This window comes from Shewanella sp. UCD-KL12 (genome assembly GCF_001957125.1).
Classification (GTDB): Bacteria; Pseudomonadota; Gammaproteobacteria; order Enterobacterales; family Shewanellaceae; genus Shewanella.
Window position 1 is genome coordinate 1 of record NZ_MPHJ01000008.1, and the last position, 115343, is coordinate 115343.

At 42.2% G+C, this 115343-nt stretch carries 92 protein-coding genes, 7 tRNA genes and 1 pseudogene (1 of these 100 running past the window's edge); 56 read left to right on the forward strand and 44 right to left on the reverse strand.

What is annotated here, in order from left to right; all coding sequences use genetic code 11:
• Positions 1 to 277, forward strand: a pseudogene (locus tag BM736_RS14725) (IS4 family transposase); the annotation flags it as partial.
• A gap of 69 nt (positions 278 to 346) precedes the next feature.
• On the opposite strand, the gene BM736_RS14730 reads toward BM736_RS14725, so the two are convergent.
• Together BM736_RS14730 and BM736_RS14735 are read right to left on the reverse strand one after the other, a co-directional pair.
• Positions 347 to 1006, reverse strand: coding sequence for a response regulator transcription factor (locus BM736_RS14730; RefSeq protein ID WP_076413545.1), 660 nt, complete (start codon positions 1004 to 1006; stop codon positions 347 to 349).
• Positions 1007 to 1255: 249 nt separating this feature from the next.
• On the reverse strand, positions 1256 to 1678 hold the full coding sequence (locus tag BM736_RS14735) for an acyl-CoA thioesterase (RefSeq protein ID WP_076413547.1): 423 nt from the start codon (positions 1676 to 1678) through the stop codon (positions 1256 to 1258).
• A gap of 499 nt (positions 1679 to 2177) precedes the next feature.
• Between BM736_RS14735 and BM736_RS14740 the strand changes: the two genes are divergently transcribed.
• The 4 genes from BM736_RS14740 (at position 2178) to BM736_RS14755 (ending at position 10699) form a co-directional block, all read left to right on the forward strand.
• Positions 2178 to 5567, forward strand: coding sequence for a glycosyl hydrolase family 18 protein (locus BM736_RS14740; protein WP_076413549.1), 3390 nt, complete (start codon positions 2178 to 2180; stop codon positions 5565 to 5567).
• 138 nt (positions 5568 to 5705) lie between these two features.
• Positions 5706 to 6899 (forward strand): lytic polysaccharide monooxygenase, encoded by a 1194-nt coding sequence (locus BM736_RS14745; protein WP_076413551.1) that lies wholly within the window; start codon positions 5706 to 5708, stop codon positions 6897 to 6899.
• 149 nt (positions 6900 to 7048) lie between these two features.
• A complete protein-coding gene (locus BM736_RS14750) occupies positions 7049 to 9142 on the forward strand; it encodes a TonB-dependent siderophore receptor (protein WP_076413553.1) in 2094 nt (697 codons plus the stop codon).
• Between the two features lie 81 nt (positions 9143 to 9223).
• A complete protein-coding gene (locus BM736_RS14755; RefSeq protein WP_179079061.1) occupies positions 9224 to 10699 on the forward strand; it encodes a PepSY domain-containing protein in 1476 nt (491 codons plus the stop codon).
• 61 nt (positions 10700 to 10760) lie between these two features.
• Here the strand turns inward: BM736_RS14755 and BM736_RS14760 are convergent, their stop codons facing one another.
• On the reverse strand, positions 10761 to 11822 hold the full coding sequence (locus tag BM736_RS14760) for a 3-deoxy-7-phosphoheptulonate synthase (protein WP_076413556.1): 1062 nt from the start codon (positions 11820 to 11822) through the stop codon (positions 10761 to 10763).
• A 176-nt stretch (positions 11823 to 11998) separates the two neighbouring features.
• Positions 11999 to 12811, reverse strand: coding sequence for a pyruvate, water dikinase regulatory protein (locus BM736_RS14765; protein ID WP_076413558.1), 813 nt, complete (start codon positions 12809 to 12811; stop codon positions 11999 to 12001).
• Positions 12812 to 12937: 126 nt separating this feature from the next.
• Between BM736_RS14765 and ppsA the strand changes: the two genes are divergently transcribed.
• The 5 genes from ppsA (at position 12938) to BM736_RS14790 (ending at position 20028) form a co-directional block, all read left to right on the forward strand.
• Positions 12938 to 15307, forward strand: coding sequence for a phosphoenolpyruvate synthase (ppsA, locus tag BM736_RS14770; RefSeq protein ID WP_076413560.1), 2370 nt, complete (start codon positions 12938 to 12940; stop codon positions 15305 to 15307).
• A 117-nt stretch (positions 15308 to 15424) separates the two neighbouring features.
• Positions 15425 to 18478, forward strand: coding sequence for an FAD-binding and (Fe-S)-binding domain-containing protein (locus tag BM736_RS14775; RefSeq protein ID WP_076413562.1), 3054 nt, complete (start codon positions 15425 to 15427; stop codon positions 18476 to 18478).
• Between the two features lie 108 nt (positions 18479 to 18586).
• Positions 18587 to 19033, forward strand: coding sequence for a DUF1285 domain-containing protein (locus BM736_RS14780; RefSeq protein WP_076413564.1), 447 nt, complete (start codon positions 18587 to 18589; stop codon positions 19031 to 19033).
• A gap of 115 nt (positions 19034 to 19148) precedes the next feature.
• A complete protein-coding gene (locus tag BM736_RS14785; protein WP_076413566.1) occupies positions 19149 to 19568 on the forward strand; it encodes a MarR family winged helix-turn-helix transcriptional regulator in 420 nt (139 codons plus the stop codon).
• Between the two features lie 34 nt (positions 19569 to 19602).
• Positions 19603 to 20028, forward strand: a complete 426-nt coding sequence (locus BM736_RS14790) for a PliI family lysozyme inhibitor of I-type lysozyme (RefSeq protein ID WP_076413567.1) — start codon at positions 19603 to 19605, stop codon at positions 20026 to 20028.
• Positions 20029 to 20168: 140 nt separating this feature from the next.
• Here BM736_RS14790 and BM736_RS14795 read toward each other — a convergent pair whose 3' ends face one another.
• Both BM736_RS14795 and BM736_RS14800 read right to left on the reverse strand, forming a co-directional pair.
• Complete coding sequence (locus BM736_RS14795; RefSeq protein ID WP_076413568.1) at positions 20169 to 20513, reverse strand: hypothetical protein; 345 nt, start codon at positions 20511 to 20513, stop codon at positions 20169 to 20171.
• A gap of 209 nt (positions 20514 to 20722) precedes the next feature.
• Positions 20723 to 21754 carry a Glu/Leu/Phe/Val dehydrogenase gene (locus BM736_RS14800; RefSeq protein ID WP_076413569.1) on the reverse strand — a complete coding sequence of 344 codons (1032 nt, stop codon included), beginning with the start codon at positions 21752 to 21754 and terminating at the stop codon, positions 20723 to 20725.
• Between the two features lie 253 nt (positions 21755 to 22007).
• Here BM736_RS14800 and BM736_RS14805 point away from each other — a divergent pair, with 253 nt between their 5' ends.
• Entirely contained in the window at positions 22008 to 22451 is a 444-nt protein-coding gene (locus BM736_RS14805; protein WP_076413571.1) for a DUF4826 family protein, read from the forward strand.
• A 171-nt stretch (positions 22452 to 22622) separates the two neighbouring features.
• Here the strand turns inward: BM736_RS14805 and BM736_RS14810 are convergent, their stop codons facing one another.
• The 6 genes from BM736_RS14810 to BM736_RS14835 all read right to left on the reverse strand — a co-directional run bounded on the left by BM736_RS14810 (position 22623) and on the right by BM736_RS14835 (position 28340).
• The gene (locus tag BM736_RS14810; protein WP_076413572.1) at positions 22623 to 23747 is read right to left on the reverse strand and encodes a cupin domain-containing protein; all 1125 of its coding nucleotides are present in this window, start codon (positions 23745 to 23747) and stop codon (positions 22623 to 22625) included.
• Between the two features lie 90 nt (positions 23748 to 23837).
• Positions 23838 to 25208 carry an adenylosuccinate lyase gene (purB, locus tag BM736_RS14815; protein ID WP_076413573.1) on the reverse strand — a complete coding sequence of 457 codons (1371 nt, stop codon included), beginning with the start codon at positions 25206 to 25208 and terminating at the stop codon, positions 23838 to 23840.
• A gap of 27 nt (positions 25209 to 25235) precedes the next feature.
• Positions 25236 to 25850 carry a high frequency lysogenization protein HflD gene (gene hflD, locus BM736_RS14820; RefSeq protein WP_076413574.1) on the reverse strand — a complete coding sequence of 205 codons (615 nt, stop codon included), beginning with the start codon at positions 25848 to 25850 and terminating at the stop codon, positions 25236 to 25238.
• A 3-nt stretch (positions 25851 to 25853) separates the two neighbouring features.
• Positions 25854 to 26972, reverse strand: a complete 1119-nt coding sequence (mnmA, locus tag BM736_RS14825) for a tRNA 2-thiouridine(34) synthase MnmA (protein WP_076413575.1) — start codon at positions 26970 to 26972, stop codon at positions 25854 to 25856.
• 139 nt (positions 26973 to 27111) lie between these two features.
• Positions 27112 to 27588, reverse strand: a complete 477-nt coding sequence (locus BM736_RS14830) for an NUDIX hydrolase (protein ID WP_076413577.1) — start codon at positions 27586 to 27588, stop codon at positions 27112 to 27114.
• Between the two features lie 32 nt (positions 27589 to 27620).
• Positions 27621 to 28340 (reverse strand): pseudouridine synthase, encoded by a 720-nt coding sequence (locus BM736_RS14835; protein ID WP_076413579.1) that lies wholly within the window; start codon positions 28338 to 28340, stop codon positions 27621 to 27623.
• Between the two features lie 381 nt (positions 28341 to 28721).
• Here BM736_RS14835 and BM736_RS14840 point away from each other — a divergent pair, with 381 nt between their 5' ends.
• Positions 28722 to 30944: an NADP-dependent isocitrate dehydrogenase gene (locus BM736_RS14840; RefSeq protein ID WP_076413581.1), complete on the forward strand. Its 2223-nt coding sequence runs from the start codon at positions 28722 to 28724 to the stop codon at positions 30942 to 30944.
• Between the two features lie 130 nt (positions 30945 to 31074).
• Here BM736_RS14840 and cspD read toward each other — a convergent pair whose 3' ends face one another.
• Positions 31075 to 31281 carry a cold shock domain-containing protein CspD gene (gene cspD / locus BM736_RS14845; protein ID WP_076413583.1) on the reverse strand — a complete coding sequence of 69 codons (207 nt, stop codon included), beginning with the start codon at positions 31279 to 31281 and terminating at the stop codon, positions 31075 to 31077.
• Positions 31282 to 31525: 244 nt separating this feature from the next.
• Here cspD and clpS point away from each other — a divergent pair, with 244 nt between their 5' ends.
• Together clpS and clpA are read left to right on the forward strand one after the other, a co-directional pair.
• Positions 31526 to 31834, forward strand: a complete 309-nt coding sequence (gene clpS / locus BM736_RS14850) for an ATP-dependent Clp protease adapter ClpS (protein WP_076413585.1) — start codon at positions 31526 to 31528, stop codon at positions 31832 to 31834.
• A gap of 37 nt (positions 31835 to 31871) precedes the next feature.
• Complete coding sequence (gene clpA / locus BM736_RS14855) at positions 31872 to 34130, forward strand: ATP-dependent Clp protease ATP-binding subunit ClpA (protein WP_076413587.1); 2259 nt, start codon at positions 31872 to 31874, stop codon at positions 34128 to 34130.
• Positions 34131 to 34243: 113 nt separating this feature from the next.
• Here clpA and infA read toward each other — a convergent pair whose 3' ends face one another.
• The 3 genes from infA to aat form a co-directional block, all read right to left on the reverse strand.
• Positions 34244 to 34462 (reverse strand): translation initiation factor IF-1, encoded by a 219-nt coding sequence (gene infA, locus BM736_RS14860; RefSeq protein WP_011865366.1) that lies wholly within the window; start codon positions 34460 to 34462, stop codon positions 34244 to 34246.
• 138 nt (positions 34463 to 34600) lie between these two features.
• Complete coding sequence (locus BM736_RS14865; protein WP_076413589.1) at positions 34601 to 35314, reverse strand: arginyltransferase; 714 nt, start codon at positions 35312 to 35314, stop codon at positions 34601 to 34603.
• Positions 35304 to 36014, reverse strand: a complete 711-nt coding sequence (aat, locus tag BM736_RS14870) for a leucyl/phenylalanyl-tRNA--protein transferase (protein ID WP_076413591.1) — start codon at positions 36012 to 36014, stop codon at positions 35304 to 35306. The genes BM736_RS14865 and aat overlap by 11 nt, the downstream gene beginning before the upstream one ends.
• Positions 36015 to 36069: 55 nt before the next feature.
• Here aat and BM736_RS14875 point away from each other — a divergent pair, with 55 nt between their 5' ends.
• Positions 36070 to 36546 (forward strand): glycine zipper 2TM domain-containing protein, encoded by a 477-nt coding sequence (locus tag BM736_RS14875; protein ID WP_076413592.1) that lies wholly within the window; start codon positions 36070 to 36072, stop codon positions 36544 to 36546.
• Positions 36547 to 36630: 84 nt separating this feature from the next.
• Here BM736_RS14875 and BM736_RS14880 read toward each other — a convergent pair whose 3' ends face one another.
• Positions 36631 to 36987: a hypothetical protein gene (locus tag BM736_RS14880; protein ID WP_076413594.1), complete on the reverse strand. Its 357-nt coding sequence runs from the start codon at positions 36985 to 36987 to the stop codon at positions 36631 to 36633.
• 266 nt (positions 36988 to 37253) lie between these two features.
• Between BM736_RS14880 and BM736_RS14885 the strand changes: the two genes are divergently transcribed.
• Positions 37254 to 38006, forward strand: a complete 753-nt coding sequence (locus tag BM736_RS14885; RefSeq protein WP_076413596.1) for a Nif3-like dinuclear metal center hexameric protein — start codon at positions 37254 to 37256, stop codon at positions 38004 to 38006.
• 97 nt (positions 38007 to 38103) lie between these two features.
• Here BM736_RS14885 and BM736_RS14890 read toward each other — a convergent pair whose 3' ends face one another.
• Positions 38104 to 39282 carry a serine hydrolase gene (locus tag BM736_RS14890; protein ID WP_076413598.1) on the reverse strand — a complete coding sequence of 393 codons (1179 nt, stop codon included), beginning with the start codon at positions 39280 to 39282 and terminating at the stop codon, positions 38104 to 38106.
• 255 nt (positions 39283 to 39537) lie between these two features.
• Here BM736_RS14890 and BM736_RS14895 point away from each other — a divergent pair, with 255 nt between their 5' ends.
• A complete protein-coding gene (locus BM736_RS14895; RefSeq protein ID WP_076413600.1) occupies positions 39538 to 40188 on the forward strand; it encodes a Type 1 glutamine amidotransferase-like domain-containing protein in 651 nt (216 codons plus the stop codon).
• 88 nt (positions 40189 to 40276) lie between these two features.
• Here the strand turns inward: BM736_RS14895 and BM736_RS14900 are convergent, their stop codons facing one another.
• From BM736_RS14900 to pdsR, 3 genes are all read right to left on the reverse strand, one after another.
• Positions 40277 to 41455: a cystathionine beta-lyase gene (locus BM736_RS14900; RefSeq protein ID WP_076413603.1), complete on the reverse strand. Its 1179-nt coding sequence runs from the start codon at positions 41453 to 41455 to the stop codon at positions 40277 to 40279.
• Between the two features lie 142 nt (positions 41456 to 41597).
• Complete coding sequence (pdsS, locus tag BM736_RS14905) at positions 41598 to 43805, reverse strand: proteobacterial dedicated sortase system histidine kinase (RefSeq protein ID WP_076413891.1); 2208 nt, start codon at positions 43803 to 43805, stop codon at positions 41598 to 41600.
• Between the two features lie 256 nt (positions 43806 to 44061).
• The gene (pdsR, locus tag BM736_RS14910; RefSeq protein WP_076413605.1) at positions 44062 to 44754 is read right to left on the reverse strand and encodes a proteobacterial dedicated sortase system response regulator; all 693 of its coding nucleotides are present in this window, start codon (positions 44752 to 44754) and stop codon (positions 44062 to 44064) included.
• A 270-nt stretch (positions 44755 to 45024) separates the two neighbouring features.
• On the opposite strand from pdsR, the gene pdsO reads away from it, so the two are divergent.
• The 3 genes from pdsO to BM736_RS14925 are packed head-to-tail and all read left to right on the forward strand — an operon-like array spanning position 45025 to position 48638.
• The gene (pdsO, locus tag BM736_RS14915) at positions 45025 to 45756 is read left to right on the forward strand and encodes a sortase-associated OmpA-like protein PdsO (protein ID WP_076413607.1); all 732 of its coding nucleotides are present in this window, start codon (positions 45025 to 45027) and stop codon (positions 45754 to 45756) included.
• A gap of 27 nt (positions 45757 to 45783) precedes the next feature.
• On the forward strand, positions 45784 to 48042 hold the full coding sequence (locus tag BM736_RS14920) for a marine proteobacterial sortase target protein (RefSeq protein ID WP_076413609.1): 2259 nt from the start codon (positions 45784 to 45786) through the stop codon (positions 48040 to 48042).
• A complete protein-coding gene (locus BM736_RS14925; protein WP_076413611.1) occupies positions 48039 to 48638 on the forward strand; it encodes a class GN sortase in 600 nt (199 codons plus the stop codon). Before BM736_RS14920 ends, BM736_RS14925 begins: the two co-directional genes overlap by 4 nt.
• Positions 48639 to 48777: 139 nt before the next feature.
• On the opposite strand, the gene BM736_RS14930 is transcribed toward BM736_RS14925, so the two are convergent.
• The 4 genes from BM736_RS14930 to BM736_RS14945 form a co-directional block, all read right to left on the reverse strand.
• Positions 48778 to 49803 carry a GGDEF domain-containing protein gene (locus BM736_RS14930; RefSeq protein ID WP_076413613.1) on the reverse strand — a complete coding sequence of 342 codons (1026 nt, stop codon included), beginning with the start codon at positions 49801 to 49803 and terminating at the stop codon, positions 48778 to 48780.
• A 400-nt stretch (positions 49804 to 50203) separates the two neighbouring features.
• Positions 50204 to 52828, reverse strand: coding sequence for an MlaD family protein (locus BM736_RS14935; RefSeq protein WP_076413615.1), 2625 nt, complete (start codon positions 52826 to 52828; stop codon positions 50204 to 50206).
• Positions 52815 to 53453: a paraquat-inducible protein A gene (locus tag BM736_RS14940; RefSeq protein WP_076413617.1), complete on the reverse strand. Its 639-nt coding sequence runs from the start codon at positions 53451 to 53453 to the stop codon at positions 52815 to 52817. The genes BM736_RS14935 and BM736_RS14940 overlap by 14 nt, the downstream gene beginning before the upstream one ends.
• Positions 53446 to 54072 carry a paraquat-inducible protein A gene (locus BM736_RS14945; protein WP_076413893.1) on the reverse strand — a complete coding sequence of 209 codons (627 nt, stop codon included), beginning with the start codon at positions 54070 to 54072 and terminating at the stop codon, positions 53446 to 53448. Before BM736_RS14945 ends, BM736_RS14940 begins: the two co-directional genes overlap by 8 nt.
• A 226-nt stretch (positions 54073 to 54298) precedes the next feature.
• Here BM736_RS14945 and BM736_RS14950 point away from each other — a divergent pair, with 226 nt between their 5' ends.
• The 13 genes from BM736_RS14950 to BM736_RS15010 all read left to right on the forward strand — a co-directional run bounded on the left by BM736_RS14950 (position 54299) and on the right by BM736_RS15010 (position 75073).
• The gene (locus tag BM736_RS14950) at positions 54299 to 54595 is read left to right on the forward strand and encodes a YebG family protein (protein WP_076413619.1); all 297 of its coding nucleotides are present in this window, start codon (positions 54299 to 54301) and stop codon (positions 54593 to 54595) included.
• A 17-nt stretch (positions 54596 to 54612) separates the two neighbouring features.
• A complete protein-coding gene (locus tag BM736_RS14955; protein ID WP_076413621.1) occupies positions 54613 to 55071 on the forward strand; it encodes a GAF domain-containing protein in 459 nt (152 codons plus the stop codon).
• Positions 55072 to 55346: 275 nt separating this feature from the next.
• Positions 55347 to 55988, forward strand: coding sequence for an RNA chaperone ProQ (gene proQ / locus BM736_RS14960; protein ID WP_076413623.1), 642 nt, complete (start codon positions 55347 to 55349; stop codon positions 55986 to 55988).
• 24 nt (positions 55989 to 56012) lie between these two features.
• Positions 56013 to 58082, forward strand: coding sequence for a carboxy terminal-processing peptidase (gene prc, locus BM736_RS14965; RefSeq protein WP_076413626.1), 2070 nt, complete (start codon positions 56013 to 56015; stop codon positions 58080 to 58082).
• Positions 58083 to 58180: 98 nt separating this feature from the next.
• A complete protein-coding gene (gene pepN, locus BM736_RS14970) occupies positions 58181 to 60745 on the forward strand; it encodes an aminopeptidase N (protein ID WP_076413628.1) in 2565 nt (854 codons plus the stop codon).
• Positions 60746 to 60808: 63 nt separating this feature from the next.
• Positions 60809 to 61033: a DUF2835 domain-containing protein gene (locus BM736_RS14975; protein ID WP_076413630.1), complete on the forward strand. Its 225-nt coding sequence runs from the start codon at positions 60809 to 60811 to the stop codon at positions 61031 to 61033.
• A gap of 315 nt (positions 61034 to 61348) precedes the next feature.
• Complete coding sequence (locus tag BM736_RS14980) at positions 61349 to 63397, forward strand: DUF1302 domain-containing protein (RefSeq protein WP_076413631.1); 2049 nt, start codon at positions 61349 to 61351, stop codon at positions 63395 to 63397.
• 18 nt (positions 63398 to 63415) lie between these two features.
• Entirely contained in the window at positions 63416 to 64780 is a 1365-nt protein-coding gene (locus BM736_RS14985) for a DUF1329 domain-containing protein (RefSeq protein ID WP_076413633.1), read from the forward strand.
• Between the two features lie 54 nt (positions 64781 to 64834).
• The gene (locus BM736_RS14990) at positions 64835 to 65860 is read left to right on the forward strand and encodes a YCF48-related protein (RefSeq protein ID WP_076413635.1); all 1026 of its coding nucleotides are present in this window, start codon (positions 64835 to 64837) and stop codon (positions 65858 to 65860) included.
• Positions 65861 to 65873: 13 nt separating this feature from the next.
• Positions 65874 to 68189 carry an RND family transporter gene (locus BM736_RS14995; RefSeq protein ID WP_076413637.1) on the forward strand — a complete coding sequence of 772 codons (2316 nt, stop codon included), beginning with the start codon at positions 65874 to 65876 and terminating at the stop codon, positions 68187 to 68189.
• Between the two features lie 265 nt (positions 68190 to 68454).
• Entirely contained in the window at positions 68455 to 73293 is a 4839-nt protein-coding gene (locus BM736_RS15000; protein WP_076413639.1) for an NAD-glutamate dehydrogenase, read from the forward strand.
• A gap of 60 nt (positions 73294 to 73353) precedes the next feature.
• Positions 73354 to 74373 (forward strand): quinone-dependent dihydroorotate dehydrogenase, encoded by a 1020-nt coding sequence (gene pyrD, locus BM736_RS15005; protein ID WP_076413641.1) that lies wholly within the window; start codon positions 73354 to 73356, stop codon positions 74371 to 74373.
• 166 nt (positions 74374 to 74539) lie between these two features.
• Positions 74540 to 75073 (forward strand): cell division protein ZapC, encoded by a 534-nt coding sequence (locus tag BM736_RS15010; RefSeq protein ID WP_076413642.1) that lies wholly within the window; start codon positions 74540 to 74542, stop codon positions 75071 to 75073.
• 402 nt (positions 75074 to 75475) lie between these two features.
• On the opposite strand, the gene BM736_RS15015 is transcribed toward BM736_RS15010, so the two are convergent.
• The 3 genes from BM736_RS15015 to BM736_RS15025 all read right to left on the reverse strand — a co-directional run bounded on the left by BM736_RS15015 (position 75476) and on the right by BM736_RS15025 (position 75824).
• Positions 75476 to 75552, reverse strand: a tRNA-Met gene (locus tag BM736_RS15015).
• 59 nt (positions 75553 to 75611) lie between these two features.
• A tRNA-Met gene (locus BM736_RS15020) sits at positions 75612 to 75688 on the reverse strand.
• Positions 75689 to 75747: 59 nt separating this feature from the next.
• Positions 75748 to 75824, reverse strand: a tRNA-Met gene (locus BM736_RS15025).
• Positions 75825 to 76109: 285 nt separating this feature from the next.
• Here BM736_RS15025 and rlmKL point away from each other — a divergent pair.
• The 5 genes from rlmKL (at position 76110) to rmf (ending at position 82659) form a co-directional block, all read left to right on the forward strand.
• Positions 76110 to 78245: a bifunctional 23S rRNA (guanine(2069)-N(7))-methyltransferase RlmK/23S rRNA (guanine(2445)-N(2))-methyltransferase RlmL gene (gene rlmKL, locus BM736_RS15030; protein ID WP_076413644.1), complete on the forward strand. Its 2136-nt coding sequence runs from the start codon at positions 76110 to 76112 to the stop codon at positions 78243 to 78245.
• A complete protein-coding gene (locus BM736_RS15035; protein WP_076413646.1) occupies positions 78235 to 78468 on the forward strand; it encodes a glutaredoxin family protein in 234 nt (77 codons plus the stop codon). The genes rlmKL and BM736_RS15035 overlap by 11 nt, the downstream gene beginning before the upstream one ends.
• A 1-nt stretch (position 78469) precedes the next feature.
• Complete coding sequence (locus tag BM736_RS15040) at positions 78470 to 80389, forward strand: ABC transporter ATP-binding protein (RefSeq protein WP_076413648.1); 1920 nt, start codon at positions 78470 to 78472, stop codon at positions 80387 to 80389.
• A gap of 39 nt (positions 80390 to 80428) precedes the next feature.
• On the forward strand, positions 80429 to 82306 hold the full coding sequence (locus tag BM736_RS15045) for a DUF3466 family protein (RefSeq protein WP_076413650.1): 1878 nt from the start codon (positions 80429 to 80431) through the stop codon (positions 82304 to 82306).
• 176 nt (positions 82307 to 82482) lie between these two features.
• Positions 82483 to 82659: a ribosome modulation factor gene (gene rmf, locus BM736_RS15050; RefSeq protein ID WP_076413652.1), complete on the forward strand. Its 177-nt coding sequence runs from the start codon at positions 82483 to 82485 to the stop codon at positions 82657 to 82659.
• A 91-nt stretch (positions 82660 to 82750) separates the two neighbouring features.
• Here the strand turns inward: rmf and fabA are convergent, their stop codons facing one another.
• Both fabA and BM736_RS15060 read right to left on the reverse strand, forming a co-directional pair.
• Positions 82751 to 83266 carry a bifunctional 3-hydroxydecanoyl-ACP dehydratase/trans-2-decenoyl-ACP isomerase gene (gene fabA / locus BM736_RS15055; protein ID WP_076413654.1) on the reverse strand — a complete coding sequence of 172 codons (516 nt, stop codon included), beginning with the start codon at positions 83264 to 83266 and terminating at the stop codon, positions 82751 to 82753.
• A 68-nt stretch (positions 83267 to 83334) separates the two neighbouring features.
• Positions 83335 to 85119 carry a S16 family serine protease gene (locus BM736_RS15060; protein ID WP_076413895.1) on the reverse strand — a complete coding sequence of 595 codons (1785 nt, stop codon included), beginning with the start codon at positions 85117 to 85119 and terminating at the stop codon, positions 83335 to 83337.
• A gap of 306 nt (positions 85120 to 85425) precedes the next feature.
• Between BM736_RS15060 and BM736_RS15065 the strand changes: the two genes are divergently transcribed.
• The 12 genes from BM736_RS15065 (at position 85426) to rplY (ending at position 93789) form a co-directional block, all read left to right on the forward strand.
• Positions 85426 to 85516, forward strand: a tRNA-Ser gene (locus BM736_RS15065).
• Between the two features lie 566 nt (positions 85517 to 86082).
• Entirely contained in the window at positions 86083 to 86727 is a 645-nt protein-coding gene (gene uvrY / locus BM736_RS15070) for a UvrY/SirA/GacA family response regulator transcription factor (protein WP_076413657.1), read from the forward strand.
• Between the two features lie 33 nt (positions 86728 to 86760).
• A complete protein-coding gene (gene uvrC / locus BM736_RS15075; RefSeq protein WP_076413659.1) occupies positions 86761 to 88590 on the forward strand; it encodes an excinuclease ABC subunit UvrC in 1830 nt (609 codons plus the stop codon).
• 47 nt (positions 88591 to 88637) lie between these two features.
• Positions 88638 to 89195, forward strand: a complete 558-nt coding sequence (pgsA, locus tag BM736_RS15080; RefSeq protein WP_076413661.1) for a CDP-diacylglycerol--glycerol-3-phosphate 3-phosphatidyltransferase — start codon at positions 88638 to 88640, stop codon at positions 89193 to 89195.
• Positions 89196 to 89346: 151 nt separating this feature from the next.
• Positions 89347 to 89422: transfer RNA gene (locus BM736_RS15085), tRNA-Gly, on the forward strand.
• An 18-nt stretch (positions 89423 to 89440) separates the two neighbouring features.
• Positions 89441 to 89514: transfer RNA gene (locus tag BM736_RS15090), tRNA-Cys, on the forward strand.
• 79 nt (positions 89515 to 89593) lie between these two features.
• Positions 89594 to 89679, forward strand: a tRNA-Leu gene (locus BM736_RS15095).
• A 332-nt stretch (positions 89680 to 90011) separates the two neighbouring features.
• On the forward strand, positions 90012 to 90269 hold the full coding sequence (locus BM736_RS15100; protein ID WP_076413663.1) for a hypothetical protein: 258 nt from the start codon (positions 90012 to 90014) through the stop codon (positions 90267 to 90269).
• Positions 90270 to 90569: 300 nt separating this feature from the next.
• A complete protein-coding gene (locus BM736_RS15105; RefSeq protein WP_076413665.1) occupies positions 90570 to 91139 on the forward strand; it encodes a type II secretion system protein in 570 nt (189 codons plus the stop codon).
• A gap of 161 nt (positions 91140 to 91300) precedes the next feature.
• Positions 91301 to 92695, forward strand: coding sequence for a murein L,D-transpeptidase (locus tag BM736_RS15110; RefSeq protein ID WP_076413667.1), 1395 nt, complete (start codon positions 91301 to 91303; stop codon positions 92693 to 92695).
• 169 nt (positions 92696 to 92864) lie between these two features.
• On the forward strand, positions 92865 to 93356 hold the full coding sequence (locus BM736_RS15115) for a DUF882 domain-containing protein (protein WP_372828704.1): 492 nt from the start codon (positions 92865 to 92867) through the stop codon (positions 93354 to 93356).
• A gap of 142 nt (positions 93357 to 93498) precedes the next feature.
• Positions 93499 to 93789 carry a 50S ribosomal protein L25 gene (gene rplY, locus BM736_RS15120; protein ID WP_076413671.1) on the forward strand — a complete coding sequence of 97 codons (291 nt, stop codon included), beginning with the start codon at positions 93499 to 93501 and terminating at the stop codon, positions 93787 to 93789.
• A gap of 68 nt (positions 93790 to 93857) precedes the next feature.
• On the opposite strand, the gene BM736_RS15125 is transcribed toward rplY, so the two are convergent.
• The 4 genes from BM736_RS15125 to BM736_RS15140 form a co-directional block, all read right to left on the reverse strand.
• A complete protein-coding gene (locus BM736_RS15125) occupies positions 93858 to 95387 on the reverse strand; it encodes a SpoVR family protein (protein WP_076413673.1) in 1530 nt (509 codons plus the stop codon).
• Between the two features lie 9 nt (positions 95388 to 95396).
• Complete coding sequence (locus tag BM736_RS15130; protein ID WP_076413897.1) at positions 95397 to 96665, reverse strand: YeaH/YhbH family protein; 1269 nt, start codon at positions 96663 to 96665, stop codon at positions 95397 to 95399.
• 50 nt (positions 96666 to 96715) lie between these two features.
• Positions 96716 to 98650: a PrkA family serine protein kinase gene (locus BM736_RS15135; RefSeq protein ID WP_076413675.1), complete on the reverse strand. Its 1935-nt coding sequence runs from the start codon at positions 98648 to 98650 to the stop codon at positions 96716 to 96718.
• A gap of 261 nt (positions 98651 to 98911) precedes the next feature.
• Positions 98912 to 99493, reverse strand: a complete 582-nt coding sequence (locus tag BM736_RS15140) for a Fe-Mn family superoxide dismutase (protein ID WP_076413677.1) — start codon at positions 99491 to 99493, stop codon at positions 98912 to 98914.
• Between the two features lie 205 nt (positions 99494 to 99698).
• Between BM736_RS15140 and grxD the strand changes: the two genes are divergently transcribed.
• On the forward strand, positions 99699 to 100058 hold the full coding sequence (grxD, locus tag BM736_RS15145) for a Grx4 family monothiol glutaredoxin (RefSeq protein ID WP_076413679.1): 360 nt from the start codon (positions 99699 to 99701) through the stop codon (positions 100056 to 100058).
• A 112-nt stretch (positions 100059 to 100170) separates the two neighbouring features.
• Here the strand turns inward: grxD and BM736_RS15150 are convergent, their stop codons facing one another.
• Positions 100171 to 101397 (reverse strand): uracil-xanthine permease family protein, encoded by a 1227-nt coding sequence (locus BM736_RS15150; protein ID WP_076413681.1) that lies wholly within the window; start codon positions 101395 to 101397, stop codon positions 100171 to 100173.
• Positions 101398 to 101552: 155 nt separating this feature from the next.
• On the opposite strand from BM736_RS15150, the gene BM736_RS15155 reads away from it, so the two are divergent.
• Both BM736_RS15155 and hda read left to right on the forward strand, forming a co-directional pair.
• The gene (locus BM736_RS15155) at positions 101553 to 102686 is read left to right on the forward strand and encodes a DUF2066 domain-containing protein (RefSeq protein WP_256717886.1); all 1134 of its coding nucleotides are present in this window, start codon (positions 101553 to 101555) and stop codon (positions 102684 to 102686) included.
• A gap of 87 nt (positions 102687 to 102773) precedes the next feature.
• Complete coding sequence (gene hda, locus BM736_RS15160) at positions 102774 to 103484, forward strand: DnaA inactivator Hda (protein WP_076413900.1); 711 nt, start codon at positions 102774 to 102776, stop codon at positions 103482 to 103484.
• Positions 103485 to 103542: 58 nt separating this feature from the next.
• On the opposite strand, the gene BM736_RS15165 is transcribed toward hda, so the two are convergent.
• From BM736_RS15165 to BM736_RS15175, 4 genes are all read right to left on the reverse strand, one after another.
• On the reverse strand, positions 103543 to 105525 hold the full coding sequence (locus BM736_RS15165) for a hypothetical protein (protein ID WP_076413685.1): 1983 nt from the start codon (positions 105523 to 105525) through the stop codon (positions 103543 to 103545).
• A 170-nt stretch (positions 105526 to 105695) separates the two neighbouring features.
• The gene (locus tag BM736_RS25025; RefSeq protein ID WP_143562410.1) at positions 105696 to 106067 is read right to left on the reverse strand and encodes a DUF2069 domain-containing protein; all 372 of its coding nucleotides are present in this window, start codon (positions 106065 to 106067) and stop codon (positions 105696 to 105698) included.
• A 9-nt stretch (positions 106068 to 106076) separates the two neighbouring features.
• On the reverse strand, positions 106077 to 106427 hold the full coding sequence (gene arsC / locus BM736_RS25030; RefSeq protein ID WP_143562411.1) for an arsenate reductase (glutaredoxin): 351 nt from the start codon (positions 106425 to 106427) through the stop codon (positions 106077 to 106079).
• A 130-nt stretch (positions 106428 to 106557) separates the two neighbouring features.
• Positions 106558 to 108018: a M48 family metalloprotease gene (locus BM736_RS15175; RefSeq protein WP_076413687.1), complete on the reverse strand. Its 1461-nt coding sequence runs from the start codon at positions 108016 to 108018 to the stop codon at positions 106558 to 106560.
• 282 nt (positions 108019 to 108300) lie between these two features.
• On the opposite strand from BM736_RS15175, the gene BM736_RS15180 reads away from it, so the two are divergent.
• Together BM736_RS15180 and BM736_RS15185 are read left to right on the forward strand one after the other, a co-directional pair.
• Entirely contained in the window at positions 108301 to 108516 is a 216-nt protein-coding gene (locus tag BM736_RS15180; protein ID WP_076413689.1) for a sulfurtransferase TusA family protein, read from the forward strand.
• A gap of 59 nt (positions 108517 to 108575) precedes the next feature.
• On the forward strand, positions 108576 to 109676 hold the full coding sequence (locus tag BM736_RS15185) for an AI-2E family transporter (protein WP_076413690.1): 1101 nt from the start codon (positions 108576 to 108578) through the stop codon (positions 109674 to 109676).
• Between the two features lie 51 nt (positions 109677 to 109727).
• On the opposite strand, the gene BM736_RS15190 is transcribed toward BM736_RS15185, so the two are convergent.
• A complete protein-coding gene (locus tag BM736_RS15190) occupies positions 109728 to 110621 on the reverse strand; it encodes a LysR family transcriptional regulator ArgP (RefSeq protein ID WP_076413692.1) in 894 nt (297 codons plus the stop codon).
• 131 nt (positions 110622 to 110752) lie between these two features.
• Here BM736_RS15190 and BM736_RS15195 point away from each other — a divergent pair, with 131 nt between their 5' ends.
• Complete coding sequence (locus tag BM736_RS15195; protein ID WP_076413694.1) at positions 110753 to 111364, forward strand: LysE/ArgO family amino acid transporter; 612 nt, start codon at positions 110753 to 110755, stop codon at positions 111362 to 111364.
• 149 nt (positions 111365 to 111513) lie between these two features.
• Here the strand turns inward: BM736_RS15195 and BM736_RS15200 are convergent, their stop codons facing one another.
• The 4 genes from BM736_RS15200 to recB form a co-directional block, all read right to left on the reverse strand.
• Complete coding sequence (locus BM736_RS15200) at positions 111514 to 111849, reverse strand: hypothetical protein (protein WP_076413696.1); 336 nt, start codon at positions 111847 to 111849, stop codon at positions 111514 to 111516.
• A 110-nt stretch (positions 111850 to 111959) separates the two neighbouring features.
• Positions 111960 to 112598, reverse strand: coding sequence for a DsbA family protein (locus tag BM736_RS15205; RefSeq protein ID WP_076413698.1), 639 nt, complete (start codon positions 112596 to 112598; stop codon positions 111960 to 111962).
• Positions 112589 to 114799 carry an exodeoxyribonuclease V subunit alpha gene (recD, locus tag BM736_RS15210; protein ID WP_076413699.1) on the reverse strand — a complete coding sequence of 737 codons (2211 nt, stop codon included), beginning with the start codon at positions 114797 to 114799 and terminating at the stop codon, positions 112589 to 112591. Before recD ends, BM736_RS15205 begins: the two co-directional genes overlap by 10 nt.
• Positions 114796 to 115343: the final stretch of an exodeoxyribonuclease V subunit beta gene (gene recB, locus BM736_RS15215; RefSeq protein ID WP_076413701.1), read on the reverse strand. 3166 nt of this gene lie beyond the right edge of the window; only the last 548 of its 3714 coding nucleotides appear in the window; its start codon lies beyond the right edge, outside the window; its stop codon occupies positions 114796 to 114798. Before recB ends, recD begins: the two co-directional genes overlap by 4 nt.

A 115343-nucleotide genomic window follows, 5' to 3' on the forward strand; every position in this document is an offset into this window, starting at 1 on the left:
GCTTATCGCTTATAATCTGGTTCGCTTAGAAATGGTAGCGATAGCAAAAGAAGCCAAAGTTGCACCCACCCGTATTAGCTTTACCGCAGCGATAAGCTTGATAGACACTCAATTAAGATGGCTTGCTTTATCACCTGATGGGAAGTTGCCAGCTAAGCTGAAGCAAATGCGGGCCGATATAAAACACTTTATCCTTCCAGATAAAAGAAAGCACCGAACATATCCACGTTCAGTGCTCTATATACCCAGCCGCTATCCACTTAAATATAAGCAGTAGTGCTTATCCGAATAGCATTAAATCAATAGGATTGGCTTTTTTATTGTAAACAACTTATCGCGATATGGATTAGAGCTCAACTTTCTCCATTTCAAGTTGTTGCAGAGATATAACCGCTTGAGTTCTATTTCTTACACCTAACTTTCTAAAAATCGCTGTAGCATGTGCTTTAATTGTCGCTTCAGACACTCCTAGATCATAAGCTATCTGCTTATTGAGTAGGCCTTCAGCAAACATCTGCAGTACTTTATATTGTTGTGGTGTTAAGTCAGACAGTTTGCTGGCGACAAGATCTGTCGCATCTTCTACTATCTCCTGAATTTCAACATGTTCAGGAAGCCAAACATCACCATATAGCACTGAGGTTAGGGCCGCTGCCAATGTTTCCATAGACGCGGACTTAGGAATAAACCCTGAGCTACCATAATGGACGGCGCGACTTATCGTCATGTTATCTTCATGGGCAGAGATAACCACCACCGGAAGATCGGGAAAATGGGTTCTGAGGTGGATTAATGTAGAGTAACCATGGGAGCCTGGCATTTGAAGATCCAGTAGCACCAAGTCATATTCTACATCTCTTTTCTCAAGTTGGATTTGCAGTGCATCAGCACTGTCAGCTTCGAACCACTGAGTATCACTAAATGGACCACTTAACGCTTGGCGTAGGGCGTTGCGAAAAAGAGGATGGTCATCTGCGATAATAATATTTAAATTTTCTAGCTTCATGGCTTTATATTTGATTTCGTTGCGCGTGAAGATTACGACAATGTAACAGAAAAAGTGAGTGGGATCCTATTGGTTTATCGGGAAACTGCTCTTACCTGCTATTTTTACAGTATTTGTTAGACTTTGGTCTATAGCGGGTTGGGGGAAGTTTATAAGCAAGTTGCTTAAAATCTACTTGCTAAAATTGAGCTGCCTAAAACCGAGCTTGGTAAATCAACTTCAAGCTCGACTTGTTAAGAATAGCGGGTTTTATTCAGTCCAGACTTTAGTTGGCTGGCGGTCATCATCAACGGCAACAAAGGTAAACACACCTCTGATTGCGTGTTCTCTATGGTCTTGATACATATCTTCGACAAAAATATTTACTTCAACTTTTAATGAGGTGTTGCCGACGTGGATCACTTTGGCAATGATTTCGGCAAGCGTACCGGCTGGGATCGCTTTTTTGAAATCAATTCTATCTGAGCTTACCGTGACTAGGGGTTTACGGCAGAAACGCGTCGCGGCGATAAACGCTGTTTCATCCATCCAAGCTAAGGCTTCACCACCAAATAGTGTGTTGTGATGATTCGTTATAGATGGAAATATTGCTTTAATTACACGAGCTTCTGAATGTTCAATACGTGCGCTCATAGCATCAGTTACGGAGAGAATATTTTGGGTTAATGGCATACGGCAACCTAAGGTTATGCTTTATATCGTGGGGAAGCGTTAAAGAGATAATTATAGTGAAATTCAAGCTTTAAAGGAATGATTATAATTGGCCAACTCACTTGTTTGATTTATAAACGATTTAGTTTAAATGAACCTAGATAGCTTAGTTTGACATACGTGTTTAACCTTTCGCAATTTTGGGTAAGATAATTCTTCGTGAAATAACTGATACTCATTAATAAATAATATCTAGGTTTTAATTGTTTTAAGTTGGTTAGCGATTGATTATTAGATGTAATTTTAATTTAGTTATAAGCGCGAAGTTTATTGTTATATTAAATAAATAAACAATCAAGTATTTTGAGTGTAGATTAATAGCATCTATCTACTTCATCACTAATAGCATGAATGGATGGAATTAAATACCGATGCAGTTATCTTTGTGGTTATGTTGTTGAGTTTTGTTGTCTCTATATTTAGGTTTTCGGTACAACTAAATAATAATAGGAATAATCGAATGAGTAACAAAACTGCATATTTAGGCAGGCGGAATCGCCTCGCTTTAATAATAAGCACATCGCTGTTAAGTCAAGCCATGGTAAATCAGGCCTATGCTGTTGATTGTCAAGGCGTCGCACCTTGGTCTGCCGACACGGTATATGCCAGTACAACCCAAGTCACCCAGGAAAATACCCTCTATCAAAACAAGTGGTGGACAACCAATGAATCGCCTGCAGGCTCAGGTGAGTGGGGTGTTTGGGAGGAGCTAGGGTTATGTGATGGAGCGGCTAACCAACCCCCAAGTGTGAGTATCCTGACTCCTCTAAATGGCTCTAGCGTTAATTTAAATGATCAAGTGGTGCTTAATGCTGAAGCACTAGACAGTGACGGTACCGTAGAAAGTCTGGTTTGGACAGCTAACGGTGCGGTCATTACCAGTCCTTGGTTGGCTGACACACAAGGTGCGGTAGTGCTAACTGCTACAGCGACCGATAATGATGGGGCTGTTACTGAGCAACATACCAATATCACTGTCTTAAGCAGCCTCAATCAAGCTCCTGTTACCACTATTGTTTCGCCCTTAAATGACAGCGCTGTCAGTGCGGGCGAACAGCTGTTAGTCATTGCAAACGCGTCAGATCCCGATGCGGGAGACAGCGTCGTAAAGCTTGAGCTATTGGTTGATGGTATTGTCGCCAGTACTGATCTAGATGCGCCTTATGAGTTCAGTTGGGTGGCAACGAGTGTGGGTAGCCACTCACTGCAGACACGGGCTTTTGACAGTCAAAACGACAGCGCTGTTTCTGATGTGGTAACGGTCAATGTGACAGCGGCTAACCAGCTGCCTTCAGTGCAGCTTGTATCGCCTGCTGCAAACTTCACTCTGGCTGAAAATGGTGAGTTGGCCATAAATGCTGATGCTCAAGACAGTGATGGTAGCGTGGCGAGTGTGAGTTTTTATGTAAATGGTTTATTGATTGAGACCGATACCAGCGCACCTTACTCGGCATTGTACACCGCTATGCAGACCGGCGACCTGTCTATTACCGCCCAAGTCACAGATGATTTAGGGGCGAGTACACTTTCAAGTGCAGTAGTTGGTTATGTGGGTGACAGACCGACAAGCCATGAGGCTTGTCGACCTGATGGGCTAGAGGGAGACTCTGTATATTGTGATATCTATGATGAGCAAGGGCGTGAAAAGATGGGCGCTGATCATGCTCGTCGAGTCATAGGTTATTTTACCTCATGGAGAAATGGCACCAATGGTCAACCAAGTTATCTGGTTAATGATATTCCATGGGATAAGATCACCCATATTAACTATGCCTTCGCCCATGTTGATGGAAGCAACAAGGTCTCTGTAGGCAACCCTAATAGCTTAGACAACCCCGCTACAGGCATGACTTGGGATGGCGTGGTTGGCGCTGAAATGGATCCTGAGTTTAGTTATAAAGGGCATTTCAACCTGCTTAATAAGTACAAGAAGCAACATCCTCAAGTGAAGACACTGATCTCTATCGGTGGCTGGGCTGAAACAGGCGGCTACTTTGATGAAAGTGGTCAACGGGTGGCAAGTGGTGGCTTCTATGAGATGACTAAGACGCAAGCTGGCATCAATACCTTTGCCGATTCAGTGGTGGAGTTTCTACGTACCTATGGTTTCGATGGTGCTGATATCGATTATGAGTATGCAACATCAATGGCTAAGTCTGGCAACCCAGATGATTTTGCTATTGCAGAACCGCTAAGAGCCAGCTTATTTGGTCAATATGATCTGTTAATGAAAACCCTACGCGAAAAGCTTGATGCTGCCAGTAAGCAAGACGGTAAACATTACATGCTAACTGTCGCTGCGCCAGCTTCGGGTTATCTGCTTCGTGGGATGGAAGCGTATCAGATGTCGCGATTCCTAGATTATGTCAACATCATGACCTATGACCTACATGGCGCATGGAATGACTTTGTTGGGCATAACTCTGCGCTTTATGACACTGGCGAAGATGCAGAGCTCGCATTTTGGGATGTTTATTCCACTGCGCAATATGGCGGAATAGGCTACTTAAATACCGACTGGGCTTATCATTATTTCCGCGGCGCGATGCCAGCAGGTCGTATCAATATCGGTCTGCCTTACTATACCCGAGGCTGGCAGGGCGTCACTGGTGGAACAAATGGTCTGTGGGGCAAAGCGGCATTACCTGATCAAGCTAGCTGTCCTGTAGGTACCGGAGAAGGTGATAATAGCTGTGGCTATGGCGCACAGGGCATAGATAACCTCTGGCACGATCTCGATAAAGATGGCAATGAGATGTTTGCCGGCTCCAACCCAATGTGGCACGCCAAAAACCTTGAGCAAGGGTTAAGTGGTAGCTACTTAGGCAGTTATGGGCTTGATCCTGCCAATGACCCCGCCGATGCATTAACCGGTGTCTATGAGCGTCATTATGACAATGTGGCTCAGTCTTCATGGTTATGGAATCCCTCTAAGCAAGTGTATCTCTCTACCGAAGATGAACAGGTGATGAATGCTAAGGTTCAATATGTGGTGGATAAAGGTATTGGCGGCGTGATGTTCTGGGAGCTTGCCGGTGATTTTGATTGGTACCCAGAGCGTAACAATGGTCTGGGTGAATACTTTATCGGTGAGACCATGACGACCATTGCCTATGATAAATTTGCCAGTGCAACGCCTTATGGTAATAGGGTGAGCAATTCACCATCTTTGCCTAATTCATTAGCATTAAGTGTGAGTTTATCCGGATATAAAGTGGGCGACAGTAATTACCCCATTACGCCAACGTTGACCATCACTAACAATAGCCAAAGCACCATTCCTGGTGGTGCGGTGTTTGAGTTTGATATCTCTACCTCAACCTCATCGCAAATTAGTGATCAATCGGGAATGAACTTAAGCGTTATCTCTGATGGCTCAAATGCAGCGTCGGGCAATGTCGGTGGATTAGAAAATGATTTCCACAGAGTTCGTTTTACACTACCAAGTTACAAGTCTATTGCGCCGGGAGCCGACTTTGGTGGCACGATAAAGTATTACTTACCGGTATCTATGCCGTCGAATTTCACTGTCTCGTTTGATGGTGTTACCTATGACTTTGGTCAAGGTGATAATACGGTTCCAGATGAGTGTGAGCTTGATCCTACCGCGCCTGGTTGTGGTGATACCACGCCGCCAACAACTGACTTATGCAGTGACGCGAATGTCGACCCATCTGTTATCCCAGCTTACCCGAACTTTCCACAAACTGACTGGGCCGGCAACCCAAGTCATGCATTGGGCGGAGATAAGATGAAAGATGACGTGGCTGTGTTTGTTGCGCTTTGGTGGACCAATGCGAAACCTAGTGCATCAAGCGGTGATTGGGACTTTGTCTGTAACATCAATTAATCACATATCGACCATGGCGGGAGCCCCGCCATGTTTGTTTGTCGACAAAGTAAAGCGCCTCATAGAGTTTGAGGCCTTCTTTTATTCAGGTGAGCATCTATTTGCTCCTCTGGATACATAACAAAGTTGAGATAGCTTATGAAACAGATAATTCCCTTAAGTGCTTCAATGTTAATTGTAAGCCTAGTGATTAGTTTGCTACTAGCTGCAGATGTAAATGCTCATGGGTATATGGAGAGCCCTAAAGCAAGGCAGCAAATGTGTGTTGATGATGGTGGCTATTGGTGGCCAGATGATGGCTCCGCGATCCCCAATTTAGCCTGCCGAGCTGCCTTTTTGGCAACGGGGACAAAACAGCTAGTGCAAAACAATGAGTTTTCAGAAAATGTCGTAGATTATAACAATCTTGATGCAGTGCAGCAGGCGATACCCAATGGTCAGCTATGTGCTGGAGGTGATAGTGAGAAATCTGGCATGGATCTGCCATCTCTCCACTGGCAACGCACAGATGTAACACCAGATGATAAAGGGCAGATAGCGATTACTTTTGATGCCCATACGCCCCATAACCCAAGTTTTTGGGAGTTCTACCTGTCAAATGAAGACTTTGATGCAGCAACTGAATCACTCAGCTGGGAAAAGCTCGAACATATTGCTCAGTTTGGCGATGTTGCTGTGAGTGATCTTAATGGTAGGAAGGTGTATCAAATGGATCTTGATTTACCACAAGGTAGAGTAGGGGCTGCAACCTTATATACGCGTTGGCAAAGGGAGGATGCGGCTGGAGAAGGTTTTTACAACTGTAGCGATCTGAATATTGTTAATGAAACTCAACCAGTAGAGTGGCGCCAGTTAGCTCAATATGTAGACAATGGACTGACTGCCAATGTCGATGATGAGATCTGGTTTCGTTTGTTTAGCGCTCAAGGCGATGAACTGATTTTTGAGAAATTAACCATAGATGCTAACAACCAGTCGACTGAGATATGGGCGCAGCAACTGGCTGAGTCAGTTTTACACTTGCACAGCGACTTGGTACAGCTAGGCGTAAAACAAAGCAATGGTGACATCACTTACTCTGAAGATTTGGCCTTGAATAAAGTCTGGACGAAACAGGCTGAATTGTCGTTCAGGATGGATGTTAAGTCACCAACCGAGCCTCCGAATCCATGTCAACGTGTAACATGGAATGCCAATACTATCTACAACCTTGGTGATGAAGTGATGTATAAAACGGTGATCTATCAAGCACAGTGGTGGACTAAAAACGATCTCCCATCATCTTCAGGTCAATGGGGGGTGTGGCAACCACTCGATGGGTGTAGTTTCTAGTAACTTTACATTTAATCGTAAAAACTATGATCTCAAACAAGTTAAATGATACTCATTATCATTTAGCTTGTTTCTTCCTTGGGTTCCTTTGTACACTTCGGTAATGATAATTATTACTATTTACAACATGGTTGTTAAGGAATTCACCTGTGATTAAACCTCGCTCTTTATCACTTACCGCTGTTGCTGTGAGTGTTGCATTATCAACGCCAGTATTGGCTGATGATCAAGCTGCTATGGCAGTCAGTCAAGCGCCTGTCTTTGAAACGATTACTGTAACCGCTACACGTACCGAACGCCGTTTAATGGAGAGTCCGTTATCTTCATCGGTGATCACCAGTGAAGAGATAGAAACCAGTGCGGCAGCAAATTTAGCCGATCTTCTTAAAGATGTGCCCGGTGTCGAGGTTACAGACGCTGCGACAGCTGGCATGAAACGGATCAAAATTCGTGGCGAAGCCTCCCGTAGGGTCGCTGTGCTCATTGATGGTCAGGAGCTCACTGATCATTCAAGTTATGGGGCTCCTTTACTATTAGACCCTGCAATGGTCGAGAGAATAGAAGTGATCCGAGGTACGGGATCTGTGCTTTACGGGCAGAAAGCGCTGGGCGGCGTGGTGAACTTTATTACTAAGAAGGGAGGAGATTCCCCTTTTCAAGCGAGTGTCACAGCGGGCTATGACAGTGCAACTCAAGGTCAGCAATATAGTGCATCTGCATTTGGCGCCGTAGGAGACTTAGATTATCGTCTTTCTTGGTCCGATAATGATCATGATAATCGTCAAACTCCAGAGGGGGAGCTAGATGAAACCGCCTATGCTAATGACAGTATCATGGCTTATGTGGCTTATCATTTTGGCGATCATGCGCTAGGGGCCAGCTATGATGAATATAATATGAGTTCTGAAATAGCCACCGGAATGCCAGGTTTTAAGCTGGATATGCCACAACGTGATAGAGAGAAGTACGCTGTATTCTATGAGGCTGACAACTTACCTGGCATGATGAACAAGCTGCATCTTGATGGATATAAGCAGACTATCGATAGGCTGTTTGTTCAACATATGGAGATGTCGGTTCCTATGCCGCCACCCATGAACGCAAATATGCTCATTGATACACAAATTGATGAGCTGCTAGAAACTTCAGGAGTAAACGGCCAGTTTGATTTCAACTTAGGTCAAGCGCACTACTTGATTGCAGGTTTTCAATATGCCAAAGATGAAGTTGATAAAAGTACGCATAATCTCACCCAAATGACCGTGGTGATACCAGGTCCTATGCCGCCACAAGTATCCGTAACCGATAAAACCGATGTAGAAAGTGCTCAACTGACCACCTCTGCTATTTATCTGCAAGATGAGTGGAGTATTAGTGACGATTGGCTGCTTACTGTAGGGGCGCGTCACTATTGGATTGAGTCAGAGCTGCTCGCTTCAACAAGGGGACTTGCGACAACAGACAGTGATGATAGCCAACTCGTCGGCTCAATTGCGACCAACTATGCATTGAGCGATGATCAAAATATTCGCGCGTTAGTGTCACAAGGATACGGTTATCCAACTTTACTACAAACGGCGATGGGCGCCACCGCAGCAGGCACTTATATTAACCCCAATGCAGATCTTAAAGCGGAAACATCGGTTAATTATGAGCTTGGTTATCGTTTTAAAGATGGTTCCATCATCATAGATGCCACCGCTTTTTATACCGATGCAGATGACTATTTAACGACGGTTAATTGTGCTGCGACACAGTTAACCTGCATCAACCAGCAAAGGGACGATATCTATATCAATGCCGATAAAGCCACGAGCAAAGGTATTGAGTTAGATAGTGCTGTTGATTTCGAAAACATCAGGCTCTATTTAAGTGCGACATGGTCCCACCGTGAGCAAACGAGGGGGGAGTTTACTACTGATAAAACCGGGCTACCTGCATTATATGGGCGAGGAGGGGTCAAGTTCACCTCAGAAAATGACACCTTAGGTTACTACTGGTTAGATGCCTATATACGCGCAGCAAGTGATGCAGATGAGCAAGATTCTATTGGTAGTGATGTTGAGCATTTCGCAGGTTGGGGAACGGTTAACTTAGCCATGGGCAGTCGATTTGGCAAAGATGAGTCGATGATGGTGAGTATTGAAGGCACAAACTTAACCGATAAAGAGTATCGACCAGCATCTGAAAGTTTACTGGCGACTGGGCGTAGCATTCAAGCCAAGTTCTCCATGCAGTTTTAAAGCAGGTTATCTACCGCTAGCAGGGACTAGAGCCCTGCTTTTACCTCTTAGGAGCGAGTTAACTCACCAATGAAAAGTGCCATGTCAAAAATTGCCAGTAAACTCCACAAAATATTAAGCCTTATCTTTATGCCGTTATTAATCATTTTTGCAGTGAGTGGTATCGGCTTAAATCATCCAAGTCTAATTCAATCGGTATCATTGCCGATAACGAGTTTGCCTACTAATTATCATTTTGCTAACTGGAATCGAGGGGCTATCCAAGTTTTGGTGGAAGATGAAAATGGAGGTGTATACGCTGGTGGCAAGAGTGGTCTAGGCTATTTTTATCAAGGTCACTACCAACAGATCACTAATCCTTTAGCGAGGCATGCTTGGCAAAACCTCATTTACAGCTTGTATTTAAATGACAACGAACTTTATATCGGCAGTCGCGATGGTTTATTTCGGTATTCTCTTGATACTCAGCAATGGCGCTATTTTGATCAAACTCAAGATCAGAGGATCGTCTCCATTATTAAAGGGTCAGAGCAACAGATTATTGCGGTAGCAAATCATCAGTTGTTTACCATTGAAGAGGATAAAGCCCGAATCTTTAACATCTCTCTTGCTGAGTCAAAGCAAGCTGTCCCCCTGTTTCGGTTTATCTTTGCACTTCACAGTGGTGAGATCTTAGGTCTTCCTGGACGCTTGCTGATGGATGTGACGGCATTAGCTTTAATCTACTTTTGTCTCAGTGGGCTTTATTACTGGCTGTTTCCGAAAGCAACGAAGCGAAACTTACTGTCTAGAGAGAGAAAAATTAAAGGAGGGAAGCTGTTTAGGTTTATGGCTAAACACCATAACAGCCTAGGGTTAATCTTTATGCCTTTACTCATCATTTGCGCGACAACCGCTATGGTGATGCGGCCACCTGGATTGCTGTTTATCGTTTCAGCAAACTCTCCAATCGACTTCAATGCCGAACAGGCTACGAGTAAGCTCCCCTACAAAATCACTCAGGCTGCAATGCTAGATGAAAAATTAGTTCTGTTAACTCGTGATGGTGCCTACAGCGGAGCAGTTAAAGAGGGAAGCCTGTTAATGCCGATGAAAGCCTCTGTACCCATTCATGGTATGGGGGCGACAATACTGCAGCCATTAAACAAAAATGAGTTGTTAGTTGGATCGTTTAGCGGTCTTTTCAAATGGCGGATCAATACTGATGAGTTTCAAGCAGTTCAACCCAGTGAGCAAAGTGAAGGCTTAATGCCAGTTGCAGCATATAGTCATTTGGATGAACTGATTGTATTTGATTATCATCAGGGAAAGATATTAGATGCAGAAAAGCGGTTAAGTGAGATGCCTGTAGAGCTCAATGAGTATGCAAGAATGTCATTGTGGCACTTTCTGTTCGAGTTGCATAACTTAAGAATTTTCCAGCATTATATCGGCCCCACTTATCTGATTGTGCTATTGCTTTCAGGCCTAGGTTTACTGATTATCACTATTACAGGCACGATTCAATATCTAAGAAAAAGAGCGAGAGATAGGGTAAGAGACAGGCGTTTGCTTTAAAAAGAGTCATAAAAAAGGGCTTCAACAATGAAGCCCTTTTATCGCAATTTTTTAAAGCTGATTATGCGAGTTTATTCATTCGTGCTCTAGATGCTTTGGCTAGGTCGCGAAGCAGCTTTTCAGAGTCAGCCCAATGTAAACAAGCATCTGTGATACTCTTGCCATAGACAAGTGGCTCGCCAGGGATCACTTTTTGATTACCCTCTTCGATAAAGCTTTCAGCCATAATACCTGCAATAGCAGTAGAACCTTGAGACATCTGCTCCATGATGCTGTCTGCAACTTGAAGTTGTTGTGCGTGTTTCTTTTGGCTGTTGCCGTGACTAAAGTCAACGACCATACGATGAGACACACCAACACTCTTTAGCTGCTCTGCTGCAGTATTGATGTCTTCAGCATGATAGTTTGGCTGCTTGCCGCCACGAAGAATGATGTGACCATATGGGTTTCCGCTCGTGCGGTATACCGCCATAGCACCATCTTTATCAGGCGAGTAGAAGATATGTGGCTCTTTTGCCGCACGTACTGCATCGATAGCGATATTGATATTGCCATCGGTACCATTTTTAAAGCCGACGGGACAAGAAAGCGCTGAAGCCATTTCACGGTGAATTTGGCTTTCAGTTGTGCGTGCACCCACAGCGCCCCAAGTGATAAGGTCGGCAATATACTGACCATTCACCATATCAAGGAATTCAGTGGCGATAGGCAGCTTAAGCTCTGTGATCTGTTGCAACAACTCTCGAGCTAAACGTAACCCTTTATTGGCATTGAAACTGCCATCGAGATCAGGATCTGATATCAATCCTTTCCAGCCTACTGTGGTACGTGGCTTTTCGAAATAAACGCGCATCAAAATACAAAGATCATCTTTAAGCTCCATATGTAGCTTAGATAGTCGCTTGGCATAATCAATTGCAGCTTCTGTGTCATGAATTGAGCAAGGACCAACGATCACAAGTAGTCGATTATCTTCACCCGTTAAAATGGCTTCGACTTCGCGTCTTTGCTGTACCAGATAATCGGCAGCTTCTTGTGTTAGGGGATACTCTGAAGCTAATTTAGCGGGAGAAATTGCCTTACATAATAAAGTGGTGCGTAGTTCGTCTGTTTTAATGGTCATTCATTTTACCGAGCGTTCGTATGGGCATTTAGCCTGATTGCTTCGGATTATAACGAATAGTTCAGAGTTGCACAGCGCCTTAGGGGGAAAATAATGGGATATTTTCATGCGCTGTGCTGTTTTATTTACAAAATCACCGTATTTATTTAAGTACAGTTAATACGATAAGTACCGTACTAGAACATATGGCGCTCTAAACCTGTCTCTGCCAATATCTTCGTCGCTATCTCTTCAACAGAGTGATTGGTGGTATTCACAAACGGGATACGCTCGCGTTTATACATCATCTCTACCTCTTTTACTTCCAAGCGACACTGTCTTAAAGAGGAGTAGCGGCTGTTCTCCATGCGGCTCTGACGTATCTCGTGCAGACGTTCAGGATCGATAGTTAGACCAAATAGTTTTTTCTTATTACGTTTTAATGCATCAGGAAGTTTGAGGTTATCCATGTCATCTTCAACAAATGGATAGTTGGCTGCCTTTATACCAAATTGCATTGAAAGGTAGAGGCTACTTGGGGTTTTGCCACAACGAGACACGCCAAGTAACACAAGATCGGCTTTATCTATATTCTTTAGTGTCTGCCCATCATCGTTATCCATCGTGTAATTAATGGCATCAATACGTGCTTCATAGCCATCATTTGCCTTGCCGTGGGTACGGTGAACGACAGGAGAGGCCTTAATACCCAATTGTTGCTCTAAAGGAGCGACAAAAGTGTTCAAAAAGTCATAATCTATCCCTTCGCTGCTATAGATGATGTCTCTAATCTCAGGTTTGACTATAGAATGGAACACCAGTGGTCGTTCACCTGTTGTAATAAAACAATCATTAATTTGTGCTTTAATAGCATTAGCTTTCGCTTCTGTTTCAACGAAAGGAATTGTAAGTGCGTCAAATTCAATAGGAAATTGAGAAAGAACCGCATGGCCAAACACTTCAGCTGTGATCGCTGTCCCATCTGAGATATAAAAAACTTTACGTAACATTTTGACCTCTTGTAGTAATAAAATTACAAATAAAATTATAGATTTACGCTTCCTGCGATGGAGTGTAAAATGCCGCTGCCCTCCTGTGAAGGGGCCACACTGAAATAAACTTGCGGAGATAGAACTGTGCAGCAATATGTACTCTGGTATCAAGAATTAGGCATGGGTGACGTCAACAAGGTAGGCGGTAAAAACGCTTCTCTTGGAGAGATGATTAGCAACTTAGCTAATGCAGGCGTACAAGTGCCGGGCGGTTTTGCAACCACATCTTACGCGTTCAATGAGTTTCTTGAACAAAGCGGACTGAACCAGAAGATATACGACATTCTAGATGTTTTAGATGTAGATGACGTGAACGCACTCGCTACAGCCGGTGCACAGATCAGACAATGGGTTATCGATACCCCGTTCCACCCCGAATTTGAAGAAGTTGTGCGTAGCTCTTACGACAAACTTTCTTCTGAAACTAATAATGCTTCTTTTGCGGTTCGCTCTTCAGCAACTGCAGAAGATATGCCTGATGCTTCATTTGCTGGTCAGCAAGAGACGTTCCTGAACGTTAAAGGTTATGACTCTGTACTTGTCGCGATTAAGCATGTTTTTGCATCACTGTTCAATGATCGTGCTATCTCTTACCGTGTTCACCAAGGTTACGACCATAAAGGTGTTGCGCTATCTGCTGGTGTTCAGCGCATGGTTCGCTCTGACACTGCAGCTTCTGGTGTTATGTTCACCATGGACACTGAATCTGGCAACAATGACGTGGTATTCATTACTTCATCATTTGGTCTAGGTGAAATGGTTGTTCAAGGTGCGGTTAACCCTGATGAGTTTTATGTGCATAAGCCAAGCTTGACTGCAGGCCATAAAGCGGTTGTTCGCCGTAACATTGGTAGCAAGTTGATCCAGATGGTTTATTCAGATGATCTTGAGCATGGTAAACAAGTTAAGATTGAAGATGTTCCAGCTGACATGCGCCGTGAATTCTCAGTGAACGATGAAGAGGTCATGGAACTTGCTAAGCAAGCGATGATCATCGAAAAGCACTACGGTCGTCCAATGGACATCGAATGGGCTAAAGATGGCAACGATGGCAAGCTTTATATCGTACAAGCACGCCCTGAGACAGTACGTTCTCGCGAAGATGTGCAACTGATTGAGCGTTTCCACCTTAAGACAAAGAGTGAAGTCGTTTCTGAAGGTCGCGCAATTGGCCATAAGATCGGTAACGGTGTCGCTAAAGTCCTGGCTTCAATCGAAGATATGGACCAGATTAAAGAAGGTGACGTACTCGTTACCGATATGACAGATCCTGATTGGGAACCTATCATGAAGCGCGCAAGCGCTATCGTTACCAACCGTGGTGGCCGTACTTGTCACGCTGCAATTATTGCACGTGAGCTTGGCGTTCCTGCTGTTGTTGGTTGTGGTGACGTGACTGAGCGTATCAAGAATGGTCAGGAAGTGACAGTTTCTTGTGCTGAAGGTGACACAGGTTTCATCTACGACGGTATTCAAGATTTCGATGTGGTTCGTTCACGCGTTGATTCTATGCCTGAATTGCCGATGAAGATTATGATGAACGTCGGTAACCCAGACAGAGCATTTGATTTTGCTCGCCTGCCTAACGAAGGTGTTGGCCTTGCTCGTCTTGAGTTCATCATCAACCGTATGATCGGTATTCACCCGAAAGCCTTGCTTGAATTCAATGATCAAACTGCTGAACTTCAGCAAGAGATCCACGAGATGATTGCAGGTTACGAATCACCAGTTGAGTTTTATATTGCTCGTCTGGTTGAAGGTATGGCGACTATCGCATCAGCTTTCCATCCGAAGAAAGTGATTATTCGTATGTCTGACTTTAAGTCGAACGAATACGCTAACTTAGTCGGTGGTGACAGATACGAGCCAGAGGAAGAGAACCCAATGCTGGGCTTCCGTGGTGCAAGCCGTTATATCTCTGAATCTTTCCGTGATTGTTTTGCACTTGAGTGTGAAGCGATTAAGCGTGTTCGCAACGAGATGGGTCTCACTAATGTTGAGATTATGATCCCGTTCGTACGTACGTTAGGTGAAGCTGAGCAGGTTATCGACCTACTGAAAGAGCAAGGTTTAGAGCGTGGTAAAGACGGTCTTCGCGTTATCATGATGTGTGAACTGCCATCGAATGCATTGCTTGCTGATCAATTCCTAGAGTATTTCGATGGATTCTCAATCGGCTCAAACGATCTGACTCAGCTTACGCTTGGTCTAGATCGTGACTCTGGCATTATCAGTCACCTGTTTGATGAGCGTAATGACGCAGTTAAAGTGCTACTTGCTATGGCGATTAAAGCCGCTAAAGCTAAAGGTGCTTATGTTGGTATCTGCGGCCAAGGTCCTTCAGACCACGCTGATTTTGCAGCTTGGTTAGTAGAGCAGGGCATTGATACGGTATCACTAAACCCAGATACTGTTATCGATACTTGGTTATACCTAGGTAAAGAACACGGTTAATTATTCCTTAAATAGAATAAGCTAATCTTAAAAGCCGCTATATAGCGGCTTTTTTTTATGGATTTTTTTTATATAATGGCAAGTATAATTACATAAATATAATAGACAGAAACACTTATGTTACCTATTGCTAAATTGCCTAAGCTATCCCATGAGCAGATGCTTGAGCCAGAATACCTCGCCTTTTTATCGGCACTTCAACAGAGTAAATTTAGCGGTGACATAGATAAGCGCTACAGTGCACGCTTAGCTCAAGCCACAGATAATTCAGTTTATCAATTTCTTCCTCAGGCTGTTCTGTATCCAAGAGATCAACAAGATATTGCTATTGCACTTGAACTTGCATCACGTAAAGAGTTCGATAGTGTCGTGTTCAGTGCTAGAGGTGGTGGTACAGGTACTAATGGACAGTCGCTCACTCATGGTCTGATTTTAGACTTGTCTCGCTATCTCAATCAGGTACTCGAGATCAATGCTGAAGAGGGCTGGGTTAAAGTGCAAGCCGGTGTGGTTAAAGATGCGCTTAATGATGCGCTACGGCCTCACGGTTTCTTTTTTAGTCCAGACCTGTCTACATCTAATCGTGCGACGATGGGTGGCATGATCAACACTGACGCATCTGGTGCTGGTTCGTTAGTTTATGGTAAAACATCGGATCATGTTCTTGGTTTGTCGAGTGTGCTTTATGATGGCAGTATCTTGGATACTTTTGCCATTAAACGCGATGAACTGGACAATATCGATGCTATAACGACAAACAAGTTTGGTCAGCAGTTAATTACAGCTGTAGCTGGTATCTGTAGTCAAAACCGTGAACATATTGAGGCAAGGTTTCCAAAGCTTAACCGCTTCCTGACTGGCTATGATCTGAAAAATGTTTGGAATGAAGATCTGAGTGAATTTAACCTGTCTCGTATTCTAACAGGATCTGAAGGAACGCTTGCTGTTATCACAGAAGCAAAACTTGATATCACACCACTGCCTAGCGTTCGGATGATGGTGAATATTAAATATAACTCATTTGAATCAGCACTTAGGCATGCACCGGATCTGGTAAAAGCGAATGCGACAGTCGTTGAAACTGTCGATTCGAAAGTGCTTAACCTTGCTCAACAAGATATTATTTGGCACTCAGTGTCCGAGCTGATTAAAGATGTACCCGGCAATCAGATTGATGGACTCAACATGGTTGAGTTTGCTGGGGAGAAAGATGAGGTCGAAGCTCGGGTAGACGCACTTTGTCAGGCACTAGATACGCAATTAGAGTCTGCACCTAATGGTTTACTTGGCTATCAAGTTACCAATGATAAGCCAAGTATCAACATGATCTATGCCATGCGCAAGAAAGCTGTTGGTTTGCTTGGAGCGACAAAAGGGCGGCGCAAACCAATTGCTTTTGCTGAAGACACCGCAGTACCTCCAGAGAAGTTAGCTGATTTCATTATGGAGTTTAGGGCTTTGCTTGATGCTCATCAGCTGCAGTACGGTATGTTTGGGCATGTGGACGCTGGGGTACTACATGTTCGTCCTGCGCTGGATATGTGCGATATCAATGATGAGAAACTGCTTAAGCAAGTCTCTGATCAAGTTGCTGACTTAACGGTTAAATATGGCGGCTTGATGTGGGGAGAGCATGGTAAAGGCGTGCGGGGCGAGTACGGACCGGCAGTCTTTGGTGAGCAGCTTTTTGGCTTACTCGAAGAGATTAAGGGCTTGTTTGATCCCAATAATAAACTCAACCCTGGTAAGCTGGTGGCGCCTAGAGATAAAGGTCCATTACGCTATAATGTCGATAGCCTTAAACGAGGTGAACTCGATCGACAGATCCCCGTGAATACCCGTGATGCTTTTCCCGATGTGATGAACTGTAATGGTAATGGCTTATGTTTTAATTACAGCCACTATTCACCCATGTGCCCTTCGTTTAAGGTTACTGGTGACAGAGTTCATTCGCCAAAAGGGCGAGCAGGTTTGATGCGTGAGTGGTTACGCTTGCTCGAGAATGAAGGTGTTGATGTAGTTGAGCTTGCGAAGCAAAAGCCACTAGGTTTATTGCAACGTACTCAGAACAGCTTGAATATACACCGCGAATATGATTACTCCCAAGAGGTGATGGAGTCTCTAAAGGGCTGCTTAGCCTGTAAGGCGTGTGCTTCTCAATGCCCTGTAAAAGTTGATGTTCCAAAGTTTAGGGCACAATTTTTTAATATCTATTATCAAAGGTATCTGCGTCCTGCAAAAGATTATTTAGTTGCAGGCATTGAAGATTCGCTCCCCTTGATGGCAATAGCGCCTAGACTGACTAACCTTGTGGCACAAAACAGTGTCAGTCAGTGGGTAATAAAAAAATCATTAGGCTATGTTGATGCTCCAGCGCTTTCTGTTCCCACCCTTAAACAGAAGCTAGATGGTCATGCTTGTCGTGGTTACGATCTCGAAGCATTAGAGGCTATTGCTGAAGATGAACGTAAAAACTATGTGTTGGTTGTACAAGACCCGTTTAATAGCTTCTACGAAGCCGATACGGTTTATCATTTCATCAAGCTGATTGAAAAAATGGGACTCAAGCCTGTATTACTGCCCTATAAGCCAAACGGTAAGCCAATCCATATCAAAGGTTTCTTAGACAAGTTCGCAAAGACCGCCCAGTCATCGGCTGATTTTTTGACTAAAGTACATGCTTTGGGCATGCCTATGGTGGGTGTCGATCCGGCAATGGTACTTTGTTATCGCGATGAGTATCGGCAGGTACTTGGAGATAAGCGTGGAGATTTCGAAGTTCAATTAGCCAATGAATGGTTACTCGAAGCCATCAAATCTATGCCTGCTAGCGATAAGCAAACGGGTAAATCGTTTACCTGGTTTAGTCACTGTACGGAGTCAACAGCTAAACCTAATACAGCGAGTGAGTGGAAAATGATCTTTTCACACTTTGGCGCGACGCTAGAGACTGTGAGTCTAGGTTGCTGTGGTATGGCTGGCACGTATGGTCATGAACTCGAAAATAAACAAAATTCTCAAGCACTTTTTAGTATGTCTTGGGAAAAAACCTTAAGCAGCTTACCTCAAGAGCAAGTGCTGGTTTCAGGTTACTCTTGCCGTAGCCAAGTTAAACGCTTTGGTGGCTTTAAGCCAAGGCATCCTGTGCAGGTACTATTGACAATGCTGTAGCGACTGTCGATATTTAATAGAATTGTAATGAGTATGAAGGCTAGGTTTTCCTAGCCTTTTTCATGAGTTACATTGAGTATGAACAAAAAAGAGTGAGTAGAGGCATAAGTGGACAGTGAAAAATTTGAGCAAGCGTTCAAACAGATTAACCTTAACGCTGCGCTGTGCGTAGAAACTTGTCTGTTTTATATCGATAATGAGGGGCGCTGGTTTTATCAAGGTGAACCACTACCCACTAAGTTCGCGCGCTTATTCAGTTCGATACTGCATGGTATAGAGGGTGAGCACTTCTTGATTACGCCAGTAGAGAAGTTAAAAGTAGCGGTATCCTCCACACCTCTTTTGATAGTCGATTATCAGCAACAGAAATCTGGTCAGTTTCTGCTGACAACCAGTCTAGGGACTGAGTTCGAACTAGAAGATTTTCACAGTTTCAGTATTGAAGATGAAGGTGTCTACATGAATTTGCCAAGAGGGCTTAGCGCAAAGCTTGGTAGGGCTTGCTTCTATCGATTTGTAGAACAATATCTTACTGATCTTGACTCATACCAATGAAATGATTGTAACTAATTAATAATATAAAACTTTTATAATTAGTTATGAGTATCGCTAGTTTCTTATCTGCTTAGTGTTAGTATTAGTGTAGGTACTGATAAGTAGGAGATGCTAATTGAAACATTATGAAAGTCTTGGTTACTTGGTATCTCATCTGAATATTGATCTGCAAAATGCGTTAGATCAAAAGCTTAAAAGATACCAGCTAGATATTAAGTTATGGCCAGTTCTTTTTGCCCTTTGGCAAGAGGAGGGGGTTTCGCAAACCGAATTATCGAAACGCTGCGATGTTGCCAACTACACGATGACACGCCTACTTGATCAGTTACAGACTCAGGGGTTTATTCATCGTCATCAAGAAGCTGATAATCGCCGAGCATTTCAAATATTTCTCACTGATACCGGTAAGGCACTTGAGCAAGATCTGGTACGGGAAGCTGAAAGAGTCAATGAACACTTTCTTGAAAACTTATCGCTAGATGAACAAGCTTCTTTTGTTATCTTACTCAATAAGATTAACCGGTTCCCTCTTTAATCATTCAACCTATATTCCATCAGGCTTTATTCACATGCATAAATTTATACTGGTTACTCTCATAACTTTGATGGTTTCAGCTTGCTCTGCGAGTATTTACGATAAGAGCAGCGAGGGCACTGAGACACCGTCAAGCTTGCAACATACAGCAGCCAATATGTCTGGCGTTTATCTTGAAAGACTTGAGCTTGCTTCAGGTTATACCTTAGTGATCGCTGAGGGGGCGTTAGAGCCTAGATCGATAGGCAGTGTCACCGTAAAGATGTATAGAGATTTAGTCGTCGGAGATTTTGTTTCTGGGCTATCTTTTCCCCGTGATGGCACTGTTCTAAAATCAGTGTTGATTGGAAACTCCAGTGATAAACAGACGCTATCAATCACAACCGTTACTGCTGGTAGTGGTAATTATCAATCTACTCAGCTGATCTGTATTGATGGTGAGACATTGTCCTTATGTTAAGTGTCTTTGTGTTAAATGCTCTTGTGATAAAACCCACTGTGTTAAAACCTTTTGCGTTAACAGCCTTATGCGAGAAAATTTGCTTTGCGTCGCGACCCTATAATCGCTTAATAATGGGCCGTGCTTTCAGTGGGATAATCCTAGTTTAATAGCAGTAATATTAAACTTGCTAGGGTGGTAAAGATAACCAGATTTTGTAATAGCTTCCGGCTCTGGCTTAGGTTCTCTTTTCCCTGATTGATGCTGGTAATTAAACTATTACTTTTGTAAATGCGGCATATCATCTCTTCAGATGTAGGGTCGATAAGCAATTGAAATCGACAAGGTTTACCATCGTTTAGGTGAACTTGGTGCTCACTATTTTGACCAAAGTTAAGCTTTCTTGAGACACGTTTCCCATTAACAAAAACTTGCTCTAACCCACTCCAGTTACTGGCCTGTAGCTCTACTTCATCCTGATTCAAGTCATATTTAAATGTGACCATTTTGCTTTCCTCTGCGAGCTTTTGAGGCTCTAAGTCAAGCAGACAAATATGACAATATCCAGTTCGAAATGATTAAATTTCTGTGTCTGAATTCTATCTAGTTGCTGGCATTGGTAATTTATTTTTTGTACAAAAAAATGGGACGAAATTTAGATTTCGTCCCATTGTGTTCTAGTTTAAAAAGGCGTTGCTTGCTTTAAAAAACGAGATTATTTTGCTGCTTGAATAATCTTGCGGGCCATCTCATCGGCAACCGCTGCCGTAGTACGATTTTGTGTATCAGATTGAGTAAAGATACTCATCAAGGTATTGTAGATCTCTTCAACTTTATTGGTCGATAAAGTTGCATCGTAGTCCTTTTCAAAAGAAACATTGATGATGCCGCCAGCATTGATGACATAGTCAGGTGCGTACAGAATACCAAGCTCTTTAAGCTTCTCGCCATGGCGGGCTTCAGCCAACTGGTTGTTTGCACACCCAGCGACAATTTTAGCTTTAAGTAGTGGTATTGTAGTGTCATTAATTGTCGCACCTAGCGCACATGGCGCGTAGATATCTACATCTTGGTGGTATATATCTTGGGGAGCCACTACGATCGCGCCAAACTCATCGGCGACCTTATCTAACGAAGCTTGATGTATATCTGTGACAACGAGCTCAGCGCCTTCTTCATGAAGGTGACGGCATAGGTAGTAACCCACGTGACCAACACCTTGCACTGATATTTTGAGCCCTTTAAGGCTATCAACACCAAGCTTATGCTTCGCTGCGGCTTTAATACCTAAGTAAGTACCTAAAGCAGTAAAAGGTGACGGATCGCCACTCTTGCCTTCAAGGCCTGCCATGTAAGGCGTTTCTTGATGAGCAATCATGATGTCGCTGGTCGAGACACCAACATCTTCAGCTGAGTAATATTTACCGCCTAAACTATCAATACAGCGCCCGAAAGCGCGAAACAGTGCTTCTCTGTCTTCAGTTTTGGGATCGGCAATAATCACCGACTTACCGCCACCCATGGTAAGACCGGCGAGGGCATTCTTATAGGTCATGCCGCGTGAAAGGCGTAGTACATCATTAAGCGCTTCATCATCTGACTCATAGTTCCACATTCTACAACCACCAACTGCCGGCCCTAGATTGGTATTATGAATAGCAATAATGGCTTTTAAGCCACTTTCTTTGTCCTGACAAAATACGATCTGCTCATGTTCGTCAAAAGAGATATGATTGAATACAGCCACGTACAGTTCTCCGCTGTGGAATTTAAACACCAGACCTACAAAAGAGTTAATCTGGCGGCTTGTTATATTTATTGCAGAACGATAGCATTTAGGGATACTCTCAACAAAGTAAAGATTGGGATTAATTGTGAGCCATGTGGCAATTTTGCTTTCCACCTTACGTTAACGTAAACCGTTTCGGCGGTATTGTGTTCATTTAATGGCTTATTTAAACCGAATCTCGACGTTTAAAATAATAAGATAGGAATCAAGTATGACGGAACAAGCAGTCGATCAAACTCAAGCGCTAACACCAGAACAGCAAGAAGAACTTAGACAAGAGTGGATCAGAGAACACTTTCAAAAGGCAAATCGCTTTTTAGGTGAAAAAGGGATTATTCCAAGTAAGGTGATTGCTGATGAAAGCCGTTATCTTGCGCCTTATGTGGCTGTCTGGAAGATGGAGTCAAAGCAACCAAAGAAGCAAACATTTTGGGTTATGTCTGGTGATTTGCCATCTGATTATGTCGATGTAAAAGTTGCTGCAACTGCGCGTGATGCCTTACGTCACTTCTCTATGATGTGGCAATTAAAAGCCGAGAACCTAGAAAAAAGTGGGGCGACTAAAGAGCCTACTCAAGCAAAATTTGCTCAGCTTTTAGTGTCTCGTGCTGAAAGTCTCTATCAGATCCATAACGATGAGAAACTATGGGGCTAAACGAGCCAAACTTTCACTGGTAGTTTAATTAACACGCATATCTTTCTCGCCGTGTTTAAAACAAGTCCGCATTGAATCGAGTTTAATAAAATGGCACCTAAGGGTGCCATTTTTATCTCTGATGATCGCGATTAGCACTATTGGAATGCCAATCAGTATATTGGGATTGAATTAAGCTAAATAGTAAAAACCTCTGTTAAGCTGTTCGAGGATAAACAGCCTAATGCTTTCATGTTGACACAAGGTGAGGGCGACTTCATTACTCAGGTTGAAGTGGCGAGCAATCTCTGCACGCTGCTGCTGACTTGCATCAAGCTCAAAGCTCTCTCCATTGATAAATAGTCTCGACTTTAGATCTCCTTCAACTTGAATGACCTTTAAGCCTCCTATTCGGCTAAGCTCTGCACCTTCCTCTAACGCAGACATTAAATCATCTACTGTGAGTTGCTGCTCAGGCTCACAAAGGTCTAACTCGAAGCGGCTTTGGCTTAGCATCTGTCCTAGCATCTGTTGGCAGGAGCCTGGCTCAGAGATTAAAGAGGCGATGAGCTCCACCATACCCGCTTGATGGGAGAGTGAGAGGTTGGCTGCAGCTACAGGCTCGCTTGTGGAGATAAAACGTTTTAAGCCAGTATTGGTATCGAGTAGTTGATCGGCCAGACTGCTCATTAACTCCTGCTGACTAGGCGCTCTAAAACCAATGGAGTAACTTAAGGCTGTGGTGATTGTCTCTCCCCTGTGTGGAAATCCTGGGGGGATGTAAAGCATATCGCCTTTCTCTAAAACCACATCAATAATAGGCTCGAAGTCATCAATTAGCGCTGTATGAGTATCACCACCACGTGGTGAATACTCACCTTTAGCACCCACCTTCCAACGACGAGTGCCTTCACCTTGCAGTAAAAATACATCATAGTTATCGATATGTGGACCGACTCCACCACCGGGTGTGGCAAATGAGACCATCAAATCATCAAAGCGCCAGTCAGGAATAAATCTAAATGCTTCCACAAGTGGTACAGAGTCTGGGAACCAATGGTTTACAGCCTGAACTAATAACTGCCAGTTATCTTCTCCATACTCATCAAAAGACTCGATAGGCCCTTGGATGATATCCCAGCCCTTACTTTGAGTCAGAATAATCCTAGATGATATCTGTTCTTCACAGGCAAGGCCTGCCAGTTCATCACCACTAATAGGATCGACGAAGTCATTAAAAGCCTTTTTAATGACTAATGGTGTTTTCTGCCAATGGTTAGATAAAAAATTGGCAGTATCAATGTTGAGTTTATACATTTTAGTTTTAGGCCATTAAAGATTTAAGTCATAAAAAAGGCGGTAAGTGTTAGCTTACCGCCTCTTATTTTACTTGTCAGTGAACTGCTATTATTTTAGTTCATCAACGAAGGCTTCGGCGCGGCCAATGTAGTTTGCCGGCGTCATCTTCTTAAGTTCTACTTTAACTTCAGCTGGCAGTTCTAAACCGTCGATGAAAACAGCAAGCTGCTCGCCATCGATACGCTTACCACGTGTGAGCTCTTTAAGCTTCTCATATGGCTTTTCAATACCATAACGACGCATTACTGTTTGCACAGGCTCAGCCAATACTTCCCAGTTCTTATCAAGTTCTGCACGAAGTTGCTCTTCGTTAACTTCAAGCTTACTGATCCCTTTTAGTGTGGCCTGGTATGCGATTAACGCATGAGCCATACCTACACCTAAGTTACGTAGTACTGTTGAATCAGTAAGGTCACGCTGCCAGCGAGAAACAGGCAGTTTAGCGGCTAAGTGCTGCATTAGCGCATTGGCAATGCCTAAGTTACCTTCCGAGTTTTCAAAATCGATAGGGTTAACTTTATGTGGCATAGTAGAAGAACCGATCTCACCTGCAATGGTTCTCTGCTTGAAGTGGCCTAATGCAATATAACCCCAGATATCACGATCGAAATCGATCAAGATAGTGTTGAAACGCGCAACAGCATCAAATAGCTCAGCGATGTAATCGTGAGGCTCAATTTGAGTTGTGTAAGGGTTCCAGTTAAGGCCAAGGCTAGTCACAAAACGCTCAGACAGTGTATGCCAATCAACTTCAGGGTAGGCTGAAAGGTGAGCATTGTAGTTACCTACTGCACCATTTATCTTACCCATAACTTCAACGGCTACGATCTGCTTAAGTTGGCGCTCTAAACGAACTGCAACGTTAGCCATCTCTTTACCTAATGTAGAAGGTGAGGCTGGTTGACCGTGTGTGCGTGACATTAAAGGTACAGAGCGATTATCTGTCGCTAAGGTTTTAATCGCTGTGATGATCTTTTCACAATAAGGTACAAGTACCTGATCGCGTGCTTCGCTGAGCATAAGACCATGAGACAAGTTGTTGATATCTTCTGAAGTACATGCAAAGTGCACAAATTCATCGATAGCGACTAACTCAGCATTATCAGCAATCTGTTCTTTTATGAAGTACTCAACCGCTTTTACATCATGGTTAGTCGTTGCTTCAATTGCCTTTACACGTAGTGCATCTTCTTCACTAAAGTTATCTTTAATTTGGTCCAGAAGGGCTAATGCCGTCTCGCTGAACGGTGGAACTTCAACAATTTCTGGACAGCTAGAAAGCAGCTTTAGCCAGTTTATTTCGACTTGAACACGATACTTGGTCAGGCCGTACTCGCTGAAAATCCCTCTTAATGAGGCGGTTTTACTACCATAACGACCGTCTACGGGAGAGATAGCAGTTAGTGCGGAAAGTTCCATTAGAAGCTCCTTAATGAACTTGTCTGATTATAGGGTGAGGCTTTTATTAGCTATATCAACTATTGTTTTTCTGGCGAAGACAAGGTGTCTACGCTTGCCTCCTAATTGGCGCCATAGTACTGCACTGCGCATTGCGGCGAGTAATAGGGCACGGACTTTCTCTTGAACCTGGGACTGTTTCAGGCATTCAGGATTGCCTGAGATTTGAATCTTTGGGCCTAATGTACTGATGATATCGCTATAGATACCCGCAAAGTTGGCAATAACCTGTTCATCTGTGATTGAGAAATGGTGTAACTGACGATGAACTTGATTGATACGCTCGGCTAAAATACCCATGGCGTTGCCACGGGATAGCTTACGCTCAAGGGCGAGCACACCCACTAAATATCGAGTTATCTCTACGTCTTTCTCTTTGCCATCACCGAGTTGATTGATGACCAGTTGGTAACCTTTTTTGAGGGCGACTTTGTCAGCATAGACCTCAGAGGTAGAGTCGGGATTGGTGACTAAGATTGTATTTAAGCTAGCCGCTAAACTATCAGTATCAGCACTTCCATGTCTGGCGATGTATTGTACTTGTGCGATAGCCTGCAAGATCCCTGCAAATGCCATTGTGCGTTCAATGAGTTGCTCGTTCACGATCTATTCTCTGATTAGTGAGTCAATAATACCGCCGCCTAAACAGACTTCAGCATCATAAAAAACGGCAGATTGCCCAGGTGTTACAGCGGCAACAGGTTCATCAAAAAGTACCTTGATTCTGTCATCAGCTTCATAAACTAAACGGCATTTCACATCGTGTTGACGGTAACGGGTTTTGACAGTAAGTGATGCGCCATCTACAGGCCCTTTTCTATCAACCCAATGCAATTGATCTGCATAGAAACCAACTGACATTAGGCGAGGGTGAGTACCACCTTGACCAACTACCAGCACATTTCTATCCATCTCTTTGTCAACAACATACCAAGGGTCGTCATTGCTATTTTTCATGCCGCCAATGCCCAAACCCTTACGTTGACCTAAGGTGTGATACATTAAGCCTTGGTGTTTACCAATGACTTCACCTTCAGCGGTTTCGATATTACCAGGCTGAGCGGGCAGGAAAGTACTGAGGAAATCAGTAAACTTGCGCTCACCAATAAAGCAGATCCCTGTGCTGTCTTTTTTATCATGGGTAACTAAGCCCATCTCTTTGGCTATTTCTCTAACTTCACTTTTTTCAAGCTCACCCACAGGGAAGAGTGAACGGGAAATTTGTTCATGACTTAATGTGTAGAGAAAATAGCTTTGGTCTTTATTACCGTCGACACCACGTAGCATCTGGCTCTGGCCAGATGCGTCGCTGCGGCGTACGTAATGACCCATCGCGATGTAATCTGCATCAAGGATCTCATCGGCAAACTCGAGAAACGCCTTAAATTTGATCTCTTTATTACAGATGATATCGGGGTTAGGCGTTCTGCCTGCTTTATATTCAGCTAAGAAATATTCGAAAACATTGTCCCAATATTCAGCAGCAAAATTGACGGTATGAAGTTTAATACCTAATTTGTCGCACACAGCTTGCGCATCTTTAAGATCTGTCGCAGCTGCGCAGTATTCATCGGTGTCATCTTCTTCCCAGTTTTTCATGAAAAGACCTTCGACTTGGTAACCCTGCTTTTGCAGTAGGTAGGCCGAAACAGATGAATCAACACCGCCGGACATGCCGACAATGACTTTTTTATTAGTAATAGCAGTGGGTTCGATTGATGCCATAGTTCCTAAAAACCGTTGAATGTGTACTTATGTAGTTGATTTTGAATGCTATAAATTCCGACTCATTACTAAGTTTTGTGTTAGTAAATAAGCTCAGAGCAATATACAAAACAAGCTACTTTTTCGGGGGCGTATTCTATCATGCATTATGGTCTGGGGCTAACGTGAGATATTCATCATTTAGCAGTTCTAGCGGATAGTGAGTTTTACTCAGGAAATCATCTATGCAGGAGAGGACCAATGGACTTCTAAGATTGGCTGTCCGTGATTTGATCTCTTCATAGTTTAGCCAGTGTGTGTCTTTAATCACTGGATCGAAAGGTGTCGCTTTTTCACACGAGCTTAAGCTGACATGGAAGGTAAACCTCAAAAAGCTTAAAGTATCACTAGCTGTATACTGGTAAATACCCGTTAACCCTTGCGGGGTTATCGATAATCCAGTCTCCTCCAATACTTCACGCTGACACGCCTCAAGAATACTTTCACCTTGCTCTAAGTGACCTGCTGGTTGATTAAATCTTTGCAGACCTTCAATGCATTCTTCAACGATTAGATATTTACCATGGGATTCTATAATACACGCCACGGTGACATTGGGTTTATATCGTTCAGTCATTTAATCACCTATAAAAAGTAAGCTGAGGCTAATTAGCGTTTATTTGCCATGTCTACGATACGATATTGGCCGTTTTCTATGTTATCTAGGCTCCATTGACCTATTTTATAACGAATTAATCTCAGCGTGGGAAACCCTATGTGTGCTGTCATCCGTCTAACCTGACGATTTCGTCCTTCACAGATCTGAATTTCTAGCCAAGTCGTCGGAATGTTTTGACGTTCACGAATTGCTGGTACTCGCTCCCAGACCTGTGGCTCTTCGATAATTGAGACTTTAGCGGGCAATGTCATGCCATCTTTTAACTCAACACCTGAGCGCAATGCTTGCAGTTCCTGCTCATCGGGCGCACCCTCAACTTGTACCCAGTAGGTTTTAAATGTTTTCTTTTTAGGCTCTGTAATGCTTGATTGCAATTTACCATCATTGGTTAGCAATAGTAGGCCTTCACTGTCTCTATCCAGCCTTCCTGCAGCGTAGACATCCTTAACGTTTATAAAGTCCTTTAATGTTTTACGGCCCTGGTCATCGGTAAATTGACATAAGACATCGAAAGGTTTGTTAAATAGGACGATGATAGGATCGTTTACGACAGGCTTAGCACGTGTGGGTTTGCGTTGACCGTGGTGATTAGAATTTTGTTTATGCCTTTTGCTAATGCCCACTTTTTTTCTACGTGCAGAGGGTTTATCTGTTGCACGACTTGTGGTGGTGCTTTTTGACTGTTTTGTACGAGAAATATTATCACTCACTCTGGCTATCTTCTGGCATAGTATGATTTATTCTCGCATTGTACTCGGCATTCGCCATTAGTGGAATTTGAAAATTGTCAGGAATGTTTTATGATGTTCGCCAATAAAACGTGATCCATAGCAAAATGTTACTATGTTTTGAGAAGTTCAGCGCGGGTAGTAATGCGTTAAAAAGGTGGATGTCTTGCAACTGCAAGAGATAGCCTTAATTTCAAGTTGACCTGAAATAACCACTACTATCTGATGTTTATTAAGCCTGCCTGACGTTAGACAGTGGCAGAGTGGAAACCTATACAAAAAAACTGTAAGTAATACGAAACAGTATAAGAAATAATTCAAATTATCTTAAATTCTTTATTTTACAATAATGTAGGACGGAAAATGACCGACAATTCATCAACAATTATTTATACTGAAACAGATGAAGCCCCCGCTTTAGCGACTTTATCTTTGCTACCTATCATTCAGACATTTACTAAAGCCGCAGGCATAAATGTTGAGACTCGAGATATCTCTCTTTCTGGTCGTATCATCGCAATCTTTCCTGAAAAGTTAACTGAAGCTCAAAAGATTTCAGATGCACTTGCTGAGCTAGGTGTATTAGCGGGTAAACCTGAAGCTAACATTATCAAGCTGCCTAATATCAGTGCTTCAATTCCACAGTTGAAAGCCTGTATTTTAGAGCTACAACAGAAAGGTTATGACATCCCATCATATCCAGATGAGCCAGCTAATAGTGTTGAAGAAGATATTAAATCACGCTACGACAAGATTAAAGGCAGCGCCGTTAACCCAGTACTTCGTGAAGGTAACTCAGACCGTCGAGCGCCTAGTTCGGTAAAGAAGTATGCGCAAAAGAACCCTCACTCAATGGGCGCTTGGTCGAAGGATTCTAAAACTCATGTCGCTCATATGAGCGAAGGTGATTTTTATGGCAGTGAGCAATCAGTCACAGTGGCTGATGAGACTGCTGTCAGTATCGTACTGACAACGAAAGATGGGGCTACTCAAGAGCTCAAAGCTGCTTTCCCGCTAAAAGCTGGTGAAGTGATAGATGCGGCAGTATTAAGTAAACAGTCTCTGATTGAGTTTTTTGAGCGTGAAACTCAAGATGCTAAAGAGCAAGATATACTCCTATCTTTGCACCTTAAAGCAACCATGATGAAAGTGTCAGATCCGATTCTTTTTGGTCATGCCGTTAAGGTTTACTATAAAGAGTTATTTGCAAAGCACAGTGCATTATTCGAAGAGCTAGGCGTTGATGTTAACAATGGTTTAGGTGATGTTTATACTAAAATCAATCAACTACCCGCTGCGCAAAAAGCTGAGATTGAAGCAGATATCGCTGCTATTTATCAATCTCGTCCAGAACTTGCCATGGTTGACTCGGATAAAGGTATCACTAACTTACACGTACCAAGTGATGTGATTATCGATGCGTCTATGCCTGCTGCAATCCGTACATCAGGCATGATGTGGGGCCCTGATGGTCAGCCTAAAGATACTAAAGCAATGATCCCAGATCGTTGTTATGCAGGCGTATACCAGGAGACAATTAGTTTCTGTAAAGAGAACGGTGCATTTAACCCAACAACTATGGGTAGTGTCCCTAATGTTGGCTTAATGGCGCAAAAAGCTGAAGAGTACGGCAGTCACGATAAGACATTTGAAATTTCTGCTGCAGGTACAGTGAATGTCATCGATGCTGCGGGTAAGGTACTGCTTTCTCATGAGGTTGAAGCGGGTGATATCTGGAGAATGTGTCAAGTTAAAGATGCACCGATCCGCGATTGGGTGAAACTTGCTGTTAACCGTTCACGTCTATCTAATACGCCTGCCGTTTTCTGGTTGGATGAGAGCCGAGCTCATGATGCTGAGATCATTAAGAAGGTTAACCAGTACCTTCCTGAGCATGATACTGATGGCTTAGAACTGCGCATTCTGTCACCTATTGAGGCTACTCGCTTTACTCTACAACGAACAAAGGATGGTCTAAATACTATCTCTGTAACGGGTAACGTATTACGTGATTATTTGACCGATCTTTTCCCAATTCTTGAGCTTGGTACCAGTGCTAAAATGCTCTCTATTGTGCCATTGATGAACGGTGGTGGTCTGTTCGAAACTGGCGCAGGCGGAAGTGCACCTAAGCATGTACAACAAGTGGAGAAAGAGGGACATCTTCGTTGGGATTCACTGGGTGAGTTCTTAGCGTTAGCCGCTTCTCTTGAGCACTTAAGTCAGACTCGCAATAACAGCAAAGCACAAGTCTTAGCTGACACCCTTGATGCTGCGATTGGTCAGTTCTTAGATCAGAATAAGTCACCTTCACGCCGTGTTGGACAACTTGATAACCGTGGCAGTCACTTCTACCTTGCTATGTACTGGGCTCAAGCGGTTGCCAGTCAGAATGATGATGCTGAGCTTAAAGCAAGTTTTTCACAGCTGGCAGAAGCATTAACTAGCAATGAAGCTAAGATTGTTGATGAGCTAAACTCTGCTCAAGGTAATGCGGCTGATTTAGGGGGTTATTACCGTCTAGATGCTGTTAAAGCATCAGCAGAGATGCGTCCAAGCGTTACTTTGAATGCACTGTTTGCATAAGAGAGTATCTAGCTAGCCTAATCGATATTAGGTTAGCTTTTCGCGACGTGTTTGATGCGATGACTTAAGCTGAAAAACAAAAATAAAAAAGGCAGGGAACCCCTGCCTTTTTTGATCGTCACCACTAAATCTAGTTAGTTGGTGAAATTGCCGACGCGTGCATACCTTTTGGACCTGCTTCTACTTCAAATTGAACTGGTTGGCCTGCTTTTAGAGTTCGATAGCCTTCCATTTCAATGGTAGAATAGTGTGCAAAAACATCTTCACCGCCAGCATCAGGGCAAATAAACCCGAATCCTTTGGCGTTGTTGAACCATTTAACAGTTCCGTTTGCCATACTTCCACTTCCTTCTGTTGTTTACTTACCAGTAAGATAGTAAAACTAAATAAACGGGAAAATTCACCGCTTGTTGAACAGAATGAAAGCAGTTTGGTGTGAAGTCAAGTGTAATTTAACAAAAAGTCAACAAACTGGTAAAAAGTTGTATCAATTAATGTGATAGGTATGCGATGTTGGTAGTGCTAACATCAATTTCTGTGATTGATTGGTACAAGCCATGACAAGAGGCTAATATTGAAACATGGGTAAAGTAGGAAATGTAGAGCACGTAGAAGAACGTGTAGAATCAGAGTTGATGCCGCCACCAATGTACAAGGTGATACTCAATAATGATGATTATACGCCGATGGATTTTGTGATAGAGATCCTGCAACTCTTTTTTAAGAAAAATGAACAAGAAGCCACAGATATCATGTTGGCAATTCATCACCAAGGTAAAGGAATATGCGGTATTTTTCCTTTTGGAATCGCAGAAACTAAGGTTGCGCAAGTAAATCAATTTGCAAGACAAAACGAACATCCGTTACTGTGTTCATTAGAGAAAGCCTGAATCAGTTTTTTTATGTTGTACTTTTTAGGGGGTGCTTATGCTCAACAAAGATCTCGAAGTCACCTTAAACCTGGCTTTTCAGCAAGCCAGAGATGCTCGTCATGAATATATGACAGTAGAACACTTATTGCTGGCGCTTATAGATAACCCTGCTGCACAAGAAGCCTTAGTCGCTTGTGGCTCAAATTTGGATAAGCTCAGGGAGGAAGTATCTAGCTTCATTCAACAAACCACACCCATTATTGCCGATCCTGAAGATGATAGAGAGACACAGCCTACATTAGGTTTTCAACGTGTGCTTCAAAGGGCGGTTTTTCATGTGCAATCCTCAGGTAGAAATGAGGTTACCGGTGCTAACGTTTTAGTCGCTATTTTCAGTGAGCAAGAATCTCAAGCCGTATATTTATTAAGAAATGCAGAAGTGACTCGTCTTGATGTGGTCAACTTTATCTCTCATGGCGTTTCTAAAGCTGATGGTGAGATTAGCCCTAATCAAGATCGGATTGAAGATCATACTGAAGTTGAAGAGGAGAAGAGTAAACTCTCACAATTTGCAGACAATCTTAATGAACGAGCTCAGCAAGGTAACATTGACCCCTTAATTGGACGCAGTGAAGAGATTGAGCGTTCGATTCAAATCCTCTGTAGAAGAAGAAAGAACAATCCCTTGTTAGTGGGGGAGGCTGGTGTGGGTAAAACTGCAATAGCCGAAGGTTTAGCTTACCGAATCGTCAACGATGAAGTGCCAGAGGTGATGGAAAATGTCACGGTTTACTCTCTTGATTTAGGTGCGCTTCTCGCGGGAACTAAATACCGTGGAGATTTTGAAAAGCGATTTAAAAGTTTACTTAAAGAGCTAGAGTCCGATGAGAAAGCGATTTTGTTTATCGACGAAATTCATACCATCATTGGCGCGGGTGCAGCCTCTGGTGGGGTGATGGATGCTTCCAATCTACTTAAGCCACTTTTGTCTGGCGGTAAACTAAGATGCATGGGATCGACGACTTTCCAGGAATATCAAAGTATTTTTGAGAAAGACAGGGCATTGGCTCGTCGATTCCAAAAAGTAGATATTAATGAACCGTCAGTTGCAGAAACAACAAAAATACTCCGTGGTTTAAAGTCCAAATATGAGGAACACCATGGCGTTCGCTATACACAAGCTGCGCTGAGTATTGCTGCTAAGCTATCAGATAAGCACATCAATGACAGACACCTTCCGGATAAAGCCATTGATGTTATCGATGAAGCTGGTGCACGCATGGCGATGCAACCTGCTAGCAAAAGAAAGAAGACGATTGGGCAACCTGAGATTGAGTCCATCATCGCTAAAATTGCTAGGATCCCTGAGAAGTCGGTATCGGCGACTGACAAGGATATGCTGAAGAACCTAGAGCGTAACCTCAAGATGGTTGTATTTGGCCAAAATAATGCGATAGAGAGCCTTAGCTCGGCAATTAGGCTATCCCGTAGTGGACTAAGTGGCGAAGAAAAACCTGTAGGTAGTTTCCTGTTTGCAGGACCAACGGGTGTCGGTAAAACGGAAGTCACGAGTCAGTTGGCGAAAGGTCTAGGGCTTAACCTAGTGCGTTTCGATATGTCGGAATATATGGAAAGCCACACGGTTTCACGTCTTATCGGTGCACCTCCTGGTTATGTTGGTTACGACCAAGGCGGTTTATTAACCGATGCTGTGATCAAAAATCCACATTGTGTCGTGTTGCTCGATGAGATTGAGAAAGCGCACCCTGATGTCTATAACTTGTTATTACAAGTGATGGATCACGGTACCTTAACCGATAACAATGGTAGGAAGGCTGATTTTAGACATGTTACGCTGGTGATGACCACTAATGCTGGCGTACAGGAGACGGTGCGTAAGTCTATTGGTTTCAAGCAGCAAGACCATAGCCTTGATGCGCTCTCTGAGATCAATAAGGTGTTTTCACCTGAGTTCAGAAACAGGCTAGATGAGATTATCTGGTTTAATCATTTAGACATGACTGTGATAGCGAAAGTTGTCGATAAGTTCCTTGTTGAACTTCAAGCTCAGTTAGATGACAAAGGCGTGACCTTACATGTCAGCGATGAAGCGAGAACCTTGCTGGCTGAAAAGGGCTATGACAAATCTATGGGCGCAAGGCCAATGGCACGGGTTGTGACTGAGCTGATTAAACGTCCACTTGCTGATCAGATTTTGTTTGGTGAGCTTGAGAAAGGTGGCGAAGCGCATGTTGATGTTGATAATAGAGAGATTGTTATTACGACAGAAAGCTTAGCCAAAGTGACCTCCTAATCGTAAGCTTTGAAATTTAGGCAAACAAAAGGGCTGCATAGTGCAGCCCTTTTTTATATGACTTCAAATAAAAAACCGGCTAAGCCGGTTTCTCAAATTCAAATAAAGCTAACTTAGCGTGAACGGAAGACGATGCGACCTTTGCTCAAATCGTAAGGGGTCAGCTGAACTGTCACTTTATCACCCGTTAAGATACGGATGTAGTTTTTACGCATTTTGCCTGAGATGTGTGCGATCACAACGTGACCGTTCTCTAGCTCGACACGAAACATTGTGTTCGGCAAGGTTTCAAGGATCGTGCCTTGCATCTCAATGTTGTCTTCTTTCGCCATTAATCAGTTATCCTGTTAGCCTTCAAATATTAAAAACGGGCGTATCATGCCGTAAATTCAGCGTGCTGTAAAGAGCAGGCATGCTTATCGGACAAAATAGCTCGTTATCTGTTCAAACTAGACGTTACAAGTAATATTTTATTTCTCATCAGGTGTTTGCAGCCAGCCTTGAGCCGTTAAGATCTGATAAGGAGTATAGTCTGTTTTATAGTTCATCTTGCTAGATTCCTCAATTTGATAACCTAGATAGACAAACTCTTTTTGCATCATTTTCGCCAGACGGCATTGAATTAAGATGAGCAGAGAGCCAAGGGAGCGTTTATGCTCCTCAGGTGCAAAAAAACTATAAATAGCCGATAAGCTATTTGGAAGTATATCAGTGACTGCAACCCCCACAAGCTTGTCATCTTTCCAAAGCTCTATAAACACAGGGTCAAGCCAACCCGAGCCGATAAAGTGTTGGTATTGCTCTTTAGAGGCTGGATACATAGGGCCATCACTGTGCCTTTGATTTATATATTGTTCATAAAGTTGGTAGTGATACTCAGCCTGCTTATCAACAATTTTCCATATCAAGTCTTTATTATTCTTAAGGGTTCTTTTTTGCCTTCTCGATGGCGTGAATAGTTGTGATGGCAGACGGATAGGCTGGCAAGCATTACATTGCGGGCATTGCGGCTTATAAATGGTGCCGCCACTGCGCCTAAACCCAAGGGATAACAGTTGTTCAAAAAGAGCGATATCAACACGCTCCTCTTGCAGTACCAACAACTGCTCCATTTGTGAATCCAAGTAACTACATGGAAATGCTTTTGTCACTCCAACAGAGACTTGCTGAGATTTAGAGCTCAATGTAGACCTCTGCGGGTAACCAAGTATCGACAGCGACTGGCTTGTCTCTAAAACGTTTTAGTAGATTAATGAAATCTTTCCTTTTTAATGCTGTAGCGCCTAAAGATACCAGGTGTGGGTTTATCACTTGCGCATCGACTAACTTAAAACCATTTTTACGTAGATGTTGATGTAAGACTAACATTGCCGCTTTTGACGCATTTGTTTGTCGATGGAACATAGACTCACCACAAAAAACTTGCCCGATTGCAACGCCATACAGTCCACCTATGAGGTCACCATTTTCCCAGACCTCCACCGAATGAACTTCCCCTTGAGTGTGTAAGGTTTGGTATGCATGCTGAATATCACTGGTTATCCAAGTACCATCTTGGTTTAGCCTTGGCTGAGCACAGCCTTTAATCACCTCATCAAACGCTCTGTTAATAGAGTAAGTCCAGTTCTGTTTTTTTAAAAACTTGCTGAGACTCCGGCTGACCTTCATGCTACCAGGAACAAAAACTGCCCGAGGATCGGGTGACCACCATAAAATAGGGTCATCGACATTAAACCAAGGAAAGATCCCCTCATAGTATGCATTGAGTAAGCGGGTGGGCTGTAGATCGCCACCAATCGCTAATAGACCATTAGGGTCATTGAGTGCCAGCTCAGGCTCTGGAAATTGCTCTAGCTGGTGATTTAAATAAGACAGTGAGTTCACAATTGAGTAAGATTATCTTTAGTAGGCCTTATTATAATTTAGCGGAAAATTGTCTATGTTGAAACCCAGTATTAATCACTTATTGATCTTGTTGATGACATTTTTTATCACAGCGCCTGTGGCGTCTGGTTATCAAAGAGACCAAGCTGTACCTGTTGAGAAGGTGGTTTACGGCGATATTGAATCTATTAGGAATATCACAGAGAAACAGCTCGTAGAAGACAGGAACCTTGGCTGGAAAACTTTTGGAGGTGCGCTAATCGGTGGCGTAATTGGCCATCAGTTTGGTGGGGGAAGTGGCCAAGACGTGGCGACTGTTTTAGGGGCCATAGTGGGGGCCGGTGTCGGCAATCGTTATGGGGATAGCACCCATTATCAGGAGTTAAAGTTGGTTGAATTAATGATCAATCAAGAAGATGGTCAACAAGTAATGATTTTACAAGACCTGGATCCTGGAATGGTATTTGCGGTTGGAGATGAAGTTAGAGTCGTTTATCTTCAAGGGCGAGTCAGAGTTGATCGCGCAATGTAACGATTGATCTTCGTTAAATGTACAACGAGCAAATACAAAAAAGGAGCCAGAAGGCTCCTTTTTACTATTTGATTAACATCGAAATTAGAAACCGCGAGGTAACTGTCCTTTACCTGCTAATTTCTCACGCCACAACTCTTTTGGTGTTTTTCCACCTTTGCTGTTTGACGAAGTTGTTTTCTTTGTTGCAGCTTTTTTAGGTGCAGCTTTAGGCTTAGCCGTTTTTGCTACAGGCTTAGCTTTCGTTTCAACGGCTTTAGGAGCAGCTTCACCGCCATCAAACTCGGCAAGCATAGTTTCTAATTCGCTAAAGCGTAAAGATTTACCGCCATCGATTTTGTACCAGCTTCCTTTCTGCTCAATAGTGACTTCTGTACCTTGCTTTTTAGCGAGGGCAGACTCTAGAGTGCTGATAACCTCTTCTTTGGTCAGTTTTGACATAGTAACAACCTATTTATTTTTTAATGTTTACTTGAAGGTTTGCACTAATTTTATAGGTTAAAGCACTAAAAAGTCCAATTTTCACTGAAAAAGGGCCAATATTGATGCTTTTTGCAGCTTTTATTCATATATCCTGTAATTAACTTGATTTTAATCAAGTTAATTACAAAGTCGAGACGTCTTGGATTCAGAGAATTTGTGTTGAAAACTGTGCTGTAATTAATTGATAGGTTAAACTTAATCTTCATTATTCAAAGGGAACATCAATGACACGTTCTGAGTTAGAAAAGTACCTTGCAGATTTTTTGCAGATCTCATCATTTAAAGATTATGCTCCGAACGGTTTGCAGGTCGAAGGTAAAACTGAGATTAGAAAAATCGTCACTGGGGTGACGGCTTGCCAGGGTCTTATAGACAAGGCCATTGAGCTTAATGCTGATGCGATTTTGGTACATCATGGTTTCTTCTGGAAAGGGGAGAGTGAAGTGATAACTGGCATGAAGCAGAGAAGGATTAAAGGCCTACTTACCCATGATATCAATCTATTTGGCTATCACCTGCCATTGGATGCGCACCCCATGTTAGGTAACAACGCTGAGCTAGGTCGTAAGTTAGACATTTCCGACGCTGAACCTGTAGAAGGGGTTGCTCAAGGGTTAATTTGGCAAGGTCGATTTGATACACCCATTCTGGCCAGTGAGTTTTCTGAGCGTTTGCTAACAGTGCTTAATCGGCAGCCACTGCATATAGGCGCTGAGGATGAGTTCATACAGAGTGTTGCTTGGTGTACGGGTGGTGCTCAGGACTATATCGATAATGCAGCCTCTTTGGGCGTAGATGCCTTTATCAGTGGAGAGGTGTCTGAACGAACTTATCACAGTGCGATAGAGCTTGGGGTAAATTATTATGCCGCTGGGCATCATGCGACTGAAAGGTATGGTATACAGGCGTTAGGTGAGCACCTAGCAAGAGAGTTTGGTATTGAACATCATTATGTTGATATCAATAACCCTGTGTAGTGCATTTATCAGTAGGCTTCTACTTTTCTGATTGGTCGTTAAATTCTTTTGCCAGTGAGTCTATGACTCACTGGCAACTATCCAATACCGATTGGTATCATTCTGCCGTTTTTTGCTTATTACTTTGCTTTAGTGTTTTGGCGTGCTGCTTAAAGATGTTATGCCAAAAGTTAGCACCTAATTTGGCTATTACTCGAGATTCACCATTGAGTAGCATCGCCATACCGACCTGTAACCGTGGGGAGTAAGCGACCTCTGCGACGTAACCCGCTACCCAGCCCGCGTGATAGATAAGCTCCTCACCTTCAAAGTCATAAACGCGCCAACCTTTACCATAGTGGGCATTTTGTAAATGAGTTTTCCATTCTCGGCGACGTAACTCTTTACTTGTTCGTACACCTGGCTGCTTTATTTCCGCTAATAATTGTGGGCTAAGTACCTTAGGGTTATGACCAAGGTTAGCAATTAACCATTTGGACAGATCAGTAATACTGGCATTAACTCCAGCAGCTGGCTCAACTTGGTAGTAGTTTGACTTTACTTTTACTTGCTTAAAGCCTGAACGGGTTTTTATATGCGGGCTGGCTCTATTGTCTGTCGCTAAAAAGTTGTCGATACCGATAGAGGCCGTTTGCATATTAAGAGGTTGAAAAATCCGCTTTTCCACTAAGTTTGCGTAGCTATCACCGGTTTGTTGCTCAATGACGGGTTGAATAAAAGAGAACGCGATATTTTGATAGCTGTAGCACTTTCCTGGTGTGCACATAGGCGTTAGCTTAGAGAACTTTGGAATAATTTTGCTGAGTTTTCCATTGGCGTTAAGGATATTGTCATAGCTATTGGGCATCAAACCTGTGCTTTGGCCTATGATATGCCCCAAATTTATCTGTTGGCTGGCCACTGGATCTGCAAGAGTAAAGTCTGGCATATACTTTTGCAGCGGCTCATTCCAATTAAATTTATCCTCCTGCACTAACATAGTAGCGAGTGTCCCTGCGAAGGTTTTAGATACAGAGGCGAGTCGAAAAACCGTGTGGCTATTAATATTAAGGCTATCGCCTTTGCCTCTCTTACCAAAAGCGCTCATTTTCAATACTTTATCGTTCTCAACAATGACAAAAGCACCGCCGGGAACCTTGTTCTTTTTAAGTTGAGCGTGAAACTGAGATTTAAAATTGTCGCTTACAGCTTGGTAATCAGATTGTGCATGGCTTGAAATTGAAAAAAACAGGCTTACAAGGGGGAGGGTAAGCAGTGGAAGAGACCGATTGAACATGATGGAAAATACCCCAAAAAATAATAATCAAAAAGAGTGACGATAAGTCGACCTATTATGTTAACAATAAATTCGCCTAACAAAAAACAACTAATACGTAATAATTATTTTAAGCCAACATCTGCTTAAACTGTGTACAAATATAAGGTGGTTCATCGTTAACTTATGATTTTAGACTTATCTAGTATAGATACTTGTAGGCTTGAGTTATTGTGTTTAACCTGATTGTTACTTATTTGGAATGGAAACTAAAACATGAAAATAGCACTTATTAGTGATCCCAATACTCAAAATGGTTTATCTGCAATCAAGTGCGTATTGGACTCGCTAGGTGCTACACAAAAAAACATTGGTTATATCGCTTCTCAGCCCGATCCTCAAAGAGTCTATTTCAAGCAGACTCAATTTATCTACCATGAACTCGGAGATAAGTTAACGTGTTACTTGGAGCTAGAGTCAGACTTTGCTGTAGAGGATGTTGAAGCATTATTTAATTGTGATGCTATCCACTTATCTGGTGGGGATACATTTCGTTTTTTGAAGTGGCTTAAACACAGGGGACTGATGTCTCAACTTAAGCAGTATGTTGCCGACGGCGGTGCACTTATTGGTGTCAGTGCAGGTGCTATGATTATGACGCCTTCTGTAGCAACTGCTTACCTGTGTGGTGATAAGAACAGTGTTGATTTACAGGTATTAAGTGGGCTTTCTCTAGTGCCTTTTTATTTTACACCGCACGCAAAGCGCGATAATCAAGTCTCTCTTGGACTCAGTAAAGAGATAAAACGTTATGGGCTAAATGAAGCAGAAATTTACTTTTGTGATGACGATTCAAGCCTAGCGATTGTATCTGGAGAATGTTTTGAGTTTGGTCAACCGCTTTTATATGAGCCCAGTCATGTGTGAAGAGGCAAGTTACAAATACCGAATATCATTAAACTCGATGAGCCGCCCTTAGGTGGCTCACCTCAATTTAAATGGCTGTCTACAGGCATTAGCCGTTGATCACCGCATTGTATCGCTCGAAGGCCAGCTCAAGATCTGCAATTAGGTCATCTGGGTTTTCTAAACCAATATGAAGACGAATGAGTGGCTTACTACTATCCCATTTAGTTGCCGTTCTTAGTTTATCGATACCAAAAACACCGAGAATTAAACTTTCAAACCCTCCCCAAGAGAAGCCCATTTTGAAATGGTCCATATTTTCTACGAATGCTGTGACAGATTTAATATCACCTTGTTTTAATACAAAGGAAAATAATCCATTTGCGGCAGAAAAATCACGTTTGAAAAACTCATGTCCTGGGCAAGACTCAAATGCTGGGTGACGCAAATGATCGACTTCAGGACGTGTTGCTAACCAATTTGCGACTTTTAGCGCATTTTGTTCATGCTGCTGCATACGCACGGAGAGCGTTCTCAGTCCTCGGCTTGCAAGGTAAACATCATCTGGCGAAGTGCATTGACCCATGGTGTAGCTATTTTCTCTTAACTGCTCCCAGTGTGCTTCATTCGATGTTGCTGTTCCCATCATCACATCAGAGTGACCAACAATATACTTAGTTGCAGCTTGAATGGAGATATCAACTCCCATCTCAAATGGACGTGAATTAATAGGTGACGCCCATGTGTTGTCGAGCATTACCACAAGGTTATGCTGGTGAGCTATTTGGCTGAGTGTTGGAACATCTTGTATCTCCATGGTGATTGAACCTGGAGACTCTAGAAATAGCACCTTAGTGTTTGGTTTTATCAGTTCGGCGATGCCTTCACCTATCATAGGGTCGTAATAGGTCGTCTCTATGCCAAAGCCTGCTAGTAACTTATTACAAAGATCACGAGTGGGCTCGTAAGCGCTATCCACCATCAACAGGTGGTCGCCAGCTTTTAAAAATGACAATAAAGCGCCACTAATCGCGGCTGATCCCGAAGGATATAAAGCCGTACCGCAGCCACCCTCTAATTCAGCTATTGCCGCTTGAAATGCAAAGTGAGTGGGCCCACCGCGTCTACCATAGAACATCTCACCATTGGCACGGTTTTTAGTGGCAAAACGCATCTCATCTATGGTGTCGAAGACCATGGTTGATGCACGAAATACGGGCGGGTTAATAACACCTTTGGTCCATTTCTTGTCGCGACCAACTGTAATAATCTGAGTTTCTTTTTTCATAGGGCATACTTCCATGACAAGTAGAGGGAATTTATTTTTAGCCATCTTAACATCTATATGGCCAAAATCTAGGTTGAGTTGGGTATATGACCTTATAGTTTTGAATATACCAGTATTTTTATCCCAATAATTCAGTAGGTTATTATTCTTTTATATAGGGGAGAGTGACCAGAATCTCAACCCCTGAGTGTTTTGAACTATTCAGTTTATCTGAGCTTTTGCTCGTGGGTATAAGATCTTTAGCCTTAATCGTCCCTTGATGAAAGTCGGTTATGAGCCGCGCAATATACAGACCTAAACCAAGATGAGGTTTATCTTGTGCTTTTTGTTGACGAACAGAGACCATGGACTCAAAGATCTGTTCAGCCATTTTCTCAGGCAGAACCGGGCCAAAGTTAGCTATGCTCAGCTCAGCTTGTTTATTTTTCACCACAAGAGAGACAGTGATCGGCGTGTTGTCTTTGCTGAACTCCATGGCGTTTGCAATGAGTTTGTCCATTAACTGAGCGATATACTCTGGTACCCCACTCATAGTCAAAGGGTCCTCAGTGATATCAGTAACAAACTCGATATCGGGGTAGGTCAGTTGATAACCTTGCATACAACCAGAAACAACTTTTGATAGTGGGAATATATCCATTTCAGCTTTAGATAGGCTTTCTTCTAGGCGTGTGGCTTCACTCATATTGTTGAGGATCATATTAAGCCTGCTCACTCCCTCTTCAGCCCGCTCCACGTACTTTCTCGTATCTTTGTCTAACTGTTGTAGGCTTAAATGTTCGAGCGAAGATCTAACTACCGCAACCGGTGTTCTTAACTCATGGGATAAGCGTGAAGACATATTCTCTAAGTAATGGGTATATTGACCTAAGCGGCTGACAATGCTTGAAAAGCTTCTTGAAAGGTCACCTATCTCATCTCTGACTTCAGAGCCTTGAATTGACTTTCTAATTCGCCCTTGGCTATCGATGGCCTCTTCCGCTTCATCCCTTAACTTTCTGATCCGACTTGAAATACTCGATGCAAAAAAGAATAGGGCTAAAGTTCCCATACTCATAATGGTAAGAATGACGTTAAAGAGTTTTTCTAGCGCCTTGTTTCTTAAGGTGCGAATACCATGTGTCGTCTCTTCGGCAATAACGACTCCCATCACTTTATCATCAATCCATATAGGGCTAGCTGCCGCGAGTATGACGGCTTTGTTATCTGGCGTTAAGCGCCAGGTAGAGCCTTGTTTACCAGAAAGGGCATTCTTAATGTGACTACCTTCCAGTACTGTAGAGTCCTGCAGTGAGTCAATAAAGTCTTTCGGTGGTGTCGTGAGAATTTTGTAGTAAAAACGGTGTAGGTAGTCGCGTTTAAAGCGCCCCCAGAAGGTTTCATCAGGCTTTTCTTGAACTGTGCGAGTCCAAACACTGCTACTGGTTCTGATATCTCCAGATTTTGCCAGAACACGCCCATGCTTATCGACTACCCAAATGCGCGAGCTGTTATGGCTCATACCTTTGATGATACTTTCAATTTCAGGGGAGGGGACTAAGACAGTACCTAAGTTTTCTACATCATCGATTGCAGAGGTGCCGACGATGGCGTCAAGTGAGCGTGTCTTACGATCATTAACATCATAGATAGCAAAACCAAGTTTACTTCCTACCATATCAAGTGGAAGACGTATCTCAACGTTATATCCAACTTCTGTCTTTAGCCACTTGCCCTGAATTTTGAGCTCAGGAGTAACTGGCATTCTGCGTTTGGGGTTCTCTGGTAGCTCATAAGCACTTACCCAGCCATCTCTTTGGGTTGCTATTATATAGCGTTTAAACTTTCCATCAGGGGCGAGTGTTGCTATCGCCAGGTGATCATTAACATCAATTTTTAAGCTGTTCGTTCCACGGTAGATAACACTAGGATCGGTGACTTCGAAAAATGCGTATAGAAAGCCCCCATATTTGCCTACCATATGGTTAAAGCTAATATTGAGAGGCATGTCTGCTGATGCTTTAAAGATCTGATGGCCCTCACCGTAGTTGATACTACGGTGGCGGTACTGAGCCCAATCATGGAGCTTTCCATCGAGTTGGATAGCACCTGCAAGTGGGTAAGCATAGAGATCGCGCCCTTGCTCTACTTGGGTTAAAAAGCTGGCTTGTATATCGAATAAATTTGGCCGTTCATGAAGCGCCGTTGCTAGGGCCTGGGTTGTTCCTTCAAGTGTCTTCTCTTGTCCGTATCTGAGGTACTTTTCCATCTCCCAGACATATTGATAGCCCAGCCAAGGTAGGCAGAGTAAAAACAGCGATAAAATGGCCACTTTAGACCTGAGCCCAACAGGTGGATGAAAGCTAACAATTTTCTCTTTAACTAACAACAATACTTCCGCAATGACCTTAAGTGCGCTAAAAACGGCAGGCGGGGTCACTGAACTCAAGAAACTTGTCACCTTGAAGTAACCACGTTTCATCACACTTTTTGACCGACTGGCTGCAAAGTATGCGTACAGGGCGAATTTAGCTTTGAAATCAAAAAGGCGTTTTATCAAAAGTTTTACTCAAAAGCAGAATTAAAAGGTGTTTCAACCTTAGTGGAATACCTTGCTGTTTTAGCTGTTAGCTCTGGGGATCCCAGCGATAACCCATTCCATATACTGTGTCTATACAATCAAAGTTAGCATCGAGTGCTAGGAATTTCTTCCTGATCCGTTTTACATGTGAAGTGATTGTACTGTCATCAACAAAAATCTTCGCTTCTTGCATGAGTTCTTGACGACTTCTCACATGGCCAGGCCTTTTAGCTAGGGCATGTACCATCCAGAATTCAGTCACCGTCAGTTCAATTGACAGCTGGTTCCAACTTACCTGCATTCTATTGACGTCAATGAGTAGTTTATCTCTTTCAAGCAGGTTGTCATCAGCCGCTTCTACACCTTGCAATTCTGAGCGGCGAAATAGGGCTGCTAATCGCGCGATTAAGTGGGGGAAACTGACATCTTTACTTAAATAATCATCAGCGCCTAATCTTAGGCCGCAAACAGTATCAAAGTCGCTGTCTCTAGCGGTCAAAAAAATGATGGGTAATTTACTCGACATGGCTCTGAGAGACTGACAAAGCGTAAAGCCTCCATCAATTTCATCTTCAAGGCCAATATCAATGATAGCGAGATCGGGTAGGCGAGTGGCAAAAGCTTGCATTGCCTGTGGGCGGTTAGCATAAGCTTGAACACTATAGCCTTGTTGCTGTAGTACTTCTTTGTAGTTTTCGCGAATAGCAACTTCATCTTCTACTATAGCAATTCGTTTCATGGCGCAGCATCTTCCCAAATAGTCATTCAACAGTGATAAACAGTGGCTATATCTGCAAGCCTCTCTGTTTGAATGAGACTATACAGCAAAACTTAGCAGTGAGAAGCGAAGATAAGACATTGCCTTTTTATTGCCACAATTGATACCTGTAATGCCACTTTTCATCCCTGTCAAAGTCATCTCCGTGGGGTTTAATTCAATTATCGAAACGAGATGATTCATCTTGTTGACTCACTCATTTGTACGTTAATGCTAATAGGGATAGAGAATATGAAAAAACAGATTATAGCCGTGCTAGTGGTAAGCTCACTAATGATTTCCAAGGCAGGTTTTGCAGCTGAAGCAGAAAACCAGAGAGAGCATAACGAAGAGTTAATTGGTGTGAGTTCAGGCATTGTGCTTGGCGCTGTAGTTGGCGGGCCAGTAGGAGCCATTATTGGCGCATTCACTGGGGGGATTATTGGTAAGTCTGTCGGAGATGAAGCAGAGATAAAGCATCAGCAAGCCAAGTTAAGCGAGCAGGAAGTCACGATAACGCAGCTTAATGTAGATCAACAATCACTCGCTCTTTTAACCAATCAATATGAGTCAGCTCAAGACGAGCTTATCGCACTCAAGCAAGCCAGAGATCAAAAGCTCACAGAGCTTGAACTTAATATTCAGTTTAAAACAGGTTCATCTCAGCTAGAAAATCATTTTCAACCTCAGTTAGATGAGTTGGCGAGTGCTATGGCGTTATCCCAAGAGCTGAGATTAGACCTGACAGGCTATGCCGATCGTCGAGGGGAGTCGACTTACAATCAAGCGCTGTCAGAGCAACGAGTTGCTGAAGTAAAAAGTTATCTAGTGGCCAAAGGGGTTGAGGAGCAGCGCCTTGATTTTAGAGCTTATGGCGCAACAGCACCAATTAGCGATGAACAAAGCTTTGAAAATGATTTTTTTGATCGCCGCGTCACCATCAAGTTTGTCACAGAAGATGCAGCCTTAGCAGCTAACCACTAAACAGGTTTCATGGTAAAGGAATATAATATGAACGCTGAGTTTAGGCAAAATCATCACTCCCCCCTTTGGGGGAGGGTGTTATCTTTTACGTTGCTGGCTTATATGATTTTTTCAAGTGATCAGGTCATTGCCAATGAAGATACAGAAGTCACCCAAGGAAGTTTTATTTATCAGCATATTGGCGATGATGAAAAGCATACAGCGCTAGCTTTGCATACTGATGTTGAGATGAACGTGTCTGGCTGGCTTAATCGTGTGTCAGTTAAACAGACTTTTAACAATGACACTGAACATTGGATCAATGGTGATTATGTCTTCCCATTACCCCATGACGCCGCTGTAGATTATATGAGGCTGAAAGTCGGTGACCGAGTGATAGAGGGGCAAGTAAAAACACGCAATGAAGCAAGAAAGTCGTTTCAAGCTGCCAAAGATTCAGGGAATCGTGCGAGTTTAATTGAACAAACACGTGCAAACATCTTTACTACTTCAGTCGCTAACTTAGCACCTCATGAGACGTTAGTTGTTGAGATCAACTATCAGGAGCTAGTCAGATTTGAAAAAGGGGAGTTTAGTCTTAGGTTTCCTATGCTGGTTAACCCTAGATACTCTCCAAACCGTCAAGCACGAAGTGGTTTAAATGAGCCTAAAAGCCTTAATCAGCGAGTTACTCAGTCAACTGCTGGGCGTTTTAAGGATTATGTTGCTTCAAGGTTTAGCTCGGTCGATGCAGGACCTAAAGTGAACATAGATATTTCACTTGACGCTGGAGCGGAACTTGCTCAGATCAGTAGCCCCTACCATGACATTGAGAGCTTGCCATTATCATCGTCTCGATATCAAGTTCAACTCACGAGTGAAACGATAGCGAATCGGGATTTTGTACTTAAGTGGAAACCCATAGAAACAGGTGAGCCACTCGCTGCCATTTATGCTCAAGAGGGGCAAACACACTCAACTAAACTGAGTGCGGAACATGTAGAAAGTGACTATGGGTTACTCATGATTGTTCCCCCTGAGCTCGGTAAGCATAACAACAAGGTTGCTAGAGAGTTAATTTTGGTTATCGACACGTCAGGCTCAATGTCAGGTGAAGCGATTGAACAAGCCAAAAAAGCGATGGTCTTTGCGTTGGCAGGCCTTGGGAGTAAAGATATCTTCAATATTATTGAATTTAACTCTTCAGTCAACTTGCTAGCAGATCATGCGATTAATGCGACAGCGGCCAATATCGGTAGGGCAAATCAATTTATTCGCGGCCTAAGTGCTAATGGTGGGACTGAAATGGCTTTAGCATTAAGGCAAGCATTGGCCGATACCCCAGCGGAACCTTCGCTGTTTGATGATCAAAACCTCGACGCTATAAATAGGTTAAAGCAAGTGCTATTTATGACGGATGGTGCAGTGACCAATGAAAGGGAGCTATTTAGTTACATCGAAGAGCATATTGGCGGCGCGAGATTATTCACTATCGGGATTGGCTCGGCGCCAAACTCATACTTTATGCAAAGAGCCGCTGAGTTTGGCAGAGGAACATTTACCTATATTGGAAAGCTCGATGAGGTGCAGAGTAAACTAGAGTCACTACTGTATAAAGTAGAACACCCTCAGGTAACAGATATTGAACTGTATTATGCAGATGGCACCATTCCAGATCACTGGCCAGCTAACATTCCAGATCTGTATGCAAATGAGCCATTACTCGTGGCCATAAAAATGAAACCTAAAATATTTTCTGCAGTCGCTTCAGAATTGGTTGTAACAGGCAATATCGGTGAGCAGTACTGGCAAAGGAGCCTCTCACTGACAGATCGCCAGCAAGCTGCTGGGTTAGATCTCTTGTGGGCAAGAAAACAGATCGCAGCACTAGATATGAGCAAGGATGGGGTTAATGACTCGAGAATAAAAAAACAGATAACAGCATTGGCACTCAATTATCATTTAGTGAGCCAATATACCAGTTTAGTCGCTGTGGATATGAGCTCACAGAAGCACCCGTCAGTGGTTTCAAACAGTGCAAGTGTTATTCGAGCTATTCCTCATGGCTGGCAAACTAGTTTAGGAAAAATGCCGCAAACAGGTGGTGATAGTCGTTTACTCATGATGATCGGCATGATACTGCTTGGTTTAGGTTTGGCTTATATCGCCAGCTTTGGGCTAGATAGAGCGACAACCTTAGGTATTTACCGTTCACTACTGGAGTCTCATAGAGATAAGTCTAAACATTTAACCTCAAACAGTTTCAATGAAGCAATTAACAGCCCAAGCGCTGGCTATAAATCATGAACACAGTCAAAGCTAACTTAAGGATATTGGCAGTTATTGCTGTTCTTGTTGGGATAGCATTAGTTGTAAAAGGAGGGTATATGCAAGCTAAAGCACACTTTGCTCAGTTTCTTATTCAGCAAGCCTGGCAACAGACTTTAATCGATCAAAAACCTCATAAACCCTGGAGTTGGGCAGATACTTATCCGGTGGCTAAATTAACTTTGTTAGCTGACGGAGGAGAAGGTAAATATAGAAAGAGTGAGCCTTTATATGTCTTGTCTGGTGCATCGGGGCGAAACTTAGCTTTTGGTCCCGCTACGCTCGATGGGGCGGGATTAGACGCTTTTGAGGGAAGTAGGGTAATTGCAGGGCACAATGATACCCATTTCTCTATTTTAAATGGGATAAAACCAGGTCAAAAAATTAATATTCAAAGTGCTGATGAGCATGAACAGTTGTTTAGAGTGACATCGACTCAAATAGTGCATGAGTCAGATGTTTATCAGTTGGAGCCTATTCACTCACAGCAATTGACATTGATCACTTGCTATCCATTTAATCGATTGGAATCTAACGGTGCTCTACGTCTTCTCGTTAAGGCGGTACCGGTATGAGACTATGAGTTTTCGCGACATACTAAAATAACTTTTTGTGTGAGTTATCCTATATATGTCGCTTCTGTACGACCTGGGTTTATGTAATTTGATTTGGGAGCATTGTAAATAGAATTAGTTAGAAATAACCGAGATTATGTTAACTAGACATTGGCATCACACGGTTTCGTCCTAGGCGCTTTGCTTCGTACATTAACGCATCTGCTTTTTCTATTAGCTGGCTAGTGCCAAGTTTTTTATTCCATTGGGCTACGCCAAAAGAGGCTGTGATGTTATTAATTCGAACATCCTTTCTCCTATCTTTTAATGAGACCTTCTCTAAACCACGTCTCATTGCCTCAGCTAAGTGACGGGCAGCACTTAGTTGGCTGTTAGGAACGATAACAGCAAACTCTTCACCGCCATAACGGTAGAGCTTTACCCCGTCTCTACAAGCTTCTTGTAATCGTTTCGCTACAGCTTTAAGTACCTGATCACCAAGTAAGTGGCCATAGTTGTCATTGAAAGCTTTAAAGTGATCGATATCGATTAAAATGAGGCATAACCCATCAGGAGATTGGCTGAGTAAACCATCAATATCATTGTCAAATGCACGTCGGTTAAGCACGCCTGTAAGCGCATCATACAAAACATTATGCTCTGACTTGGCGAGCTGACTTTTTAACGCGTCTATCTCTTGCTGAGCCTTACTGAGTTGCCCAGTGAAATACTGCGTGCTTGAGCGAATATCCTCAGATTCTTTTACTAGGTTCCTGACAACGCCGAGTACTTTTTCAAGACTGACTCCCTCCTCTTCAATGCGATTAAGCTTTTCAAAATTACTATCGATACGATGCTGAAATTGAGTTGCATCGAGATTAGTATCTTTGAGTGAATGAGAAAGCTCATTTGCCATAGCCTCAATATTTTGGCGCATATCTATGACATCTACTTCTGCGGGATCTGACACATATTCTCTGTATAGAAGATCTGAGCTGACAGGGGGACAGGTACTGTGTTGTTCAATGATAGAATCTAGCTTTTTGTTGAGCTCTGGTGCTTGCTCTGAAACGTAAGTATACCAAAGCGCATAATTAGTGGGTGTCGTTGGAATTTGGTGCTTTAACATCAGAGGAACAGCTTTTTTTAAATTACTCGCTGCTTGTTTCATGATTTCTTTAGACATAAAGCTCCCCTGAGTGACAGGATAGAATTCAACTTGCTAACTGTGAGCATAGTTAATGATCCTATTGATGACCAATGAACAGAATTTATACCAATCTGTATAAAATGTGGCCTCTCAGCGAGAGTTTAGCACTTCAGGGGCAAGGCAACGAGTGAAGAACATAGTTACTCTACGTTTAAGCTCGTTAACACAGCACCAGATGTGCTAAAACTCGCCTTTCAGGCGCTTCTTTGGCTGCCTACTTCTTCGTTGAATAACTTTACAAGGGAGCACCATTGCATCACTTATTCTCCTCGAATTAGTTTACCAAAAATAGCGCTGAGAAGACCAATTACTTATGCAGACTGGTATTACAAAGCCAGCAAATAGTGCTGGCTTTGGTATTCATGGCTGTTCTAAATTATTGACTAACTTGTTCTGGTGCCCATGTGAGCCACTTTGGATCAAGCTGTTTTTGCAACTGAAAACGGGTTTGTGCTTCAAGTTGGTTACTTTGAGAGGTTGCTTGTTCTGTAACAACGCCGATCCCTCCAGCAAGAATACTTTCTAAGGAACCAGTTTCAATTTTTGCACCAGAAAACAAACCAACATCGACTTTTACGCCTGAGAGATCCCAAAATTGACTGCTCTGATTCACTAAGTGACGATATTGCTGCTCAATATGGGCAAACATCTGAACTGAATTACCAGCATCACTGAGTTGATAGCTGTCAATCGCCCCAATTTTTATACCACGAAAAATGATCGGGGTGCCGGCCTTGATTGAGCCAAGGTTTGTATCTTCAAGAATAAACTGTAGCCACCCATGTTTTGATTGAACGACAGGTTTGACATCACCAGTAAATTGAGTGGTATACGCATGGCTGACCCCAGGTTTTACACCGATATACGGCCCGGTAATAACCGTTTCTGGCGCTTTTATACCGGCCAAGGATATTTGTGCATCAACAAGAAAATACTCAGCATCAACTTGAGTAAAATGCTCTGCATAATCTCCATAGAGGTATGCATTAACACTCACTGTAAGTAAGTCATTATTGAGGGTCACTCGCTCCACTTCACCAACTTTATGACCTAAGTATCTAATTGGTGCTTTAGCTGCAAGTTTTACCTCTGCAGGAAATGTCAGTAATATCGGTTTTGCTTGTGATAAAGCGAGTGCTTTTGACTCATATAGATAGCTTTGTGAGCCTGTAGCACCTTCATTGAGTAACCCAAGGGTTATGCTACCTTTCAATGCTCCTTCTAGTGGTGATACTTCTATATCAACACCTGAAAGCCCAGCGTTTACTGATAGGGCGCTGTTTCGCCAAAATACTGTGTTGGCTTTAATCAGCGTACTGAATTGTTTTTGAATATGAATTTGAATATCAAATTCATCACTCTCCGCTAGCCAGTTTACTTGGCTTACTTCACCTATTTTCATTTTTTGATAATAGATTGGAGAGCCCTTAGAGAGGCCTGCACCATCCGAGCTTGTTAGCGATAATCTTGTTTGATTTAAATTACTGAAATAGTCGCTAGCATCAGATACTGAGCTAAACAGAGATAGCTGAGATTGGTTTTTGACTGGGGACTTACTCTGCCCTTGAACTAAGCTTATAGCGCCTTTCGTCAATGTTGTTAAGTCACGCGTTTTAACCGAAACGCCATCCAGCGATGCGTCGATGTCGAGTGCCGATTCAGTTGTGAAATAACTGTCAGAGGTGATGAGCTCACTGTACTCAGGCCAGATCTCAATTTTATATTCAACGCCTGATAACGCTTTATTTAGGTTAACAGATAAGACTTTACCAATAGGGAGCTGCTTATAACGCACTTGTGCATCGGCGCTAACGCCAGGGTTATTTTCTGATGTCAATGTAAGTGATAACTTTGATTGAGCATTCTCTTCAGGTGGTGTATCTAACAGGGTGTATTGGGATAACGCTTCGCCAGTGCCTGTGGATAGATTGATCACACTGCCAGTTATTAACCGCTCGGCATGTTTAACACCCGCTAAAGAGATATCGGCGCCTTCAGTCCAGAAGCGTGAGCTACCTGATAGAAGTTGAGCATACTCTTTATCAATCTTAGCTGTGAACTTAACCCCAGTATCTGTCAGTTTAGTGTCAGTTAAACGACCTACCTGTAAACCGCGAAAAACAATATCCGTTCCTGTAGATGCTGCATCTGATTGCTCTGCTGTTAACGTAAACTCAATACCACCCTGCGCAAGGGACTGACTGTCATAGACATGGTAACTGTGCCCATTCTGCGCCCTTTGGGATTCATCAGAGGAGCTAAAACTGAGCCCTCCAGCAAGAATAGATGAGAGGCTTTCTGACTTTATCTCAATCCCTGAAAGTGAAGCATCGATATGAAGTCCTGAAACATTCCAAAATTGTGAATCTGTTTTCACAAGATGAGAATATTGCTTTTGGATGAAAGCGTTGAGTTGTATCTGGCTTGAGCCTATAAGGCGATAGCTAATGACTTTTCCTACTGGGATCTGACGGTAAAAAATCTGTGAGCCAACATCAAGGGAGCCCAAAGTATCAGATGTTAACTCTATAACTAAGCCATCTGCACCCGGAAGCATGGCTGGTGCATCAGTCTCTGCTTCAAAAAAGGTTTGAGACTTGCCACCGCCAGGCTGAATACCAATATAATTTCCAGAAAAGAGTGCGTCTAAGCCTTCGACACCCGTGATAGAAGCTTTAGGAGTGACCAGCCAAAATTTAGTGTCTTCATTTAAAAATGGATCTGCGCGGTAATCCATCTTGAGATCAACGTTAACACCTTGCAGTTCATCATCAATACTAATGTCTACAACTTTGCCGACTGTCAGGCCTTGATAGCGTACTAAGGTTTTTCCCACATCAATTCCAATAGCGCTAGGGAAGTGAATACGAACTTCTATCCCTGCTTCTCGGATGCTTTTAATGCCTAGCCAAGAGCCAAGTACTAAAGCTACAAGAGGGAGTAGCCAAATTGGTGAAAAGAGTTTCTTTTTTACAACTTTCGGTGTTTCAATTTGTGTCATCTTTCGATTCCAATCGATCCCAGAGTAAACGTGTATCAAGTACTTTAGCGGCGACCTGAGTTAACAAGATAACTAAAGCGAATGCAGTTGCGGCAGGTCCAGGTTTTGCATCAAGCAGCTGCCCCATGTTAACTAAAGCTGCAGTAATTGATATGACAAACAGATCTAACATCGACCAACGGCCAATCCATTCAATAATATGAAAACCAGTCATTAACCTTTTTTTAGAGATAGGTAGCTGAAAACTGATCGCAGCTAAGTACACGGTTAATCCAACAATTTTTAGGATAGGAACAAGTATACTTGCTGTAAATAAAATAATGGCGATTGGAATAATATCTAAATCAACTAAATGCGTGATACCAGTAAAAATAGTGTCGTGACGTGTTTGACCTTGGCTGGTAAAAATAGTGATTGGATAGACATTCGCTGGGATCAATAAAATGGCTGCAGTTATCAGCAGCGCCCAACTTTTTTGTAAACTGGAATAATCTCTTAACTCAAGCTTTGCTCCACAACGAGAGCAATGGACGTTCTTATGAACAGACAGTTGCTGGCACGAGGGACAAGGAGTGAGCCCTAGATCTTTGCCTTGATGCCTCGTTGTTTCATCAATTTTACTCATCTAAAACACTCCACATATGATCTAGATGATATTCACGTTGTAGAAATAGTGTCACTAGAAATAGCATGGCAAAACAGAAGGTGCCCATATCTAAGTGGATATCGGTGTAGTCTGTGAGTTGGAATACTGAGACAAAAATACTGATCATATAGATCTCTAGCATCGATAATTGAGATAAAAGGCCATGGAGTTTAAGCAGCCTTTTCAAAATATCACGAAAAAATGGTACATCTAATCGATATTTGATGATTAAGATTTGAGTTAACACTGAAAGTAGCAGTAGGCCTGGAGCAATAACGGCTGAGATTAACACCGCGATACCGACAATCCAATATCCTTGATAAGCCACCGCCATCGCACCTTCAATAATCGTGGTGGTCCTTATGCTGCCTAAAAAATGTAGCTCGAGGACTGGCAACAAGTTTGCCGGAATAAAAAAGATGATAGCTGTTAGGCAAAGGGCAAGCATGCCGTTGAGTGAGCAATAGGGGGTGTCATAAATTGCTGTGTGGCAACGGGGACATAATGCACGAACACAAGAAGGCAATGCGCGTTTCCTTATGACCAGATCGCACGATCGGCACAAGGTTAGACTCTTATCAGCACAATGATGTTCGATACATGGTTTCAAACTTTATTACACACCTATTATTGTTTGCTATTTTATTCGAAATGCTTGTTAACACACAGCTTAGTTTATCAATCTGCATGTGAAAAATTGTAATGAACTTGATAGATATAGCTATACAATCAGTAAGATAATATCAGGTTTTCTAGAACACTTGCATAAGAAGTTATATTTATGAGACTCTACGACTGTATAAATAAACAGTGAGAGGGGCGTTATGGCGGTTGTAACACAATTTGTAGTGGTCAGAGAAGGGGTTGAAAAAATGACATTCACATCTAAAAAGGAGGCCGATGCCTACGATAAGATGCTTGATATCTCCGACAACCTGACCCCTTTTATTATAGAGTCAGACCTTGGTATTGATGAAACGACCTGTGAGAAGCTTAGTTTTTATCTGGCGCAGAATAAAGATCAGCTATTGAATTTGCTTAAAGGCGTAGCACCTCAAAAAGCTGTCGCTGCAAAAAAGCCGACAACAAAAGCAGAGAAAGAGCTTAAATCGAAAAAATAAATTGTTAGGAAATTTGTATGAACTCGGAAATGTATCAAACACTCGATAGACAAGCGCGAGCATTACTTGCTGGTGAGGATGACCTTATTGCAGCAATGGCAAATTTTTCAGCAATTGTTAATGACGCTTTGGATGATATCAATTGGGTGGGGTTCTATCTGGTTAAAGGTGAGCAGCTGGTATTAGGGCCTTTTCAGGGAAAAGTCGCTTGTACCCGCATACCTCTAGGGAAAGGTGTGTGCGGTTCGGCAGCGCAAGATAAAACCACTTTTCGGGTTGCAGACGTGCATGAGTTTGCTGGACACATTGCATGTGATTCTGCCAGTAACTCTGAAATCGTTATCCCGGTATTTAACGGGAAAGAGTTAATCGCTGTACTCGATATTGATAGCCCTAAGTTCGATAGATTCAGCGAAATTGATCAGCTTGGCCTTGAAAATCTAGTATCAGGCTTCGAAAATGCGTTATTTGGTTAAACTACGACCAATTTTTCATAATTCATGGTCGCAATCGTCAAAGTCGGGTTTATAATAGGCGGTTCGAATACTAAGGACGTCGAGATTGTTCTGATAAAGGAATGAATACTTGGCGTTTGTTAATTGTAATTGCTAAAGTATGTCTGCCGTGTTTGTGGCAAGTCAGTTTTTCCTTTAACTAGGATGGATTGATTTTGTCGACGAAAGACAAATGTAAATGACCCTAACTATATTTATTGTATAGCTAGTGCCCCTTTTTAACTGTGGAAGTAATGATGGAATCAACCGATAAGTTGACCGACACCAACGCAATTCTTGCGTATTTATATGAAACATTTCCTTTGTGCTTTATTGCCGAGGGTGAAACTAAACCATTAAAGATTGGATTGTTTCAGGAGTTGGCTGAAAGGTTAGCTGATGATTCTAAAGTCAGTAAAACTCAATTAAGAATCGCTTTAAGACGCTATACTAGTAGTTGGCGTTACCTTAAAGGTGTAAAAACAGGTGCTCAACGCATAGACCTAGATGGTAATGCGTGTGGTGAGTTAGAGCAGGAGCATATTGATCATGCTCAATCTACACTCAAAGAGAGTCAAGAAAAAGCTAAAGCTAAGCGTGTTGCAAAAGCGACTGCTGCGAAGAAAGAAAATCAAGCAGCAAAAGAAGCTAAGTTTGCTAAAAAGCCCGCTGCTAAGCGAGCAAAGCCTGCGCCTAAAAAGCCAGCGAAAGAATCAGCACCTGTTGTTAATTTAACGCCAGCAGTGTTAAATGAGCTGAAACAAAATCAACGTGTTAATGTCAAACTAGGTAAGTCACCTGTTTCTGGTGTTATCGTTGACATTAAGAAGCAAGATGTTCAAGTGCAGCTAGACTCAGGTTTAACCGTTAAAGTCAGTGTTGAGCACATCATGCTGTAAATTCAGTAAAGGAGTAACTTGTTGATGCGAAAAATTACCCTGGCTGCCTCAATAGCCAGTATATTTGTAGGATTTTCGGCGTGGGCGTTAACCCCTACGGTTCCATTCAGCGAGTTACCCGCTTTAACGCAGGAGCCGCAACACAAAGTTGCGAGCAAACGCGTTACGGGCCTGTTCACTCGTTCCCATTACCATAGATTCGACTTAGATGACGCTTTTTCTGAGCAGGTTTATAAACGTTATCTAAAACAGTTGGATTTTCGCCGAAATGTTTTACTCCAGAGCGATCTAGATAGCTTTTCAGTTTACTCAAAGCAGTTTGATGACATGCTTAAAAGCGGTGATTTAACACCTGCTTACAAAATGTTTGAGCTGGTCCAAAAGCGTCGTTATGACAGATTTGCCTATGCATTAACCCTACTCGATACCGAAATTGATTTTACTGTTGCTAATGATAAGTACCAGTACGATCGCGAGGATGCTGCTTGGCCAAAAGATGAGGCTGAAGTCAATGAACTTTGGCGTCAAAGAGTTAAGTATGATGCCTTGAATTTAAAGCTGACAGGAAAAAACTGGGAAGAAATCGTTCCTGTTCTTGAAAAGCGTTATAACAATGCCATCAAACGTCTGAGCCAAACTAAGAGTGAAGATGTCTTCCAAGGCGTAATGAACGCTTTTTCTCGTACTGTAGAGCCTCATACAAGTTACCTTTCTCCGCGTAATGCAGAACGTTTCCAGATGGAGATGAACCTTAGCCTTGAAGGTATAGGTGCTGTACTTCAGATGGATGATGATTATACCGTCATTAAAAGCCTTGTTGCAGGCGGTCCTGCCGCTACCAGTGAGAAATTATCACCAGAAGATAAAATTGTCGGTGTAGGTCAAGAAGGCAAAGATATTGTCGATGTTATTGGCTGGCGCTTAGATGATGTTGTTGAGCTGATTAAAGGCCCTAAAGGCAGTAAAGTTGTCCTACAAATTTTACCTAAAAAAGGTGGCTCTTCAGCGAAACCTTTTGAAGTGGTTATTGTTAGAGACAAGATTCGTCTTGAAGATAGAGCGGCAACCTCTGAGATCATAGAGCCAGATGATGGTTTATATGCAAATAGAAAAGTCGGTGTGATTCAGATCCCTGGTTTCTATATGGACCTATCGAAAGATGTGTCAAAAGAGATTGTAAAGCTTAAAGAAGCTCAGGTTGAAGGGATCATTATTGACCTTCGCGGTAACGGTGGCGGGGCACTTACAGAAGCGACTTTGCTAACAGGGCTCTTTATTGAGCAGGGACCCGTTGTTCAAATCCGTGATGCCAATGGTAAAGTCTCTCAAAATAGAGATAATGATGGTCGTGCAAGTTATAGCGGTCCACTGACTGTGATGGTTGATAGATATAGTGCATCAGCTTCTGAAATTTTTGCTGCGGCGCTACAAGATTACGATCGAGCATTAATTGTTGGTGAGTCCACCTTTGGTAAAGGGACTGTTCAACAGCATAAGAGTCTTGGCCGTATTTATGACATGTATGAAAAGCCAATTGGTCATGTGCAGTATACGATTGCAAAATTCTATCGAATTAACGGTGGTAGTACGCAGCTGAAAGGTGTGACTCCAGATATTGCCTTCCCTAGTGCATTAGAGCCTGGTGAATATGGTGAAGCTGAAGAAGACAATGCACTGCCTTGGGATAAAGTACCTGTTGCTCAGTATGGCACTCTAGGGGATATCAATCCTAACTTGGTGAGTAACTTAGATAAAAAGCATCAAGTTCGTATCAAAGAGGATGTTGAGTTTGGCTATATTTTCCAAGATATTGCCGAATTTAAGAAGCACCATAATGAAACAACGGTATCTCTTGTAGAGAGCGAGCGAATTGCTGAACGAGAAGCTAATGAGAAAAAGCAACTCGATCGTTTGAATGAACGCCGTGTTAGCCAGGGCCTTGAAGTAGTTAAACAGCTTAATGATGAAGATGATGAGTCTGAAGCTGCTGACGAGGACGAAGTTGATACGCCTGATGCATTCTTAGATGAGACGGTTTATATCACCTTAGATCTTGTCGATATCGAACGAGTCGCCAAAAACGACGTTAAATAGATTGTCACGGTTTTAAAAAACGCGCTTTGAGCGCGTTTTTTTATATTTATAAATAATCTGACGTTGCCGTCAGTTGAGAAGAATATTAGGGTCAACGTATGACACAAGTACAAGCAAAATATCTGAAAGACTATGCCGCTCCGCAATTCACCATCACTCACCTTGATTTAAGCTTTCAACTCGACGGTAAAGAAACGGTTGTGACGGCAACCAGTAAAGTTGTAAAGCAAAGTGAACTTGCCACTTGCCTTGTGCTTGATGGTGATGAGATGAAGCTCTTATCAGTAAAAATTAATGGAGCTGAGGTTAATTACAAGCAAGAGTTAACAGGCTTGTCGATTGACACTGAACTTGAAGAATTTGAATTGGAGATAGTGACCCAATTAGATCCTGAGGCTAATCTAAGTCTTGAGGGGCTCTATATGTCTGATGGTGCATACTGTACTCAGTGTGAAGCCGAAGGCTTTAGAAGAATCACTTACTTCCTTGATAGACCAGATGTTTTAGCTATTTTTACGGTCAGTATTGAGGCTGATAAAGCGGCCTTTCCTTACCTTTTGAGCAATGGTAATTTAGTTGAGCAACGCTCAACGTTAGAGGGCAAGCACTTTGTAAAATGGCACGATCCATTCCCAAAGCCCGCTTATTTGTTTGCGCTTGTGGCTGGGGATTTTGACCTGTTAGAAGATGAGTTCATCACTTGCAGTCAACGTAAGGTCAAGCTTCAGGTTTTTGTTGATAAAGGTAATTTGCATAAAGCTCAACACGCTATCGATTCATTAAAATTGTCGATGGCTTGGGATGAGTCTCGTTTCAATCTTGAATACGACCTTGATATCTACATGATTGTCGCTGTTGATTTCTTCAACATGGGGGCAATGGAAAATAAAGGTCTGAATGTATTTAATACTAAGTATGTATTAGCTGATATTAGCTCTGCAACAGATGATGATTACCATGGTATCGAGTCAGTTGTTGGCCACGAATATTTTCATAATTGGACGGGGAACCGAGTAACTTGCCGTGACTGGTTTCAATTAAGCCTTAAAGAGGGGTTAACAGTATTTAGAGATCAAGAGTTTAGCTCTGATGTAGGCTCCCGTGCAGTTAATCGTATTCATGCAATTAAAGTGATCAAAAACCAACAGTTTGCTGAAGACTCTGGGCCTATGGCTCATCCGATCAGGCCTGAATCTGTCATCGAAATGAATAATTTTTATACTGTAACTGTCTATAACAAGGGCGCTGAAGTTATTCGAATGATGCATACATTGCTTGGTGAGCAGAGTTTCCAAGCCGGTATGAAACTCTATTTTGAACGTCACGACGGCCAAGCAGTAACCTGTGATGATTTTGTGAGTGCTATGCAAGATGCAAGTGGTGTGGACTTACTGCAGTTTAAGCGCTGGTATAGCCAATCGGGCACACCTGTGGTTCAAGTGGAGGAGCATTATGATGAGCTAAATGCCCGTTATTGTTTATCTATCGAGCAAAGCACTGCAGAAACTGCGGATCAAAAAGAGAAGCTAGCGTTACATATTCCTTTTGATTTAGAGCTTTTATCCAATGATGGAGAAAGCTTGCTCAGTGAAGTGTTAAACGTCACTGAAGGCAAACAAGAGTTCGTTTTCAACAATATCAATCAAAAACCAACGCCGTCATTATTACAAAATTTTTCGGCGCCAGTTAAATTGCTTTTTGATTACTCAATCGATCAATTAGTTCATCTGATGCGCTTTGCTGGCAGTGAAGTTGCACGCTGGGAAGCTTCTGTTACCTTGGTGAGCCAAGCTATTTGGGCCAATGTTGAGATGTTAAATGCTCAGCAAGCAATGCATGTTGATCCTAGAGTTATTGACGCTTATAAAGGTATCTTATTGTCTGAATCTTTAGATAAAGCATTGATTGCTGAAATCTTTACTTTACCTAATATTTCGGCCTTAATTGAACAAGTCGATACGGTTCAGCTTGACTCATTGGCTGTTGCTCGTGATTTTGTCGTAGAAGAGATCGCTACAGGTTGTGAAGACGAGTTATTGACACGCTACCGTGAGCTAGAGAATATAGATAATGCCTCAGCTCGTTCGCTTAAAAATACTTGTTTAGCCTTGCTGCAAAAAGTGTCGCAGCAGTTTCAAGATTATGCTCATAAGCAATATATGCAGGCTGAAAATATGACTGATAGCTTAGGTGCACTTCTTTCAGTTAATAGCGACGTATCAGAGGTTAGAGAAAATCTGATGGCTGATTATGAAGCTAAGTGGAAAACTACGCCGCTAGTGATGGACAAATGGCTAACGTTAAATGCAACAAGCAACAACGACAACTGTCTATCTACTCTCATTGCGTTAACTGAACATGAGTCTTTCAGCTTTTCTAACCCCAATAGAGTTCGCTCATTGATAGGCAGTTTTGCTGCGGCTAACTTGGTGCAATTCCATAAAGTAGATGGCAGCGGGTACGATTTTTTAACTGACGCAATAATTAAATTGAATAAAGTTAACCCACAAGTGGCTGCAAGAATTATTACTCCGTTAATACAGTTCAAAAAATTCGACTCAGTAAGGCAGGAATTAATGAAAGCCTCTTTACAGCGGATCCTTGCATTGCCGGAGCTTTCTAAAGATCTGTTTGAAAAAGTATCAAAAGCGTTAGCAGCTTAGTTTAACAGTTCCTTGTTCGCTAATAGCGAGCAAGGAACTTCACTCAATGTTGTAACTAAAGTTATGATTTTCTATTTTTCGATGAATATTAGTTACCATGATTTTCAGCAGTATTATCGTGGACAAGCAGATAAAGTTGAAGTACGTGATACCAAAGGCAGGGTACTTTGGATCCACGGCAGACACTTTAGACGTTTTTTAACAAGCTTAGGAATACAAGGTCAGTTTAAGTTGGTATTAACAGAGCAAGGTGAACTTGTATCTCTTTGTAAACTTAAATCAAGTTAGAGTAATTACTTCAAACGACTGATTTGCTTTTAATCTTGCTAATCCTTATATACATTAGAGTTAATTGATTGTATTTACAGTTAATTAACTCCTTTATCCCCCGCGTTATTCCCCTATGGCATCTGATTTTAAATCAAGCGTTTAAATTCTCGTTTTAAAAACCTCTTACGTACTTAATTCTTTAGAAGATTTTATTAAATTCTGTCTTGCTCATAACATGTAAATGCTGTAACAATGGTGTTACCTGCACGCTAACAAGATGTTGGTTGCCATTCCTAATAACAAGAATCCAGCAGGTTACGGAGAAGCGCTAAAATGAAAAAGGTTAACAACGGCTTTAATAGGTCGACACTTGCTTTAGGGATCGTAGCGGCACTGAGCATGGGGCTCACATCCAGTGTCAATGCAGTATCTTTTAATTGGGGAGAAGTTGAAGGTACGTTCGATTCTACTTGGTCAGCTGGTGCAAGCTGGCGTGTAGAGGGACGTGATTGGGACAACCATATTGGTAAGGTGAATCACCCTCAGTTTGATTGGTCTAATTACTCAGCATTTAACAACACTAAGTACACCGCTGCTGAAATCTGGGCTCAGCCCGGATCTTATTCAAGCAATGGTGATTTAAGTAACCTCTTGTACTCTCAAGGGGATACTACTGCGGTTGTATTTAAAGGCTTGCATGAACTTTCACTGAAATATAAAAATTTCGGGGTATTTGCCCGTGGCATGTACTTCTATGACCAAAAGGCCAATGACGGCAGCTATGGATTCAGCGACCCACTAACGGGTGCAGAATACGATCCATGTGCTGATTCTGAGGCGGCAAAGGTTCAGTGTAAAGATGTCAGGTTATTAGATGCATTTGTGTATGGTGATTTCGACTTTAATGATGGTGCAAATCCACTTTCTATTCGAGTAGGTCAACAGGTTGTTTCATGGGGGGAAAGTACATTGATCCCGCATGGCATCGGGGTGATTAATCCAGTTGATCTTAATATTCTTAATGCGCCAGGCGCAGAGCTCAAAGAAGCATTTAGACCGCAAGGTATGGTTTGGGCTTCATTTGGTGTGACTGATGAGCTATCTGTAGAAGGTTTTTACCAATATGATTGGGAACCTGTATGGGTGCCAACACCAGGGTCATACTTCTCGACCAATGATTTTGCGGGTTATGGTGGTTACAATCAAAATGCGCAGTTAGGTTTCCAAGCGAACCCTGATATGAATATGGACTTCATACAGGCTGAATATAATACGCTTGTACAGATGATAGGCTCAGGCCAATACTCAGCTGCAGAATTAGGCCAGCTAGCGTTAGCTTATCCAACGAAAGCTACTTTGGTGGAAGACCAAGCGAGTGCCAGTGATTCAGGCCAATATGGTGTTAAGTTAGGTTACTATTCACCAGAGCTTGGCGAAACTGAATTCGGCCTCTATTACATGAACTATCATAGCCGCCGTCCTCTTATTAGTGGTACTACTGCTAACTTTACCCAAGAAGCAATTGGTCGTGATTTAGCGGTATTAGGTGGAATTGCTGCTGCAGGTGGCTCTGTCGATAGAGAAACATTGCTAGGTCTTGAGACTTTCTCAAAGGCACAAATTGAATACCCTGAAGATATCCAACTCTACGGCTTTAGTTTTAACACGCTTATCGGTGATACATCGGTGGCGGGTGAAATCGCTCATCGCCAAGATGAACCTCTACAAATTGATGACGTAGAACTGTTATTTGCAGCCATGCCTCAGCAGCTTGCAAATGCTGGATTAAGACCAGATCTTGATGGTATCTCACAAGTTGAAAATGTGGCTCCAGGTCAGTATGCCGAAGGATTTGTACGATTAGATACCACTCAGGCACAAGCTACCTTTACTCATCTGTTTGGGCCAACGCTAGGGACCAGTAACTTAGTTATGCTTGCTGAAGTAGGCGGTGTGTGGATACATGATATGCCAGGTTTTGATGAGTTAAGGCTTAATGGCCCTGGAACTGCGCGCTCAGGTGGTAACCCGGATATGCCAGGTATTATTGAAGCTGTTCACAATGGCCCTGAAACTAATCCATTCCCAACTGATTTTGCTTGGGGTTACAGACTTGTCGCTAAAGCTGATTACAACAACTTGTTTGCAGGCGTAAATATGTCACCACGTGTGATTTTCTCACATGATGTGGACGGTATCACACCTGATCCTATGTTCTTATTTACAGAGGGAAAGAAGTCTGTATCTGTAGGGGTTAACTTTGACTATCAGAGTCGTTGGGGAGCAGATTTTTCCTATAACAGCTTTTTTGGTGGGGTAGGTACGACTAACCAGATGTCAGACAGAGATTATGTGTCTTTCAACATCAAATTTTCAATCTAGATCACAAGGACAATAATAATGAACAAACTTGCGATATTGTCGGCGGCTGTGATGGTTGCATTGAGTGCACCTAGTGCACTTGCAAAAGTCTCAGACGCAGAAGCGGCAAAATTAGGTACCGAACTTACGCCATTAGGTGGCGTTAAAGCGGCAAATGAAGATGGGTCTATCCCTGCATGGGATGGAGGGATCACTGCAGCGCCTTCAGGTTATGAGAAAGGCATGCATCACCCAGACCCATTCTCAGCTGATAAGATTGAATTTACCATTACAAATGCTAATAAAGACAAATATAAAGCTAACTTGTCAGAAGGTCTGATTAAGCTATTTGATCTTTACCCTGATACGTTCAAGATGAATGTTTATCAAACCAGACGTACAGCTTCTGTGCCTCAATTTGTCTATGATGCGACTAAAGCGAATGCCACTCGTGCAGAGCTAGTGTCACAAGGCAATGGCGTTAAAGGTGCATCGATTGGCGTACCATTTCCTATTCCTGAAAACGGTTTAGAGGTTATCTGGAACCATGTCCTACGTTTTCGTGGTGTAGATATTAAAACTGCTCGTAGCCAAGCTGCGCCAACTGCAGGTGGTAGCTACACGCTTGTTGAAACTGCCGAAGAGATACGTTTTCAGTATTCTCGACCTGAGATCACACTCGATAAGCTGAATGCCTCTAATACCCTGTTCTACTTCAAGCAAGTTGTGACGCAACCAGCACGTCTAGCGGGTACGGCATTACTTGTAAAAGAAACAATGGATCAAGAAGCCCTACCGAGACAAGCTTGGACTTATAACACTGGACAACGTCGTGTACGTAAAGCACCTAATGTTGCTTTTGATACACCGGGTTCAGTTTCTGATGGTTTAAGAACCACAGATGATTTTGATATGTTTAACGGCTCTCCAGTGCGATATAACTGGGAGCTACTTGGAAAGAAAGAGGTTTATATTCCGTATAACGATTATAAATTGCATTCTGATCAGCTTAAATATGACCAAATCATCCACCCAGGACATATAAATCCTGAGTTTGTTCGTTGGGAGAAGCACAGAGTTTGGGTTGTTAAGGCTGAACTGAAAGAGGGCATGCGACATATTTATAAGACGCGCACCTTCTATATCGATGAAGATTCTTGGCAGGTATCTTTAGCGGATATGTATGATAACCGTGATGAGCTTTATCGCGTCGCCGTTGCTCATGCTATCAACTATTACGAAGTGCCAACGCATTGGAGTACGTTAGAAGTGTTCCATGATCTTCAATCTCGCCGTTATATTGCTATGGGCCTTGATAACGAAGGACGTATGTATGATTTTGATGCCAAGTTAAGTGAAGCTAACTTCACACCAGCGGCATTAAGACGTGCAGGTATTCGTTAATAGTCAGTTTTAAAGGGGTGGGAGACCACCCCTCAATTCTTTAAGGAAGTCTGTATGTTGTTTAGCATGCTTCGATTAGTTTTTATCACTTTTTTTGTTTTGCTCTCTTTACCATCTAAAGCAGATGAGAAGAGTAGCTTTGCATCCCAGAACCAAATTCAACCTCTCGCTATTGACGCAATTATTCTTGATATTGCTACCAAAGGCAGTACTTCTATTGCAGTGGGTGAGAGAGGTCATGTGTTCGTTTTTAATGAGCAAGCATCTCCTCAATGGCAGCAAGTTAAAACACCAACAAACGCCCATTTGACTAATGTCTTTCTTATTACGCCAACTAAAGCTTGGGCCGTAGGGCACGATGCAACCATTATCAATACAGAAGATGGTGGAAAAACATGGCAACTTCAGTTTTCTTCCAAAGAGATAGAAAAGCCACTCCTAGATATTTACTTTTTTGATGAGTTTAATGGCATCGCCGTAGGTGCCTATGGGCTCTACTTTCGAACCGATAATGGTGGTAAAAGCTGGGTAGATGAATATCACGAAGAATTACTTTTTGAAGAGGATATTGATTATCTTGCCGAGCTAAAAGCTGAAGATGAAGCTTTATACTTAAGTGAACGAAGTATGCTTTTACCGCACTTTAACCGTGTTATCCCGATAGCAAACAACCAGTTGCTAATGGTTGGCGAGCTTGGTTTGGTTGCTGTTTCTAGCGATCAAGGGAAAAACTGGAACAAAGTTGAATTTATCTATGATGGATCCATGTTTAATGCCCTCGAAGTTCAAGGCTCTGTGTTTGTTGTGGGGCTAAGAGGCCATGTTTTTAAAACTGACAACACATTTGCTAATTGGACTGAAGTTGAATTACCAGTGAGCTCAACAATTAATGGCGCGATGCTAGTTGGCGATGACAAGTTACGCCTTGTTGGCAATGCCGGTGTGATTATTGATGTCACCCTTGACGGTAAAAGTCAGCTTATTGAGCAGCGACAGGGTGAAAACTTAGTTTCGATAGCTCGAGATCCCCAAGGCCATACCTGGATAGCAGGTACTAAGGGCCTTTTCAAACTACAATAATAGGATCTTAATGATGTTAGATAGATTGGTAAATGGATTAGAATCCTTCTTATTTAGGCGAAGGGCTTTTGTTATCTTTCTGTTTGTATTGATGACAGTCTTTCTTGCTTTTCAAGCCAGCAATCTAAAGATGGATGCTGCGTTTATTAAAAACATCCCACTCGAGCATAGCTATATGCAAACCTATCTAAAGCACCAGAAGCAATTCGGTGGTGCCAACAGTATCATGGTTGCTGTTGAAGATAGCAGTGGAGACATTTTCAACGAGAACTTTTTCAACTCACTGAAGAATGTTCATGATCAGCTGTTTTTTATACCGGGTGTCGATCGCGCTCAGGTGAAGTCACTTTTCTCACCTTCAACACGATTTACTGAAGTCGTAGAAGATGGTTTTGCTGGCGGCCCAGTTATACCTGCGGATTTTACGACCACTGAGTTTGGTTTAAACGTTGTTCGAAACAATATAGAAAAAGCCGGCATCGTTGGCCGCTTGATAGCCGAAGATTATTCAGCTGCCATGGTTACAGCTCAGTTGATGGATTTTGATCCGCAAACGGGTGAGCCACTTGATACACTCGCATTTGCTGAGCAGTTAGAGCAAGAACTGCGTGCACAATACGAAAATGACAAAATAAAGATCCATATTATCGGCTTTGCCAAAATGGCTGGTGATGTTGCTGAAGGTGCAAAAGGGGTGATGCTCTTTTTCCTAATCGCAATCGTCGTGACAGCTATTATGGTTTACCTGTTTTCGAAGTCTGTCATTCTCACTTTATTGCCGCTTGCTTGCAGTTTAGTTGCTGTGATTTGGCAGTTAGGCTTACTAACTGTTGTTGGCTTTGGGCTCGACCCCATGTCGATTTTGATCCCGTTTCTCGTCTTTGCAATAGGGGTGAGTCATAGCGTACAAATGATTAATGCGGTAAGGCGTAGAGTATTTGATGGGGAAACCACTAAAGCGGCTGCTGCATTGGCTTTTAGAAGCTTACTGATTCCTGGTGGTATCGCACTACTGTCTGACACTGTTGGTTTTTTAACCCTTCTTGCGATTGATATCGGTATTATTCGTGAGCTAGCCATTTCAGCGTCTTTAGGTGTTGCAGTTATTATTCTAACCAACTTGATTTTACTGCCTTTGATTATCTCATATACGCAAGTTGCTAAAGCAAAAGACAATAAGCAATTTAATCTTAAGATGAACAAAATTTGGCAGCAGCTATCATTATTTGCAACGCCAAAATATGCTATTTGGGTGCTTAGCATCACTGCTCTTTTGTATGCTTTGGGTTTACAGCAAGCGAATAATATGAAGGTTGGGGATCTACAAGGAGGCGCGCCCGCGCTGCACTTTGATTCTCGATATAATCAAGACACTTTTTATATCACAGATAAGTTTTCAATAACGACTGATGTGATGACCATTATTGTTGAGGCATTTCCCGAAGCCTGTACCTACCATTCTGTGCTTACGCAAATAGATGAATTTGAATGGTTAATGAGTAACACTCCAGGGGTTGAGGCTACAGCTAGTCTTGCCTCAGTGGCTAAGCGGGTTAATGCTGGCTTCAATGAAGGTAACCCCAAATGGCAGGTATTGCCCCGTACCACAGCAAGTTTAGTGCAAGCTGTTGGGCGAGTACCGACTACATCGGGTTTACTCAATAGCAATTGCTCTGTCATGCCTGTTTATCTATTTTTAAAAGACCATAAAGCTGAAACCATTGAAGTGGTTATCGATAAAGTTAAAGCTTTAAGTGAAACGATGGATAACGATAAGCTTAAGTTTAGGCTGGCGTCGGGCCCTGTCGGTGTTATGGCTGCTACTAATGAAGCAGTTTCAGCGGCTCAGTTGCCTATGATGCTATATGTATATGGTGCGGTATTCATATTATGCTTAATCAGTTTCAGATCTTTGCGGGCAACTATTTCGGTTATCTTGCCGTTATATGTTGTTTCTACTCTTGCCCAGGCTTTGATGACAATGCTAGACATTGGGTTAGCTGTTAGTACGTTACCTGTTATTGCTTTGGGTGTTGGTATTGGTGTTGATTACGGTATCTACATACTCTCTACGATGGCGAGCAGGTTGCGTCAGGGAATGGCAGTTCAGCAAGCTTATTATGAAGCATTAGTCGAAAGAGGTAGCGCAGTTATATTTACCGGATTGACTTTAGCTATCGGTGTTAGCACTTGGTTCTTCTCTGCATTAAAATTCCAAATGGATATGGGTATCTTGCTCACATTTATGTTTTTGGTAAATATGTTGGGGGCAATAATTATTTTACCTGCCATAGGCGCTGTTTTATGGCGAAAACCCGCTAAAAGATAAGTAGATAGGGAGCTTCGGCTCCCTTTTTTATTGGCTGTAGATTGCATACTTAAGCTGTAATGACGATTGATTTCTCAACTATTAAGGTAAAATACTGCTATTACTGGTTTTTAGGAGGATCTACCACTAAAATAATTCTCGAAATGTGGCAGATTTAGTAATAAACTTCGCGCATGACCTAGGTCACATTATTGACTTGTCATATGTAACAAGCATCCCAAAAATTATAAAAGCGCTGCCATAGACCCTTAAAGGAAACAGCAACATGGCCTTGAAAGATGCAATGCCTTCAGTACTACTGGAAAATGTAGTCAACCTTATTCATTCAAAAGTACCTAATACTCAAGCTAAGCAAGTAGAGCAGTTTGCTAATTGTCTCTATGCCCACATGTCGAAAGATGATCTTAAAGCCCGTAATGATAGTGACCTTTATGGTGCGGTTTTAAGTTTGTGGAATGCTGCGAATATGACAAGCAAAGGTGATGCTCATATTCGTGTGTTTAACCCTAGTCAGTCAAAGCATGGTTGGCAGTCAACGCATTCAATTATTGAAGTCATTCAACCTGATATGCCTTTCCTTGTTGACTCCGTTGGTATGGCGCTTAACCGTATTGGTATAACTGCCCATATGATGCTTCATACACCGATGTCTGTTAAGCGTACTAAAGGCACTATCAGTCAAGTAAGTTACGGCGATGACACAAAAGAAGAACTCGAAAAAGTCGCTGTATTTTTAATTGAGATTGATAGGTTAAGTAGTAAAGCTGATATCAAGCAATTGGAAAAAGAGATTGCGTCTGTGATTGGAGATGTTGCAGCATCTGTCAATGATTGGGATGCAATGTCTAACAAACTTGATGTGACAATCGCTGATCTGGCTAAGCGACCATACCCGGGTGAAAAGCAGGAGCTAGAAGAAGCGACTAACTTTTTAAACTATCTTAATAATCATCATTTTACCTTACTGGGCTATCGCAGATATGACCTGAAAAAAGTAGAAGGTGATTTAGAGCTTATTCCTGATACATCATCAAGTCTTGGTCTGATGAATATTCCAGGTAAACCTCAACCTGATTCAGGCTTATTACTATCAGAATTTTCAGAAAGTGCACGTAAAGAAGCCTTAGATTCAAGTTTATTAGTATTAACTAAAAGTAGTGAGAAGAGCCGAGTACACCGTCCTGCGTATGTTGATTATGTAGGCGTAAAGCGTTTCGATAAGAAAGGAAACGTCATTGGTGAGGATAGATTCTTAGGTTTATATGCATCAAATCTCTACAATAGAAGTCCTCGTGAGATCCCGCTATTAGCTGAAAAAGTACAACGCGTACTTGATCGCTCAGGTTTAACCCCTCGCTCTCATGATTATAAAGCCCTAATGCATATCCTTGAGACTTTGCCTAGAGATGAGTTAATTCAAGGCAACGTAGAAGAGCTGGCACATGTGGCTCATGGCGTGCTTGAGATGCAGGATAGAGATAAATTAAAGCTGTTTGTACGTAAGGACGGCTTTGGACGCTTCTTGTCATGCTTAGTTTATGTCTCTAAAGATCGCTACAACACGAAATTACGTGAAGATACTCAACGCATCTTAGCCCAACACTTTAACACTGATGCAGAGGTTGAGTTTACCACCTATTTTTCAGAGTCAACCCTTGCACGTACTCACTATATAGTGAAAGTCGACAACAATAGTATGGAAGTAGACGTGGCCGCCATTGAAAATAATTTAACTGAAGCCGCTCGTTCATGGGAAGATAAACTGAATGATTCCCTAAGTAGTGCTCGAGGTGAAGAGTCAGGAACAAGCCTTACTAAAAGGTACTTAACTGCTTTTCCACGTAGCTACCAAGAAGATGTACTTCCAAGTTCTGCTGTTGTTGATATCTTGCAATTAGAAGCTTTGGATGATGAACATAAACTTGGGATGCTTTTCTATCAGCCACAGGAAACTGCGCTGAATAACAGTAAAGTTCGTCTGAAATTATTTCATAAAGATGAGCCAATCCATCTTTCAGATGTACTGCCTATGCTGGAGAACTTTGGGCTACGGGTTATCAATGAGCGTCCATATGAGATAAAAACAGCAGATGGTCATACCTTCTGGATCTTAGACTTCTTGATGACAGTGCAGGGGGCGACCACTGAGAATATCGCTGAAAGTCAAGACAGGTTCCAGACTGCACTTTCTCAGGTTTGGAGAAAGCAATTAGAAGATGATGGTTTTAACCGCCTTGTTCTAGCTACTGGTTTAGGCGGTCGTGAAGTGTCTATTTTACGTGCCTATGCCAAGTATATGCGCCAAATTGACGCAACCTTCAGTCAGGCTTATATTGAGGAAACATTTAGCCGCTATCCACAGATAGCTGATCTCTTGGTTAAAATGTTCATTCGTAAGTTCAACCCTAAGTTGAAAACACGTACTCTCAGTAAGTTTGTAGAGCAGATTGATAACCGTCTTGAAGATGTTTCTAGTCTCGATGATGACAGAATTATTCGTCGTTATTTAGATCTTATTAATGCCACGTTAAGAACGAACTTCTATCAACCATCAGTTGACGGTAATGAGAAGCCATACGTTTCATTCAAGTTTCTGCCTGAAGCGATACCTGAGATGCCTCGTCCATTACCTAAATTCGAGATATTTGTATACTCTCCTCGAGTTGAAGGTGTGCACTTAAGAGGCGGTAAAGTTGCTCGTGGTGGATTACGTTGGTCTGATAGACGTGAAGATTTCCGTACCGAAGTCTTAGGCTTAGTAAAAGCTCAGCAAGTTAAAAATACTGTTATTGTTCCTGTTGGAGCCAAGGGCGGTTTTGTCTGTAAGCAGCTTCCAACCGAAGGTGGACGTGAAGCGTTCTTTACTGAAGGCCAAGAGTGCTACCGTTTATTTATCCGTGGTTTGCTTGATATATCAGACAACATTATTGAAGGCGAGGTTGTACCTCCTGTCAATGTTGTTCGTCATGATGAAGATGATCCATATCTTGTTGTCGCAGCCGATAAAGGCACCGCGACTTTCTCTGATATTGCAAACAGCATTTCTGAGGAATATGGCTTCTGGTTAGGGGATGCATTCGCCTCTGGTGGTAGTAATGGTTATGACCATAAGAAGATGGGTATTACTGCCCGTGGTGCATGGGAATCTGTAAAGCGTCACTTCCGCGAAATTGGCATTGACTGTCAGACTACCGATTTTACTTGTCTTGCCGTAGGAGACATGGCGGGTGATGTATTTGGTAACGGTATGTTGTTATCTGAACACACTCGATTGGTGACTGCATTTAACCATCTGCATATTTTTATCGATCCAAATCCAGATGCAGCATCTAGTTATAAAGAGCGAGCTCGTTTATTTGAGCTACCTCGTTCAAGCTGGGATGACTATAACAAAGAGTTAATCTCTAAAGGTGGTGGAATATTCTTACGTTCAGCTAAGTCAATTCCTTTGTCTGTTGAGATGAAAAGGATGCTTGATACTAAGAAAGCCTCAATGACACCTACAGAGCTGCTTAAAGAGCTACTGAAGATGGATGTCGACCTAATCTGGAATGGTGGTATTGGCACTTATGTCAAATCATCAACAGAGACGCATGCTGAGGTTGGCGATCGCGCCAATGATGCATTACGCGTCAATGGTAATGAAGTAAAAGCCAGAATTATAGGTGAGGGCGGTAACTTAGGTTGCACTCAATTAGGTCGTATCGAGTACGCCGCTAACGGTGGTCGTATGAATACTGATTTCGTCGATAACGTCGGCGGTGTTGATTGCTCAGATAACGAGGTCAACATTAAGATCTTGTTAAATGCATTAGTCGCAGATGGTGAGATGACGCTCAAGCAACGTAACCGCTTGCTCGTTGAGATGACTGATGAAGTAAGCCGTATCGTACTCCAAGACTGTAACGATCAAACTCGTACTATTTCGGTGACACAAGTTCGTGGTGCTGAGCAGCTAAAAGAGCAGATCCGCTTTATTCATTACCTAGAGAAAGACGGTAAGTTAGATAGAGGCTTAGAGTTCCTTCCTTCGGAAGAGGAGTTAGCTGAACGTTTAGCTAATGGTAAGCCACTGACTCGACCTGAGCTGTCAGTATTGGTTGCTTATGCCAAAATGGTGTTAAAGGAGCAATTGATCACTCCAGAAATCACTGATGATGCATTCTTAAGCCAGTTGCTGATTGCTTATTTCCCTCAGCAACTTCAAGAGAAATACACAGATCGCATGGTTGCTCATCCGTTACGTGCGGAGATTATTGCAACCTCATTAGCCAATGAACTTGTTAATGATTTAGGTCTTAATTTTGTTCAACGTATGCAAGATGAGACAGGTGCCTCAGTAGCTGAAGCTGCTATTTGTTATACTATGGCACGTGAAGTGTTTGGTTTAGCTGATTTAACCAGAGAGATCACATCACTAAATGGCATCATCCCTGCTGTTGTGCAAGGTGAAATGTTACATCAGTTGCGCCGAAATATACGTAGAGCTTGTCGTTGGTTCTTGCGTCATCGCAACCGTAATCACAGTATCGAACAGACAGTCGCATTTTTTGCACCTGTATTTGCTGATTTGAAAGCAAATGTTCATAGCTATATGGTTGATGCTGAAGTTGAGGCCATTAGAGCTGAGATTGCAGCGCTAGTGAAAGAAGGCGTCAATGAGACTGTTGCGACAGATGTTGTTAACATGAGCACATTGTTCTCTGCACTTGATATTGCTCAAATTGCAGAAGTTGAAAGCAAGCCTGTTCCACTTGTTGCTGAAACGTACTTCAAGCTAGGTGCTCAAGTTGACCTTCATTGGTTCTTAGATCAAATCAGTGAGCAGCCAGTGGCTAATCACTGGCAAGCACTTGCAAGAGCAGCATTTAGAGAAGAGCTAGATTGGCAGCAACGCTCTTTGAGTTCTGTTGTATTAAGAACATGTACCTCTAGCTGTGATGCCGATAGCATTATAAATCAGTGGATAGAATCCAACGAGGGCTTGTTGGAGAGATGGTTCCATATGCTCGCAGACTTTAAAACTTCGCAAAGCCATGAGTTTGCCAAGTTCTCAGTTGCTTTACGTGAGCTCAATCTTCTAATACTTCATTGCGAAGGTTAGGAGTTAATCAATTAATCAGCCCTGGCATTTGCCGGGGCTTTTTTCGGTTTAGGAGAAAGCATGTTTTACAAAATCGCTCAAAAAGTCATGTTCCAGATGGATCCAGAAAAAGCCCATCACCTTGCGATGAGCAGTCTTAAATCTACGGCAAATTCACCTTTAGATTGTTTTTATGCACAGAAATTTGAGCAAGCTCCGGTTGAATTTATGGGAATTACATTCCCTAACCCAGTGGGACTTGCTGCAGGCATGGATAAAGATGGTGAATGCATCGATGGCTTTCATGCGATGGGTTTTGGTCATATTGAAGTTGGAACTGTGACACCAAGACCGCAGCCTGGTAATGAGCAACCTCGTCTGTTCAGACTCAAGCCTGCAAAAGCAATTATCAATAGAATGGGCTTTAATAATAAAGGCGTAGACAACTTAATTGCTAACTTGAAACAAGCTAAATCTGGTGCACTTATTGGTGTCAATATAGGTAAAAATAAAGATACACCGGTAGAGCAGGGAAAAGATGATTATCTTATCTGTATGGATAAGGTCTACGAATATGCTACCTATATTGCTGTGAATATTTCGTCACCGAACACGCCAGGCTTAAGAAGCTTACAATACGGTGATCTGTTGGACGATCTACTTGCATCGCTTAAAGATAAACAAAAAGATCTGGCAGAGAAACATGGCAAGTATGTTCCGATCGCACTAAAAATTGCACCAGATCTCTCTCCTGAAGAAGTCCAAAAGATTGCTGACTCTCTTATTCGAAATAAATTCGATGGGGCTATTGCCACTAACACTACGCTCAGCCGTGATGGTGTGAGTGGTTTGCTTAATGCGAATGAATCTGGAGGGTTAAGTGGTAAGCCATTGAATTCATTGTCAACATCTATTATTAAGCAACTTTCAGATTGCCTTAAAGGTGAAATTCCGATCATAGGTGTTGGCGGCATTAATAGCGCGGCAGATGCAATAGATAAACTTGATGCCGGTGCCAGTATGGTTCAGATTTATTCAGGGTTTATTTATCAAGGACCTAAGCTAATTGAAGATATTGTTAATGCTTATAGGGTTAGATAGATAATAAGATCATTTATTTGATCTTTAATAGATCGCGCGATCGTTTTATGATCGCGCATGATCTATGTAACTTGTTGTAATCTTGATGGAATAATTCAAATATATTTTGATATTGGATGAAATATCAACTATTATCGGCCTGTATTCAATATGACAGGTAAACATTATGTTATTAATGCCAAAAAGGGATTGGCAGTGGAGATATAATGATACGTATGGTGTTTTGAGCGTTTCATTAGGTTCAGATATGGAATTTCTGACCCCTTATAAAAACAAAACTTTAATTCCTGACGCTATGATGGATTTAGAGTTTAATGTTAGTCATGCCAAATTTTATATTGAATTTACTGAGCTCCTGTCTAAATCATTAAGATTAAGTGATGCTTTAATGGTTCAACTTGCGCTAAATGCAACCGCTGCTCACTTTTTATTAAAGCCTCAGATGCCAAAGTCATGGTTTTTTGATACCAGTAGTATGTGTGTCTATAGTGAGTTAGGTAAAGTTTTTCAGCTCAGATGCCAAGGTGTAAATGCACAAGTTTTAGTTGTCGAAACTAGCATACAAGCATCTCTTGTTATGGTGCTTGAACAAGAACTCAAGTTAAGTGACTCGAAATCATTAAGCCAATTTGAATGCATTAAAGTGATGCATGATAGGCTGCATCCTTTAAATATAAAACATCAGATCGCAGCAGCTTAAACATAAAGCTGTTATTGTCTGGCCTTCTTAATGTCCTAACTAATAAAATACCATTGTTAGACGTGTCTAATTAAGATGAGTATTTTCTCTCTCGCAATATTTGTTACCTACCTTTTTATCTATGCCAGCTAAAAAATTACTATTTAATTTATCGAACTAAATAATTCGTAAAGTTTGAATACTTTTACAACATATGTGGCAAGTGACAAAGGGGAGGGGGTTATAATTGAGTGTATTTGACATTTAACGAAACTTTGCGGGCTAGTCTATTAGCTTCTCAATCTTTATAAAGCGTTAAGCGTAGGGCTGAGTAAATTACTCTATTTCCCTTCTTCTGAAATTCAGACATAAAAAAACCAGCTTTCGCTGGTTACTTTTCAATGAGTGTTCTCAATTGAAAATTGGTTGCGGGAGCTGGATTTGAACCAACGACCTTCGGGTTATGAGCCCGACGAGCTACCAAACTGCTCCATCCCGCGTCCGGATGACCTATACACTAGRTGAGTGAGTTAAWGWTTTAATTCTTTAACTRAAGAATTGGTTGCGGGAGCTGGATTTGAACCAACGACCTTCGGGTTATGAGCCCGACGAGCTACCAAACTGCTCCATCCCGCGTCCGGATGACCTATACACTAGATGAGTGAGTTAATGATTTAATTCTTTAACTAAAGAATTGGTTGCGGGAGCTGGATTTGAACCAACGACCTTCGGGTTATGAGCCCGACGAGCTACCAAACTGCTCCATCCCGCGTCCGATTTTTCAACTTCGATAGTGTAGACACAGTAAACGTTTCTAATTGAATATTTAGCTGCTCTCTCAAAGCGGGGCGAACTATAGCGATATGATGAGGGCATTGCAAGTCAGTTTTTATATATTAACTTTAAGCGCTCAATAAAAAGGCGAAGTGGGGGGAGATTATACAAACATCAGGCATTTAGCTGGAATAATATCAATATGAGGCAATAAGTTTTTATCATTTCAGTGCTCATCAAGGTATAATGTCTGATTAATTTTTACGGTGTGCCTATCTATACAATGTTAAATTTTTTTGCTGCTGCTCCTCGGGGCTATGAATATGCGTTATCACTTGAGTTAGCTGAGCTCGGTGCCTCTGAAATTAAAGAGAGTGTCGCAGGTGTTTATTTCTCCGCTGAACTTGAACTTGGCTATAGGATAACGCTTTGGTCACGACTTGCTAGTCGGATCATTGTTGTGATCCATAAAGGACCATGTGAGTCACCTGAGCAGCTTTATAACGCCGCTTACGGTATAGATTGGCAGATGCAGTTTTCAAACCGCAGTACATTTAGCATCGATTTCCACGGACAAGGTGGTTTCATTAACAACACCATGTTTGGCGCGCTGAAAATAAAAGATGCGATCGTAGACCGTTTTCGTGATGATGACTTTTCAAGACCAGATGTTGCACGTCATGATGCTGATTTTGTCATCGATGCCCACTATCGCCGTGGAGAGATCACTATTGGTTTGAATTTCTCAGGACCTGCGTTGCATAAACGTGGTTATCGTTCAACGACGGGTGAGGCGCCTTTAAAAGAGAACCTTGCTGCCAATATGCTAGTTCGTAGTGGATGGAAAAAACAGCCTGTATCATTACTTGATCCCTTCTGTGGTAGTGGAACCATTTTGATTGAAGCGGCCATGATGGCATGTGACATCGCACCTGGGCTTAAGCGAGAGCGTTTTGGCTTTGAGCATTGGCTGAGACATAACGATAAACTTTGGCAAGAACTGCTTAATGAAGCTGGCGCAAGGGCTTCTATTGGTATCACACGTTGTAAAACTAAGTTTTACGGCTCAGATATACAACCCCACCTTATTTCAATCGCACAACAAAATGCTGAGAACGCAGGTGTTAGTGATCTGATTGACTTTAGTGTCAGTGACGCTTTGGAGGTCAAAGTACCTGAAGCCACTGGTTATTTGATCAGTAACCCACCATACGGTGAACGTTTAGGCACTGTTACTGAGCTACTTCAACTTTATTACCAGTTAGGTGATAAATTTAAAGCTGAATTTGGTGGATGGCAGTTAGCTATTTTAAATAGTGACAAAGAGCTTTTATCTGCTTTGAAGCTCAAAGCGGATAAACAGATGAAGATGAGTAACGGTCCTTTAGACTGTGCATTTAATCTGTACACTGTTCATGCTGAAAATACTCGCCGAGTTGATCCTGAAAACATCAAGATTGAAGGCGATGTTAGCGATATTGCAGTTCCATTTGCAAACCGTGTGAAGAAAAATTATAAGCAATTGAAGAAGTGGGCTAAAAAAGAGGGGATTGATAGCTACCGTATTTACGATGCTGATCTACCTGATTATAAAGTTGCTATTGATAAATATCAGGATTATGTGGTCATTCAAGAGTATACCGCACCAATGGATATCCCAGAGTCCGTGACTAAGCGTCGTTTGACAGATGTTCTGATTGCTTTACCTGGCGCGATAGGTATTGATCCAAAAAACATTATCTTGAAAAAGCGCGAACGCCAAAAAGGTATCAATCAGTATGAGAAGCTTTCAGCAACTAAGCTAGAGCTAGTGACGACAGAGTATGGTGCAAGATTTAAGTTAAACCTTAAAGAGTATCTCGATACTGGGCTTTTCCTTGATCATCGACTGACTCGAAAGCTTGTAGGTGAGAAGTCTCATAATAAAGATATGCTTAACCTGTTTGCTTACACCGGTTCAGCTTCAGTACATGCGGCTTTAGGCGGTGCAAAGACTGTGACTACTGTGGATATGTCTAATACCTATATCAACTGGGCGAAAGAGAACTTTGCCTTAAATGGTTTAAATGACAACAAGTATTCATTTGTACAAGCCAACTGTTTAACTTGGATCAAGCGTACGCATGATACTTTTGATTTTATCTTTATTGATCCGCCAACCTTTTCAAACTCTAAGCGTATGGAAGACTCGTTCGACGTACTGCGTGATCATGTAGCCTTGTTGACGGATCTGATTAAAATCCTTAGACCTGGTGGCGAGATCATTTTTTCCAATAATAAACGTAAATTTAAGATGGAAACTGAGGCATTAGAAGCTGCTGGCATCAAAGTTAAAAATATAGATGATCAAACTTTGCCGTTAGATTTTAAGCGTAACCCTCAGATCCATAATACTTGGCTACTAACCCATGCCGAGTAATGGCTATATCTTGTTCCACACAGATGCCTGTCATCTGTGTGAGCTAGCTGAAGAGCTGGTGAAGGTATCAGGGATATCATATGTCAAATACGATATTTGTGATGATGAAGATTTAGCTGAACAGTACGGTATTCGTATTCCAGTATTAAAGCAGGTAGATTCAGATAATGAGCTTAATTGGCCATTTGATGAGGCTGTATTAAAGAATTTTTTAGGAGCATAACTTGAGTCTTGTTCGTATTAATAGTGGCTCTCTAGCCTATGGTTACACCCCACTATTACAAAAAGCTGATTTTACCATTGAGCCCGGTGAACGAGTTTGTATTGTTGGCCGAAATGGTGCTGGTAAATCTAGTTTAATGAAGGTGTTGAGCGGTGATGTGCTGCTTGATGACGGCGAATTCAATATTGCTACCGATGTTAAAGTGAGTCGTTTACAGCAAGATCCACCAAAAGCTGAGAAGGGAACTGTGTATGCCTATATTTCAGCTGGCCTGCAAGAGGTTGGGGAGAAGTTGGAGCGTTACCATCAGCTGTCCCATGATGTAGGCAGCGCTGAGCCTGATGAGATGGAACGCATGCTTAAGCAGATGGAGCGTTTGCAGGGAGATATCGACCATCTAAATGGCTGGCAGTTGGATAACCGTATCAATCAAAACTGTGAACTCTTAGGTTTAGACCCAGACAGTGCGCTTTCTGAGCTATCTGGAGGCTGGCAACGTAAGGTTGCACTTGCTCGTGCTCTAGTCAGTGACCCAGATCTGTTATTGTTAGATGAGCCAACTAACCATCTAGATATTGATACTATCGAGTGGCTTGAACAGTTTTTAATGAGCTATCGAGGTGCCATTGTATTCGTCAGTCACGATAGAGGATTCATTCAGCGAATGGCGACTCGTATCGTTGATTTAGACCGTGGTGTAGTCACTTCATGGCCAGGTAATTATCAGACGTACCTTGAAGGTAAAGCTGAGTGGTTAAGGGTTGAAGCTGAGCAAAATGCCCAATTTGATAAGCGACTCGCAGAAGAAGAGACATGGATTAGGCAGGGGGTCAAAGCAAGGCGTACTCGTAATGAAGGTCGTGTTCGCGCGCTGAAGGCTCTGAGGGTTGAGCGTATGGCACGTCTGAATCGTCAAGGTGGCGCCAAGATGGCTGTGGCCGATACTGATCGCTCAGGAAAGCTTGTTTTTGATATTGAAAACCTAAACTTCAATCTTCCTGAGAAGAATCTAGTCAAGAACTTCACTAGTGCTGTTATGCGCGGTGACCGCATTGCACTCGTAGGTCCTAATGGCTGTGGTAAGTCTACACTGGTTAAGCTGTTAATTGGCCAGCTAGAAGCGCAATCAGGTAGCGTAAAAGTAGGTACTAAGCTCGAGATTGCTTACTTTGATCAATACCGTGAAGCATTAGATCCTGAAAAAACGGTTGAAGAAAATGTAGGGGATGGTAAAAAAACCATCACTATTAATGGGCAAGATCGTCATATCTTAAGTTACTTACAAGACTTTCTTTTCTCTCCGATGCGAGCAAGAACGCCTGTAAAGGCACTTTCTGGTGGAGAAAAGAATAGATTGTTGCTTGCTAGGCTATTAATTAAACCTGCAAACTTAATTATTCTTGATGAACCAACCAACGATCTTGATATTGAGACCTTAGAGTTGTTAGAGTCTTTACTAACCGAATATCCAGGCACACTGTTAATTGTCAGCCACGATAGAGCATTTATCGATAATACAGTCACCAGTAGTTGGTGGTTTACTGGCAATGGTGGCTGGAGTGAGTATGTTGGTGGTTACCAAGATGCAGTCTCTCAGGGAGCTAAATTTTATTCTGAGGAACCTCAAGAGACAAAGGCTGTCCAACCTCCAGAGGTTGAGGTTAAAGAGGTAATTGTAGAGATAAAACCAAAAGCTGAGAAGAAACTTTCTTATAAGCTTCAACGTGAACTTGAAGCTTTACCTGCCAAGATGGAGCAGTTAGAGCAAGAGGTTGAAGCGTTACAGGAAGTGATTAGTGCGCCAGAGTTCTACGCTCAAGATCAAGATAAAATTAATCTCCAACTCGGCCAGCTAGCCAGCAAAGAGCAGGAGTTGGAAGTGTGCTTCGAGCGATGGGAAGAGTTAGAGTCGCTTAAGTAATACAAAATTAAAACTAGAAATAGTATGGGAATAGCGTTAATGAAGTTGAAACTGGATAAAGGCCTATCATTAGTTGCAGTAGGTGTAATGGGTGTTTTACAGGCTGCTCAAGCGGCACCTGTATATGAAATTAAAAACCTAGATGAAATATATAGTCAGGAAGACGGCGCTGAACTTATCGGTACATTACAAGGTACGCGTAGTGGTTACGGTATGGCTGTCAATGCTAATGCTGAATCATTGGGTGTGGCTAAAGGTAAGAAAAAGCTATCAACCTCTGAAGATGATGATGGTGTTATCGATATCGAAGATGGGATAGCTCCAGAGGAGCAGATCACTTTTTCAATTAATGAACCCATTCTTGCTAACAACTTTACTTTCACAGCAGATGAAAATAATGCGGCTAAACCTTGGTTACCTGAGTTTGATAGCGTAAACGGTACAACACCACCTGGTGACACCGATGAAACGCAACCTGACACAATAAACTCAGTTGATGCCTATTTTTACGGGTTTAATGACGCCGGTGTTAAAGTTGGCTCTATGACGGCTGAAGAGCAAACTGCGCCCTATACTGGCGATACTGAAGATCAAGAGTTTTGGTATTATCGTGAGTTTGAAGAGCGTGGTTTCGTTAAAACTGCCGATGATACTGAGATCCAGATTGTTCCACCTTTAACTGAATATGTTAAAGACGATACTACAGTTAATATCGGCGGTTACTCTGTGGCTGCTAAGGTCAACGCTAATGGCCTGATCACAGGTTACGCTGGTACAGAGCTGTCAAAAAACTCAAAAGAGCGAATAGATAGCTGTATTGCTGATGACAAATATCCTATTGATGTCTGTATTCAATCTTTACAATTCCCTTATGATGTTTATGGTAACAGCTACATCATTTATCAGGTACGTGGTTATGTATGGCAACTTAATGCCGGAGAGATTGCAGCCACAGAGCTACCACTCGGGTTAACTCCAAGTTCAGACTCAAGCTATATTTATAGGGCGCAGGGTCTAGGGCTCAATGATGCTGGTGTTGTAGTCGGTCGCTCACATGTTTATCGTCGAGGCAACAAGGATAAGCTAGCTTACGATGCTTCATACTGGACAAAGAATACAAGTGGTGAATATGAATATAACTGGGTTGAGATGATAGATGATAGATTTGAATCTATCGCATATGATATCAACGACAGTGGCATTTTAGTCGGAAGTTACAAGCAGTATCTTGAAGGTTACATCAGAGATAAATTCTTCTATTACGATATAAACACGCCTGATACTGAAATCGTTACACCAAATGATTTTTATAACTCTACGTCGGATCTAAGTAGCAGACCAAAAGATATCAATAATGCTGGTCAAGTTGTTGGTTACATAGAAACGACTCATGATAAAGAGAAGCCACGCCCTAAAGCCGGATTCCTTTTCGATAAAAACACTGACGAATTTAATAACCTAAATAAGCTATTAACTTGTGAGTCTAAAGGTTTTGAAAAAGTCGATGACAAGTGGCAACGTAGAAAGGTATCTGTTGAGGATGGCTCTGGTGCGATACTCTCTTATAACGAAGATCTACTCGTTGTTGAAGCTAACGGCATCAACGAGGATGGCGTGATTGTAGGCACAGTATTTGTGCGTAAGCCTCAGTATAAGTTTGATGAAGACGGAAATCTAGTTATCGAAAATGGCAAGCCAGTATTTGAAGTAAATGGTTATGGCGACCCGCTCACCTCTTATCTGCCTCGTTCGGTAGTATTACAAACCAATGGTGTAGAAGCGACGGATGAGTGGTTAAACGCGAATAACTGTGTCGATGATAATGAAGAGCCAGAAGATTATGAGCGCAAAGGTGCTGCCAGTTTTGCTTGGTTGTTTGCATTGCCGTTACTTTGGTTACGTCGCCGTTACAAGTAGTTCAAAGTTGTATAAAAGTCGAGGTATATGCCTCGATTTTTTTTGTCTTGATAACTCAATAGCTTAAAAAATAACCGTGTAAATTGGTTAAATTTTGATTGATCTTAAGGTGAAAAAGATCTATTTCTATCTGTTGAAGCTATTGCTTCTTTGTATGTAAAACAGAGGATGCTTGCATGAAGAGACAAAAAAGAGATCGTTTAGATAGAGCTTTTTCGAAAGGATTTCAAGCCGGAGTTGGCGGCCGCTCAAAGGAGAATTGTCCGTACTCGACACTTGATTCTAAGTCACAATGGTTAGGGGGGTGGCGCGAAGGCGTAGATGGCCGGTTAAGTGGCTTATTTAATAAGTAACGCAGCATTTTGCCCTCTAGCTTCACTAAAATGTGAAAGACAGAGGGCATTTTTATCGCTTTTAAACGCTATATTGCAAAGTCTATTCTGGTTAGAAAGTGCTAGTATCTGTGAAAATACCAACTTTTAGATCTTTAGCGCTGTAGATTTCACGTCCATCGACTTCCATAGTGGCATCAGCAATACCCATGGTAAGTTTGCGATACACCTTACGCTTAATTGTCAGTTTGTAAGTGACCTTTTTAGCATCAGGTAGTACCTGGCCTGTAAATTTGACTTCACCCACACCTAAGGCACGCCCTTTACCTTCAGCACCTTCCCATCCGAGGAAAAAACCAACCAATTGCCACATGGCGTCTAGGCCGAGGCAGCCTGGCATTACAGGGTCATTTTCGAAGTGACAGCCGAAGAACCAAAGCTTAGGATCGATATCTAGCTCTGCAACAATTTCACCTTTACCAAACTCTCCGCCATCTTCGTTGATTTTTATCACTCTGTCTATCATCAACATATTATCTATTGGAAGGCGAGGGGAGTTCTTACCAAATAATTCCGCATGGCCACAGGCGATAAGTTCTTCTTTACTGAAACTGTTTGCTTTGCTCATTGTTCTACTTCACTTCTGCAATTTGAGCTGCCAAGGTTAGCGAACACGTGTAAGCTAAACAACTCCGATCAGCTAGAAAATCTTAATTTTTCGAGTAACTTCGCAAAAAAACTTGTCTCTTCTTCCTGATAACCCGCAAGGTTCGCTAATCGGCTTTGTACCAATCCATAAACAGAATCATCAGGGAAGTTACCATTTTCATCTGCAATACCTGCTGAGGTGTTCATCAAGAGCTCTACAGCTTCGTCTATATGTTCAATGTGATAGAGTTTGAATTTATTATTAGCAACGGCTTGGAGCACTGCAGGGGATAGGTTTAATTGCTGTGTATTTGACCGAGGAATAATGACTCCTTGTTCGCCAGATAAGCCTCTTCGCTGACAAAGATTAAAAAAGCCCTCTACTTTTTCATTCACGCCGCCAATGGCTTGCACTTGGCCAAATTGGTCTATAGCACCAGTAACAGCAATGCCTTGGTAGATTGGTTTTTCAGTGATGGCAGAAATTAAACTACAGTACTCCGCTAATGAAGCACTGTCACCATCAATCTCTTGATATGACTGCTCAAACACGATGTTAGCGTTTAGATGAAGTGGGGCATCCTTACCAAAAATACGGTAAAGACAAGAAGAAAGGATCATCATGCCTTTAGCATGGATATTGCCGCCTAATTCAGACTTTCTTTCTATATCGGCAACCTCACCGTCACCATAGTGAACTGAAGCTGTTATTCTGGCTGGCTCACCATAACAGTGCTCAACAGTTTCAAGAACAGTAAGACCATTAATTTGCCCAATCATGTAGTCATCAGTAGGTAACTTAATAAACTTATCATCAAAGTTCTGAGCAGAGTGCTGTTCCGATGAGTTGTGGCGCAGCTGGTGCTGCTTTAATGCGTTATTGATATCTTCAGCAGTTATTTCAGCTTCTTGACTATAGGCGTTGGCCTGAGCGAGCAATTGCTTTACTGGGGTGGAAAGCAAAGAAAGGCGCTGTTGATGATCGGCTAAACGTGCACTATATAAATAAAGCGGGGCTAATGATGACTGACTTAGCGTTAAAGCAGCACTTGATGCAACCTCGACCAACCATTGTGTGTATTGTTCGCTCTCGTATCGATTTAAATCAAGCTCACTGGCCATCTCTCCTAACAGTGGAAAGTGTTGTAAAAACCGCGTTTCTTCAAGCCAAGTGACACTATATTGTGTACTCGAACCCACCATAATAATTTTACAATGCAAGGGAATAGCGGGCAGGGACGAATGAACCTTATATTCACGTTTATCTATGATATCAAAAACAAACTCCCATAAGCCTTCACGTTTCCACAGTGAGTCTGCACATATAAATAGATAATGACACTGTGATAAAGCACCGGCTTCATAGGTATAATCTGCAAATGATTGCTCAGTGACTGATGGCTCATGTATCGCGGCTTTTTTTATACGGCCTAGAAGATCTACTTTAGAGATGTTACCGGCAAGGTAGCGGTAGCTAGTACTTTTAGTCCCAAAGTTACAAGTATCTGTCTTTGCTTGAGCATTGTCGATTTTTGGAGCTGCAATTTCATTCCAGCTAAACTGAGGCTTTTCATCGCTATTGGTCAAAAGCAGGTATTGGTTATTGATTGTACCTGCATTATTGACAAGGGCTTTGATGAAAGGCTTTCTATCCGTGGCTGTAAAGTCAGCGAGGTACATATGCTGATCAGCTATCTTACCTAAGAGCGAAAATGCATCTATGACTCTTTCTTGACCTAATAAAAGACCGCATCGATCAGATTTTAACGAGGAGATACTAGGTATTGAGTGCTTTGGTGATAATGCAGATACTGGAATTAGATTTGAATTCATAGAAGCCATAGAGACGCTGTTACTTACTTAAATAGAAATTATTAATAATAGGTTGATGTTAGCACATCGTAGCATTAGCCCATATGCAATTTCATGTTTATGCACGCAAACAGAATGAATTCATATCGGTCTGTAAATACATACCAGAAGCTAGGTAATAGTCTTGTCTGCAATTGGCTTGATTTTGTAGCGTGCTACGAATTAATTCTCAAGTATTTCTAGCTGCATATAAGATAGCCAGTTAGTATAAAAAAATACAAAAAGGGTTTACATCAGCCTTAGATACTTATAATATTCGCGGCGTTCGGAGAGATGGCAGAGTGGTCGAATGCACCGGTCTTGAAAACCGGCATGGGTTTGTAGCCCATCTAGGGTTCAAATCCCTATCTCTCCGCCACATTCAGATGAAGCCCGTTATCGAAAGATAGCGGGCTTTTTCGTATTTGAAATGAAATAGCATGATAGGAATATGAACCCTAGTGTTGCTATTGTTTAAAGTCAGCTATCTCAGCGCTTCTCTTTCAGCAAAGAATCAGATGAAGCCCGTTATTAAAAGATAGCGGGCTTTTTCGTATCTGAAATGAAATAGCATGATAGGGATATGAACCCTAGTGTTGTTATTGTTTAAAGTCAGCTATCTCTGTGCTTCTCTTTCAGCAAAGAATCTGATGAAGCTCATTATCGAAAATGGCGTTTGTTTGAATTAAATTCGCTTGAGTAGCTACATAGTTTGGGCTTGCTAACTCTTTATCCTACATAAGCTATTGTGATCAATAAAAGCCGATTACACAGAAATTTTTTATAGCTTGCTTATTAACTATTCAATATAAGCTGTAACCATTTCTGAATTAGATAGCATATTCAAAAACGAGCTTTCCTATTAGCGATTAATGGGCTAAATTACCACTAGTTAAAAATTTGAATCTTGAAAGGTTCACCGAGTGATAGCTAAGGTTGTTTGAATTGATTTCAGTATATTTAGTTGATGATCATGAATTAGTCCGCACTGGTATACGCCGAATTCTTGAAGACGAGCGTGGAATAAAAGTTGTTGGAGAAGCTGGAGATGGTGAAACTGCTGTTCAGTGGAGCCGAAACAACGAAGCTGATGTTATCTTGATGGATATGAACATGCCTGGGATAGGCGGTTTAGAAGCTACTCGTAAAATTTTGCGGTATCAAGCACATGCTAAGATTATTGTCCTGACAATTCAAACAGAAGACCCTTTCCCAACTAAAGTGATGCAAGCTGGCGCATCGGGCTATTTGACTAAAGGGGCCACGCCTCCTGAAGTTCTGCAAGCTATTAGGCAAGTTGCTCATGGGCAAAGGTATCTATCGCCTGAAATCGCACAACAGATGGCATTGAGCCAGTTTAATCCTAGTGAAGATAACCCTTTTCAATCATTGTCTGAACGTGAGTTGCAGATAATGATGATGATCACTAATGGTGAAAAGGTCAGTGAAATCTCAGAGCAACTTAATTTAAGTCCTAAAACGGTGAATAGCTATCGCTATAGACTGTTTGCCAAGCTTGGGATCAGTGGTGATGTAGAGCTAACTCGCTTAGCCATTCGCTATAAGATGCTTGATACAGGGCAGATATAACCAAATACACAGTCAACTTTATTTAGTAAATCTATGCCTACTCAGTTCGATTCAACCGTTTTTCTTAAAAGTGTACCTTCATCACCCGGTGTTTATCGAATGTATGATGGTGAAGGTACTGTCATATATGTCGGCAAAGCTAAAGACTTAAAGAAACGTCTAAGTTCCTATTTCCGCAAAAACTTGCCACATGTGAAGACACAAGCGTTAGTGTCTCATATCGAAAATATCGATGTGACGCTCACACACAGTGAAACTGACGCGCTTATTCTTGAAAATGATTACATCAAGCAATACATGCCTAAATACAATGTATTGCTTCGAGACGACAAATCTTACCCCTATATTTTACTCAGTAAGCATAAACATCCAAGGCTTGCCTACCATAGAGGGCCTAAACGCGATAAAGGTAGCTATTTTGGACCATACCCTAATGGAGGTGCTGTAAGAGAGAGTTTGCATCTCATGCAGAAGATTTTTCCTATTCGTCAATGCGATGATCTCTACTACAAGTCACGTTCGCGTCCCTGCCTTCAATATCAGATAGGCCGTTGTAGTGCACCATGCGTAAACAAAATCTCTGACTTTGATTATCAAGAGCAGGTTACTCTTGCTAGTTTGTTTCTTAAAGGACGAGATCAACAGGTGATGACCCAACTTGTTGAAAAAATGGAGTCAGCAGCTAAGGCGCTCGATTATGAGCTTGCGGCAGGGATCAGGGATCAAATTTCAGCCCTACGAAGGGTTACTGAGCAGCAAGAGGTCTCAAACTCCTCTGGTGATATGGATGTTATTGGTGCTTATTACGAATCCGGTGTGGCTTGTTTTCATTTACTGTTTATTAGAAATGGCAAAATATTTGGTAGTCGCAGCTATTACCCTAAAGTCCCGGCTAAAACTGAGTTAGATGAAGTGTTAAGTGCTTTTATGATTCAATTTTATCTCAATGCTGACAGTCAACGCACTCTGCCTAAGGAGATCTTGCTCAGTCACTCTTTTGATGATCTACCTGAGCTTGAAAAAGCGATACAAGCTTCTTTACAGAAGAAAGTAGAAATTAAAGCAAATGTTCGCAGTGAGCGGGCAAACTTCCTACGCCTTGCTGTGACAAATGCATCAAACGCAGTGAAAACACGCTTATCTCATAAAAACACCGTCGAAGAGCGTTTTTTATTGCTTGAAGAAACCTTAGAACTCTCAAGTCCTATACGGCGCATGGAATGCTTTGATATTAGCCACACTATGGGCGAAAGTACGGTTGCGTCATGTGTGGTCTTTAATCGAGAGGGGCCAAGTAAGTCAGATTATCGTCGCTATAACATTAATGGGATAACCCCTGGCGATGATTATGCTGCGATGAAACAAGCAATCACTCGCCGTTTTGACAAAATTGACAGTACAGGGAAAATCCCTGACATTCTGTTTATTGATGGCGGCACTGGCCAGCTTCGTATCGCTCAGAAAATTGTTGATGAGAAGTTTGCGAATATCGAACGCGCGCCTTTATTGATTGGTGTGGCTAAAGGTGAAGGGCGTAAACCTGGGCTAGAAACACTTATTTACGGTGAAAACGAACTCTCTTTTACCATTGCAGCAGATTCAGGAGCCCTGCACCTAATTCAACACATACGTGATGAATCACACCGCTTTGCAATTACTGGGCATAGAAATAAGCGTCAGAAAACCCGAAATACTTCATCCCTTGAATCAATTCCAGGTGTTGGGCCTAAACGACGTAAGTCCCTGTTGCAATATTTAGGTGGTATACAGGAAGTTAAGGGCGCGAGTGTGTCTGAATTGGCAAAAGTACCCGGTATTAGCCTAGAAATGGCACAAACAATCCATGATTCATTGCGAGGGTAGTAAAATTAGGGCAAAATTGGCGCTGCTTTTAAACTATTGGTTTTCTCATGCCGTTTAATATACCTATAGCTTTAACTTTATTTAGGCTTTTTTTACTGCCTATATTTGTTGTAGTTTTTTACCTTCCTTACTCTTGGTCACCTTTTGCTGCCGCATTTATATTCTGGCTAGCAGCTGTCACAGACGCATTAGATGGCTATGCCGCACGCAAGCTTAAACAGTCGACTCGGTTTGGGGCATTCCTTGACCCTGTTGCAGATAAGATAATGGTGACAACTGCACTTGTTTTGCTTGTCGCTGAGTACAACAATATTTGGCTTACACTACCTGCGCTGTTTATGATTGGCCGTGAAATTGTGATTTCCGCATTACGAGAGTGGATGGCTGAAATAGGTAAGCGTGGTGCTGTCGCAGTTTCTTGGATTGGTAAATATAAAACAGCAGCTCAGATGGTCGCGATAACTGGATTGATTTGGCACCCCAATGATTTTCTAACTTATACCGCATATGCTTTGTTTTATGTAGCAGCTGTTCTTACCTTTTGGTCAATGATGAGCTATATCATAGCGGCTTGGGGTGATTTAACTGCAGAATCGAATAATTAAAATGCAATAAGTCTATTTAGTGTTCAAGTAGTCATTTATCGTGAAATATACGATTGACTCTTGGCGCTAAATCGGTAGAATGCCATTCCGCAGTCAAGGGAAAGCTTCTTAAGAAACAACTTACTGCAGATATGATTGATAAAATATGTAAGCGACATTAGCTCAGTTGGTAGAGCGATACCTTGCCAAGGTATAGGTCATCGGTTCGAACCCGATATGTCGCTCCAATCAATCATTAAGATTGTGGCGCGATGGCAGAATGGCTATGCTGCGGATTGCAAATCCGTCGATCTCGGTTCGACTCCGGGTCGCGCCTCCACGATTTAGAATTTGGTGAGTATCTTTTAAAGGTACAGTGCTTACTACCAAGAGTACGTTTCATCAAGGTCAAAAGTTTTGCCCGAGTGGTGGAATTGGTAGACACAAGGGATTTAAAATCCCTCGCTTAATAGGCGTGCCGGTTCAAGTCCGGCCTCGGGTACCATCATTTAGGCCCTAACGAAAGTTAGGGCTTTTTTGTATTTATCGTATACTTATTTAGTCCGTATTAGGGGTTTACAATCCCTCGCTACTCTTCATAGGGTACGTGCCGGTCCAAGTCCGGCCTCGGGTACCATCATTCTCTTTGAGATGAACAAGCAGCCTCGACGTATGTCGGGGCTTTATTGTATTAGAAGTAATAAAAGCTAGCCCCGTCACTTACCAAGCTTGCCGACTGTGACAGGGGTTGGAGTCCGGCCTCGGGTACCATCATTCTCTTTGAGATGAACAAACAGCCTCTATGTATGTCGGAGCTTTTTTGTGTCTGGAACACTTATGCAGATTGCACAGGGATGTATGGTAATCGTGTTTGTGTCTGGAACACTTATGCAGATTGCACAGGGATGTATGGTAATCGTGTTTGTGCCTGGAACACTTATGCAGATTGCACAGGGATGTATGGTAATCGTGTTTGTGTCTGGTCACCTATTTTTAAAAATAGGTTCCATTCATTATTGGTATTTCAACCAGCCCTTGGCGGTCAGCACTCTTATGCCAAAACCATGGATGGAAAGTTTTGCTATTTTTATCTGAATATCCTCAACTGGATTTAAATCCCTCTCTACTCCTTAAAAGGCGCATTTCGGTTCAAGCCTAGACGTGGCTAGCATGATTCTCATTAAGATGAGTAAGCGTGGTATTCAACTTTAAATTTATGCCGAGGCGTATGAAAGGGGAGTTAAGGTAGTTTAAAATGAATCAGAATGATTGGACAGATACCACTCTCTTAAAATTAACTTAAATATATTTACTCGTTTGATGGTGAGAATTGAATAAGCTTAGTGATATAATGTATACCATACACCGTTGAATATATTTTAAGAGTTGAAGTTCATGAAATATGCTGTTTCGAAAGGTTTTACGTTAATTGAGTTAGTGGTAGTGATCATAATACTTGGAATTTTATCCGTTGTTGCACTGCCAAAATTTATCAACTTAGGTCAAGACGCCCATGATTCTGCCGCTAAATCTGTATTTGGTGCATTCACTTCTGGAGTGAAAATGTACCATAGTTGTTGGAATGCATCAGGTGCTAGCAGTCAGGTTGAAGATTTAGCCTGTTATGGTGATGGTACGTTAGATTCAACTGATACTGGGTTTCCACTCAGTACTACAAATGGTGGAGATGGGAACCTTTTAACGGGCGATAAATGTAAAGAGGTTTGGCAAGGCCTGTTAGAGGGAGATGACTATGTCCTTGCACATCACAGTAATGCTGCATTTGGAGGGGATACTGATATTGTCTATTGGTATGGAAATGGTTCGTCTGTAACGGGTGGCTCTTACTGTTATTACAACTATATTTCAGATAACCGGACTATTGGTTCTGAAAACTGGCAATTGCAATACTTTCCTGGCACGGGACAAACTAATGTTCGCCGTGCAACATTAAGTTCTTCATAACATTAAACAGTACTAACTCCAGCTGTAACTATAGAGGGGAGCGGTTTCCTTCTATAGTTTTCTACTCACGCTCCTTATTTATTTGCCATACTTAACGCATCAGTTTAGTGTGAAATATGGCATGTTTGCTTGCGATAGTTAGCAATCAAGGAGGGAAATCTATGAATAGAAGGAGTCACTTTTCTTATACGTTGTTAATTTTATTTCTGTTATTACGTATCGAGCCTTTATTCGCTATAGAACGATCCGAAGCTGCTTTTAAAACATTAGCCTCTCAAGCGCAGTTTATGCAGCTTATTAAGCCATCCGAGCAACTAGAATATGATATCGCGAGCCTTACTTCTGGTAATGAGCTCCAAGCAAGGCCGAGTGCCATTCGCCTGAGTGAAGCGTTACAAGTATTTTGGTCATCTTTGGGGGTACCTAATCTTGTCGGCGCACTTGAAGGTGATGAAGACCTCCTTAAAAAGGCACTTGCTTTAGAACCCTCATCGAACGACTATTTAGCGACTAGCAATCGAGTGCGTTACCTGATGTGGCTCAGTAAAACACATAAATGGCAGCGCCTTGAATCTCCTGTCTGGCTCAAAGAGGGAGAGCGCAGTCATCTCATTCCAGAAATATCTGAGCGGCTAATTTTGCTTGGCGATCAGCAAGAGCCTGAAATATCAGATACTGTCTTTGACGCTCATCTTACTCGTGCAGTCTTACATTTCCAGCAACGCCATGGTTTAAAGCGAGATGGGATAATAGGGCCTGAGACTTTGCGTTGGATTAATCTACTTCCAGCAATGCGAGCGAAACAGTTAGCGAGTAACTTTATTAAGAAAGCCAGTTATCTTGCTTCGATTGAGGCTCAATATATACTGATTAATATTCCGGCTTTTGAACTTACGCTATATGCACATGGTGAAGTCGAGCTGTACTCACGAGTGATTGTTGGCAAGCCATATCGTCAGACTCCTAGGCTAAGCAGTAAAATCTCAAACCTTGTCATTAATCCGAGCTGGCGTGTGCCGCGTCGGCTGCTGACACGGGATCTGCTGCCGAAAGTCAGAGAGGATGGCAGTTACATTACTGATAGAAATTTTGATGTGTTTGATAACAGCGGAGGAGCGGTCAGCAAAACGCCACAAGAGTGGCAAGAGTTGGCAAGCGGACGTTTTCCGTATCGTTTGGTACAAAAACCTGGTGAAGGAAATACCTTAGGGCGTTATAAGTTTTATTTTGAGAATAAGTATAATGTTTACCTTCATGATACAGAAGATAAAGCACTCTTTGACAAAGCGAACAGGGCGTTATCTTCAGGATGCATTCGAGTTGAAAATGTGGAAGGCTTAGCAAATTGGATGGCATCTCACCTCGTAAAAGATAAACAAACATGGGTAGACATGCAGATTGAGAGGCAAACCACCCAATGGTTTTCATTAAATGACAGTTTACCAGTGCACTTGGTCTATTGGACTGCTTGGGTAGATAAATCGGGCGCCGCTCAATACCGCAATGATATTTACCATCAAAATTCGGTAGTTAGCCTAGCATTGGCGACTTATTAGCGCTATAAACCTTCACCGCTATTTGCCTGTTGACCTGAGTAAACTTGATATCTACTGCGATTCAGTATAATTTACTCGCTGTTTTGGTTGAAAAGTAGTCAATGGTGAATGTGTGTCGATAGTATGTCCAACTCGTAGACAGTTATTGCTTGGTATTAGCAGTGCTGCAATGTTTTCGGTAGTTCCATCTAAAGTTTATGCAAGTCGATCTACAAAAGGTATCCGTTCGTTAGGGTTTCATAATTTGCATACAGGTGAACGAGGGCAGGGAAGCTATTGGGTGGATGGAGATTACCAAAAAGAGATTTTAACTGACTTTAGTCATATCTTAAGGGATCACAGGCGCAATGAGTCTGCACCTATGGATAAAAGACTTTATGATCTACTCTTTAAATTGAAAGAGTCCCTCAATGTTGAGCAAGACTTTAATGTTATCTCTGGTTATCGCTCGCCTAAGACTAACGCAATGCTTGCCTCTAAAAGTAATGGCGTCGCTAAAAAGAGTTATCATATGAAAGGGATGGCAATGGATATTGCGATCCCCGATGTTAAATTAAGCCACTTAAGGGACGCGGCTATCGAGCTTAAATTAGGTGGCGTCGGTTATTATGCCCGCTCAGGCTTTATCCATGTCGATACAGGTCCTGTCCGTAATTGGTAAAGCGCCAAAGTTAGGCTTTCTGTTGAGTCAGTTAAACCGTTTGTGGCTCGCTATAGGTTGTGGTAGAATGCCGCCGCGTTAAAACGTCTCTACTGGTCGAAAGTAGGGACACTCTGAAATTAATTATTTAAGTGAGAAAAACATGTCTTATACAATCGCTGCTGAAATCCGCACTGAAATCGGGAAAGGTTCGAGCCGCCGCCTACGTCATGCGAATAAAGTACCTGCTGTTATCTATGGTGCTGGTAAAGAGCCAATCTCTATCAAGTTTAACCACAAAGATATCATCAACGTTCAAGAAAATGCTGATTTCTACTCAAGCGACCTTACTATCGCTATCGCTGGTCAAGACGATGTTAAAGTTCGCGTACAAGCTATGCAGCGTCATGCATTCAAGCCACTTATCGAACATATTGATTTCAAATTTGCATAAATTGCGATTTTGAAATTAAAAAGCGCCATAAGGCGCTTTTTTTGTGTCAAAAATTCTTCTGCTCTTGCTTAGGCGCTCGCTTTCTCCTCATTTTTATCTGGGCAGGACGCGATAATATTTGCATCACCTTGCTCATTAACCTCTTCTAATATGACATCAAAGCCCCAAAGTCGATGCAGATGCTTAACCACTTCGTGAGAACTTTCTGCCAGTGGTATTCTGTTATTAGGGATATATTGTAATGTTAGCGATCGATCTCCAGTTACCTCTACGTGGTGGATCTGGATATTAGGTTCAAGGTTCGACAGGTTGTATTGTTGAGACAATATTTGACGAATATCTTTATAGCCTTGCTCATCGTGAATAGCAGAAACAGACAGGTAGTTCTTTTTATCATCATCTAAAATACCAAATAGCTTGAATTGCCTAATGATGGTAGGAGACAAGTATTGGCTGATAAAACTTTCGTCTTTGAAGTTCTGCATCGCAAAATGTAAGGTTTCAAGCCAGTCGCTGCCAGCTATATCCGGAAACCACTCTTTGTCCTCTTCGGTCGGGTTTTCGCATATTCGCCTGATGTCGACAAACATATTAAAGCCGAGTGCATATGGGTTAATGCCACTATAATACGGGCTATTGTAACTTGGCTGGGCAACGACATTAGTATGGCTTTGCAAAAACTCCAGCATGAATCTGTCGGTCACTTTACCATCATCATAGAGATGGTTGAGTATTGTATAGTGCCAAAATGTTGCCCAGCCTTCGTTCATCACTTGTGTTTGCTTTTGTGGATAGAAGTACTGCCCCATTTTACGAACTATGCGGACGATCTCTCTTTGCCAAGGCTCAAGCAGCGGGGCATGCTTCTCTATAAAGTAGAGAATATTTTCCTGGGGCTCTTCTGGAAATTTAAATTCAACTTTCTCGCTGTGCTCATGGGGCGTTTTAGGGACAGTTCGCCATAGATCGTTTACCTGGCTTTGTAGGTACTCTTCACGCTCTTTTTGTCTATGCTGTTCCTCTTTAAAAGATATTTCGCTTGGTCTTTTATATCGATCAACACCGTAATTCATTAGCGCATGGCAAGAGTCAACAATAAGCTCTACTTGTTCAACACCATGGGTTTCTTCACATTGACTGATATAGTTTTTTGCAAAGACGAGGTAATCAATGATTGAACTTGCGTCTGTCCATGTTTTAAATAAGTAATTGTTTTTAAAAAAACTGTTGTGGCCAAAGCTAGCGTGAGCCATAACTAGTGCTTGCATGGTTATGGTATTTTCTTCCATCAGGTAGGCAATACAAGGATCAGAATTTATCACAATCTCGTAAGCTAAACCCATCTGACCGCGTTTATAACTTTGCTCAGTCTCTATGAATTTTTTACCAAATGACCAGTGGGTATAACCTAATGGCATACCAATGCCTGCGTATGCATCCATCATCTGCTCTGCTGTGATCACTTCAATTTGGTTAGGGTAAGATTTAAGTTTGTAATGATCTGCTACCCGTTCTATTTCCGTCAAATACTCCTGGAGTAGCGAGAAATTCCAATCTGGCCCGTCATCGAGCGGTGTCTGCTTTTTTTTGTCATCCATAACGCCCCCTTAAACTGCTTGCTTTTTGAATAGCTCTCTAAATACAGGGTAAATATCTTCTGCCTGTTTAATATGCTGCACCGCAATATTATCAAAAGATTTTTGTAGGCCTTCGTATTCGCGCCAAAGTGTCTGGTGGGCCCGATTTGTGATTTCTATGTAACTAAAATACCTTACAACGGGTAGTAATTGCTTCTCTAGTAGCTGTTTACAACCAGGAGAGTCATCAGCCCAATTATCACCATCAGATGCTTGAGCTGCGTAGATATTCCATTCGCTTTCTGGATAACGCTCCTTTTGAATTTGATGCATCAATTTAAGCGCACTTGAGACTATCGTCCCACCGGTTTCTTGAGAATAGAAAAACTCATGTTCATCGACCTCTTTAGCTTGAGTGTGATGGCGAATATAGACCACTTCGAGATTTTTATAGGTTCGTGTTAGGAAGAGATAGAGTAAAATATAAAACCGCTTCGCCATATCTTTAGTTGCTTGATCCATTGAGCCGGAAACATCCATTAAACAAAACATCACAGCTTGGCTAGAGGGAACTTCTCGCTTCGCATAATTGTTGTAACGCAAATCGAAGGTATCAATAAATGGGACCTTAGATATTTTCTGCTTTACCTCTTCAATTTGTTGTTTCAAAAATAGAATACGCTCAGCCTCTGCGCCAGGTGTATTTTCTAGTTCTTCAAGCTCTTGTTCCATCTCATGAAGGGATTTCTTCTTGCCTGAAGTCATTGCAATACGTCTTGCTAACGAAGAGCGTAGAGAGCGAACGATGTTAATATTCGCAGGAACGCCATCGTTGGTAAAACCAGCTCTATAGGTTTGATATTCAACGAGTTTATTCAGGCGATTATTCTGCAAGTTTGGTAGCTCAAGATCTTCAAATAACAGCTCAAGATACTCATCCTTAGAGATTTGAAATACAAAATCATCTTCACCTTCGCCAGAGTCTGATGCATCGCCTTGCCCCGCACCTTGTCCGCCACCAGAGGGTGGACGCTCAATTTTATCCCCTTTTATGAACTGATCATTACCAGGATGTATCCTAGATCTCGTACCACCTTGTCCTTGGTGAAAAGAGGGCTCACTAATATCTTTTGTAGGTATACCTATCTTTTCTCCTTTATCTACATCGGTGACACTGCGGCGTGTCACTGCATCACTAACAGCTTTTTTGATTTGCTGTTTATAACGATTGATAAAACGTTGACGGTTAACTGTGCTTTTTCCTTTAGCATTGAGCCGTCTATCGATAAAGTTTGCCATGCGCACCTCCCAAGCCAAATCAGGGAGCATTTAGCTCCCAGTCTGCTCTGTTAAGAAGACTTACGTACTCTCAAATACCACTCAGAAAGTAGTCTGACTTGCTTTTTGGTATAGCCTTTTTCCATCATTCGATTAACGAAATCATCATGCTTACGTTGATCATCAGTCGAGGTTTTGGCGTTAAAAGAGATAACGGGAAGAAGATCTTCAGTATTAGAGAACATCTTCTTCTCTATCACTGTTCTCAACTTCTCATAGCTAGTCCAAAGTGGGTTTGAACCTTCATTGTTAGCTCTTGCTCTGAGCACAAAGTTAACGATTTCGTTTCTGAAATCTTTGGGGTTACTTATTCCAGCCGGCTTTTCTATTTTCTCAAGCTCTGCATTAAGGGCTGAACGGTCAAATAGTTGGCCGGTTTCTGGGTCTCGGTACTCTTGGTCTTGGATCCAGAAGTCTGCATAAGTCACATAGCGGTCGAAAATATTTTGCCCATATTCAGAATACGACTCAAGATAAGCTGTCTGGATCTCCTTACCTATAAACTCGACATATTTAGGAATTAAATAGCCCTTGAGAAACTCTAAATAACGCTCTGCGGTTTCTGTCGGAAACTGCTCTTGCTCTATCTGACGCTCAAGAACATAAAATAGATGAACAGGATTGGCTGCAATTTCGGAGTGATCGAAATTAAAGACTTTTGAGAGGATCTTAAAGGCAAAACGGGTTGATAACCCTTGCATACCTTCATCGACGCCAGCGTAATCACGATACTCTTGATATGATTTAGCTTTAGGGTCGGTATCTTTTAGGCTTTCACCGTCATAGACACGCATTTTTGAATAGATAGATGAGTTCTCTGGTGACTTGATTCGAGATAGCACACTAAATTGAGCCAATGTCTCAAGAGAACCAGGTGCACAAGGTGCTGTAGACAACTCTGAATTACTGAGCAGTTTTTCATAAATTTGCATCTCTTCTGAGATACGCAAGCAATATGGCACCTTAACGATATAGACCCTATCAAGAAATGCCTCATTGGTTTTATTATTTCTAAATGTTGTCCACTCAGACTCGTTAGAGTGAGCCAAGATTATTCCATTATAGGGGAGGGCTGATAACCCCTCTGTTCCGTTATAATTTCCCTCTTGGGTGGCAGTTAATAGCGGGTGTAGCACCTTGATTGGCGCTTTAAACATCTCAACGAACTCCATTAAGCCTTGGTTCGCTCGGCACAAAGCTCCTGAATAGGAGTAGGCATCTGCATCATTTTGCGCGAAATGCTCAAGCTGGCGAATATCGACTTTACCGACAAGAGAGGAGATGTCTTGATTGTTTTCATCGCCAGGCTCTGTTTTTGCTATGGCCATTTGGTCTAAAATTGCAGGATAGACTTTAACCACCTTAAACTTGGAAATGTCCCCACCAAACTCGTGTAAACGTTTTACAGCCCAAGGCGACATAATAGATTTGAGGTACCTAGATGGGATCTTGTATTCGCTTTCCAGCAATTCACTATCTTCACTTGGGTTGAATAGACAGAAAGGGTGGTCATTAACGGGACTTCTGACACCATCTGCAGTTAAAACATAGATAGGGACTTGCTGCATAAGATCTTTAAGCTTCTCTGCAAGTGAGGATTTACCACCACCAACAGGTCCAAGCAGATAAAGGATCTGTTTTGATTCTTCAAGACCTTGAGCAGAGTGCTTTAGATAAGCCACTATCTGTTCTATGGCTTCCTCCATGCCGTAGAAATCTTTGAATGCAGGAAATCTGGAGATTAAACGATTAGAAAATATCCTGCTTAAGATTGGATCTTTCGATGTGTCAATCACTTCAGGCTCGCCAATTGCAATAAGCAATCGCTCCGCAGCCGATGCGTATGAACTTCTGTTTTCTTTACAGATCTCCAAAAACTCTTGCAGTGAATACTCTTCATCGAGTTTTTTTTCGTAGCGCTGTTGGTAATGCTCAAAAATGCCCATATTCCACCCCCTGAAACGCCTAACAAGTATGTAAGCGATAACTGAAAACCAGTCTCCTACTTTTAATCTTAGACCAAAAAAAATTAAACTTGTATAAAAAAAGTCAAATAAAACAAAGGGAAACAGTTGCAAATGCAACTGTTGCACTTGTGTTTAACTGTGAACAAGGTGAAAATTACTGGCAAGAATAAAAAAAGGAGCCGTTTGGGCTCCTTTTTTTATTTATACGAGAGTATTGTTACTCGCTAAATAATTTCTGAATTATGAAAAGTTCTGGTTAACAAAATCCCAGTTGATTAGCTCCCAGAAGTGGGCTAGGTAATCTGGGCGAACGTTACGGTAATCAATGTAGTAAGCGTGCTCCCACACATCTACTGTCATGATCGGAGTCACATTGCTGTCAGTCAGCGGCGTTGCAGCATTACTGGTATTCACAATCGCTACGCTACCATCAGCATTTTTAACTAACCAAGTCCAAGCACTACCGAAGTTGTTTACAGCGGAATCTGTGAACTTAGCTTTGAATGCTTCAAATGAGCCAAAAGCTTCATCAATAGCTTTGGCGACAGCACCAGTGGCTGCTCCACCACCATTAGGCGATAAACAGTTCCAATAGAAAGTATGATTCCAGATCTGAGCGGCATTATTGAAAATACCACCAGTTGAAGTCTTGATAATCTCTTCTAGGCTCTTATTGGCAAGTTCAGTCCCTTCAACAAGGCCATTAAGCTTAACCACATAGGTGTTGTGATGCTTGCCGTAATGAAACTCGAGAGTCTCTTTAGAAAGATGCGGCTCTAATGCATCGATTGCATAGGGTAGTGCGGGTAGTTCGAAAGCCATACTTTGCTCCACTTATTGTTGGGTTATTTTTAATTTTCAATTGATTCTACTCGAAAAATCTCCTATCAGTATCTTTAATTTACCGATTAATGCAATCGAAAATACGATAAATTTTAACCATGGAAAAAGTAGGTTTTTGTTATTGGCGATCCTAGAGTACAATACACCTATCTTTAGTTATTTTGAGTGAATGTTGGGAATTTTGATGGATACAAATGAAGTAAATGAAACTGTTGAGAAAATTAAGTCACAGATTGCTGAGAATCCAATCATAGTTTATATGAAAGGTTCTCCAAAGCTGCCAAGCTGTGGTTTTTCATCACAAGTTGCTCAAATCATGATTAACTGTAATGCGCAGTTCGCATTTGTTGATATTTTACAGCACCCAGACATTCGCTCTGAGCTTCCTAAGTACGCAAACTGGCCAACCTTCCCACAACTTTGGGTTGAAGGTGAACTTGTTGGTGGCTGTGATATTTTAACTGAGATGTACCAAAAAGGTGAGCTACAGACCTTGATCTCTGAAACTGCGGCAAAATATGCTTCAGAAGATGAAGCTAAATAGTTCTGACTAACCGCGATATAATATTCTTGGTTAGAATAAAAAAGCCTTTCAATTGAAAGGCTTTTTTGTATCTAATCTTTTTATAATTAATTTATGGCACTTGGTTAAATTGTTATTTGTTATCGCCAGCTTCAGGTAAAGGCAATAGTAGGTTCATCGTGATAGCGACTATACCGCATAGGCTGATACCCGTCAGGCTAAATGAGCCGATGCCAAATGCCATACCACCGATACCAAAGACTAAGGTCACGCCGACAATACACAAGTTTCTTGGTTCAGCGAGATCGACCTGATTGCGGATTAACGAGTTCAAACCTACCGCAGCAATCGACCCAAACAATAAACACATGATGCCGCCCATGACTGGTACTGGGATTGTTTGCATCAGTGCACCAAGCTTTCCTATGAAGGCAAGCAAAATGGCTGTGATTGCAGTCCATGTCATAATCACAGGGTTAAATGATTTAGTAAGAGTCACAGCTCCAGTCACTTCTGAATAAGTCGTATTAGGTGGTCCACCAAAAGCGGATGCGGCAATCGTTGCTACACCATCACCTGAAAGTGTTCGGTGAAGGCCAGGCTTTTTCATATAGTCTTTCCCGGTAACGTTTGAAATCGCCAGAATATCGCCAATATGCTCAACAGCTGGCGCGATAGCAACTGGGATCATAAATGCGATAGCATGCCAATTAAACTCCGGGGCGACAAAATTAGGCATTGCAATCCAACTCGCTGTGGTGACAGGCGTAAAATCTACGATACCGAAGCTGAGACTTAACCCATAACCCACTATTATCCCTGCCAAAATAGGCATCAACTTGAGTAAGCCTTTGGCAAAGATAGCGACACCAATTGTCGTTAATAATGCTGATAAAGAGATGATGAGTGCGGTACTTTGCTCAACGAGTACCATTGAGCCATCACCGCTTTTACCTAGGGCCATGTTTACGGCGACAGGGGCGAGACCCAAACCAATCACTATGATGACGGGTCCAACAACAACAGGTGGCAGAAGGCGTTTAATAAAACCATCACCTCGAACTTTGACAACCGAAGCAAGAATTAAATACACAAAACCTGCCGCCATTAACCCACCCATAGTTGATGGGATCCCCCAGGTTTGCACGCCATACATGATGGGAGCAATAAAGGCGAACGAAGAGGCAAGAAAAATGGGGATCTGTCTTTTAGTTATTAACTGGAATAGTAAGGTGCCGATACCGGCAGTAAAAAGGGCGACATTGGTGTCAAGACCCGTTAAAAGCGGCATAAGAACCAGGGCACCAAATGCGACAAATAGCATCTGGGCCCCTTGAAGTGCGAGGGCTAAGTTTTTCATTGTTATCTCTATTATTAGTTACCTTATTCATGTTAACAGGATGAAACAACATTCCTAGTGGGTGTTTCACGTTTCATCTAAAAAATAACTAAAAAATTAATTCTTTCTAAGAAAGTAGCATTTGCTGAACTCAAATAAGATGAGGGTGGAAAGATGTGATACAATTTCAAAATGTTGTATTTTCTAGAACAGTTAAGATGCTGAAAACCCTGTTAAAGTCTTCAATAAAGTCTTCAATTTTTTGTGCGTGTTGCCTCTTATTTCAATCTAATGTGATTGCCGCTGAGGTCAGTCAACTGGATCAAACCTTGGTTCCTGTCGAGTCACGTTCTGTTGCTGAGAGGAGAAAAGCCACTTCGCTTGGTCTTAAAGAGGTTATTTTAAAGAACTCAGGCACACAAGCTGCGATTTCACACCCTAATATTCAAGCTAAAGTTAAAGATCCCTCATCATTACTCAGGCAGTTCGGTTATCAAGAGTTAGAGGGGGAACTTTACTTACAACTTAATTTCGATCATCAGCGAATCATTAAATTGTTACGTGATGCTCAGTTGCCTGTTTGGGGCAAACAGAGACCGTTGACATTAATCTGGTTGGTTGAAAATGATGTGGGTAAGAGAGAGATCATTAATGATGCATCTCAGTTACCAGCAAGGGCACTGTTTCAATCAGCTTCCGAGTCTGGCGGCGTACCTATGTTATTTCCAGTGATGGATCTGGATGACAATATGAATGTCACTATTAACGATATTAGGGGAATGTTTGTCGATCAAGTTGCGACAGCATCTCAACGTTATCAGTCTGATTATTTTGTCATGGCGTCGGTTGATATACGAGCTGAGCAGGTTAGTTATAATTTCGCGCTTTATCCCAGAGGCAGTGGTGAAGCTGTGCTATCACCGTTAATTAGCAAGACAAACCATGTTAAAGATCTTGATGCTGCAGTTATTGAGATTTCTACTGCGATCAGTGAATATTATGTTGGCCGATATGCCATTGCTGATACAGGAACAGACCTCAATAGCTACGTCACGTTTGTTGATATTACAGAGATGAAGCAGATTGTAGAAATTGAGAAATATTTCAAACAATTAAGTGCAGTAAAATCTGTTCAACTTACGCAATTACAGGGGACGCATATTACCTTTAAGTTAGATCTTTTTGGTACTGAGGATGATCTTCATCGTCTTATGCAATTAGAGCCTAGAGTGAGTATGGAAAGTGAACTTCAGCCGATTACTTTACCTGAGACTGAGAAGCAAGGTCCACAATATCGTTGGCAAGGTTAGCAGGCGTTGCTTCGTTAATACTATTCATCGGGTACTCGTGATAAAATGAGTACCTAAGAAATACCCAAGTGAATGAGAACTATCTCAGTGAAATCTAACTCACCATTACAACTTTCATTACCTGTACATCTACCAGATGATGAAACCTTTAACAGTTATTATCCCGCTGCAGGTAATGATGAGCTTATTCAAAGTTTGCAAGCCTGTGCAGAGGGGGTTGCCGAGCAATCTGTTTTTCTTTGGGGGCCAGTAAAATCTGGACGTACCCATCTGATGCATGCGGCTTGTGCACATGCTAACGATCTTGGCAGAAGTAGCTTTTACCTTCCTTTAGGGATACATGCCAGTATATCGCCGGAACTACTTGAAGGTTTAGAGCAATTAGATCTTATCTGTATCGATGATGTTGATGCGATTGCAGGCCACCCACTATGGGAGGAGGCTATATTTGATCTTTATAATCGCGTCGCTGAAAACAGTAACTGCTCTTTGATTGTTAGTGCCAGCGTAGCTCCTTCAGATTCAGAGTTTGCTCTTCCTGATCTTATTTCGAGAATGCAGTGGGGGATAAATTATCAATTGCAACCTATGGCAGACGATGAGAAATTAGCAGCATTGCAAAGACGTGCAGCTATGAGAGGTTTGCAGCTTCCGGAAGATGTCGGTCGATTCTTGCTTAATCGATTAGCCAGAGATTTAAGAACCTTATTTGATGTATTAGATAGGCTAGATAAAGACTCATTAGTGCATAAACGTAAGTTAACCATCCCATTTGTAAAAGAGATGCTGAGATTATAACCTTGCAAAAAAAGCCGATAATATAGGTATATTATCGGCCCGTTCGTTTAGTTAAAGGCTATTTGTGTTTCGTTAGCTTATGCCTGTCACCACTGACTCTTAACGCTGGAATGTAACTAGGCGCTTCGTTAGCATCTTCAAGACTAACTTTCATTTGCTTAGTCGTTTGCTTAGTAGCTTGCTGAGATGTGAGCGTTAAGTTATCAGCCCATGAAAGCCCTTGAACCATAGCAATAGGTTCAGGCAGCGTTGCTAACAGCGCTGAACCATTTAGCTCAGGTAAGATCTCATCGATAACAAATGCTGCTCTTTGAGGAATTAGTGAGCCCTCCGTTCTTTCTCCAATTCTTCCTCGCTGCCCCCAATCAACAATGATACTGCTCGCGGTTGCATTATCTGGGTTATCAGTTACCCCTACATCTCGGCTGATCCCATATCTGTGACTCATCATCGCTTCCTCAAACAGCATAGCCGTATCTTCACGGCTGGTTGAGTAAGCGTAGTAATCGGTAGCATGGTCGTTTGAGAAAAAGTGAGTAATATCAATAGGTAAATACCCTTTTTGGCTTTCTGATGCGCTTTGGCCTCTAAAGCTAACATTGGCTAAACTGTACATCTCGTCACTTTGTAATGGGAATAGTGAAATAATTTGATCTGAAATTAATAAGCCTGCTTCAGTACGTTGATTGTAATGAGCTAAAAGGGTTTGGTTATCGATAGCAATACTGCTATGGATAGAGCTTGGAAAGAAGTCATTGGCATGTGCAAGCTCATGATAGAGTAGGGATGCTAAATCTGGTCCCATATCATCAAAACTGCGGTCTTGTCGTACTTCTCGTGGACTGGTGTAAGAGACATAAGCGTCATCTTTCACGTAGCGCCATGGCATAATAAAGCCAAGCTCATTACCAAAAGAACTTCTAAAATCTGCTGCTTCATTTATGACATCACGTTCAGCAGCCAGTAGCCATAGATCACTCGGGTCCAGATAAATCGCGCCTGTCACAACCCAATAGAAAGACGGGCGAATATCGTAACTGATCACAACAGCTGTGACCGATTGTAGTAGTTTGGCAAAATCACTATTGGGATCCATCTCTTCCAAAAATGATTCAAAGTTTTCACCCATCCATTGATGCGAGACAATAAGTCTATCCATAATCTTATCTTTGTCGACTTGGGAGAGTGTTTGTCCTAATAACGGAAGCTCTTGAATTTCACACGGGGCGGCGAGTTGGTTAGAGTATACGCACTTGGATAATGCTGCTTTATACGGAGAGTTTTCCCGGTAAGAAAATGTACGTGCAACGGGCTCATCAAAATAAGGGGAGGTTATTGCCTGTTCGCTAGTAATTAAGGCTATGACTTCATCTGTAATGCTCTCACCTTCAAAGGTACCGCTTGCACGTAAAACAACTAAGGTATCGGTATCTACATCCGGGGCGGTGAATTGTGGTCTTTCAGGATTAGTGGTATCGATATTGAGCTCAGGGCCTGAAGCGATACACCAATTAAGATCGGCAGGGACTTGATTGGCATTGTTACCCACTCTATCAGTTCTAAAGCTGACTTTGTTACCTTCAACGACTTGATGATCACTTCTTACATTTAACTGAGTTTGTGAATTGTTGGAAACGGATAGGGTGATAGATTCATTCAGTAATAATCCATTGCCAGACACCCTGACAGAAAAACTATACTCTCCAGAAACACTTGGTTGAAAAGCTAAAACTGGGCTTTTAATCGATTTTAGCGTCAGCGCTGGGCCAGAAGTCTGCTCCCAGCTGAATTGTAAGCCTTGGCTATTGCCGTCGTTGATACTTGCAATTACTGCCGCAGCCTGCTCTGTTTGGTAGCTTTGCTCAGTAACAAACTCAATGGCTGAGCTAGTTTCAATGATATTGAGACTCGTTTGTTGATCACACCGGTTAAGGGCTGGTGGAGGCGGGTCAATAGGAGAGATTAATTCGCCATCCGAACTGCCACCACAGGCCGTTAAGACGAGCATACTCGCTAGGGTAAGCGGGGTAAGTTTCCTCATTTAAGCGGACTCCCAATATTTATTAAGTAATTATTCTTTTAACAAAATATAACATGAGAGCTAACATTCAAACACTGGTTTTACTTAAGAAATATTGTGACATAAGGTATCGCTAACGACTTACAATAAAAAAGCGCCCTAAGGCGCTTTTTTTTATGAGTCAATAGAGGCTATTTTTTTCTCTTTTTTAAACCTAAACCTAGCTCTTTACCTCTAATACGGGCGTAAAATGGAAACCCGATGAGCAGTGCGCCGAGCAGAAGTACTTCAACTAATGCAAATATAAAGTGACTCTCAGTGACGTAAAGTAACGTAAGTCCGTGAAGCATATAGACACAGATGATGAAACTTGCCCATGCATAAGTGTAAGGTTTACCTTCAATAATGCCTTTTAAAGGAAATAGAAGTGGCAGTATCCACAGTGTTGTAAATGCCAGAGAGTATTCGCCTGTGATCCCTTTGTTGATAAACCAGGCACTAAGCAGCAGGACTAACGCGATATAACCTGCACGGCACCATTGAAACAAGCTCGATGAAGTCATTGATAGGCCTTATAGAATCGCAAGGACATTTTCAGGTGGACGTCCAATGGCGGCTTTGTCATTTGCTAGTACAATTGGGCGCTCAAGTAACTTTGGCGTTTTTACTATCGCTTCAATCAATTGTGCTTCACTTAAGCTTGGATCTGCTAGGTTTTGCTCTTTATATTCAGTTTCTTTGGTTCTCATTATCTCTCTGGCCGTAAGGCCGAGTTTAACCAACAAACCTTCAATTTCCCCACTTTTTAACGGTGATTTCAGGTATTCAACTACTTGGATTTCACAATTATGTTCTTCTAACAAACTAAGCGTTTGACGGCTTTTAGAACAGCGAGGGTTATGAATAATACTGACGTGGGTCATAGACTTAAGTCCTAATATGAATATTTCACACATGATACTTTAAAAGGTGAGCAAAGTCACAGTGTGCAGAGGTTGATTGAAGCCGAAATGCAAAAGAGGCCTTTCATTTAGGCCTCTTTTAGTTATCTTGCTACTGAAGTGCTTCTATGGATGACTTGGCTTGCTTAAACTGCCTGATCCTTGCTTCAATGCGAGCCAGTTGCAGTGGGTTTTCTTCAGACAACTTATAGGCAAAGTTCAGCTGGTCAATGGCCCCTTTGTAATCGGCTGAAAGTGCCATCGATTCTGCTTTAACAAAATGCTCCATGGCTTTATTACCTGTCTTTTTATATGCGTCACTGAGTAAAAAGAAGGGAAGTTGATTCTGTTTATCTAAAAAGATTAACTCCTCCAATAATGGGATCGCCATTAATGGTTTACCTGACTCGATATAAACGTGAGCTAAGTTAGTATTGATAACTTGTGATGAAGGTTTTAGGGCACGCTGCTCTTCAAGCATCTTAATCGCAGTATCAGTATCTTTTCTTTGAACTAAAAGATCTGTTTTAGTATCGATATAAAAGAGGTTATTCCCATCTTTTGCTATCAAGTTATCAATGATCGCTTCTGCTTCATCAAATCGCTTAGCGCGGAACAGTGATAATGCTTTGCCATAAAGTGCTGCACTCTTAAATGTATAGGTTTTCTTTTGTAATTGCTGCTCAAAAAGACCTAATGCAGCCTCTTCACTATAGCTTGAAAACCTCACTTGGATACGGGCTTTAGCTAGCTGAAAGTCGATGTTATCAGGTACGTATCTGTGCGGGTACTGCGCTGCACGGTTTCTAGCATCAGTGATTCGAGACTCAGGAAGTGGGTGAGTCAACAACATCTGAGGCGGCTTAGAAGTAAAACGGTAACGTGATGCCAGTTTTGCAAAGAAATCTGCGGCGCCGTTAGGATCAAAGCCGGCATCGACCAATATCTGCATACCGATACGATCAGCTTCTTTCTCGTGCAGTCTGGTAAAGTTTATCTTAGATTGGGTCGCCAGCGCTTGGGTTGTTGCAAGGGCCGCCATACCGGCCTGAGGAGAAGCTATGGTAAGCAAAATCGCACCTAGCATACCGGCAATTGTGGCAGTAGAACTCTTATCTTGTGCTTCTAATGAGCGTGCTAAGTGACGTTGGGTAACGTGGGTGATTTCGTGACCGAGTACTGAGGCTATTTGGCTTTCATTATCAGCGTTAAGGAAAAGACCTGTGTGCACACCAACGTGACCACCGAAAAATGCAAACGCATTAATCTCATCATTTCTTAGTAGAAAAAAATAGAAAGGTGTTTTAACGCCAGTTGCGTGGGCAACTAACTTATTACCTAGCTCTGTCAGGTATTGGTTCAGCACGGGGTCATTGAGCATGGGCGCAGATGAGCGTATCACTCTCATATAAGCGTCGCCGTAGGTCGTTTCCTTTTCGAGGCTGAAGGTATTGACTGCGGCAGTACCAAGATCGGGTAGATCATTGTTAGCAAACGCCAAGGGAGCTGCTGCAGATAAAACAAATGAAAGCGCACCCGCTAACAGAGACTTTTTAGACGTATGTTTAATCAAACCTATCCTTAATATGAGTGTGTGGCCTTCGTTGGACCATCTCATTGATTTCAATTGAAACTTATTGCAACAACTACTTGGCTTTGTTAGAAAAACTGGTGTCATTGCGTTTAAATTGAGATTAATAGTACCTGCTGTTTGGCGTATATTCTATATTTGTTTATATCCAGTCTACATATATCTATCTGACTTTATGTGCTGATAAAGCAATCACAGCGAAGCCCTTGTGGTTTGTCCTACAAGTTAGGATAATAGGCTCAGTATATTTCTAGCAAGATTATTATGGTTTTTATCGATTTAACCACACTTCGTTGTCCACTAGCATTAGTAAAAGTAAAGCTCGCATTAAAGCAACTTAGAGGTAATGATGTACTCTGCGTTGCGTTATCAGACACTGGCTCTAGGCAAGATGTTCCCCGATATTTGAAAAAAACTGGCTATCAGTTTTCTGAAATCAGAAATGACAAAGAGATGTTGAAGTTAGAAATTACTAAATAGAGGGATTATAACCTTCTAATCATAATGAAATATCATCAGTTTAATTGTAGGGATGGTGAATGTTAACTTTATTAGCAAATTGGTATAAAGAGCGGTTTAGCGATCCACAAGCAGTAACTTTAGTGCTTATTCTTATGGGGATAGCGTTAGCTATCTATTTTGCTGGCGGTCTATTAGCGCCTGTACTTGTTGCACTCGTTTTGGCTTTTTTACTCGAGTGGCCAGTGGCCCAAATGTTGAAACTGGGCATCAATCGCACCACTGCAGCCTCGTTGGTACTCGTCATATTTATCGGTGTGATGCTGCTTATTACATTTGGTTTAGTCCCCAGCATTTGGAAGCAGGGCGTGGCTTTAATTACAGATCTACCCACCATGATAGATAAAGGTTTGGTAACTGCCCAAGGTTATATCAATCAATATCCGCAATTTGTTAACCCCGACCAGCTTGATAGTATGGTGAGTGAGCTAAAGAAGATGCTCGATACTCAACATTTGCTCGATATTGGCAAGCAGCTACTGGGTTATTCTGCATCCTTATTGGTCTTAATGGTTTATGCGATTCTGGTTCCTTTATTGGTTTTTTTCTTTTTGAAAGATAAAGATGAATTATTGAAAGGAAGTAAACGATTTATACCTACTAACCGCGATCTGGCTCGTAAAGTATGGAATGAGATGAATCAGCAAATCTTTAACTATATCAGAGGTAAGGTCATTGAGATTTTTATCATAGGTGTGGTGAGTTATATCTTTTTTGCTGTTATGGATTTACGTTATGCTGCTTTATTAGGGGTGTTAACAGGGCTTTCCGTGCTCATTCCCTATGTAGGAGCCACACTGGTGACACTCCCGATTGCCTTAGTGGCTTTCTTTCAATGGGGGATTAGTCCAGAGTTTGGTTATCTGATGTTAGGTTACGGTATTATTCAAGCATTGGATGGTAACCTCTTAGTGCCTATTTTGTTCTCAGATGCCGTAGACCTTCACCCCGTATTTATTATCGCTGCAGTGCTTATTTTCGGTGGATTGTGGGGAGTATGGGGGGTGTTTTTTGCGATACCGCTAGCTTCTTTAGTTAAAGCTGTGCTCAATGCTTGGCCGACTCCGGCATCGAAAGTGGATCAAGGTAGTAGGGCTGAAAGTGCAGGCACGAGTAGCTAACATTCTTGACCAATAAAAAAGGGCCTTTTGGCCCTTTTTTTGTGCTTTAAACTATTCGTGACACAGGGACTGTTTCGCAGTTACGGCTAATGAGCGATAAACTATGGTGGTCTGTTTTGCTTTGATATTCCAATGTTGCCAATACAGTGAAACACGTTTACGTGTACCTGGCTTTATCTCCATTACTAGCCCCTTCTCTAACAGAGGCTCTGCTTGCAGGTGAGCGACTAATCCATAACCAAGCCCATGTAAAATAGCATCAAGAAAGCTCTCTGATGATGGGATTTTATGCTCACGCCAGCTACCGACTTTCATATTAAAATATTTGCTGAGATACTTTTCATGTAGCTTATCTTTTGTGGAAAACACCACGGCAGGTGCTAACTCCAAAGAGGTTTGTGACACGTTGATGGGAAAGTGTCGCTCAATGAAGTCAGGTGTGGCAACACACAGGTACTCCATATCGCCTAAATATTCACTGCTACAGCCGGCAAGCGGATGTTTAGTCGTGGTCACACAGCCAACGGCTTCACCCGTTTTAAGCAAGTTATGGGTATAAGATTCATCATCGACAATAAGCTCTAATAACCATTGATGGCGCTTAAATACCTCCGATAAGGCAGGTAAAAACCAAGTGGCTAAACTATCGGCATTGACTGCAATTTTGACAATGGTTGGTTGCTTAGGATCGTCAACATCCATCTCTACTCTTAACTCACTTTCTAGTAGTTGAACTTGAGAGTAATGCCGGAGTAAGCGCTTTCCTGTTGGTGTTGCCTCAACGGGAGAGGCACGAATAACCAACGACTGTCCTACGCGTTCTTCAAGCTGCTTGATACGCTGTGATACCGCGGGTTGACTGATACAGAGTATTTTCGCAGCACGCTCAAAACCGCCCTCAGAAATCACAGTCGCTAAAGCGTGTAAGTTGGCATAATCAAGCATAAAGTTAAGCACCAAAATTGAGTTGTTAGAGTATAAATTTTACTTATACAGCATAAAAAAGATTAGTTATATTTATTTTTGGGGCGGCTGTAAACTTAGCGACAATTCAAAATTATTGTTTAGGTATCGAGATGCAGGCGTTTATTCAAGGTGTGGGAATTGGTGGAAGCCTTATTATGGCGGTAGGCGCACAGAATGCTTTCGTGTTAAAGCAGGGGTTAAAACGTTCACACTCTTTACCGATCGCTGCATTGTGTTCAATCATAGATGCATTAATGATCACGGCGGGTGTCGCAGGACTTGGTCATTTAATACTCGCATTTCCGTTAATAAAAGACATTGCGAGTATTGGCGGGGCGATCTTTTTACTGGTCTATGGTGCAAAAGCGCTTAAATCATCTTTTGTGTCACAGAGTTTAGCGCAAGATGGCACTAAAGCGACTGGTTCGTTAAAAGCCGCGGTGTTAACCACGCTTGGTATTAGTTTTCTCAATCCGCACTTATATTTAGATACCGTTGTGCTCCTGGGGAGTATTAGCGCGCAATTTGAAGGAGCCGATCGCCCGCTGTTTGGTGCCGGTGCTGTACTTGCTTCTTTTGTATGGTTTTTTAGCTTGAGTTTTGGTGCTAGATACCTAAGCCCTTTGTTTCAGAAACCAAAAGCTTGGTGCTACCTTGACAGGTTTATTTGCCTCACTATGTGGACAATTGCGACCGTTTTAATCTGGCCTTATATCGTTTAAGCACAATTGATTCGAGATATTTAGCACAGCTAAATAGAAGTAGAAAGCCCGCTTATGCGGGCTTGATGCTTTATAAACATCACTCATTTTTTGTATGATGAGGACTGCATATTTCGAGCCCTGTTTAGACTTAAAAGAGACGTTACCTATCAGTTGTCTGTTTTCACCGGTGTCAAACCTTTATCTCTTGATTCAACCGCATTTTCTAAGTCAAAACCACCAGATTTCCAGTTTTTTGCTTCCTCTGAATTAAAGGATTGTTTGCTCCATTCTCCGGCACTTTCAAGGTTAAACCCAGCCGTTGACCAGAGATTGGATTGCTCGGGGGTAAAGCCACTGCCATGCCATGCTTGGGCCTGTTCAGCATTAAACCCTATCTCTTTCCACGCAGAAATGTCCCTCTCCGACATACCTTTCCAAGTAGCTGCTGCTGAAGCACATGCAGACAAAACCATTACTAATAAGAGTGAACATATTTTTTTCATATCTTCTTCCTTACAGATATTCCAGAATAAAAGTGTGAGCGCCAGTATTGAAGATAGTCGTTGAAAGAAAAGCCATCAACTTATTGCTAAATATTCATCTATTTAACTTTCTATCTAGAGGGCTGCAGCAGTAATTGAGCAATGGCGTCATAGCTTGTTTGCCAATCATGGTAATCCAAGGCTATGGGGATTAGCTCATCATTAAGATGCAAGACTAAAGAGGGAAGTCCATTTATAGGCAGTTGCTGTACTGAGTTTATTTCATTTAACAATCTTTGGTTAACTTGATGACAGTTCATCTGTTTAACAAAGTGAGCTGAGTCTATTCCGATATTTTTAGCGACATTAGTTAAGGTTTCAAGATCAGATGGGTTTTCTGCCTTAAGGTAGTACGCTGTTTGAATTCCCTTGAGCATCTGCTGCTCAAGGCCTTCATCTCTAGCAATTAATGCAGCGCGGCATGCTGGGTATGTTGAACGCCTAGGCTGACACTGTGCCCAGAAATCATGATTAAATTGGGTACCTAGTAGAGCATGGATTTTGTGCCAGGTTTGTTTTAAAAATAGCTGCATCTCCTCGGGCATTATTTCTGAGGAGTCTGGCGCTAGCCCACCTAAACGATATTCCAGTTTTATCTCTAATCTGGACAACTCTGATTTTAGTCTTGTCCAGGTAGGATTATATCCCCAGCACCAGCTGCACATAGGATCGTAAACATAATAGAGCTGGGCCTTGTCTTTTAACGCCATAATCGCCTCGCAAGCCCTGATGCTCTTTGTGTTGCCTGTAAACTGGCATGCTCAAATACTTGTTGAGAACCTAAGCAGGTGAAATGAAGCTTTGCTCTGGTGATAGCCGTGTAGATGAGCTCTTTCGTTAATAACTGCTTCTGAGCAGGGCTTGGCCATAAAGGGAGCACTAAAGCGACATTGCTAAATTCACTGCCTTGGCTTTTATGTACTGTCATGGCAAAACAGGTTTCGTGGCTGGGGAGACGCGCGGGCAGTACTTTGAGTATTGTGCCATCAGCTTGAATAAAGTGAGCCATTAAGCGGGGGCTATGGCTTGAGAGTTGCTGTTCACCATCTACAAACTGCTCACTTTCGGGAAGAATAAGACCAATATCACCATTAAACAGGCCCAAGTTATAGTCATTACTTTGAATAATGACTGGGCGGCCAAGATAAAACTCATGTTCCGTTGAGATTAGTTTGGCATGTTTTAGTGCGTTTGTGACACCTTGATTGATCCCATCTACGCCATACTCGCCAGCACGCATAGCACAGAGTATGCGAAATTCGTTATAGCTATCGATTATTTGCGACGCATTTGAATGGGGATCTTTAGCTAGGTCGAGATAGTTTCGGTAGTGGCTTACAGCTTGAATAAGTAGCTCGTCCAAACCAGTATTTCCACTGCTGTTAACGCCACTTGCATGTGTTTTATTATGCTCAATCCAGCGGAGTTCATGGTAACCTTTTTGCCAAACCGACATAATGCCTAGCTTGTCTGAGTTATTTACCGCATTAGCAAGTTGACCTATCCCCGCATCCCCTTTAAACCTATGGCTGTGCATGAGCATTGATAAACTGTCACCTATCATAGGCACTGGGCTAATAAACTGATTGAGTGAAGCGCCTGTAAGCTGAGATAAACGTGCAGCACTGTCACTTGAATAGCGCATCTGCCATTTTTGTTGAACACTTGAGTTTGTGTCTGAGCTAGGTTGGAGTTTAAGACCTGCACAGATATCAGCCAATACTGCACCAGCCTCAACGGATGCAAGTTGGTCTTGATCGCCAAGTAGAATGAGTCTGGCGCTAACAGGAAGTGCGCTAAGGAGTTTATGCATCATGGGAAGATCGACCATAGAGGCTTCATCAACCACAAGTAGATCTAATCTAAGAGGGTTATCTTTATGGTGCCTAAACTGCGTAGAGTTTGGAATAACGCCCAGTAGCCTATGGAGCGTGGACGCTTCCTCTGGCACCTTATTTAAACGCGTAAGGTCTATTTGTGCATGCTCAAGTTGAAGGTGATCTAGTTGGTTAAGCTGCTGTTTTAGTCTGACTTTAGATGCTTTGATTGACTCACTTAATCTCGCAGCTGCTTTACCTGTAGGGGCTACGAGGCGAATATTAAGATCCGTTTTTTGGGTCAGCAGAAACAGCAGTTTAGTCACTGTTGTCGTTTTACCTGTACCAGGTCCGCCTGTGATAACGGCTAATCGCTGGGTAAATGCGGTGGCAGTTGCAATTTTTTGCCAATCGAGTTGTTGCTTATCTGATTGCAGGGGAAAGAGTAAATCTAACATTATGGCTGCAGTGGCATCACTCTTGTTGTCCTGCATAGTCTGAGTGCCTGTGGCAAGCGTGGTAAGAAAGTGTGCAACCTGTTTTTCAAACTGATAATAGCGTTGTAAGTAGAGTACCTCTTGGTCTAATACCATTGGCGTTGCCGGTTTACTTTCAGCCGATTGCTCTTTGTCCTCAACAGCGTGAGTCGCAGAGATAGTGCTGATCCCTGGTAGAAGGGGCAATATAGCTAATAGCTCATTATGGGAGCAAAGAATTTGGCAGTGTGACTGAGTTTCCCGCATAGGATTATCTAGTGCGATCTGCTTGATTGGTAAGCAGGTATGCTGCTGAGAGAGGTGTTGGCTTAATAGCGCACACAGTAAAAGGTATAGCTCAGATAAAGGGTTAGCAATATGTGGTACGGCTAAGTTATCAGCTTCTGGTTGAGCTAAACCTTCGGATAACTGTTCAAGCTCACTGTGATGGAGTTTGGCCATCTCAAGGGCGAAATGTCTATCTAACGCTGTAATTAAACGCTCCTCTTGCCAGTGTTTTAAGAGTAGCGTCATTGTATTGCTTGCACTTAGTTCAATAATGCTGCTCTTAATCGCGCTTAGCTGAGTTGAACTGAGTATGGCGGCCGTTTCCATCATGATCCCTTTTGTGCAGTAATCGAGCCTGCATCGTCGAAAAGTTGGTCGAGTGATTCGACTAATGCCCTTGGGGGCTTATCAAAGAAAACGCCAGCGCCGGGAACATCAACAGACATCCCTCTTAAGAACAGGTAGTAGCATCCACCTATGTGCTGGTCATAGTCATAATGGGGCATTCTTAAACTTAAGTAACGGTGCAAGGCCAATGTGTAGATAATGTATTGTAAATCGTAGCGATGAGAACGAATCGCTTCACTCATCGCAGGCTTGTTGTAAGCGGTAAAGTCATCACCTAAATGGTTAGATTTATAGTCGGCGATGTAGTACTTGCCCCTATGCTCAAATGTTAAATCGATAAAGCCTTTAAGCATGCCCATAAGATCGTCAAAATTGAGCCCTGCGCTATAGCCGTGCTCTGTCAGCACTGTGTTAAGGCTTTGAGCCTTGAGTTGTTCTATGGGAAGGTAAAACTCCATTTCCACTAGTTTTTGCTGAGGGGATAAATGCGCAAGCTTAAGTGAGCCTTTAACGGTGAGCGCCGCAT

Excerpts from the sequence above, each read along its gene's own strand:
- BM736_RS14805 (WP_076413571.1), top strand. The coding sequence starts at position 22,008 with ATGACGGAACAAGCAGTCGATCAAACTCAAGCGCTAACACCAGAACAG.
- BM736_RS14925 (WP_076413611.1), top strand. The coding sequence starts at position 48,039 with ATGAACACAGTCAAAGCTAACTTAAGGATATTGGCAGTTATTGCTGTT.
- BM736_RS14920 (WP_076413609.1), top strand. The coding sequence starts at position 45,784 with ATGAACGCTGAGTTTAGGCAAAATCATCACTCCCCCCTTTGGGGGAGG.
- fabA (WP_076413654.1), bottom strand. The coding sequence starts at position 83,266 with ATGAGCAAAGCAAACAGTTTCAGTAAAGAAGAACTTATCGCCTGTGGC.
- BM736_RS15190 (WP_076413692.1), bottom strand. The coding sequence starts at position 110,621 with ATGCTTGATTATGCCAACTTACACGCTTTAGCGACTGTGATTTCTGAG.
- BM736_RS14930 (WP_076413613.1), bottom strand. The coding sequence starts at position 49,803 with ATGTCTAAAGAAATCATGAAACAAGCAGCGAGTAATTTAAAAAAAGCT.
- BM736_RS14745 (WP_076413551.1), top strand. The coding sequence starts at position 5,706 with ATGAAACAGATAATTCCCTTAAGTGCTTCAATGTTAATTGTAAGCCTA.
- BM736_RS15165 (WP_076413685.1), bottom strand. The coding sequence starts at position 105,525 with ATGAGGAAACTTACCCCGCTTACCCTAGCGAGTATGCTCGTCTTAACG.
- BM736_RS14765 (WP_076413558.1), bottom strand. The coding sequence starts at position 12,811 with ATGTTACGTAAAGTTTTTTATATCTCAGATGGGACAGCGATCACAGCT.
- grxD (WP_076413679.1), top strand. The coding sequence starts at position 99,699 with ATGGATACAAATGAAGTAAATGAAACTGTTGAGAAAATTAAGTCACAG.
- BM736_RS14990 (WP_076413635.1), top strand. The coding sequence starts at position 64,835 with ATGTTGTTTAGCATGCTTCGATTAGTTTTTATCACTTTTTTTGTTTTG.
- BM736_RS14950 (WP_076413619.1), top strand. The coding sequence starts at position 54,299 with ATGGCGGTTGTAACACAATTTGTAGTGGTCAGAGAAGGGGTTGAAAAA.
- arsC (WP_143562411.1), bottom strand. The coding sequence starts at position 106,427 with ATGACCCACGTCAGTATTATTCATAACCCTCGCTGTTCTAAAAGCCGT.
- BM736_RS15150 (WP_076413681.1), bottom strand. The coding sequence starts at position 101,397 with ATGAAAAACTTAGCCCTCGCACTTCAAGGGGCCCAGATGCTATTTGTC.
- BM736_RS25025 (WP_143562410.1), bottom strand. The coding sequence starts at position 106,067 with ATGACTTCATCGAGCTTGTTTCAATGGTGCCGTGCAGGTTATATCGCG.
- BM736_RS14900 (WP_076413603.1), bottom strand. The coding sequence starts at position 41,455 with ATGAAAAAAGAAACTCAGATTATTACAGTTGGTCGCGACAAGAAATGG.
- BM736_RS14880 (WP_076413594.1), bottom strand. The coding sequence starts at position 36,987 with ATGTCAAAACTGACCAAAGAAGAGGTTATCAGCACTCTAGAGTCTGCC.
- BM736_RS14890 (WP_076413598.1), bottom strand. The coding sequence starts at position 39,282 with ATGTTCAATCGGTCTCTTCCACTGCTTACCCTCCCCCTTGTAAGCCTG.
- pepN (WP_076413628.1), top strand. The coding sequence starts at position 58,181 with ATGACACAAGTACAAGCAAAATATCTGAAAGACTATGCCGCTCCGCAA.
- BM736_RS15105 (WP_076413665.1), top strand. The coding sequence starts at position 90,570 with ATGAAATATGCTGTTTCGAAAGGTTTTACGTTAATTGAGTTAGTGGTA.
- BM736_RS14840 (WP_076413581.1), top strand. The coding sequence starts at position 28,722 with ATGACCGACAATTCATCAACAATTATTTATACTGAAACAGATGAAGCC.
- BM736_RS15140 (WP_076413677.1), bottom strand. The coding sequence starts at position 99,493 with ATGGCTTTCGAACTACCCGCACTACCCTATGCAATCGATGCATTAGAG.
- pdsO (WP_076413607.1), top strand. The coding sequence starts at position 45,025 with ATGAAAAAACAGATTATAGCCGTGCTAGTGGTAAGCTCACTAATGATT.
- BM736_RS14935 (WP_076413615.1), bottom strand. The coding sequence starts at position 52,828 with ATGACACAAATTGAAACACCGAAAGTTGTAAAAAAGAAACTCTTTTCA.
- BM736_RS14795 (WP_076413568.1), bottom strand. The coding sequence starts at position 20,513 with ATGGTCACATTTAAATATGACTTGAATCAGGATGAAGTAGAGCTACAG.
- BM736_RS14775 (WP_076413562.1), top strand. The coding sequence starts at position 15,425 with ATGTTACCTATTGCTAAATTGCCTAAGCTATCCCATGAGCAGATGCTT.
- clpS (WP_076413585.1), top strand. The coding sequence starts at position 31,526 with ATGGGTAAAGTAGGAAATGTAGAGCACGTAGAAGAACGTGTAGAATCA.
- infA (WP_011865366.1), bottom strand. The coding sequence starts at position 34,462 with ATGGCGAAAGAAGACAACATTGAGATGCAAGGCACGATCCTTGAAACC.
- uvrC (WP_076413659.1), top strand. The coding sequence starts at position 86,761 with ATGCCTACTCAGTTCGATTCAACCGTTTTTCTTAAAAGTGTACCTTCA.
- pyrD (WP_076413641.1), top strand. The coding sequence starts at position 73,354 with ATGTTTTACAAAATCGCTCAAAAAGTCATGTTCCAGATGGATCCAGAA.
- BM736_RS15060 (WP_076413895.1), bottom strand. The coding sequence starts at position 85,119 with ATGAATTCAAATCTAATTCCAGTATCTGCATTATCACCAAAGCACTCA.
- BM736_RS15110 (WP_076413667.1), top strand. The coding sequence starts at position 91,301 with ATGAATAGAAGGAGTCACTTTTCTTATACGTTGTTAATTTTATTTCTG.
- BM736_RS15135 (WP_076413675.1), bottom strand. The coding sequence starts at position 98,650 with ATGGGCATTTTTGAGCATTACCAACAGCGCTACGAAAAAAAACTCGAT.
- BM736_RS14740 (WP_076413549.1), top strand. The coding sequence starts at position 2,178 with ATGAGTAACAAAACTGCATATTTAGGCAGGCGGAATCGCCTCGCTTTA.
- BM736_RS14940 (WP_076413617.1), bottom strand. The coding sequence starts at position 53,453 with ATGAGTAAAATTGATGAAACAACGAGGCATCAAGGCAAAGATCTAGGG.
- pdsR (WP_076413605.1), bottom strand. The coding sequence starts at position 44,754 with ATGAAACGAATTGCTATAGTAGAAGATGAAGTTGCTATTCGCGAAAAC.
- BM736_RS14985 (WP_076413633.1), top strand. The coding sequence starts at position 63,416 with ATGAACAAACTTGCGATATTGTCGGCGGCTGTGATGGTTGCATTGAGT.
- BM736_RS15180 (WP_076413689.1), top strand. The coding sequence starts at position 108,301 with ATGGTTTTTATCGATTTAACCACACTTCGTTGTCCACTAGCATTAGTA.
- BM736_RS14760 (WP_076413556.1), bottom strand. The coding sequence starts at position 11,822 with ATGACCATTAAAACAGACGAACTACGCACCACTTTATTATGTAAGGCA.
- BM736_RS14755 (WP_179079061.1), top strand. The coding sequence starts at position 9,224 with ATGTCAAAAATTGCCAGTAAACTCCACAAAATATTAAGCCTTATCTTT.
- purB (WP_076413573.1), bottom strand. The coding sequence starts at position 25,208 with ATGGAACTTTCCGCACTAACTGCTATCTCTCCCGTAGACGGTCGTTAT.
- BM736_RS15130 (WP_076413897.1), bottom strand. The coding sequence starts at position 96,665 with ATGGCAAACTTTATCGATAGACGGCTCAATGCTAAAGGAAAAAGCACA.
- BM736_RS14895 (WP_076413600.1), top strand. The coding sequence starts at position 39,538 with ATGAAAATAGCACTTATTAGTGATCCCAATACTCAAAATGGTTTATCT.
- BM736_RS15045 (WP_076413650.1), top strand. The coding sequence starts at position 80,429 with ATGAAGTTGAAACTGGATAAAGGCCTATCATTAGTTGCAGTAGGTGTA.
- recD (WP_076413699.1), bottom strand. The coding sequence starts at position 114,799 with ATGATGGAAACGGCCGCCATACTCAGTTCAACTCAGCTAAGCGCGATT.
- BM736_RS14790 (WP_076413567.1), top strand. The coding sequence starts at position 19,603 with ATGCATAAATTTATACTGGTTACTCTCATAACTTTGATGGTTTCAGCT.
- prc (WP_076413626.1), top strand. The coding sequence starts at position 56,013 with ATGCGAAAAATTACCCTGGCTGCCTCAATAGCCAGTATATTTGTAGGA.
- rmf (WP_076413652.1), top strand. The coding sequence starts at position 82,483 with ATGAAGAGACAAAAAAGAGATCGTTTAGATAGAGCTTTTTCGAAAGGA.
- BM736_RS14875 (WP_076413592.1), top strand. The coding sequence starts at position 36,070 with ATGTTGAAACCCAGTATTAATCACTTATTGATCTTGTTGATGACATTT.
- BM736_RS15100 (WP_076413663.1), top strand. The coding sequence starts at position 90,012 with ATGCAGATTGCACAGGGATGTATGGTAATCGTGTTTGTGTCTGGAACA.
- BM736_RS14830 (WP_076413577.1), bottom strand. The coding sequence starts at position 27,588 with ATGACTGAACGATATAAACCCAATGTCACCGTGGCGTGTATTATAGAA.
- mnmA (WP_076413575.1), bottom strand. The coding sequence starts at position 26,972 with ATGGCATCAATCGAACCCACTGCTATTACTAATAAAAAAGTCATTGTC.
- BM736_RS15200 (WP_076413696.1), bottom strand. The coding sequence starts at position 111,849 with ATGAAAAAAATATGTTCACTCTTATTAGTAATGGTTTTGTCTGCATGT.
- BM736_RS14980 (WP_076413631.1), top strand. The coding sequence starts at position 61,349 with ATGAAAAAGGTTAACAACGGCTTTAATAGGTCGACACTTGCTTTAGGG.
- BM736_RS15035 (WP_076413646.1), top strand. The coding sequence starts at position 78,235 with ATGCCGAGTAATGGCTATATCTTGTTCCACACAGATGCCTGTCATCTG.
- clpA (WP_076413587.1), top strand. The coding sequence starts at position 31,872 with ATGCTCAACAAAGATCTCGAAGTCACCTTAAACCTGGCTTTTCAGCAA.
- BM736_RS14810 (WP_076413572.1), bottom strand. The coding sequence starts at position 23,747 with ATGTATAAACTCAACATTGATACTGCCAATTTTTTATCTAACCATTGG.
- pgsA (WP_076413661.1), top strand. The coding sequence starts at position 88,638 with ATGCCGTTTAATATACCTATAGCTTTAACTTTATTTAGGCTTTTTTTA.
- BM736_RS14995 (WP_076413637.1), top strand. The coding sequence starts at position 65,874 with ATGTTAGATAGATTGGTAAATGGATTAGAATCCTTCTTATTTAGGCGA.
- BM736_RS14735 (WP_076413547.1), bottom strand. The coding sequence starts at position 1,678 with ATGCCATTAACCCAAAATATTCTCTCCGTAACTGATGCTATGAGCGCA.
- BM736_RS14885 (WP_076413596.1), top strand. The coding sequence starts at position 37,254 with ATGACACGTTCTGAGTTAGAAAAGTACCTTGCAGATTTTTTGCAGATC.
- BM736_RS15185 (WP_076413690.1), top strand. The coding sequence starts at position 108,576 with ATGTTAACTTTATTAGCAAATTGGTATAAAGAGCGGTTTAGCGATCCA.
- BM736_RS15125 (WP_076413673.1), bottom strand. The coding sequence starts at position 95,387 with ATGGATGACAAAAAAAAGCAGACACCGCTCGATGACGGGCCAGATTGG.
- proQ (WP_076413623.1), top strand. The coding sequence starts at position 55,347 with ATGGAATCAACCGATAAGTTGACCGACACCAACGCAATTCTTGCGTAT.
- BM736_RS15195 (WP_076413694.1), top strand. The coding sequence starts at position 110,753 with ATGCAGGCGTTTATTCAAGGTGTGGGAATTGGTGGAAGCCTTATTATG.
- BM736_RS14955 (WP_076413621.1), top strand. The coding sequence starts at position 54,613 with ATGAACTCGGAAATGTATCAAACACTCGATAGACAAGCGCGAGCATTA.
- rplY (WP_076413671.1), top strand. The coding sequence starts at position 93,499 with ATGTCTTATACAATCGCTGCTGAAATCCGCACTGAAATCGGGAAAGGT.
- BM736_RS15010 (WP_076413642.1), top strand. The coding sequence starts at position 74,540 with ATGTTATTAATGCCAAAAAGGGATTGGCAGTGGAGATATAATGATACG.
- BM736_RS15115 (WP_372828704.1), top strand. The coding sequence starts at position 92,865 with ATGTTTTCGGTAGTTCCATCTAAAGTTTATGCAAGTCGATCTACAAAA.
- BM736_RS14730 (WP_076413545.1), bottom strand. The coding sequence starts at position 1,006 with ATGAAGCTAGAAAATTTAAATATTATTATCGCAGATGACCATCCTCTT.
- rlmKL (WP_076413644.1), top strand. The coding sequence starts at position 76,110 with ATGTTAAATTTTTTTGCTGCTGCTCCTCGGGGCTATGAATATGCGTTA.
- BM736_RS14975 (WP_076413630.1), top strand. The coding sequence starts at position 60,809 with ATGATTTTCTATTTTTCGATGAATATTAGTTACCATGATTTTCAGCAG.
- cspD (WP_076413583.1), bottom strand. The coding sequence starts at position 31,281 with ATGGCAAACGGAACTGTTAAATGGTTCAACAACGCCAAAGGATTCGGG.
- BM736_RS15205 (WP_076413698.1), bottom strand. The coding sequence starts at position 112,598 with ATGGCGTTAAAAGACAAGGCCCAGCTCTATTATGTTTACGATCCTATG.
- BM736_RS15000 (WP_076413639.1), top strand. The coding sequence starts at position 68,455 with ATGGCCTTGAAAGATGCAATGCCTTCAGTACTACTGGAAAATGTAGTC.